Origin of the sequence: Streptomyces sp. NPDC006140 (assembly GCF_040628815.1) — a bacterium.
In the GTDB taxonomy this organism is placed as follows: domain Bacteria; phylum Actinomycetota; class Actinomycetes; order Streptomycetales; family Streptomycetaceae; genus Streptomyces.
On the sequence record NZ_JBEXTS010000002.1, the window covers coordinates 1 to 111,565 of the forward strand.

At 72.1% G+C, this 111,565-nt stretch carries 107 protein-coding genes, 2 rRNA genes, 1 pseudogene and 2 riboswitches (1 of these 112 cut by a window edge); of the genes and pseudogenes, 67 read left to right on the forward strand and 43 right to left on the reverse strand.

Annotated features, from left to right (window positions below; genetic code table 11):
• From ABZ386_RS05170 to ABZ386_RS05225, 12 genes are all read left to right on the forward strand, one after another.
• Positions 1-73, forward strand: a 23S ribosomal RNA gene (locus ABZ386_RS05170); the annotation flags it as partial.
• Between the two features lie 84 nt (positions 74-157).
• Positions 158-274, forward strand: a 5S ribosomal RNA gene (gene rrf / locus ABZ386_RS05175).
• A 109-nt stretch (positions 275-383) separates the two neighbouring features.
• Complete coding sequence (locus ABZ386_RS05180) at positions 384-992, forward strand: CDP-alcohol phosphatidyltransferase family protein (protein WP_114250831.1); 609 nt, start codon at positions 384-386, stop codon at positions 990-992.
• 115 nt (positions 993-1,107) lie between these two features.
• The gene (locus tag ABZ386_RS05185) at positions 1,108-3,603 is read left to right on the forward strand and encodes a mannose-1-phosphate guanyltransferase (RefSeq protein ID WP_358963695.1); all 2,496 of its coding nucleotides are present in this window, start codon (positions 1,108-1,110) and stop codon (positions 3,601-3,603) included.
• A 98-nt stretch (positions 3,604-3,701) separates the two neighbouring features.
• Complete coding sequence (locus ABZ386_RS05190; protein WP_355713751.1) at positions 3,702-4,616, forward strand: DUF881 domain-containing protein; 915 nt, start codon at positions 3,702-3,704, stop codon at positions 4,614-4,616.
• On the forward strand, positions 4,613-4,945 hold the full coding sequence (locus ABZ386_RS05195) for a small basic family protein (protein WP_003988855.1): 333 nt from the start codon (positions 4,613-4,615) through the stop codon (positions 4,943-4,945). The genes ABZ386_RS05190 and ABZ386_RS05195 overlap by 4 nt, the downstream gene beginning before the upstream one ends.
• 5 nt (positions 4,946-4,950) lie before the next feature.
• Entirely contained in the window at positions 4,951-5,874 is a 924-nt protein-coding gene (locus ABZ386_RS05200) for a DUF881 domain-containing protein (RefSeq protein ID WP_356500500.1), read from the forward strand.
• A gap of 61 nt (positions 5,875-5,935) precedes the next feature.
• Positions 5,936-6,889, forward strand: a complete 954-nt coding sequence (locus ABZ386_RS05205; protein WP_114250828.1) for an FHA domain-containing protein — start codon at positions 5,936-5,938, stop codon at positions 6,887-6,889.
• A 55-nt stretch (positions 6,890-6,944) separates the two neighbouring features.
• Positions 6,945-7,682 (forward strand): MerR family transcriptional regulator, encoded by a 738-nt coding sequence (locus tag ABZ386_RS05210; protein WP_356500502.1) that lies wholly within the window; start codon positions 6,945-6,947, stop codon positions 7,680-7,682.
• An 85-nt stretch (positions 7,683-7,767) separates the two neighbouring features.
• Positions 7,768-8,241, forward strand: a complete 474-nt coding sequence (locus tag ABZ386_RS05215) for a bifunctional nuclease family protein (RefSeq protein WP_003988851.1) — start codon at positions 7,768-7,770, stop codon at positions 8,239-8,241.
• Positions 8,242-8,548: 307 nt separating this feature from the next.
• Positions 8,549-9,232, forward strand: a complete 684-nt coding sequence (locus tag ABZ386_RS05220) for a MerR family transcriptional regulator (RefSeq protein WP_358963699.1) — start codon at positions 8,549-8,551, stop codon at positions 9,230-9,232.
• A 133-nt stretch (positions 9,233-9,365) separates the two neighbouring features.
• Positions 9,366-10,814 (forward strand): DNA polymerase IV, encoded by a 1,449-nt coding sequence (locus ABZ386_RS05225; RefSeq protein WP_351345060.1) that lies wholly within the window; start codon positions 9,366-9,368, stop codon positions 10,812-10,814.
• Between the two features lie 119 nt (positions 10,815-10,933).
• Here the strand turns inward: ABZ386_RS05225 and ABZ386_RS05230 are convergent, their stop codons facing one another.
• Positions 10,934-11,311, reverse strand: a complete 378-nt coding sequence (locus ABZ386_RS05230) for a PRC-barrel domain-containing protein (protein ID WP_358963702.1) — start codon at positions 11,309-11,311, stop codon at positions 10,934-10,936.
• 113 nt (positions 11,312-11,424) lie between these two features.
• A riboswitch (glycine riboswitch) is annotated at positions 11,425-11,520 on the forward strand.
• A 175-nt stretch (positions 11,521-11,695) separates the two neighbouring features.
• Between ABZ386_RS05230 and gcvP the strand changes: the two genes are divergently transcribed.
• Positions 11,696-14,581: an aminomethyl-transferring glycine dehydrogenase gene (gene gcvP / locus ABZ386_RS05235; RefSeq protein ID WP_358963704.1), complete on the forward strand. Its 2,886-nt coding sequence runs from the start codon at positions 11,696-11,698 to the stop codon at positions 14,579-14,581.
• 53 nt (positions 14,582-14,634) lie between these two features.
• On the opposite strand, the gene ABZ386_RS05240 is transcribed toward gcvP, so the two are convergent.
• The 5 genes from ABZ386_RS05240 to ABZ386_RS05260 all read right to left on the reverse strand — a co-directional run bounded on the left by ABZ386_RS05240 (position 14,635) and on the right by ABZ386_RS05260 (position 18,392).
• On the reverse strand, positions 14,635-15,054 hold the full coding sequence (locus tag ABZ386_RS05240; RefSeq protein WP_351345051.1) for a TOBE domain-containing protein: 420 nt from the start codon (positions 15,052-15,054) through the stop codon (positions 14,635-14,637).
• A 26-nt stretch (positions 15,055-15,080) separates the two neighbouring features.
• Positions 15,081-16,166, reverse strand: coding sequence for an ABC transporter ATP-binding protein (locus ABZ386_RS05245; protein WP_351345048.1), 1,086 nt, complete (start codon positions 16,164-16,166; stop codon positions 15,081-15,083).
• Positions 16,167-16,205: 39 nt separating this feature from the next.
• Positions 16,206-17,024 (reverse strand): molybdate ABC transporter permease subunit, encoded by an 819-nt coding sequence (modB, locus tag ABZ386_RS05250; protein WP_351345100.1) that lies wholly within the window; start codon positions 17,022-17,024, stop codon positions 16,206-16,208.
• A gap of 8 nt (positions 17,025-17,032) precedes the next feature.
• Positions 17,033-17,839, reverse strand: coding sequence for a molybdate ABC transporter substrate-binding protein (modA, locus tag ABZ386_RS05255; protein WP_355713773.1), 807 nt, complete (start codon positions 17,837-17,839; stop codon positions 17,033-17,035).
• 157 nt (positions 17,840-17,996) lie between these two features.
• Positions 17,997-18,392, reverse strand: coding sequence for a helix-turn-helix transcriptional regulator (locus ABZ386_RS05260; protein WP_351345042.1), 396 nt, complete (start codon positions 18,390-18,392; stop codon positions 17,997-17,999).
• A gap of 113 nt (positions 18,393-18,505) precedes the next feature.
• Here ABZ386_RS05260 and ABZ386_RS05265 point away from each other — a divergent pair, with 113 nt between their 5' ends.
• Positions 18,506-19,102, forward strand: a complete 597-nt coding sequence (locus ABZ386_RS05265) for a DUF1707 domain-containing protein (protein WP_351345039.1) — start codon at positions 18,506-18,508, stop codon at positions 19,100-19,102.
• 1 nt (position 19,103) lies between these two features.
• Here ABZ386_RS05265 and ABZ386_RS05270 read toward each other — a convergent pair whose 3' ends face one another.
• A complete protein-coding gene (locus ABZ386_RS05270; protein WP_356500514.1) occupies positions 19,104-21,083 on the reverse strand; it encodes an amino acid transporter in 1,980 nt (659 codons plus the stop codon).
• Positions 21,084-21,501: 418 nt separating this feature from the next.
• On the opposite strand from ABZ386_RS05270, the gene ABZ386_RS05275 reads away from it, so the two are divergent.
• The 4 genes from ABZ386_RS05275 to ABZ386_RS05290 all read left to right on the forward strand — a co-directional run bounded on the left by ABZ386_RS05275 (position 21,502) and on the right by ABZ386_RS05290 (position 25,761).
• Positions 21,502-22,794 carry an extracellular solute-binding protein gene (locus tag ABZ386_RS05275; RefSeq protein WP_358963707.1) on the forward strand — a complete coding sequence of 431 codons (1,293 nt, stop codon included), beginning with the start codon at positions 21,502-21,504 and terminating at the stop codon, positions 22,792-22,794.
• A 6-nt stretch (positions 22,795-22,800) separates the two neighbouring features.
• On the forward strand, positions 22,801-23,799 hold the full coding sequence (locus tag ABZ386_RS05280) for a sugar ABC transporter permease (RefSeq protein WP_351345030.1): 999 nt from the start codon (positions 22,801-22,803) through the stop codon (positions 23,797-23,799).
• Positions 23,796-24,635, forward strand: coding sequence for a carbohydrate ABC transporter permease (locus ABZ386_RS05285; RefSeq protein ID WP_358963709.1), 840 nt, complete (start codon positions 23,796-23,798; stop codon positions 24,633-24,635). The genes ABZ386_RS05280 and ABZ386_RS05285 overlap by 4 nt, the downstream gene beginning before the upstream one ends.
• A 61-nt stretch (positions 24,636-24,696) precedes the next feature.
• Entirely contained in the window at positions 24,697-25,761 is a 1,065-nt protein-coding gene (locus ABZ386_RS05290) for an endo-1,4-beta-xylanase (protein WP_356500520.1), read from the forward strand.
• A gap of 112 nt (positions 25,762-25,873) precedes the next feature.
• Here ABZ386_RS05290 and ABZ386_RS05295 read toward each other — a convergent pair whose 3' ends face one another.
• The 3 genes from ABZ386_RS05295 to ABZ386_RS05305 all read right to left on the reverse strand — a co-directional run bounded on the left by ABZ386_RS05295 (position 25,874) and on the right by ABZ386_RS05305 (position 28,358).
• The gene (locus tag ABZ386_RS05295) at positions 25,874-26,908 is read right to left on the reverse strand and encodes a LacI family DNA-binding transcriptional regulator (protein ID WP_351345021.1); all 1,035 of its coding nucleotides are present in this window, start codon (positions 26,906-26,908) and stop codon (positions 25,874-25,876) included.
• A gap of 253 nt (positions 26,909-27,161) precedes the next feature.
• Positions 27,162-27,368, reverse strand: a complete 207-nt coding sequence (locus ABZ386_RS05300; protein ID WP_114250812.1) for a DUF5999 family protein — start codon at positions 27,366-27,368, stop codon at positions 27,162-27,164.
• Positions 27,369-27,773: 405 nt separating this feature from the next.
• A complete protein-coding gene (locus tag ABZ386_RS05305; RefSeq protein WP_037768402.1) occupies positions 27,774-28,358 on the reverse strand; it encodes a hypothetical protein in 585 nt (194 codons plus the stop codon).
• Between the two features lie 563 nt (positions 28,359-28,921).
• Here ABZ386_RS05305 and ABZ386_RS05310 point away from each other — a divergent pair.
• Both ABZ386_RS05310 and ABZ386_RS05315 read left to right on the forward strand, forming a co-directional pair.
• Positions 28,922-30,439 carry a glutamate-cysteine ligase family protein gene (locus tag ABZ386_RS05310; protein WP_358963712.1) on the forward strand — a complete coding sequence of 506 codons (1,518 nt, stop codon included), beginning with the start codon at positions 28,922-28,924 and terminating at the stop codon, positions 30,437-30,439.
• A 401-nt stretch (positions 30,440-30,840) separates the two neighbouring features.
• Positions 30,841-31,641 carry a type II CAAX endopeptidase family protein gene (locus ABZ386_RS05315; protein ID WP_351345013.1) on the forward strand — a complete coding sequence of 267 codons (801 nt, stop codon included), beginning with the start codon at positions 30,841-30,843 and terminating at the stop codon, positions 31,639-31,641.
• Positions 31,642-31,690: 49 nt separating this feature from the next.
• Here the strand turns inward: ABZ386_RS05315 and ABZ386_RS05320 are convergent, their stop codons facing one another.
• From ABZ386_RS05320 to ABZ386_RS05330, 3 genes are all read right to left on the reverse strand, one after another.
• Entirely contained in the window at positions 31,691-32,509 is an 819-nt protein-coding gene (locus ABZ386_RS05320; protein WP_351345010.1) for a PhzF family phenazine biosynthesis protein, read from the reverse strand.
• 73 nt (positions 32,510-32,582) lie between these two features.
• Positions 32,583-33,233, reverse strand: coding sequence for an HAD family hydrolase (locus tag ABZ386_RS05325; RefSeq protein ID WP_358964443.1), 651 nt, complete (start codon positions 33,231-33,233; stop codon positions 32,583-32,585).
• Positions 33,119-34,408 (reverse strand): MFS transporter, encoded by a 1,290-nt coding sequence (locus ABZ386_RS05330; protein ID WP_358963714.1) that lies wholly within the window; start codon positions 34,406-34,408, stop codon positions 33,119-33,121. Before ABZ386_RS05330 ends, ABZ386_RS05325 begins: the two co-directional genes overlap by 115 nt.
• A gap of 86 nt (positions 34,409-34,494) precedes the next feature.
• Between ABZ386_RS05330 and ABZ386_RS05335 the strand changes: the two genes are divergently transcribed.
• Both ABZ386_RS05335 and ABZ386_RS05340 read left to right on the forward strand, forming a co-directional pair.
• Entirely contained in the window at positions 34,495-34,953 is a 459-nt protein-coding gene (locus tag ABZ386_RS05335) for a helix-turn-helix domain-containing protein (RefSeq protein ID WP_355713798.1), read from the forward strand.
• A 104-nt stretch (positions 34,954-35,057) separates the two neighbouring features.
• Positions 35,058-35,684, forward strand: coding sequence for a PadR family transcriptional regulator (locus tag ABZ386_RS05340; protein ID WP_358963717.1), 627 nt, complete (start codon positions 35,058-35,060; stop codon positions 35,682-35,684).
• 105 nt (positions 35,685-35,789) lie between these two features.
• On the opposite strand, the gene ABZ386_RS05345 is transcribed toward ABZ386_RS05340, so the two are convergent.
• Positions 35,790-36,218 (reverse strand): SRPBCC family protein, encoded by a 429-nt coding sequence (locus ABZ386_RS05345; protein ID WP_351345000.1) that lies wholly within the window; start codon positions 36,216-36,218, stop codon positions 35,790-35,792.
• A 223-nt stretch (positions 36,219-36,441) separates the two neighbouring features.
• Between ABZ386_RS05345 and ABZ386_RS05350 the strand changes: the two genes are divergently transcribed.
• From ABZ386_RS05350 to ABZ386_RS05360, 3 genes are all read left to right on the forward strand, one after another.
• Positions 36,442-36,999, forward strand: a complete 558-nt coding sequence (locus ABZ386_RS05350; protein WP_358963720.1) for a Clp protease N-terminal domain-containing protein — start codon at positions 36,442-36,444, stop codon at positions 36,997-36,999.
• Between the two features lie 76 nt (positions 37,000-37,075).
• The gene (locus tag ABZ386_RS05355; RefSeq protein ID WP_351344994.1) at positions 37,076-38,080 is read left to right on the forward strand and encodes an EamA family transporter; all 1,005 of its coding nucleotides are present in this window, start codon (positions 37,076-37,078) and stop codon (positions 38,078-38,080) included.
• Between the two features lie 229 nt (positions 38,081-38,309).
• Entirely contained in the window at positions 38,310-39,302 is a 993-nt protein-coding gene (locus ABZ386_RS05360; protein WP_358963722.1) for an EamA family transporter, read from the forward strand.
• A 3-nt stretch (positions 39,303-39,305) separates the two neighbouring features.
• On the opposite strand, the gene ABZ386_RS05365 is transcribed toward ABZ386_RS05360, so the two are convergent.
• Positions 39,306-39,992, reverse strand: coding sequence for a pyridoxamine 5'-phosphate oxidase family protein (locus tag ABZ386_RS05365; protein ID WP_351344988.1), 687 nt, complete (start codon positions 39,990-39,992; stop codon positions 39,306-39,308).
• Positions 39,993-40,027: 35 nt separating this feature from the next.
• On the opposite strand from ABZ386_RS05365, the gene ABZ386_RS05370 reads away from it, so the two are divergent.
• Entirely contained in the window at positions 40,028-41,359 is a 1,332-nt protein-coding gene (locus ABZ386_RS05370; protein ID WP_358963725.1) for an aminotransferase class I/II-fold pyridoxal phosphate-dependent enzyme, read from the forward strand.
• Here ABZ386_RS05370 and ABZ386_RS05375 read toward each other — a convergent pair.
• Positions 41,350-42,303, reverse strand: coding sequence for a DMT family transporter (locus ABZ386_RS05375; RefSeq protein WP_358963727.1), 954 nt, complete (start codon positions 42,301-42,303; stop codon positions 41,350-41,352). The genes ABZ386_RS05370 and ABZ386_RS05375 overlap by 10 nt on opposite strands.
• 75 nt (positions 42,304-42,378) lie before the next feature.
• Between ABZ386_RS05375 and ABZ386_RS05380 the strand changes: the two genes are divergently transcribed.
• The gene (locus ABZ386_RS05380) at positions 42,379-43,281 is read left to right on the forward strand and encodes a LysR family transcriptional regulator (RefSeq protein ID WP_351344978.1); all 903 of its coding nucleotides are present in this window, start codon (positions 42,379-42,381) and stop codon (positions 43,279-43,281) included.
• Positions 43,282-43,780: 499 nt separating this feature from the next.
• On the opposite strand, the gene ABZ386_RS05385 is transcribed toward ABZ386_RS05380, so the two are convergent.
• Positions 43,781-44,251, reverse strand: coding sequence for a pyridoxamine 5'-phosphate oxidase family protein (locus tag ABZ386_RS05385; protein WP_114250798.1), 471 nt, complete (start codon positions 44,249-44,251; stop codon positions 43,781-43,783).
• A gap of 135 nt (positions 44,252-44,386) precedes the next feature.
• On the opposite strand from ABZ386_RS05385, the gene ABZ386_RS05390 reads away from it, so the two are divergent.
• A complete protein-coding gene (locus tag ABZ386_RS05390) occupies positions 44,387-45,037 on the forward strand; it encodes an isochorismatase family cysteine hydrolase (RefSeq protein WP_358963730.1) in 651 nt (216 codons plus the stop codon).
• Here the strand turns inward: ABZ386_RS05390 and ABZ386_RS05395 are convergent.
• Positions 45,024-45,512: a Rieske (2Fe-2S) protein gene (locus ABZ386_RS05395; protein ID WP_351344971.1), complete on the reverse strand. Its 489-nt coding sequence runs from the start codon at positions 45,510-45,512 to the stop codon at positions 45,024-45,026. The genes ABZ386_RS05390 and ABZ386_RS05395 overlap by 14 nt on opposite strands.
• A gap of 274 nt (positions 45,513-45,786) precedes the next feature.
• Between ABZ386_RS05395 and ABZ386_RS05400 the strand changes: the two genes are divergently transcribed.
• Complete coding sequence (locus ABZ386_RS05400) at positions 45,787-46,716, forward strand: EamA family transporter (protein ID WP_356500533.1); 930 nt, start codon at positions 45,787-45,789, stop codon at positions 46,714-46,716.
• A gap of 3 nt (positions 46,717-46,719) precedes the next feature.
• Here the strand turns inward: ABZ386_RS05400 and ABZ386_RS05405 are convergent, their stop codons facing one another.
• The 4 genes from ABZ386_RS05405 to ABZ386_RS05420 form a co-directional block, all read right to left on the reverse strand.
• Positions 46,720-48,456: a radical SAM protein gene (locus ABZ386_RS05405; protein WP_358963733.1), complete on the reverse strand. Its 1,737-nt coding sequence runs from the start codon at positions 48,454-48,456 to the stop codon at positions 46,720-46,722.
• A 118-nt stretch (positions 48,457-48,574) separates the two neighbouring features.
• Complete coding sequence (locus tag ABZ386_RS05410) at positions 48,575-52,186, reverse strand: hypothetical protein (RefSeq protein WP_358963735.1); 3,612 nt, start codon at positions 52,184-52,186, stop codon at positions 48,575-48,577.
• 12 nt (positions 52,187-52,198) lie between these two features.
• A complete protein-coding gene (locus ABZ386_RS05415; RefSeq protein WP_351344959.1) occupies positions 52,199-52,549 on the reverse strand; it encodes a hypothetical protein in 351 nt (116 codons plus the stop codon).
• A 43-nt stretch (positions 52,550-52,592) separates the two neighbouring features.
• Positions 52,593-52,889, reverse strand: coding sequence for a transposase family protein (locus ABZ386_RS05420; protein WP_351344956.1), 297 nt, complete (start codon positions 52,887-52,889; stop codon positions 52,593-52,595).
• Between the two features lie 122 nt (positions 52,890-53,011).
• Here ABZ386_RS05420 and ABZ386_RS05425 point away from each other — a divergent pair, with 122 nt between their 5' ends.
• From ABZ386_RS05425 to ABZ386_RS05455, 7 genes are all read left to right on the forward strand, one after another.
• Positions 53,012-53,767, forward strand: coding sequence for a HipA family kinase (locus tag ABZ386_RS05425; protein ID WP_358963737.1), 756 nt, complete (start codon positions 53,012-53,014; stop codon positions 53,765-53,767).
• The gene (locus tag ABZ386_RS05430) at positions 53,764-54,177 is read left to right on the forward strand and encodes a DUF3037 domain-containing protein (protein WP_351344950.1); all 414 of its coding nucleotides are present in this window, start codon (positions 53,764-53,766) and stop codon (positions 54,175-54,177) included. Before ABZ386_RS05425 ends, ABZ386_RS05430 begins: the two co-directional genes overlap by 4 nt.
• A gap of 219 nt (positions 54,178-54,396) precedes the next feature.
• Positions 54,397-55,158 carry a 3-oxoacyl-ACP reductase FabG gene (gene fabG, locus ABZ386_RS05435; protein ID WP_351344947.1) on the forward strand — a complete coding sequence of 254 codons (762 nt, stop codon included), beginning with the start codon at positions 54,397-54,399 and terminating at the stop codon, positions 55,156-55,158.
• Between the two features lie 12 nt (positions 55,159-55,170).
• Positions 55,171-55,929, forward strand: a complete 759-nt coding sequence (locus tag ABZ386_RS05440) for an SDR family oxidoreductase (RefSeq protein ID WP_114250792.1) — start codon at positions 55,171-55,173, stop codon at positions 55,927-55,929.
• Between the two features lie 197 nt (positions 55,930-56,126).
• Positions 56,127-57,713, forward strand: coding sequence for an ABC transporter substrate-binding protein (locus tag ABZ386_RS05445; protein ID WP_351344941.1), 1,587 nt, complete (start codon positions 56,127-56,129; stop codon positions 57,711-57,713).
• A gap of 106 nt (positions 57,714-57,819) precedes the next feature.
• Complete coding sequence (gene ung, locus ABZ386_RS05450; protein ID WP_351344938.1) at positions 57,820-58,503, forward strand: uracil-DNA glycosylase; 684 nt, start codon at positions 57,820-57,822, stop codon at positions 58,501-58,503.
• Positions 58,504-58,764: 261 nt separating this feature from the next.
• The gene (locus ABZ386_RS05455) at positions 58,765-59,292 is read left to right on the forward strand and encodes a hypothetical protein (protein WP_351344936.1); all 528 of its coding nucleotides are present in this window, start codon (positions 58,765-58,767) and stop codon (positions 59,290-59,292) included.
• Between the two features lie 9 nt (positions 59,293-59,301).
• Here the strand turns inward: ABZ386_RS05455 and ABZ386_RS05460 are convergent, their stop codons facing one another.
• The 3 genes from ABZ386_RS05460 to ABZ386_RS05470 form a co-directional block, all read right to left on the reverse strand.
• A complete protein-coding gene (locus tag ABZ386_RS05460) occupies positions 59,302-59,826 on the reverse strand; it encodes a hypothetical protein (protein WP_358963740.1) in 525 nt (174 codons plus the stop codon).
• A gap of 112 nt (positions 59,827-59,938) precedes the next feature.
• Positions 59,939-60,451: a DinB family protein gene (locus tag ABZ386_RS05465; protein ID WP_355720650.1), complete on the reverse strand. Its 513-nt coding sequence runs from the start codon at positions 60,449-60,451 to the stop codon at positions 59,939-59,941.
• Between the two features lie 43 nt (positions 60,452-60,494).
• Entirely contained in the window at positions 60,495-61,085 is a 591-nt protein-coding gene (locus ABZ386_RS05470; RefSeq protein WP_358963742.1) for a TetR/AcrR family transcriptional regulator, read from the reverse strand.
• Between the two features lie 90 nt (positions 61,086-61,175).
• Between ABZ386_RS05470 and ABZ386_RS05475 the strand changes: the two genes are divergently transcribed.
• Both ABZ386_RS05475 and ABZ386_RS05480 read left to right on the forward strand, forming a co-directional pair.
• Positions 61,176-62,441 (forward strand): FAD-dependent monooxygenase, encoded by a 1,266-nt coding sequence (locus ABZ386_RS05475; protein ID WP_356618155.1) that lies wholly within the window; start codon positions 61,176-61,178, stop codon positions 62,439-62,441.
• Positions 62,413-63,318 carry a Gfo/Idh/MocA family oxidoreductase gene (locus ABZ386_RS05480; RefSeq protein WP_355720641.1) on the forward strand — a complete coding sequence of 302 codons (906 nt, stop codon included), beginning with the start codon at positions 62,413-62,415 and terminating at the stop codon, positions 63,316-63,318. Before ABZ386_RS05475 ends, ABZ386_RS05480 begins: the two co-directional genes overlap by 29 nt.
• Here ABZ386_RS05480 and lnt read toward each other — a convergent pair.
• Positions 63,242-64,819: an apolipoprotein N-acyltransferase gene (lnt, locus tag ABZ386_RS05485; protein WP_358963746.1), complete on the reverse strand. Its 1,578-nt coding sequence runs from the start codon at positions 64,817-64,819 to the stop codon at positions 63,242-63,244. The genes ABZ386_RS05480 and lnt overlap by 77 nt on opposite strands.
• Before the next feature lie 68 nt (positions 64,820-64,887).
• Positions 64,888-65,358, reverse strand: coding sequence for a nuclear transport factor 2 family protein (locus ABZ386_RS05490; protein WP_351344918.1), 471 nt, complete (start codon positions 65,356-65,358; stop codon positions 64,888-64,890).
• A gap of 93 nt (positions 65,359-65,451) precedes the next feature.
• Between ABZ386_RS05490 and ABZ386_RS05495 the strand changes: the two genes are divergently transcribed.
• On the forward strand, positions 65,452-66,054 hold the full coding sequence (locus tag ABZ386_RS05495; RefSeq protein WP_356674418.1) for a DUF4291 domain-containing protein: 603 nt from the start codon (positions 65,452-65,454) through the stop codon (positions 66,052-66,054).
• Positions 66,055-66,076: 22 nt separating this feature from the next.
• Here ABZ386_RS05495 and ABZ386_RS05500 read toward each other — a convergent pair whose 3' ends face one another.
• From ABZ386_RS05500 to ABZ386_RS05510, 3 genes are all read right to left on the reverse strand, one after another.
• Positions 66,077-66,256: a hypothetical protein gene (locus tag ABZ386_RS05500; RefSeq protein ID WP_351344912.1), complete on the reverse strand. Its 180-nt coding sequence runs from the start codon at positions 66,254-66,256 to the stop codon at positions 66,077-66,079.
• Between the two features lie 97 nt (positions 66,257-66,353).
• Entirely contained in the window at positions 66,354-67,229 is an 876-nt protein-coding gene (locus ABZ386_RS05505) for an undecaprenyl-diphosphate phosphatase (protein ID WP_351344909.1), read from the reverse strand.
• Positions 67,230-67,388: 159 nt separating this feature from the next.
• Complete coding sequence (locus ABZ386_RS05510; protein ID WP_356500554.1) at positions 67,389-67,859, reverse strand: helix-turn-helix domain-containing protein; 471 nt, start codon at positions 67,857-67,859, stop codon at positions 67,389-67,391.
• A gap of 93 nt (positions 67,860-67,952) precedes the next feature.
• Between ABZ386_RS05510 and ABZ386_RS05515 the strand changes: the two genes are divergently transcribed.
• On the forward strand, positions 67,953-69,122 hold the full coding sequence (locus ABZ386_RS05515; RefSeq protein WP_351344903.1) for a thiolase family protein: 1,170 nt from the start codon (positions 67,953-67,955) through the stop codon (positions 69,120-69,122).
• A 24-nt stretch (positions 69,123-69,146) separates the two neighbouring features.
• Here the strand turns inward: ABZ386_RS05515 and ABZ386_RS05520 are convergent, their stop codons facing one another.
• Positions 69,147-69,938: a TVP38/TMEM64 family protein gene (locus ABZ386_RS05520; protein WP_355720628.1), complete on the reverse strand. Its 792-nt coding sequence runs from the start codon at positions 69,936-69,938 to the stop codon at positions 69,147-69,149.
• 344 nt (positions 69,939-70,282) lie between these two features.
• On the opposite strand from ABZ386_RS05520, the gene tuf reads away from it, so the two are divergent.
• Both tuf and ABZ386_RS05530 read left to right on the forward strand, forming a co-directional pair.
• Positions 70,283-71,452, forward strand: coding sequence for an elongation factor Tu (gene tuf, locus ABZ386_RS05525; protein ID WP_114250777.1), 1,170 nt, complete (start codon positions 70,283-70,285; stop codon positions 71,450-71,452).
• Between the two features lie 85 nt (positions 71,453-71,537).
• Positions 71,538-72,383, forward strand: coding sequence for a fused MFS/spermidine synthase (locus ABZ386_RS05530; protein ID WP_358963750.1), 846 nt, complete (start codon positions 71,538-71,540; stop codon positions 72,381-72,383).
• A gap of 36 nt (positions 72,384-72,419) precedes the next feature.
• Here ABZ386_RS05530 and ABZ386_RS05535 read toward each other — a convergent pair whose 3' ends face one another.
• Entirely contained in the window at positions 72,420-73,475 is a 1,056-nt protein-coding gene (locus tag ABZ386_RS05535; protein ID WP_351344891.1) for a hypothetical protein, read from the reverse strand.
• A 179-nt stretch (positions 73,476-73,654) separates the two neighbouring features.
• On the opposite strand from ABZ386_RS05535, the gene ABZ386_RS05540 reads away from it, so the two are divergent.
• Positions 73,655-74,092 (forward strand): DUF4442 domain-containing protein, encoded by a 438-nt coding sequence (locus ABZ386_RS05540; RefSeq protein ID WP_114250774.1) that lies wholly within the window; start codon positions 73,655-73,657, stop codon positions 74,090-74,092.
• Positions 74,093-74,192: 100 nt separating this feature from the next.
• Here the strand turns inward: ABZ386_RS05540 and galU are convergent.
• Positions 74,193-75,130 (reverse strand): annotated as a pseudogene (gene galU / locus ABZ386_RS05545) (UTP--glucose-1-phosphate uridylyltransferase GalU).
• A 316-nt stretch (positions 75,131-75,446) separates the two neighbouring features.
• On the opposite strand from galU, the gene ABZ386_RS05550 reads away from it, so the two are divergent.
• The 4 genes from ABZ386_RS05550 to ABZ386_RS05565 all read left to right on the forward strand — a co-directional run bounded on the left by ABZ386_RS05550 (position 75,447) and on the right by ABZ386_RS05565 (position 83,193).
• On the forward strand, positions 75,447-77,267 hold the full coding sequence (locus ABZ386_RS05550; RefSeq protein WP_358963752.1) for a ricin-type beta-trefoil lectin domain protein: 1,821 nt from the start codon (positions 75,447-75,449) through the stop codon (positions 77,265-77,267).
• 244 nt (positions 77,268-77,511) lie between these two features.
• The gene (locus tag ABZ386_RS05555) at positions 77,512-79,992 is read left to right on the forward strand and encodes a glycoside hydrolase family 3 C-terminal domain-containing protein (RefSeq protein ID WP_358963754.1); all 2,481 of its coding nucleotides are present in this window, start codon (positions 77,512-77,514) and stop codon (positions 79,990-79,992) included.
• Between the two features lie 111 nt (positions 79,993-80,103).
• Positions 80,104-82,491 carry a phosphoketolase family protein gene (locus ABZ386_RS05560; protein WP_358963757.1) on the forward strand — a complete coding sequence of 796 codons (2,388 nt, stop codon included), beginning with the start codon at positions 80,104-80,106 and terminating at the stop codon, positions 82,489-82,491.
• 72 nt (positions 82,492-82,563) lie between these two features.
• Complete coding sequence (locus ABZ386_RS05565; protein ID WP_355725576.1) at positions 82,564-83,193, forward strand: DedA family protein; 630 nt, start codon at positions 82,564-82,566, stop codon at positions 83,191-83,193.
• Positions 83,194-83,263: 70 nt separating this feature from the next.
• Here the strand turns inward: ABZ386_RS05565 and ABZ386_RS05570 are convergent, their stop codons facing one another.
• Both ABZ386_RS05570 and ABZ386_RS05575 read right to left on the reverse strand, forming a co-directional pair.
• Positions 83,264-83,755, reverse strand: a complete 492-nt coding sequence (locus ABZ386_RS05570) for a hydrolase (protein WP_351344876.1) — start codon at positions 83,753-83,755, stop codon at positions 83,264-83,266.
• 93 nt (positions 83,756-83,848) lie between these two features.
• Complete coding sequence (locus tag ABZ386_RS05575; protein ID WP_351345091.1) at positions 83,849-84,376, reverse strand: gamma carbonic anhydrase family protein; 528 nt, start codon at positions 84,374-84,376, stop codon at positions 83,849-83,851.
• A 112-nt stretch (positions 84,377-84,488) separates the two neighbouring features.
• Here ABZ386_RS05575 and ABZ386_RS05580 point away from each other — a divergent pair, with 112 nt between their 5' ends.
• The gene (locus tag ABZ386_RS05580) at positions 84,489-85,286 is read left to right on the forward strand and encodes an acyltransferase (RefSeq protein ID WP_351344873.1); all 798 of its coding nucleotides are present in this window, start codon (positions 84,489-84,491) and stop codon (positions 85,284-85,286) included.
• A 10-nt stretch (positions 85,287-85,296) separates the two neighbouring features.
• Here the strand turns inward: ABZ386_RS05580 and ABZ386_RS05585 are convergent, their stop codons facing one another.
• A complete protein-coding gene (locus tag ABZ386_RS05585) occupies positions 85,297-86,154 on the reverse strand; it encodes a DMT family transporter (protein WP_355728055.1) in 858 nt (285 codons plus the stop codon).
• 111 nt (positions 86,155-86,265) lie between these two features.
• Here ABZ386_RS05585 and ABZ386_RS05590 point away from each other — a divergent pair, with 111 nt between their 5' ends.
• A complete protein-coding gene (locus ABZ386_RS05590) occupies positions 86,266-86,838 on the forward strand; it encodes an XRE family transcriptional regulator (RefSeq protein WP_351344867.1) in 573 nt (190 codons plus the stop codon).
• Positions 86,839-86,881: 43 nt separating this feature from the next.
• On the forward strand, positions 86,882-87,439 hold the full coding sequence (locus ABZ386_RS05595; protein ID WP_351344864.1) for a YbaK/EbsC family protein: 558 nt from the start codon (positions 86,882-86,884) through the stop codon (positions 87,437-87,439).
• A 1-nt stretch (position 87,440) separates the two neighbouring features.
• Here the strand turns inward: ABZ386_RS05595 and ABZ386_RS05600 are convergent, their stop codons facing one another.
• Entirely contained in the window at positions 87,441-88,586 is a 1,146-nt protein-coding gene (locus tag ABZ386_RS05600) for a cation diffusion facilitator family transporter (RefSeq protein WP_356669083.1), read from the reverse strand.
• Positions 88,587-88,647: 61 nt separating this feature from the next.
• Between ABZ386_RS05600 and ABZ386_RS05605 the strand changes: the two genes are divergently transcribed.
• Complete coding sequence (locus tag ABZ386_RS05605; RefSeq protein WP_356669081.1) at positions 88,648-89,007, forward strand: metalloregulator ArsR/SmtB family transcription factor; 360 nt, start codon at positions 88,648-88,650, stop codon at positions 89,005-89,007.
• Position 89,008: 1 nt separating this feature from the next.
• Here the strand turns inward: ABZ386_RS05605 and ABZ386_RS05610 are convergent, their stop codons facing one another.
• The 4 genes from ABZ386_RS05610 to ABZ386_RS05625 form a co-directional block, all read right to left on the reverse strand.
• Complete coding sequence (locus ABZ386_RS05610) at positions 89,009-90,232, reverse strand: 4-hydroxybenzoate 3-monooxygenase (protein ID WP_351344855.1); 1,224 nt, start codon at positions 90,230-90,232, stop codon at positions 89,009-89,011.
• 107 nt (positions 90,233-90,339) lie between these two features.
• Positions 90,340-90,765: a hypothetical protein gene (locus ABZ386_RS05615; protein ID WP_351344852.1), complete on the reverse strand. Its 426-nt coding sequence runs from the start codon at positions 90,763-90,765 to the stop codon at positions 90,340-90,342.
• 136 nt (positions 90,766-90,901) lie between these two features.
• On the reverse strand, positions 90,902-92,542 hold the full coding sequence (locus ABZ386_RS05620) for an APC family permease (protein WP_351344849.1): 1,641 nt from the start codon (positions 92,540-92,542) through the stop codon (positions 90,902-90,904).
• A gap of 175 nt (positions 92,543-92,717) precedes the next feature.
• Positions 92,718-93,125: a CoA-binding protein gene (locus ABZ386_RS05625; protein ID WP_355721743.1), complete on the reverse strand. Its 408-nt coding sequence runs from the start codon at positions 93,123-93,125 to the stop codon at positions 92,718-92,720.
• Between the two features lie 80 nt (positions 93,126-93,205).
• Positions 93,206-93,396, forward strand: a riboswitch (cobalamin riboswitch).
• Between the two features lie 70 nt (positions 93,397-93,466).
• Here ABZ386_RS05625 and ABZ386_RS05630 point away from each other — a divergent pair.
• From ABZ386_RS05630 to ABZ386_RS05655, 6 genes are all read left to right on the forward strand, one after another.
• Entirely contained in the window at positions 93,467-94,486 is a 1,020-nt protein-coding gene (locus ABZ386_RS05630; RefSeq protein ID WP_358963761.1) for an ABC transporter substrate-binding protein, read from the forward strand.
• Positions 94,483-95,496 carry an iron chelate uptake ABC transporter family permease subunit gene (locus tag ABZ386_RS05635; RefSeq protein WP_351344840.1) on the forward strand — a complete coding sequence of 338 codons (1,014 nt, stop codon included), beginning with the start codon at positions 94,483-94,485 and terminating at the stop codon, positions 95,494-95,496. The genes ABZ386_RS05630 and ABZ386_RS05635 overlap by 4 nt, the downstream gene beginning before the upstream one ends.
• Entirely contained in the window at positions 95,493-96,296 is an 804-nt protein-coding gene (locus tag ABZ386_RS05640; RefSeq protein ID WP_358963763.1) for an ABC transporter ATP-binding protein, read from the forward strand. Before ABZ386_RS05635 ends, ABZ386_RS05640 begins: the two co-directional genes overlap by 4 nt.
• A gap of 122 nt (positions 96,297-96,418) precedes the next feature.
• Positions 96,419-97,141 (forward strand): hypothetical protein, encoded by a 723-nt coding sequence (locus ABZ386_RS05645; protein WP_356500577.1) that lies wholly within the window; start codon positions 96,419-96,421, stop codon positions 97,139-97,141.
• On the forward strand, positions 97,138-97,680 hold the full coding sequence (locus tag ABZ386_RS05650; RefSeq protein WP_355721730.1) for a histidine phosphatase family protein: 543 nt from the start codon (positions 97,138-97,140) through the stop codon (positions 97,678-97,680). The genes ABZ386_RS05645 and ABZ386_RS05650 overlap by 4 nt, the downstream gene beginning before the upstream one ends.
• Before the next feature lie 27 nt (positions 97,681-97,707).
• Positions 97,708-98,334: a YigZ family protein gene (locus ABZ386_RS05655; RefSeq protein ID WP_351344828.1), complete on the forward strand. Its 627-nt coding sequence runs from the start codon at positions 97,708-97,710 to the stop codon at positions 98,332-98,334.
• 19 nt (positions 98,335-98,353) lie between these two features.
• Here the strand turns inward: ABZ386_RS05655 and aztA are convergent, their stop codons facing one another.
• Positions 98,354-99,097 (reverse strand): zinc ABC transporter ATP-binding protein AztA, encoded by a 744-nt coding sequence (aztA, locus tag ABZ386_RS05660; RefSeq protein WP_351344825.1) that lies wholly within the window; start codon positions 99,095-99,097, stop codon positions 98,354-98,356.
• 14 nt (positions 99,098-99,111) lie between these two features.
• Here aztA and aztB point away from each other — a divergent pair, with 14 nt between their 5' ends.
• The 10 genes from aztB to ABZ386_RS05710 all read left to right on the forward strand — a co-directional run bounded on the left by aztB (position 99,112) and on the right by ABZ386_RS05710 (position 111,187).
• Positions 99,112-99,969 carry a zinc ABC transporter permease AztB gene (gene aztB, locus ABZ386_RS05665; protein ID WP_351344822.1) on the forward strand — a complete coding sequence of 286 codons (858 nt, stop codon included), beginning with the start codon at positions 99,112-99,114 and terminating at the stop codon, positions 99,967-99,969.
• Between the two features lie 21 nt (positions 99,970-99,990).
• Positions 99,991-101,232 carry a hypothetical protein gene (locus ABZ386_RS05670; RefSeq protein ID WP_358963766.1) on the forward strand — a complete coding sequence of 414 codons (1,242 nt, stop codon included), beginning with the start codon at positions 99,991-99,993 and terminating at the stop codon, positions 101,230-101,232.
• Positions 101,229-102,188, forward strand: coding sequence for a zinc ABC transporter substrate-binding protein AztC (aztC, locus tag ABZ386_RS05675; protein WP_358963769.1), 960 nt, complete (start codon positions 101,229-101,231; stop codon positions 102,186-102,188). The genes ABZ386_RS05670 and aztC overlap by 4 nt, the downstream gene beginning before the upstream one ends.
• A 74-nt stretch (positions 102,189-102,262) precedes the next feature.
• Positions 102,263-103,462 carry a zinc metallochaperone AztD gene (gene aztD, locus ABZ386_RS05680; protein WP_358963771.1) on the forward strand — a complete coding sequence of 400 codons (1,200 nt, stop codon included), beginning with the start codon at positions 102,263-102,265 and terminating at the stop codon, positions 103,460-103,462.
• A 161-nt stretch (positions 103,463-103,623) separates the two neighbouring features.
• Complete coding sequence (locus ABZ386_RS05685; protein ID WP_358963774.1) at positions 103,624-104,604, forward strand: ABC transporter substrate-binding protein; 981 nt, start codon at positions 103,624-103,626, stop codon at positions 104,602-104,604.
• A gap of 92 nt (positions 104,605-104,696) precedes the next feature.
• Positions 104,697-105,794: an iron ABC transporter permease gene (locus ABZ386_RS05690; RefSeq protein WP_356500849.1), complete on the forward strand. Its 1,098-nt coding sequence runs from the start codon at positions 104,697-104,699 to the stop codon at positions 105,792-105,794.
• Positions 105,791-106,798: an iron ABC transporter permease gene (locus tag ABZ386_RS05695; protein WP_351344806.1), complete on the forward strand. Its 1,008-nt coding sequence runs from the start codon at positions 105,791-105,793 to the stop codon at positions 106,796-106,798. The genes ABZ386_RS05690 and ABZ386_RS05695 overlap by 4 nt, the downstream gene beginning before the upstream one ends.
• 17 nt (positions 106,799-106,815) lie before the next feature.
• Positions 106,816-107,619: an ABC transporter ATP-binding protein gene (locus ABZ386_RS05700; protein WP_114250745.1), complete on the forward strand. Its 804-nt coding sequence runs from the start codon at positions 106,816-106,818 to the stop codon at positions 107,617-107,619.
• Between the two features lie 71 nt (positions 107,620-107,690).
• Positions 107,691-109,430: an ABC transporter ATP-binding protein gene (locus tag ABZ386_RS05705; protein WP_358963776.1), complete on the forward strand. Its 1,740-nt coding sequence runs from the start codon at positions 107,691-107,693 to the stop codon at positions 109,428-109,430.
• A complete protein-coding gene (locus ABZ386_RS05710) occupies positions 109,427-111,187 on the forward strand; it encodes an ABC transporter ATP-binding protein (protein WP_358963778.1) in 1,761 nt (586 codons plus the stop codon). The genes ABZ386_RS05705 and ABZ386_RS05710 overlap by 4 nt, the downstream gene beginning before the upstream one ends.
• Before the next feature lie 45 nt (positions 111,188-111,232).
• Here ABZ386_RS05710 and ABZ386_RS05715 read toward each other — a convergent pair whose 3' ends face one another.
• Positions 111,233-111,565 carry the end of a class I SAM-dependent methyltransferase gene (locus ABZ386_RS05715; RefSeq protein ID WP_351344797.1) on the reverse strand. It continues 492 nt past the right edge of the window, so only the last 333 of its 825 coding nucleotides appear in the window; its start codon lies beyond the right edge, outside the window; it ends in the stop codon at positions 111,233-111,235.

Below are 111,565 nucleotides of genomic sequence, written 5' to 3' on the forward strand. Positions count from 1 at the left end.
GTTGATAGGCCGGATATGGAAGCACGGTAACGTGTGGAGTTGACCGGTACTAATAGGCCGAGGGCTTGTCCTCAGTTGCTCGCGTCCACTGTGTTGGTTCTGAAACCACGAACAGCCCCACATGCCACATGTGGTGCGGCTGACAGTTTCATAGTGTTTCGGTGGTTATAGCGTAGGGGAAACGCCCGGTTACATTCCGAACCCGGAAGCTAAGCCTTACAGCGCCGATGGTACTGCAGGGGGGACCCTGTGGGAGAGTAGGACGCCGCCGAACTCCTTTTAGAGCTCTGGCTCTTGGGTACACAGCCCGAGAGTCAGAGCTTTTTTGCGTTGAGGTAAGGTCAGGGGGCATCGTTGGTACGTTTCCCACAGGAGGCCCCCGGGTGGAGGTTCAGGAGACTCGCGTCCAGACGGACCGTGTACTCACCATCCCGAACATCCTCAGCATGGCGCGGCTCGTCGGCGTGCCGCTCTTCCTGTGGCTGATTTTGCGGCCCGAGTTCGGTGGACCCAAGAGTGACGGCTGGGCCCTCCTGGTGCTGGCCCTGAGCGGGGTCAGTGACTACCTGGACGGCAAGCTCGCGCGGCGCTGGAACCAGATCAGCAGCCTCGGCCGGCTTCTTGATCCCGCAGCGGACCGGCTCTACATTCTCTCGACATTGGTCGGTCTCACTTGGCGCGAGATTCTGCCCCTGTGGTTGACCGCCGTACTTCTGGCGCGAGAGCTGGTTCTGCTGGTGATGGTGGGCATCCTCCGCCGGCACGGCTATCCGCCGCCCCAGGTGAACTTCCTGGGCAAGGCCGCCACCTTCAACTTGATGTATGCCTTCCCCTTGCTCCTGCTCAGCGACGGAAGTGGTTGGATCTCGTCACTGGCTGCTATTTTCGGATGGGCGTTCGCCGGATGGGGTACAACGCTGTACTGGTGGGCAGGAGTCCTCTACGTGGTACAAGTCCGCCGCCTGGTCCGTGCGGACTCCATGGCCGATTGAACTCGCGGATTGACCCGCCCAGCGCGGTGCGATGGCCCGTGGTCGAAAAGTGCGGGACAATCCTCGCGGGGGAAGTCGGCTAGACCGTCGTCTCTTAGAGGAGGACGCTTCCGACATGAAGGCCGTCGTGATGGCCGGAGGCGAAGGCACGCGCCTTCGCCCCATGACCTCAAGCATGCCCAAGCCGCTCCTGCCTGTGGCCAACCGCCCGATCATGGAGCACGTTCTGAGGCTGCTCAAAAGGCATGGGCTCAACGAAACAGTCGTGACTGTCCAGTTCCTGGCCTCGCTCGTCAAGAACTACTTCGGTGACGGCGAAGAGCTCGGTATGGAGCTCACCTATGCCAATGAGGAGAAGCCACTCGGTACCGCCGGAAGTGTCAAGAACGCCGAAGAGGCGTTGAAGGACGATGCCTTCCTTGTCATCTCCGGCGATGCTCTGACGGACTTCGACCTCTCAGAGCTGATCAATTTCCACAAGGAAAAGGGCGCGCTGGTCACGGTCTGTCTGACGCGTGTGCCCAATCCCCTGGAATTCGGCATCACCATTGTCGACGAGGAAGGCAAGGTGGAGCGCTTCCTCGAGAAGCCCACCTGGGGCCAGGTCTTCTCCGACACGGTGAACACCGGCATCTACGTGATGGAGCCCGAGGTCTTCGACTACGTCGAGCCCGATGTGCCCGTCGACTGGTCCGGCGACGTCTTCCCGCAGTTGATGAAGGAAGGCAAGCCGATCTACGGCTATGTGGCCGAGGGGTACTGGGAGGACGTCGGCACCCACGAGAGCTATGTGAAGGCGCAGGCCGACGTCCTGGAGGGCAAGGTCGACGTCGACATCGACGGCTTCGAGATCTCTCCGGGAGTATGGGTCGCCGAGGGCGCCGAGGTGCACCCCGACGCCGTTCTCCGGGGTCCCGTCTATATCGGTGACTACGCCAAGGTCGAGGCCGGCGCGGAAATCCGTGAGCACACCGTCGTGGGTTCCAACGTGGTCGTCAAGAGCGGCGCTTTCCTGCACAAGGCCGTTGTTCACGACAACGTGTACGTGGGACCGCACAGCAATCTGCGCGGCTGCGTGGTCGGAAAGAACACCGACATCATGCGCGCGGCGCGGATCGAGGACGGGGCGGTCATCGGCGATGAGTGCCTGATCGGTGAAGAATCGATCGTCCAGGGCAATGTGCGGGTCTACCCCTTCAAGACCATCGAGGCCGGCGCCTTCGTCAACACCTCGGTGATCTGGGAATCCAGGGGACAGGCGCACCTCTTCGGTGCCCGTGGTGTGTCCGGAATCCTCAACGTGGAGATCACGCCGGAACTGGCGGTGCGTCTTGCGGGGGCGTACGCGACGACCCTGAAGAAGGGCTCGACCGTCACGACGGCCCGGGACCACTCGCGTGGTGCCCGAGCGCTGAAGCGGGCGGTGATCTCCGCGCTGCAGGCCAGTGCCATCGACGTACGGGACCTGGAGAACGTGCCGCTGCCCGTGGCGCGGCAGCAGACCGCGCGGGGCAGTGCCGGCGGAATCATGATCCGAACGACGCCCGGGGTGCCGGACTCCGTCGACATCATGTTCTTCGATGGCCAGGGCGCCGACCTGTCCCAGGGCAGCCAACGGAAGCTGGACCGGGTCTTCGCGCGCCAGGAGTACCGGCGTGCCTTCCCCGGGGAGATCGGTGACCTGCACTTCCCCGCCAGCGTCTTCGACTCGTACACCGGGTCGCTGCTGCGGAATGTCGACACGACCGGGATCGCGGACTCCGGGCTCAAGGTCGTCGTGGACGCGTCCAACGGAAGTGCCGGTCTCGTGCTGCCGAGCCTGCTCGGGAAGCTCGGGGTCGACTCGCTGACGATCAATCCCGGCCTCGACGAGTCCAGGCCGACCGAGACGGCCGACATGCGGCGGTCGGGCATGGTGCGGCTCGGGGAGATCGTGGCGTCCTCGGGCGCCGCGTTCGGTGTGCGGTTCGACCCCGTCGGTGAGCGACTGTCGCTCGTCGACGAGAAGGGGCGCATCATCGAGGACGACCGCGCGCTGCTCGTCATGCTGGACCTCGTCGCCGCCGAGCGTCGCAGCGGCAGGGTCGCGCTTCCGGTGACCACGACCCGGATCGCCGAGCAGGTGGCGGCGTACCACGGGACCCAGGTCGAGTGGACGACCACCTCTCCCGACGACCTCACGCGCGTCGGCGGTGAGGAAGGGACGATCTTCGGCGGCGACGGCAAGGGCGGTTTCATCGTCCCCGAGTTCAGCAGCGTGTACGACGCCACCGCGGCCTTCGTACGGCTCATCGGGCTCGTGGCGCGGACGCAGCTCACGCTCAGCCAGATCGACGCGCGGATCCCACGGGCGCACGTCCTGAAGCGGGATCTGGCGACGCCGTGGGCCGTCAAGGGCCTGGTGATGCGGCGGGTCGTCGAAGCGGCCGGAGATCGCTTCGTGGACACCACGGACGGCGTGCGTGTGGTGGAGACCGACGGGCGCTGGGTGATGGTGCTGCCGGACCCGGCCGAGGCCGTGACCCATCTGTGGGCCGAGGGGCCGGACGACGCCTCCGCGCAGGCCCTGCTCGACGAGTGGTCGGCGGTCGTGGACAGCGCCGGCCGGTAGAACGGGCTGCACGCGTGCGTGCCGGACAAGTGTCCCCAACGGGGCCTGTCCGGCACGCCGGTGGGGCCGTTCGGAGGTAGTGGCCGCGACGTGCGACGATGTGCGGCATGCCGCAGCAACCCCCCATTCGGAGCACACCCACGCGGCCCCGGCGCCCGGATGCGTCCATGTCGTTGATCACCAACGTCATGGACCACAGCCTCGACGACGGATACGCCGAGGCCGCCGCTCGGAAGAGGGCCGCGGGCGACGCCGGCATGCCGAAGACCCTCAGGGCGAAGCTGGGGCTCGCCGCCGGCCTGGTGCTCGCGGCCCTCGTCGTGACCGTCGGGGCGGCACAGGCGCGGGTCGCCGCTCCGGTCGTCGCCAAGGAGCGGGAAGAACTGGTCGACCGCATCGACCGGGAGACCGAGGCGGCGGACAAGCTGGAGGACTCCGTCGACAAGCTGCGCGAGGACGTCAGCGCGCGGCAGCGCGAGGCGCTGAAGCACAGCGGCGGCAGTGCCCGGTCGGAGTTGGTGGGCATCCTGTCGGGTGCCGTGGCGGTGCACGGTCCCGGCGTGAAGCTCGTGGTGAACGATGCCAAGGAAGCGGCCGCGGGAGGTGACGGTGATGCCCGTGAGAACTCCGGCTTCTCCGACACCGGACGCGTGCGCGACCGGGACATGCAGCGCGTGGTCAACGGGCTGTGGGAGTCGGGCGCCGAGGCGATCTCCATCAACGGGCAGCGGCTGACGGCGCTGTCCGCGATCAGGGCCGCGGGAGACGCGATACTGGTCGACAACAAGCCGCTGGTGCCGCCGTACACGGTGCTCGCGGTGGGGGACGGGCAGCGGCTGAGCACTCGGTTCCAGAACAGCGCGGACGGGTTGTATCTCAACGCGCTGCAGGAGAGCTACGGCATCAGGACAGCCATCTCCGCGGAGGACGACCTCCGGCTGCCTGCCGCACCGAGTGTGATCGTACGTACAGCACAGCCGAGCATTGAGAAGAGCGAGAAGGGCACATCGTGATCGCCGTACTGGGCCTCGTCGTGGGAGTCGTGGCCGGCCTGTTGGTCCGGCCTGAGGTTCCGGCGGTGGTCGAGCCTTATCTGCCGATCGCTGTCGTGGCGGCGCTCGACGCCGTCTTCGGCGGACTGCGGGCCATGCTCGACGGGATCTTCGACGACAAGGTCTTCGTGGTGTCGTTCCTGTCGAATGTCGTCGTGGCCGCGCTGATCGTGTTCCTGGGTGACAAGCTGGGCGTGGGCGCCCAGTTGTCGACCGGTGTGGTGGTCGTCCTCGGTATCCGGATCTTCTCCAACGCCGCGGCGATCCGCCGGCACGTGTTCCGGGCGTGAGGCCGATGAGCGAGCAGGACGGCAAGCGCGCCGAGGAGCACGGCGACACGCGCGATGAGCAGCGCGAGGAGCGCGGCGAATCCGGGAACGGGCTGCGCAAGGAACTGCCCCAGGAGGTGTCCGCGCCCGCGTCGGCCCCCGCCGCCCAGGACGCCCCGGAGCCCGACCCGGGGCCTGAACCGGAGGCGGAGGATCCCGAGCCGCGGCTGACCGGTCGGCAGCGGCTGGTGCAGGGGCTGTGGCCGCCGCGTTTGTCACGGGCCCAACTCATCGTCGCGGTGCTGCTGTTCGGTCTCGGGTTCGGGCTGGCCGTGCAGGTGGCCTCGAACAGTGACAGCGACAGTGCCCTGCGCGGTGCGCGGCAGGAAGATCTCGTCCGGATCCTCGATGAACTGGATGACCGCACACAGCGTCTTGAGGACGAGAAGCAAGGTCTCGAGAAGCAGCGCGACGAGCTGGAGAACAGCTCGGACCAGGCCGAGGAGGCCCGGAAGCAGACGATCGAGAAGGAGAGGCAACTCGGCATCCTCGCGGGCACCGTGGCCGCGCAGGGGCCCGGCATCACCATGACCATCGAGGACACGAAGGGGACGGTCGAGGCGGACATGCTGCTCGACGCGATCCAGGAGCTGCGCGCGGCGGGTGCGGAGGCGATCCAGGTGAACGGCGTGCGGGTCGTCGCCGGCACCTACCTCACGGACTCGGGCAACGGTGTGAGCGTCGACGGGAACAAGATCACCGCGCCCTATCGTTTCAAGGTCATCGGCAAGCCGCAGGACCTCGAGCCGGCGCTCAACATCCCCGGAGGCGTGGTGCAGACTCTCGAGAAGGAACAGGCCACGGCCACGATCGAGCGGTCGACCAAGATCGTCGTGGACGCCTTGCGAGCGGCGAAGCGGCCTGACTACGCTCGGTCGTCCTCGCAGTGAACCGGGGGTGCATGGGCGGCGTCCGGCGAGGGCATGAGGTTGCGGGGGGTCGGCGCACCGAATGGGTGGTGCGTGGTGGAAACTGTCTGGTGCAGACGGACGTTGTCAGGATGTCCGGGTCGGTCAGAGTGTTCAGTCAGGGTTCGTCCTGCCCCACGGGCGGGTCTGTTTCGGTCAAGGGGAATCGCCCGTGAAGTTGTTTGCGAAGTTGTTCGGCAAGAGCGCGCGAGAGGGCAGCGACAACGCCACCGCTCGTCATCGCGCACAGCCTGACGCGGAAGGCCAGCGGCCGCTCTTCCGTGACCAGGTCGGTGGTCCGGGCGGGGACATTTCCGGAGGTCAGGGCGCGCCGTCGGTTGACCCTGCGCAGCCCGGCGGCATAGGTTTCGGCCAACCGTCAGCCTCAGGTGCGGGTGGGGGCTTCTCCGACCCGTATGCGTCCAATGCTCCTGGTGGGCAGCCGCGGCAGGAGGATCCGATGTCGGCCCTGGTGTGTACGAGGTGCGGTAACCGCAACGCGGAGAACAGCCGCTTCTGCTCGAACTGCGGCGCGCCGCTGCGGGCCGGGGCGGCGGCGGAGCGTCCGTCCGAGACGACGTCCACGATCTCCATCTCCGGCCTTGAGGCCTACGACAGCGAGACCACCGGCCAGACGCCGATGCCGACGCTGTCCCCCGAGGCGCAGGCGGCCGTCGACGCGCTGCCGCTGGGCTCCGCGCTCCTGGTCGTGCGTCGCGGGCCGAACTCGGGCAGCCGCTTCCTGCTGGACGGCGATCTGACCACGGCCGGGCGTCACCCGCAGAGCGACATCTTCCTGGACGACGTGACGGTCTCCCGGCGGCACGTGGAGTTCCGCCGCGGCCAGGACGGCTCGTTCACGGTGGCCGACGTGGGCAGCCTGAACGGTACGTACGTGAACCGCGAGCGGATCGACCAGGTTGCCCTGAACAACGGTGACGAGGTGCAGATCGGCAAGTACCGGCTGGTCTTCTACGCCAGCCAGCGGGGCTACTGACCCGGGTTCGTTCCGGGGCGACCCCCAGCGAAGGTCCATCCGTCAGGGAAGGTCCATGCTTCGAACACCGAGCGGCGGTGCCGGGCACGGCGCCGCCGCCACGGACAGTGGGCTGATGAGCATCGGCACGGTGCTGAACGTGCTGCGCGACGAGTTTCCCGAAGTCACCATCTCCAAGATCCGTTTCCTGGAGTCGGAGGGGCTCATCGAGCCGCAGCGGACCCCCTCGGGGTACCGCAAGTTCAGCGCCCACGACGTCGAGCGCCTCGGTCACGTCCTGAGGATGCAGCGGGACCACTATCTGCCCCTGAAGGTGATCCGGGAGCACCTGGAGGCCATGGAACGCGGTGAGGCCGTACCCCTGCCGGCGCTGGGCCGTCAGCGGGACGGCGACGCCGTGCCCGAACCGGCCGAGGGGCCCACGGCCGCCAGGATCGGGCGTGCCGAGCTGCTCGCCGCCGCCGGGGTCGAGGAGGAGGAGCTCGGGGAGTGGGAGTCGTACGGGCTCGTCACTCCACTGGAGGACGGGGCGTACGACGCCGAGGCGGTCACGGTGGCCTCGCTCGTCGCCGAGCTCGGGCGGTTCGGGATCGAGCCGCGGCACCTGCGGGTGATGAAGGCCGCCGCCGACCGTGAGGCCGGGCTCGTGGACCAGGTCGTGGCCCCGCTGAGGCGGCACCGGAACCCGCAGACCAGGGCTCATGCCGAAGCCCGTGCGAAGGAACTCGCGGGGCTCACCGTGAAGCTGCACGCGGCGCTCGTGCAGACCGCGCTCGGGGTGCGGCTGCCGTGAGGCGGCCGGCCGCGCGGGGGCCGGATCAGGCGCCCGATCCCGGCCCGACTACCCAAACGTCCCGAGCACGGCCTAGGGTTGCTGTGTGAACGAGCTCGATGTCGTAGGTGTCCGGGTCGAAATGCCCTCCAACCAACCGATCGTGCTGCTGCGTGAAGTGGGAGGCGACCGATACCTCCCCATTTGGATCGGACCGGGGGAGGCGACGGCGATCGCCTTCGCCCAGCAGGGCATGGCTCCCGCGCGGCCGCTGACCCACGACCTCTTCAAGGACGTGCTGGAGGCTGTCGGTCAGGAGCTCACGGAGGTGCGCATCACGGACCTGCGTGAGGGCGTCTTCTACGCGGAGCTGGTCTTCGCCAGTGGCGTCGAGGTGAGTGCCCGCCCGTCCGACGCCATAGCGCTCGCCCTGCGCACCGGGACGCCGATCTACGGCAGCGACACAGTGCTCGACGACGCCGGAATCGCGATCCCGGACGAGCAGGAGGACGAGGTGGAGAAGTTCCGCGAGTTCCTCGACCAGATCTCCCCGGAGGACTTCGGCAGCAGCAGCCAGTGACCCCGGTCCGGTAAGCGCCGGGCGGGAGCAGCAGCGGTCAGTGAGGTGTGTGGGCGGCCCGGCGGACGATGTGGTCCGCGGCGGGGCCGCCCGCCGCGTTGTCCGGGTGAAATGCCCGCATGTGCCGGTGGCGAGTGAGAGCGTCACACGGCCCATGCCGAACGCATTCGGCTAGCCTTTCCCCGCGGTGGGGCACGGGAAACCACTCCTAGGGTGATTATCACTCGGCGTGGCGAGTGTGGCGATCGTTGACGCACCCCTGGTGACTGCCTACCGTCGAGAAGGCAGGTCAAGGACGGAGGTCGGCGTGAGAAGCAGCGGCGACGGTACGGCTGGGGGCGGCCCCGAGCGCAGTCTCAGGGCGAGCGGTCCGTACCCTCCCCCCGGCTCTCGGCTCCGCTCGAGCGGGGGATACTCCCAGCCCGGCGGCGCGGCCGATCACGCTCCGCAGCGACCGACGGCCGTGCCGAGCAGCGGAGGGACGACGTCCATGGCGTCCGAGCAGATCGGCTATCGAGGTCCCACGGCATGCGCCGCCGCCGGTATCACGTACCGGCAGCTGGATTACTGGGCCCGTACGGGTCTCGTCGAGCCGAGTGTGCGCCCCGCTTACGGGTCCGGGACTCAGCGGTTGTACAGCTTCCGGGACGTCGTCGTCCTGAAGATCGTCAAGCGGTTCCTCGACACCGGGGTGTCGCTGCAGAACATCCGCACAGCCGTCCGGCACCTGAGAGAACGCGGTTTCCGCGACCTGGAGCGGATGACGCTGATGAGCGACGGCGCGACGGTGTACGAGTGCACCTCGCCGGACGAAGTCCACGCCCTGCTCCAAGGGGGCCAGGGCGTCTTCGGGATCGCCGTGGGCGTGGTGTGGCGGGACGTCGAGAGCGCCCTGTCCCAGCTGCACGGGGAGCGGATCGACACCGGCGAGACGCTGGTCGGGCCCAACCCGGCGGACGAGCTGGCGCGACGGCGGAACCGGGCTGTCTGAGCCCTGGGCAGTGTGCGGCCGCAGTAGGCGGGACGTTTCCGCGCCGCACGGCAAGCGGTTCCGGCCGGCGCGGTCCGAGGGGTCCGAGTGGTCGCCGGGGGCGTTGTCAGTGGCGTAGGGCAGCATCGGAGATGTGAGAACCGCGCCTACGATCCTGCATCTCGACATGGATGCCTTCTTCGCCTCGGTGGAGCAGGCGTCCAAGCCGAGTCTGCGCGGGAAGGCCGTGGTCGTGGGCGGCCTCGGGCCCCGGGGTGTGGTGGCCACGGCGTCGTACGAGGCGCGGGTCTTCGGGGTGCATTCGGCGATGCCCATGGGGCAGGCCAGGCGGCTCGCGCCCAATGCGGCGTATCTCGTGCCGCGCTTCGGGTTCTACAAGGCGATCAGCGAGCGGGTCATGGAGCTGCTGCGGGCGCTGTCGCCGCTCGTGGAGCCGTTGAGCCTCGACGAGGCGTTCGTGGACCTGGAGGCCGGGGGAGCGGCCTGGGACGAGCAGTCGGCGCGCCTGGTCGGGGCGCAGCTGCGCGCCGACATCCGGGCCGTCACGGGGCTGACGGGGTCGGTGGGGCTCGCCGCCTCCAAGATGCTCGCGAAGATCGCCTCGGAGCAGGCCAAGCCCGACGGACTGGTGGTGATCGAGCCGGGGACCGAGCGGGCCATGCTCGGGCCGATGTCGGTGCGGACGCTTCCGGGGGTGGGGCCGGCGACGGGCGACCACCTTCGGCGGGCCGGGATCACCACGGTCGAGGAGATCGTCGAGGCGGGCGAGGACGAGCTGGTCCGGTTGCTCGGGAAGGCGCACGGGCACGGCCTCTACGCGATGGCGCTGGCGCGGGACGACCGGCCCGTGGTGGCGGAGCGGGAGACGAAGTCGGTGTCGGTCGAGGACACCTACGACGTGGACATCCATGACCGGGTGCGGGTCGGGCTGGAGGTGCAGCGGCTTGCCGACCGGTGCGTGCGGCGGCTGCGCGGGGCCGGGCTGTCCGGGCGGACGATCGTGCTGAAGGTGCGGCGGTACGACTTCTCGACGCTCACCCGTTCCGAGACGCTGCGGGGGCCGACGGACGATCCCGCGGTGATTCGTGAGGCGGCGGCCCGGCTGCTGGACTCGGTCGACACGACGGGCGGGGTGCGGTTGCTCGGGGTCGGGGTCAGCGGGCTCGCCGACTACACGCAGGAAGACCTCTTCGCGCAGGCGGCGGGGGAGCGGGCCGTCGCGGAGGGGCCGGTCGAGGAGCACGCCGCGGCGCAGGCCGAGGAGCAGCCGGCGCTCGCCGACCGGCGGTGGCCTGCCGGGCATGACGTGCGGCACGCCGAGTTCGGGCACGGGTGGGTGCAGGGCAGCGGTCTGGGGCGGGTGACCGTGCGGTTCGAGACGCCCGGCTCGACGCCCGGGCGGGTGCGGACCTTCCGGGTGGACGACCCTGATCTGGAGCCGGCGGAGCCGTTGCCGCTGGTCTTACGAAGACCTGAGGGGGCTGGTGGTGCCGGTTCCGCTGGAGCTGTGGGTGGCGGCGGGAGTGGTGTTCGTGGGGCGCGGGCCTCCGGGAGTGCGCAGTCCGCGGCCTCGCAGGGGTAGCGGTGGTCGTGTGGTGTCCGGTTTCCGGAGGGTGGCGAGACCAGCCGCCGTCGGGGGCCCGGCTGCGCGGCGGCGCGCTCGGCGAGAGGGAGGTAAGGGCGGTGGCGGCAGGGCCGGCGTCAGGGCGTCGGCTCGTCCGTGCCGGCCAGTTTGCCGAAGCTGTGGTCCGGGAGTGGGGGAGGAGCGGCGATGTCGAGACCGTAGTGGTGGTAGAGCTGGAGTTCCTGCTCCGGGGAGAGGTGGCGGCCGACGCCGAAGTCGGGGGCGTCCTTGATCAGGGCGCGGTCGAAGGGGACGTGGAGGGCGCCGTCGATCAGTTCGCTGGGCTCCAGAGGGACGAACGCGTCCCTGCTGAACAGGCCGGTCCGTATGGCCGCCCACTCGGGCTCGCCGGTGGCGTCGTCGAGGTAGACCTCGTCGATCGTGCCGATCCTGGTTCCGTTGCGGTCGAATGCCTTGCGGCCGATCAGGTTGCGCGGATCGATATCGGTTCGCACGGGCCCTCCACGTGGTCGCAAGTCATCCGTAAGCACAACAAAACGGCACAATCGGAGAGGTGGCCACTCGAAGGTTCGTGCGTTGACCGCGCTGGTACGCTGGCAGCGGCTGTTGACCCTGTGCGGGAGAGTCCTCCGGACACCACCGGAGGCGCCGAAGGAGCAAATCCTCCCCGGAATCTCTCAGGCCCACGTACCGCACGGACGAGGTCACTCTGGAAAGCAGAGCGGGTGTCGACGGCTTCCGCTCTCACCGACGGTGAAAGCCGGAGGCCTTCGGGCGATCCGGTGAAGCTCTCAGGTTGAGATGACAGAGGGGGAGGCCGTCCGGGTACCCGCGCCGTGGTGCCCCTCGAAGGTCGTGTGACCAGGAGGCCTCCGCAAATGACCGCCCACCGCATTCCGCTCTCCGAGCTCGAAGAGGCAGTCCCCTTCGAGCAGCGCCACATCGGCCCCGACCACGAGGCCTGCGCCAAGATGCTCGCGCAGGTCGGCTATGGCTCGCTGGACGAGCTGACGGCCGCTGCCGTCCCGGCCGTGATCAAGAGCACCGAGGCCCTCGATCTGCCGAGCGCGCGCAGTGAGGCCGAGGTGATCGCCGAGCTGCGCTCCCTCGCCGACCGCAACCAGGTCCTAGGCTCCATGATCGGGCTCGGCTACTACGGCACGTTCACGCCGCCGGTCATCCTGCGCAACGTCATGGAGAACCCGGCCTGGTACACGGCCTACACGCCGTACCAGCCGGAGATCTCGCAGGGGCGGCTGGAGGCGCTGCTCAACTTCCAGACCATGGTCGCCGACCTCACCGGACTGCCGACCTCCGGTGCCTCCCTGCTGGACGAGGGCACCGCGGCCGCCGAGGCCATGGCGCTGTCGCGGCGGATGGGCAAGAACAAGAAGGGCCTGTTCCTGGTCGACGCGGACGCGCTGCCGCAGACCATCGCCGTGATCCAGACCCGGGCCGAGCCGACCGGCGTCGAGGTCGTCGTCGCGGACCTCAGCGAGGGCATCCCGGCCGAGGTCGCCGAGCGCGAGATCAACGGCGTGCTGATCCAGTACCCGGGCGCCTCCGGTGCCGTACGGGACATCAAGCCGGTCATCGACCAGGCGCACGAACTCGGGGCGCTCGTCACCGTCGCCGCCGACCTGCTCGCGTTGACGCTGCTGAAGTCGCCCGGGGAGCTGGGCGCGGACATCGCGGTCGGGACCACCCAGCGCTTCGGTGTGCCGATGGGCTTCGGCGGGCCGCACGCCGGCTACATGGCCGTCCAGGAGAAGATGGCGCGCAGCCTGCCCGGGCGGCTGGTCGGCGTGTCCGTGGACGCCGACGGGAACAAGGCCTACCGGCTGGCGCTGCAGACCCGCGAGCAGCACATCCGCCGGGAGAAGGCGACCAGCAACATCTGCACGGCGCAGGTGCTGCTCGCCGTCATGGCCGGCATGTACGCCGTCTACCACGGGCCGGAGGGTCTGAAGGGCATCGCCCGGCGCACCCACCGGTACGCCACGGTCCTCGCCGCCGGGCTCGCGAACGGCGGCGTCGAGGTCGTGCACGGCTCCTACTTCGACACCCTCACCGTGCGCGTCGCGGGCCGGGCCGCGGAGGTCGTGGCCGCCGCGCGGGACAACGGGGTCAACCTGCGTCTCGTCGACGCCGACCACGTCTCGATCGCCTGCGACGAGACCACCACGCGGGCCCAGCTGCGGGCCGTGTGGGCCGCCTTCGGTGTCGAGGGCGTCATCGAGGCCCTGGACGCCGCCGCGGAGGACGGGCTTCCGGCCGGTCTGCTGCGTACCGACGACTACCTGACGCACCCGGTCTTCCACCAGTACCGCTCCGAGACCGCCATGCTGCGCTACCTGCGCCGGCTGGCCGACCGGGACTACGCGCTCGACCGCGGCATGATCCCGCTGGGCTCCTGCACCATGAAGCTCAACGCGACCACCGAGATGGAGCCGGTCACCTGGCCCGAGTTCGGGCAGCTGCACCCCTTCGCGCCCGCCGAGCAGGCCCAGGGCTACCTCACGCTCATCCACGAGCTGGAGGACCGGCTCGCCGAGGTCACCGGGTACGACAAGGTCTCCCTCCAGCCGAACGCCGGGTCGCAGGGCGAGCTGGCCGGACTGCTCGCCGTACGCGGGTACCACCGGGCCAACGGCGACGAGCAGCGCACCGTGTGCCTGATCCCGTCGTCCGCGCACGGCACCAACGCCGCGAGCGCGGTCATGGCGGGCATGAAGGTCGTCGTCGTGAAGACGGCCGAGGACGGCGAGATCGACGTCGAGGACCTGCGGGCGAAGATCGAACAGTACCGTGACGAGCTGGCGGTGCTGATGATCACCTACCCGTCCACGCACGGCGTGTTCGAGGAGCACGTCTCCGAGATCTGCGCGCAGGTGCACGAGGCGGGCGGTCAGGTCTACGTCGACGGGGCCAACCTCAACGCGCTCGTGGGGCTCGCCAAGCCGGGGCACTTCGGCGGGGACGTCTCGCACCTGAACCTGCACAAGACCTTCTGCATCCCGCACGGCGGCGGCGGTCCCGGCGTCGGTCCGGTCGCGGTGCGCGAGCACCTCGCGCCCTACCTGCCGAACCACCCGCTGCAGCCCGAGGCCGGGCCGGAGACGGGCGTCGGGCCCATCTCCGCGGCGCCCTGGGGCTCCGCCGGGATCCTGCCGATCTCCTGGGCCTACGTCCGGCTCATGGGCGGCGAGGGGCTGAAGCGGGCCACGCAGGTGGCGGTGCTCAGCGCCAACTACATCGCCAAGCGCCTGGAGCCGCACTACCCGGTGCTGTACACCGGCCCGGGCGGGCTCGTCGCGCACGAGTGCATCATCGACCTGCGGCCGCTGACCAAGGCGACCGGCGTGAGCGTCGACGACGTGGCCAAGCGGCTGATCGACTACGGCTTCCACGCGCCGACGATGTCGTTCCCGGTGGCCGGGACGCTGATGATCGAGCCGACCGAGTCGGAGGACCTGACCGAGCTGGACCGGTTCTGCGAGGCGATGATCGCCATCCGCGCCGAGATCGAGAAGGTCGGCTCAGGTGAGTGGCCCGCGGACGACAACCCGCTGCGGAGCGCCCCGCACACCGCCGGCGCGCTCGCCGGGGAGTGGGAGCACGCCTACAGCCGTGAGGAGGCCGTCTTCCCGGCCGGGGTCGCGGCGGCCGACAAGTACTGGCCGCCGGTGCGCCGCATCGACCAGGCGTTCGGCGACCGGAACCTGGTCTGCTCCTGCCCGCCGCTGGACGCGTACGAGGACTGATCCGGCGAGCGCCGGTTCGCGGGAGGGGCTCCGCCGCGCGGGGGCCCCTCCCGTCATGGGGCGGTGAGTGCTACCTCGGTCGACTTGATCAGGGCGACGACGGGGGTGCCGGGCGACAGGGCGAGGTCGTCCGCCGCGTCCTTGGTGATCGCGGCGGTCAGCGCGCCGTCCTCGACGGTGACGCGGACGGAGGCCATCGCGTCGCCGGTCGTGACGTCCTGGACCGTGCCCGGGAGCCGGTTGCGGATGGACAGGCCCTCGACGGGGGCGGTGGCCAGCGCGATCTCCGTCGACTTCACCAGGGCGCGCACGGCGGTGCCCGGCGCGAGGCGGAGTTCCTCGGCGGCCTCCCGGGTGATCGCCGCGGTGAGGTCCTGGCCGCCGGCGAGGCGGACCCTGACCGTCGCCATGACCTCGCCGGGCGTGACGGCCGTGACGACGCCGGGGAGCTGGTTGCGGATGCTCAGGCTCATGGGGGCACGGTAGCCCGGCGCGTCGCCTATGCCGGGTATGCGTGCGTCTGCGTCGCCTTGACCGCCGCCCACACCGGTGCCCCGGGGTGCAGATCGAGTTCGGCCGCGGCGACCGTGGTGAGGTCGGCGGTCAGGGGCAGCTCACCGGTGAGGTCGGCGCGGATCTGGTCGCCGTGCGTCTCCAGACCGGCGACCTCGCAGTGCCAGAGGTTGCGGGCGCTGGAGCCGGTCGGGCGGTCCCGGTGCAGCGTCACCGCGCCGGGCGGGAACGCCACGAAGACCGGGCCGGACAGCTCCTCCGTGGTCGTGATGTCCGGGCCCGCGTCCAGCCGGACCGTGTGGCCCTCGGCCCGCCCCTTGTAGAGGTTGAGGCCGACGAGCCGGGCGATGTAGTCCGTGCGGGGATGGCGGGCGATGTCCGAGGGCGTGCCCTCCTGGACGACCCGGCCGTCCTCGACGACGACCAGGCGGTCGGCCAGCACCATGGCGTCCAGCGGGTCGTGCGTGACGAGCACGGCCACGGCCTCGAACTCGGCGAGGTGGCGCCGGAGCTGGGCGCGCACCTCCAGACGGGTACGGGCGTCGAGCGCGGCCAGCGGCTCGTCCAGGAGCAGCAGCCGGGGCCGGGTGGCCAGGGCACGGGCCAGGGCCACGCGCTGGGCCTGACCGCCGGACAGGCGGCGGGGCTTGGCCCCGGCGTGGTCGGCGAGGCCCATGCGGTCGAGCCACTCGGCGGCCTGGGCACGGGCCTCGGCCTTGCCGGCGCCCCGGCAGCGCGGCCCGAAGGCGACGTTGTCCAGGGCCGTCAGATGCGGGAAGAGCAGGTAGTCCTGGAAGACGACACCGACCGGGCGGGACTCGGGTGCCGTACCGTCCAGCCGGGTGCCGTCCAGACGCAGATGGCCGGACGTGAGCGGGATCAGGCCCGACAGCGCGCGCAGGGCCGTGGTCTTGCCGGCGCCGTTGGGGCCGAGCAGGGCGACGACCTCGCCGGGCGCCGCGGTGAGCGTGATGTCGAGGCGGAACGCGCCCCGGTCGACGACGAGACGGGCGTCGAGGCCTTCGGGGAGGAGGCCGGGGGGCGGTGCGCCGAGGTGGGTCGTCTCGGTCATGGGGATCACGTCCAGGGGGTCAGGGGCCGGGTCACGGCGTCACGACGCCGTCATCCAGCGGTCCCGCAGGGCCGCCAGTACGGCGATGGACACGGCCAGCAGCACCAGGCTGAGGGCGATCGCCGCGGCCGGGTCGTTCTGGAGGGCGAGGTACACCGCGAGGGGCATGGTCTGCGTACGGCCCGGGAAGTTGCCCGCGAAGGTGATCGTCGCGCCGAACTCCCCGAGCGCCCGGGCCCAGGCCAGCACCGCACCGGCCGCGATGCCCGGCGCGATCAGCGGCAGGGTGACCCGGCGGAACGCGGTGAAGCGGGAGGCGCCCAGGGTGGTGGCGGCCTCCTCGTAGCGCGGGTCGGCGGCCCGCAGGGTGCCCTCGACGCTGATGACGAGGAACGGCATCGCCACGAAGGTCTCGGCGAGGACCACCCCCGTGGTGGTGAAGGGCAGCGTGATCCCGAACCAGGAGTCGAGCCACTGCCCGATCACGCCGTTGCGCCCGAAGGCGAGCAGCAGGGCCACACCGCCCACGACCGGCGGCAGCACCAGCGGCAGCGTCACCAGGGCGCGGACGAAACCGCGGCCCGGGAAGCGTGTGCGGGCCAGCAGCCAGGCCAGGGGCACACCGACGACCAGGCTCAGCGCCGTGGCCGCCGTGGCGCAGACGAGGGACAGCCGGAGCGCCTCCCACACCTCGGCGCTGGTCAGCTGTTCGGGGAGGCTGCGCCAGGGCGCCCGGACGAGCAGGGCGAGCAGGGGCAGCAGCAGGAACGCCAGGCCGATGAGCGCGGGCACCAGCAGGGGGATCGGCACCGCCCGGGACCGGCGGCGGTGGCGGTCGCGGCGGGGACGGCTCTCCACTGTGTCGGTCACGGCTTGAGGAACCCGGCCCGGGACAGCACCCTCTGGCCCTCGGCGGAGCGGACCAGGGCGATGAAGGCCTTCGCCGTCTCGGGGTTGGGGGCGTTCTTGAGCTGGGCGATCGGATAGTCGTTGACGGCCTCGGCCGACTCGGGGAACTCCACGCCCGTCACCTTGTCGCCCGCCGCGCGCACATCGGTCCGGTAGACGACGGCCGCGTCGGCCTCCTTCAGCTCGACCTTGGTCAGGGCGCTCTTCACGTCCTGTTCGTAGGAGACGGGGGTGAGCTTCAGGCCTCCGGCGTCCAGGGCCTGCCGGGCGGCGGCGCCGCAGGGAACGGTCCTGTCGCACAGGACGACCTTCAGGCCGGGCTTGGTGAGGTCCTTGAGGGAGGAGATCTTGTCGGGGTTGCCCGGCAGGGTGGCGATCTCCAGCCGGTTGCGGACGAAGGTGGCCGGCGTGCCCGACGCGTCCCCCTTGTCCGTCACGATCGCCATGGTCTTGGTGCTGGCGGCGGCGAAGACGTCGGCGGGGGCGCCGCCGGTGATGCTGGCGGCGAGGGTGTCGCTGCCGCCGAAGTTGAACGTGACCTTGGTGCCCGGGTGCTGCTGCTCGAAGGTCTTGCCCAGGGCCTCGAAGCTCTCCTCCAGCGAGGCGGCGGCGAAGACGGTGACCGTGCCGGAGAGCTTCGACGAGGAGGAGCCCTTGTCCGAACCCGTGGCGGAGGAGGAACAGGCGCTCAGCGTCAGCAGCGCGGCGGCGGACACACCGGCGACCTGAAGCATCCGGCGGGCCCGGTGCGCGGAACGGGTCATCTCGGGGCCACTCCCTCTGTGTGCGGGAGGAAGAGCCCGCAGGGCCCTTCCCATACGCCGATCATACTGACGCATTTGCGAGGCTGAAGTCTCCTGTCGCATCGCATGAGCGAGGCCAGCAGAGGTGATGAGTGTGTATGTGCGGACCTACGACAGGTCAGGTGCGGTCGATGTGGACGTTCGTCGACTTCACCCGGGCCGTCGCCTCCATGCCGACCTCCAGGCCCAGTTCCTCCACGGCCTCGCGGGTGAGCAGGGAGACGAGCCGGTGCGGGCCGGCCTGGATCTCGACCTGGGCGGCGACGTCGCCGAGTTTGATCGCGGTGACGATGCCGGGGAAGGCGTTGCGCGCCGAGGTGTACGGGGTGTCCTCCTCGGCGGTGCCGGACCGGGCGAGTTCCACGGAGAACGCGGCCAGGTCCCGTCCGTCGACCAGCCGCCGGCCGGTCTCGTCGCGGTGGGTGGTGAGGCGGCCCGCGTCCGCCCAACGCCGGGCGGTGTCGGGGCTCACGCCGAGCAGCCGTGCTGCCTGGCCGATCGTGTAGGACTGCATGCCGGTCACGATAGGGGCGGGGGAGGGGAACGGCGGTTGCGGGGTTGCGTGTTGGGTATAACGCGATATAACGTAAGAGGTCGAAGCGGATGGGTGCGATCGGGGTGGGGTCGATGGTGGCTGAGGTGGCGAGGATCGGTGGATCGCCCGAGGTGAGGGCCTCGCACGCGGACCGGGACCGGATCGTGGACGTGCTGCGTGTCGCCGCGGGGGACGGCCGGCTGACCATGGGGGAACTCGACGAGCGGGTGGAGGCCGCGCTGTCCGCCCGTACGGTGGGCGAGCTGGCGGTGCTGACGGCGGATCTGCCCGAGGCCGTGACCCAGGGCGCCGTCGAGGCCGACGACGTCGTGCGGATCGAGCAGGAGGGCTCCTCGACCCGCCGGGGCGACGCCTGGGTGGTGCCGCGTCGGCTGGAGGTCCGTTCGGCGTGGGGCGAGGTGACGCTCGACTTCACCGACGCGGTGATCACGCAGGACACGCTGCACATCGACCTCGACATGCGAGGGGGCGCCCTGAAGGTGCTGACGCGGCCGGGGGTCGTGGTGGACACCGACGCGCTGGTGGCGAACTACTCCAAGATCAAGGCGCGCCCGGCTGCCGAGGCTCCCGTCGTGCTGCGCGTACGGATCACCGGTGAGATCAACTTCGGGCAGGTCGTGGTGCGTCCGCCCCGCAGGGGCTTCGGCAGACGCAGAGCGGCGGCCTGACTCAGCCCACGTGCACCCTCGGCCGGCGCTTCCGGTCCGGTTCCGCCTCGCGCAGGACCTCGCGGGTCACCGGGGCGACCTCGCCCTGGCCGAACAGGAAGAAGCGCAGGAAGTTGGCGAAGGGCCCGCCCTCGGTCCACTCGAAGTAGATGTGCGGGGTGCGCCCGGTCGTGTCGCGGACATGGAGGAGCAGGGCGGCCAGGGCGTTGGGGATGGAGGAGGACTCCAGGGTGAGGACGCGGTAGCGGCCGTGGAGGACCTCGCCGCGTACGGTCAGGCCCGCCTCGAACTCGGACGGGTCGGTGACCGTCACCTCGACGAAGACGAAGTCCTCGTGCCCGGGCACGTCGTTGTCGTGCCGGATCTGCTCGATCTTGTCGCGGTACTCCGCGATGTCGCGCCGGTCGGGCTCGTTGGCGATGAACCGCAACCGGCGGCTGGCCATGTCGCGGACGAAGCGTTCCGCCATGTCGTCCAGGGTGACGCTGGTGACGCGGAGCTCGAACGCCCGGGCCAGTCGTGACAGCAGGGAGACCAGGATGATGCCGGCGATGAAGCAGGCGCCGATCTTCACACCGTCCGGACGCTCGATGACGTTGGCGACGGTCGTGTAGAGGAACACCGCGGAGATGACCGCGAAGGCGATGGTCCAGTTCCGCTGCCGGGCCTTGCGGGCGGCGATGGTCACGGCGATCGCGGCGGAGCTGATGAGGACCAGCACACCGGTGGCGTAGGCGCCGCCCTGGGCGTTGACGTCGGCGTCGAAGATCCAGGTGACCAGGAAGGCGATCAGCGTGAAGACGATGACCATGGGGCGCACGGCACGGGCCCAGTGCGGGGCCATGCCGTAGCGGGGCAGGTACCGCGGCATCAGGTTGAGCAGGCCGGCCATCGCGGAGGCGCCGGCGAACCACAGGATGGCGATGGTCGAGACGTCGTAGACGGTGCCGAAGGTGTTGCCCAGGTAGTCGTGCGCCAGGTAGGCCAGCGCGCGGCCGTTGGCCTGGCCGCCCGCCTCGAACTCCTTCTCGGGGATGAGGAGGGTGGTGATGAAGCTGGTCGTGATCAGGAAGACGCTCATGATCAGCGCGGCCGTGGTGAGCAGCTTCTTGGTGTCGCGGATACGGCCGGTCGGCTGGGCCTCGGTGTCGTCCGGGTCGCCCTTGACGTGCGGCATCACGGCGACGCCGGTCTCGAACCCGGACAGGCCGAGGGCCAGCTTCGGAAAGACGAGCAGGGCGACGCCGATCATGACGAAGACGTTGCCGTGCTGGGTGGTGAGGGCGCTCGACCAGTCGGTGATCACGTGGCCGGCGGTGATGACGTGGTAGAGGCCGACCACCACGACGACCGCGTTCAGTGCGAGGTAGGCGCCCACCAGGGCGACCGCGACGCCGATCGCCTCCAGGAAGCCCTTGAGGAAGACCGCCCCGAGCAGCGCCACGAGGATGAGGGTGATCAGCATCTGCTGGTCGTGCAGTACGCCGGTCAGATGCGGGTTCTCCACGAGGTGGGTGGAGGCGTCGGCGGCCGACAGCGTGATGGTGATGAGGAAGTCGGTGGCCGCGAAGCCCAGCAGGGTCAGCACGAACAGCTTGCCCTGCCAGAAGGACAGGAGCCGCTCCAGCATCGCGATCGAGCCCTCGCCGTGGGGACTCTCCTCGGCCACACGCCGGTAGACCGGCAGGGCGCCGGCCAGGGTGACGACGACCAGCACGATGGTCGCGATGGGGGAGAGCAGGCCGGCGGCGAGGGCGGCGATGCCCGGCTGGTAGCCGAGCGTGGAGAAGTAGTCGACGCCGGTCAGGCACATCACCCGCCACCAGGGCTGGCCCTGGTGCGGGGGCTCCGGTTCGGCGTGGGGCCCGGTATGGCCGCCGCCCTTGCCCATGTCGGACAGGCCCTGCAGCATCCAGGCGCGCAGGCGACCGGGTGGGGCGGGCTCCGTGACGCCCGGTCCGGGGTGCTCAGTGGTGGCCATCGACGTGCTCCCGATGTGCGGCTCAGTGCGGTTTCCGGCCATCACTGGACGGCCAGATCAGCGTAAGCGGAGCGTGATGCCATGGCCGGTGGATGTGGGGGCTGTGCGCGTCAAGCTTCCGTTAAGACTGGCGTGCGGGGTGGCCGTGCGACGGAAAACGCCAGTTGGGGGCGCGTACGGCGGCTCCGTCCCGTGAGGATGCGGTGCCGATCGTTCGGCTCGCGGGCGGGCACCCAGCGTGACCGTCGGATCCGTAAGGTTCGTCTCGCTGCTCGAATGTTTCGGCACCCTTCGGAGGTCCTCGTGTCGAGGAAAGATTCACCGTGTACAAGGGGTTGCCACTGTTTACCCCCTGTCTCTAGGGTGCGGCAGCAACGCATCTTTCTGAATCTCATTCGAAACTTTCGAGGAGCGCATGATGGGCGACCCGGCACTGTCCCGCCGCGGCTTCCTGGCGGCCTCCGCCGCCGCCGGTCTGGGGATGACGGCACTGACGGCATGCGGCGGGGACTCGGGCGGAGGGTCGTCCGGGACGACCACGATCGAGTGGTGGAACATCTCCACCACCGAGCCGACCAAGGGGGTCTGGGCCGCCCTGGCCCGGAAGTTCGAGGCGCAGAACCCCAAGGTCAAGGTGAAGATCGTCCAGCTGGAGAACGACGCCTACAAGGCGAAGATGACGGCCCTCACCTCCTCCGGGAAGCTGCCCGACATCTTCCACACCTGGGGCGGCGGCGTCCTGAAGCAGCAGGTCGACGCCGGGCTCGTCGAAGACCTCACGGACCGGACCAAGCCGTGGGGCGACGCCCTGCTGCCGGTCGCCCGCGAGCCGTACCTCCTCGACGACCGGGTCTACGGCATCCCGTTCGACATCGGCATGATCGGCTTCTGGTACAACAAGGCGCTGTTCAAGAAGGCCGGCATCAGCGCGCCGCCGACCACCTGGAGCGGCTTCCTCGACGCCGTGCGCAAGCTGCAGTCCGCCCAGGTCACGCCGCTGGCCCTGGCCGGCAAGGAGAGGTGGCCCGGCATGTACTACTGGGCGTACCTGGCGATGCGCACCGGCGGCGCCGGGGCGTTGCAGAAGGCCTACGGGGAGAAGGACTTCACCGGCGCACCCTTCGTCGAGGCGGGGGAGCACCTGGCGGAACTCGTCGCCCTGAAGCCGTTCCAGAAGGGCTTCCTCGGCGCCGCCTACTCCAGCCCCACCGGCCAGGCCGCCACCGTCGGCAACGGCAGGGCGGCGATGGAACTCATGGGGCAGTGGGCGCCCGTGGTACAGGCCGACGCGGGCAAGGGCCTCGGCAAAGACCTCGGGTTCTTCCCGTTCCCCGCGGTCGAGGGCGGCAAGGGCGCCATCACCGAGGTGTTCGGCGGCGGCGGCGGACACGCCCTGCGCCGGGGTGCCCCGCAGGAGGCCGTCGACTTCCTGAAGTTCTTCGCGTCCGAGGCCACCGACCTGGAACTGGTCAAGAAGACCGGCACCCTGCCCGTGGTCCCCGCGGCCGAGAGCGCCATCGCCGACCCCAATATCAAGGCCGTACAGGAACAGCTGAAGAAGGCCACGGGCTTCCAGCTCTACCTCGACCAGGCGTACGCGCCCGCCGTCGGCCAGGAGATCAACGACAGCGTCGCCGCGCTCATCGCCGGGTCCAAGTCGCCCGGGCAGGTCGCCCAGTCGATCACCAAGGTCACGAAGGAAGAGCAGTAGCCGGCGATGACCTCCACGTACCTGCCGGACAAACAGGCCGGCCGCGACGCCGGCCCCCCGGCCCCGGCCGCCCGCCGGGACAGGGGCCGCGCCCGGCGGCGCCGACTGAACTGGCTGACCGCGACGGGCTTCCAGCTGCCGGCCCTGGTGCTGTTCATGGGGCTCGTACTGCTGCCGATGCTGTTCGCGCTGTACGCCGCCTTCTTCCGCTGGGGTGGCTTCGGCATGCCCTCCGACTACGTCGGCGGCGAGAACTTCACCCGGCTCTTCCAGGACGACGTCTTCCTCGGCGACCTGTGGCGCTGCCTGGTCCTGGTGGTGCTGTCGCTGGTCGTCCAGCTGCCGTTCGCGCTCGCCATGGCCGTCCTGCTCAACCAGCGGCTGCGCGGCCGGGCGGTGTACCGGATGCTGTTCTTCGCGCCGTACGTCCTGTCCGAGGCGATCACCGGGATCCTGTTCGGCATGATCTTCGCCCCGGACGACGGCTTCGCCGACCAGGTCCTCGGCAAGGTCGGACTCGACGGGCTGGGCGGGGAGTGGTTCGCCGATCCGTCCACCGTCATGGCGACCCTGTTCCTGGTCATGACCTGGAAGTACTTCGGCTTCCACATGATGCTGTACCTGGCCGGGCTCCAGGCCGTCCCCCGGGAGCTGACCGAGGCGGCGCTCATCGACGGGGCCGGCCCCTGGCAGCGCTTCCGCAACGTGACGCTGCCGCTGCTGGCGCCCACCCTGCGCATCAGCGTGTTCCTGTCGGTCATCGGGGCGATCCAGCTCTTCGACCTGGTGTGGGTCACCACCGCCGGCGGCCCCGACCACCACTCCGAGACGATGGCCGTGACCATGTTCCAGTACGGCTTCAAGCGCTACCAGGTCGGCTACGCCAGCGCGATCAGCGTGGTCATGTTCGCCATCAGCCTCGTCTTCGCCCTCGCCTACCAGCGGTTCGTGCTCCGGCGCGACCTGGAAGGGGCCACCACGACCATGCGGGGTGACGGAAAGTGACAGCCAGTCAGAAGACGCGCAGGGGCAGCACCCTTCCGCTGCACCTCGTCCTGGTCCTCGTCGGCGCGGTCATGGCCGTGCCCCTGCTCTACGCCGCGCTGTCCGGCTTCAAGTCCACCGACGAGCTGTCCCGCAACCCGGTCGGCCTGCCCGAGTCGTGGGTGACCTCCAACTACACCGGGATCCTCGGCTCGGGCGACTTCTGGCGGCTGATCGGCAACAGCACGCTCATCGCGGTCGGCACGACCGTCCTGGTCGTCGCCGTCTCCGCGCTGTCGGCCTTCTCCTTCGCGCGGTTCGCCTTCCGCGGCAGGGAAGCGCTGTTCACGCTGTTCACGATGGGGCTGATGTTCCCGTTCGCCGTGGCGGCCCTGCCGCTGTTCCTGCTGCTGCGGTCCCTGGGCCTGCTGGACAACCCGCTCGGCGTGATCCTCCCGCAGGCGGCCTTCGGGCTGCCGATGACCATCATCATCCTGCGGGGCTTCTTCCGGCAGATCCCCGGCGAGCTGGAGGAGGCGGCCACCCTCGACGGGTGCAGTCCCTTCGGCTTCTTCTGGCGGGTGCTGCTGCCCATGGCGCGGCCCGCGCTCGGCACGGTCTCGGTGCTGGCCGTCGTCACCAGCTGGAACAACTTCTTCCTGCCGCTGCTGGTGTTCACCGACGCGCAGTGGTGGACGCTGCCGATCGGCGTCCAGCAGTTCCAGGGGCAGTACTCGGCGGAGTACGCCAAGGTCTTCGCCTATCTGGTGCTGGCCATGGTCCCCGCCCTCGCCTTCTACTCGGTCGCCGAGCGCCAGCTCGTCGGCGGCCTCACCGCGGGCGCCACGAAGGGCTGACCCGCCCGCGGACGTACGGCTCACCCACCCGTTGACCGTGAGGAGTCGCACCATGCGCACCATGCGCACCACCGCTACCCGGCTCAGACTCGCCGGGGCGCTCGCCGCCGCGCTGATGCTCGGAGGCATCGCCACCGGCCCGTCGGCACAGGCGGAAGAACGGCACGGCAAGGAACGGACCCTCGCCGACCTCGCCCAGCGGCACGGCCGCTACTTCGGCAGCGCGACCGACAACCCCGAACTCGTCGACGAGCCGTACAAGGCCCTGCTCGGCCGCGAGTTCGACCAGATCACCCCCGGCAACGGCATGAAGTGGTACGCGACCGAGCCCCAGCAGGGCGTGTTCGACTTCTCCCAGGGCGACGAGATCGTGGACCTCGCCCGTGCCAACCGGCAGAAGGTGCGCGGCCACACGCTCGTCTGGCACAGCCAGCTGCCCGGCTGGCTCACGGAGCGGGAGTGGACGGCCCCCGAGCTGCGGGCCGTGCTGAAGAAGCACATCCAGACGGAGGTACGGCACTACCGGGGCAAGGTCTTCGCCTGGGACGTCGTCAACGAGGCGTTCAACGAGGACGGTACGTACCGCGAGACGATCTTCTACAAGACGCTCGGGCCCGGGTACATCGCCGACGCGCTGCGCTGGGCCCACCAGGCCGATCCGCGCGTCAAGCTGTACCTCAACGACTACAACATCGAGGCGATCGGCCCGAAGAGCGACGCGTACTACCAGCTGGCCAAGGAGCTGAAGGCCGACCGCGTCCCGCTGCACGGCATCGGTCTCCAGGCCCATCTGGCGCTCCAGTACGGCTATCCCACCACGCTGGAGGACAACCTCCGCCGCTTCTCCCGGCTCGGCCTCGACACCGCGCTCACCGAGGTCGACATCCGGATGCAGCTGCCCGCGACCGAGGAGAAGCTGGCCCAGCAGGCCGAGTGGTACGGCGACCTGACCGAGGCGTGCCTGGCGGTCCGGCGGTGCGTCGGCATCACCCTGTGGGACTACACCGACAAGTACTCCTGGATCCCCGGGTTCTTCCCGGGTGAGGGCGCGGCCCTGCCGTGGGACGAGGAACTGCGGCGGAAGCCGGCGTACTTCGCGCTGCGTGAGGCGCTCGGGGGGAGGTAGCGGGGCTGGTGGCGCCCTGCCGTCGGGGGGCGGCGGGGCGCCGTCGCAGGGCTGCCGACCGTGCGGGTGCAGGGCGGTGCCGGTCTTGGCTTGGCTGTGGTGTGCGGGCCGTTCAGGTGCGTGGCGCCGGGGGTGCCGTGCTGGCCCGGATCACCAGGTCGGTGCCCAACTCCACCCGTGGCGAGTCCGGCTGCTCGTCGCGGGTGAGGCGCAGGACCGTGCGGACGGCCAGTTTGCCCATGTCGGCCAGGGGCTGGCGGACCGTCGTCAGCGGCGGAGCCGACCAGCGGACTTCCGGGAGGTCGTCGAAACCCACCACGCTCATGTCCTGCGGCACCCGCAGACCGCGCCGGCGCAGTGCCTCGATCGCGCCGAGGGCCATCTGGTCGCTGGCCGCGAACACGGCGGTCGGCGGCTCGGGCAGGTCGAGCAGGGTGTTGCAGGCGGCGAAGCCGGACTCGGGGCGGAAGTCGCCGGGGACGACGAGGGAGGCGTCCATCACGATGCCGGCGCCCTCCAGCGCGGCGCGGTAGCCGTCCAGCCTCGCCCGGGAGCAGAGGAGACGCGGCGGGCCCGCGATCAGGCCGATCCGGCGGTGGCCCAGCGACAGCAGGTGCGCGGTGGCCGCCATGCCGCCGGACCAGTTGGCGGCGCCGATCGTGGGCGCGTCCAGGGCGGGGGAGCCCGCCGGGTCTACGACCACCAGCGGCACACCGAGGATCCTCAGCTCCTCGTGCAGCATCGGCTCCAACGCCGACGTGACCAGGATGACGCCGTCCGAGGCACGGGCCCGGAGATTGCGCATCCACTCGCGGGCGTCGCCCGACCGCCCGTGGATCGCCGACACCACCGTGCCGACGCCGGCCGCGTGCGCGACCTCCTCCACCCCGCGGATGATCTCCACGGCCCAGGGGCTGTCCAGGTTGTTGAAGACCAGGTCGAGCAGGGCGGCGCGGGTGCCGGGGGACGCGGGGCGCCTGCGGTAGCCGTGCCGGCGCAGCAGGTCCTCGACGCGGGCCCGGGTCTGCGGCGACACGTCCGACCGGCCGTTGACGACGCGGGACACGGTCGGGACGGACACGCCGGCCTGCCGGGCGATCTCCGTGATCGTGACCCTGCCCTCCGCGTCGGCCTCACGTGCTGCCACTTGACCCACCTCCGTCGACGGGTGACCGCGAAACTTCCAGGAGTCTTCCGGAAAACGGGCATCCGTGGGAAGGCGTACGAGCCGGGAACGCGGCGTCGCGGGGAATGACAGGGAATGACGGGAGTGACGGCGAATGACGAGGGATAACGGGGAGTGACGGCCCCCGGAGACGCGTCGGGGCCGGTGCGCAGGAGGTCCTGCGGCCGGCCCCTCATGTCCGTCTGCGGGCGGAGCGGCACCCCGCACGCGGCCCTCAGGCTGCCGTCATCACCTGGCTGCCGGCCAGCGGGCGGTGCGGGGCGATGATCCGGCCGTCGGGCAGGAGCTCACCGGTGTCCTCGAAGAGCACCACGCCGTTGCACAGCAGGCTCCACCCCTGCTCCGGGTGGTGCGCCACGAGGCGGGCGGATTCCCGGTCGGCGGAGTCGGCGGAAGGGCACGGTGTCTGGTGCTGGCACATGGGTGGGATCTTTCGGTTTGTCGTGACGGATGAGGTGACTGAGTCTGCTGTCGTGTTCGTTCCGCGGCTGGAAGTCTCGTTCATGGCCGCCCCCCGTGAAAAGTCGTCGGAACCCAGTGTTGCCCCACGGGCGTCAATCCGCAGGGATTTCGCAGCACCGCTACTCACTGGTTCAGGACGCGTCACCCGCCCGGACGGTTCATCCCAACTGGACTGTCACTTCGGGTGGTTCTCGGTGGCCGGATGGGGCTAGTCAGATCGGGGAGGCCGCCTTTCCGGGCTCGTACGAGCTATTAGGTGCTCTCATGAGCGAGCGAGAAGAAAAGCGACCCCGCCGCCGGGGAATTTCCGGCGGCGGGGTGCAGGGAAACGACAGCGTGCGAGGTGAACTTCGCGGCGCTCGGGTCAGGCGGGTGAGCCGAGCAGGCGCGTGGGAGTCGCCCGGTGGGTCAGCACCGGGAGGAGTTCGGCGACGCGGTGCGGGCGGTGGGCCGCGATGCCGGGAGGCGCGGGGGCCAGCGGCACGAGCAGGTCGGTGGCGGCGGGGTGGCCGACGGCACCGTCCGCGGTGCAGTCCTCGTGCAGCCAGAGCGTCAGCATGTACAGGCCGGGTACCGACAGCAGGCGGGGCTGGTAGGGCTGCGCCATCGTCTCGGCCTGGCGCAGGGCGCGCTCGGTCGAGGTGATGTACGGGCCCTCGAAGAAGTGGGAGAAGGCCCAGCCGTCGGCCGTCAGCATGGTCTCCGCCGCGGCCAGGGCGCGGTCGCCGCAGCGGATCAGGAAGCGCCACCCGGCCAGCCGCGTGACCGGCACGCCCTCGGCCGTGACCGCGTCGAGGACGTGGACGGGCAGGGGCAGCTCGGGCGTGGCGGGCCCCTGGGCGCCGAGCAGGGCGGGAGTTCGGGCTTCGCGGACCGCGGTGGGAGAGGAGAGGGCAGTCAGGACGGAACGGAGTGCGGGCGCGGGAGCCGGGGGGACATGCAGCGGCATGGTGGGTCGCCTCTCATTCAAAGGCACGGTGGCGCGAGGGCGGGGGCGGACGGCGCTGTCTGCTCACGGGAGGTCAGAGAGGCAGGGGCCGGGGTCTTGAACGAGAGGGGGGTGGGGTCCGCCGTGCATCGCCTCGACGGCATGACCCATCGACCGTGGGCGCCAACCTTCTGCCTTGTTCGCGGAGTTTATACGACACGGGTTCAGACTGTGTTTCGTCTAGCCGTTTCCGGTGAGTAGAACAAGGGTACATTCGGTCGGCGGTACGCGAGAATTATCCCGATTCCATGTGGGGGTGTACGGCGATGACCTCGGCGAATGTCCGCGACCCGGTCGGCCCATTCTCGTCGGCGTTTTTCACGAGTCCGCACACGAGTACGCACCACCCGAAACCGGTGCCCCGCTTCATGCCGAGTGAATGTGCCACCGGTCACACGTGACCAGCGTAGCGGCCGGCGGCCCCGACCGGGACGTTATCGATCGCTTTCGCTGGGCATCCTCCACCTGACCGGGACCCCGGCAGCCGGGTCTTCGGCCCGCACCATCCGAGGAGGGACGCATCGATGGGGGAGAAGGTCGTGGCAGGCCGGTTCGACCTGTCCGATCGCCAGCGCTACCGCGACAAGCTCCGCCGGTGCCTGACGGGCTTGGAGCGACTCCTGGCGGAGAAGCGGTTCGATCGCCCGAAGAACCTCATGGGGCTGGAGATCGAATTGAATCTCGCGGGCCCCGACGGCCTGCCGAAAATGTTGAATGGGCAAGTCCTGGAACGCATCGCGAGCCGCGACTTCCAAACAGAACTCGCCATGTTCAACCTGGAAGTCAACATTCCCCCACATCGCCTCGGCGGCCGCGTATTCGATCGGCTCGCGGAGGAACTCCGCACGTCACTGGCATATGCCGACCGAAAAGCCGGTGAAGTCGACGCGGGAATCGTGATGATCGGTATTCTGCCGACGCTCGACCGGGACGACCTGGTGTCGTCGAACCTCTCCGACGTCGACCGGTACACCCTCCTCAACGACCAGATCGTTGCGGCCCGCGGCGAGGAGTTCACGCTCGACATCGCCGGCGTGGAGCACCTCTCCTGCACGTCGAAGTCCATCGCCCCGGAGGCCGCCTGCACCTCCGTGCAGCTGCACCTCCAGGTCACCCCGGCCCGGTTCGCCGACGTGTGGAACGCGGCCCAGGCGGTCGCCGCCGCGCAGATCGCCGTCGGCGCCAACTCGCCCTTCCTGTTCGGCCGCGAGCTGTGGCGCGAGTCGCGGCCCCCGCTCTTCCAGCAGTCCACCGACACCCGCCCGCCCGAACTCCAGGCCCAGGGCGTCCGGCCGCGCACCTGGTTCGGGGAGCGCTGGGTGACCTCGGCGTACGACCTCTTCGAGGAGAACCTGCGCTACTACCCGGCGCTGCTGCCGATCTGCGACGACGAGGACCCGCTCGAGGTGCTCGACCGGGGCGGCACCCCGACGCTCGCCGAGCTCGTCCTGCACAACGGCACGATCTACCGCTGGAACCGCCCCGTCTACGGCATCGCCGACGGCGTCCCGCACCTGCGCGTGGAGAACCGCGTCCTGCCCGCCGGGCCCACCGTCACCGACGTCATCGCCAACGCGGCGTTCTACTACGGCGTCGTCCGCGCCCTCGCCGAGGAGGCCAAGCCGGTCTGGACCCGGCTGCCGTTCGAGGCGGCGGCCGCCAACTTCGACGCCGCGTGCAAGGACGGCATCGACGCCCGCTTCACCTGGCCCCGGCGCGGCCGGTACGGCGGCACCGTCGAGGTCGACGCGGTGAGCCTGATCCGCGACGAGCTGCTGCCACTCGCCGAGGCCGGACTGGACGCCTGGGGCGTCGAACCCGCCGACCGCGACCTGTACCTGGGCGTGATCGAGGAACGCTGCCGGCGCCGGGTGAACGGGGCGAGCTGGCAGGCCGCGACCTTCCACAAGGCCCTGGACACGGGCCTCACCAGGGAGGACGCGCTGGCCGCCACGACCCGGCGCTACCGCGAGCTGATGCACAAGGGGGACCCGGTGCACAGCTGGCCGGTGGGACTGCCGGAGCCGGCTTCGCTGGGCTGAGGCGCGGTGGGAGTGCGGGGCCGGTGTCGCCGAGCTGAGGCGTGGTGGGGCTGCCGGATCGTGTCGCTGTGCACTGACGTGCGGTCGGAGTGCCGGGCCGGTGTCGTGGGCTGAGGCGCGGTGGGAGTGCCGGGCCGGTGTCGCTGGGCTGACGTGGCCGTGGGGCTGCCGGCTGGTGTCGCTGGGCTGAGGCGCGGTGGGAGTGCCGGGCCGGTGTCGCTGGGCTGACGTGGCCGTGGGGCTGCCGACTGGTGTCGCTGGGCTGAGGCGCGGTGGGAGTGCCGGGCCGGTGTCGCTGGACGTGGGACTGCCGGGCCGGTTTCGCTGTGCCTGACGCGCCTGTGGGGTGGCCCGCTGCTGCCGCCATACTGATCCGACACGTCGGTGAAGTGGAGGCAGGTGTGCAGGCGGAGGCGAGCCCGGTGGGCGATTCCATTCCCCAGCAGGGGCTCTCACGGCGGATGCTCCGCGACGAGACGCTGCTCGTCCTCGCGCTGTCGCTGGGGGCGAGCGGGGTGTCCGCGCTGATCAGCTTCATCGGGTCGGTCACCAAGCCGGGCGGGCTCAAGGACCAGGCAGCCACGATGAACGCCTCCGCCGCGCCCGGCCGCCCCTGGCTCGACCTCGCCTGGCAGCTCTTCGGGATCACCACGGCGCTCGTGCCCGTCCTGCTCGTCGCGCACTTCCTGCTGCGCGAGGGCGCGAGCCTGCGCACCCTCGGGTTCGACCGCACCCGCCCCTGGCCCGACCTCGGCCGGGGAGCGGCGATCGCGGCGGTCATCGGCAGCACGGGCATCGCCTTCTACCTGGCGGCCCGCGGCCTCGGCTTCAACCTCACCGTGGTGCCCGAGGCGCTGCCGGCCGTGTGGTGGAAGTACCCGGTGCTGATCCTCTCGGCGATCCAGAACGCCGTACTGGAGGAAGTGATCGTCGTCGGCTACCTGCTGCGCCGCCTGGGCCGGCTGGGCTGGACGCCGACGGCCGCGCTGGTGGGCAGCTCCGTGCTGCGTGGCTCGTACCACCTCTACCAGGGCATCGGCGGCTTCATCGGCAACATGGTCATGGGCGTCGTCTTCGTCTACCTCTACCGCCGCTGGGGCCGGGTCGGCCCGCTCGTCGTGGCCCACTCGCTGCTCGACATCGGGGCGTTCGTGGGCTACGCGCTGCTGGCGGGCAAGGTGGGGTGGCTGCCGACGGCGTGACGACACGCGGGAGGGGCGTACGGCGGTGTCGTACGCCCCTCCGCCCGTCTCAGGCGAGCAGCTCGCCCTCGATGACGGTGACCGCCCTGCCGGTCAGCAGGGTGCGGTCACCGCGCAGCTCCGTGCGGACGCGGCTGGAGCGGGGCGAGGCCTGGAGGCCGGTGAGGCCGGGGCGGCCCAGGCGCTCGGACCAGAACGGGGCGAGAGCGGTGTGGGCGCTGCCGGTCACCGGGTCCTCGTCGATGCCGAGGTTCGGGAAGAAGCAGCGCGAGACGAAGTCGTAGCCCCGGGCCGGGTCCTCCGCGCGAGCGGTGGCGATGACGCCGCGCTCGGAGTGGGCGGCGAGGGCCTTCAGGTCGGGGCCGAGGGAGCGCACCGTCTTCTCGTCGGCGACCTCGACCAGCAGGTCGCCGACGTTCGGGCCGGTGTCGAGGACCGTCAGCGGCTCGGCGCCCAGGGCCTCGGCGAGACCGGCGGGCGGGTCGATGCGGGTGAGCGGGGCCGTCGGGAAGTCCAGCGTGACGGAGCCGTCCGCGGCGGGCGTCGCGACCAGGACGCCGCTGCGGGTGGCGAACCGCACCGGGCCCTCATGGACGCCGGTGGTGTGCAGGACGTGGGCGGTGGCCAGGGTGGCGTGGCCGCACATCGCGACCTCGGCGGCCGGGGTGAACCAGCGCAGGGCCCAGTCGGCCTCGCCGCCCTCGGGGAGCGGGTGGGCGAAGGCCGTCTCGGCGTGGTTGACCTCCAGGGCGACGTTCTGCAGCCAGGTGTCGTCCGGGAAGGCGTCCGCGCCGTTCAGGAGCAGGACACCGGCCGGGTTGCCGGAGAAGGGGCGATCGGTGAAGGCGTCGACGATTCGGATCCGCATGCCCCGACGCTAGGGGCTCCGCCAAGCCGCGGACCAAGGCCAATTCACGAGTGCTGGCCCGGTTCCGCCCGGATCAGCCTTGTCTCGACGTCCCGAGGGCGAGGCCGATCGCGGAGGCGACGTCGTCGGCGACATGGGTGGGGCGGTAGGAGTCCTCGGTCCAGGCATGTCCGTCCGCCACCCACACGCTCCGGAGCCCGAGCGCGCCGGCGCCCGCGATGTCGGCGTGGGGGGAATCGCCGATGACCCACGCGCCCGGAAGGGGGAGACCGGCGGCGTCGGCCGCCGCCCGGAAGATCTCCGGAGCCGGCTTCTTGTGGCCGACGGCTTCGGAGACGACCCAGCCGTGGACGAGTCGGTCGAGCCCGGTGGCGCGGATCTTCGTCTCCTGCTGGGTGACGCGGCCGTTGGTGACGATGACGCACGTCCAGCCGTCCGCCCGGGCCGCGCCCAGTGCTTCGCGGGTGGAGGGCGCCAGGACGACGTGCTCGGCGGCGCCGCGGTCGAGAAAGGCACGGATGGCCGCGGCGGGCACCCTGTCGCCGTACCGGCCGGTCAGGGCCTCGGCGACTTCGTGCCGCGGGGTGTAGCCGCTCGCGTCGATGGCCATCACCGGTGCCAGGTCGGAGGCGGGCAGGCCGTACTCGGCGAGGAAGGCGGCGACGGCGGTGCGGAAGGCCGCGTCGCGGTCGACGAGGGTGTTGTCGAGGTCGAGCAGCAGCAACGGCATGACCGGCAGTACACCACACGGGGTGGTCGTCTGTCGGTCGCCCAGACGGCCAGTGCGCAGGCCGCGAATCCGGCCCCGAGGAGACTGGAGCCCGCCCAGCCGTAGGCGGTGAAGGTGGCGGTGGTCGCGGCTGCGCCGAGGGCGGAGCCGAGTGAGTAGAAGACCATGTAGCCGCCGATGACGCTGCTGACGCGATCCGGATGCGCGGCGGTGAGCAGATGCTGGTTGCTCACATGGACGGCCTGGACCGCGAAGTCGAGAACCACGATTCCGGCGATGAGGAGCCACAGTGACCACGGCAACCGCGCGATCGCCGCCCACGAGAGGATGAGCAGGGTGAGGGCGAGACCGGTGACCGGGGCCGCCCGTCCCGCGTCCGCCCACCGTCCCGCGCGGGCCGCGCCGAGCGCGCCGGCGAGTCCGGCGATGCCGAACAGTCCGATCTGGCTCTCGCTCAGCTGCCACGGCGTGCCCGCCAGGGGCAGGGAGAGTCCACTCCACAGGGTTCCGAACGATGCGAACAAGAAGAACGCGATGAGTCCGCGCGTCAGGAAGACGCGCTGCCCGAACAGTCCGCCGAGTGAGACGACGAGCTGCCCGTACCGCGCGGTCGGGTCGGGGCGCTCCTCCGACGGCAGTGTGACGAGGACGAGGGCTGCGAGCCCGAGTGACAGCACCGCGAGTACGGCATAGACGCTCCGCCAGCCCCACACCTCGGCGAGGGTGCCGGTGACGACCCGCGCGCCCAGGATGCCGACCACGACGCCCGAGGTGACGACACCGATGTTCCGTCCGCGTTCGGCAGGCGGCGAGACCGAGGCGGCGTAGGCCACCGTCGTCTGGACCACGACCGCGAACGCTCCCGCCGCCGCGAGCCCCGCGAAAGCCCCCCATGCGGCTGATGCCGAGCCTGTAAGGGCCATGCCCGCCGCTGTGATCGTCAGGTGTACGGCGATGAGTCGGCGCCTGTCGACCACATCACCGAGCGGCACCAGCAGCAGTAGCCCTGCCAGATAGCCGAACTGGCCGGTCGCGACGATCCACCCCGTGCGTTCCGCCGGTACACCGAGATCGCGTCCCATCGGCTCGAGCACCGGCTGCGCGGCATAGATGCTCGCCACAGCGACACCACACACCACCGCGAGCAGTAATCGCCGCCATGCGTTCATCGCACTCCATCCAATCAGTAGCAGATTGCAACCAATTTTGACCGTACGGCATGATGGTTTCAAATCGCAACTCATTGGGAGGCGTCATGTCGCGCACGGCCATGCGCACACCGGACCTCGACTGGACCGACCCCGACTGTCCCGTCGCCCGCACGCTCGACCTCGTCGGCGACAGGTGGAGCCTTCTCGTCGTCCGCGACGCGATGGACGGGGCGCGATCGTTCACCGAGTTCCAGCGACGGACGGGCATCGCCCGCAATATCCTCACCGACCGCCTCCGCAAGCTCACCGCCCACGGGCTCCTCGCGCAGCGCACCGCGCCATCGGGCCGCCGCCGGGAATACGTGCTCACCGACGCCGGCCGCGCCCTCTTCCCCGTCATCCTCACCCTGCGGCAGTGGGGAGAACGGCACGCCTTCGCCCCCGGCGAAGCCCACTCCGTCCTTGTCGACCAGCACGGCATCCCTGTGCCGGAAGTCGCGCCGACCGGCTCCGACGGCACCCTCCTCGACGCCGACACGACCCAGGTGCGGAAGGTCCGGTAGGGAGCGGGCCCTCGGTCGGACGGGTCGGGTCTTGCCATGCGAACTCTTCCGATATATCGTTGACGCATCGCGACAGATCAACGATGGAATGGAGAGTGGTTGCGATGCGTACCCACGGTTTTGAGCACGGGCATGGCCACGGCGGACCGCGTCACGGTCGGGGCGGTTTCGAGGGGCTGCGTGCGGCCTTCGGTCCTTTCGGTCCGGGTGGCCCCGGCTGGGGCGGGCCCGGTGGTCCGGGCTTCGGCCCCGGCCCCTGGGGTGGTCGAGGGCGCGGCGGACCGAGGGGGAGGGCGCGGCGCGGTGACGTACGGGCCTCGATCCTGGCCCTGCTGAAGGACCGGCCGATGCACGGCTACGAGATGATCCAGGAGATCGCCGAGCGCAGCGGCGGGGCGTGGAAGCCCAGCCCCGGCTCGGTGTACCCCACCCTCCAGTTGCTGGAGGACGAGGGGCTGATCGCGAGTGAGTCCGAGGGCGGAAAGAAGCTGTTCTCGCTCACCGAGGCGGGCCGTGCCGCGGCCGAAGACGGGCCCGAGGCGCCCTGGGAGGAGGCCTCCCGCGGGGTCGACTGGGAGGCCCTCGGCGAGATCCGCCAGGCCGGCTTCGGTCTGATGGAGGCCTTCGGCCAGGTCTGGAAGGCCGGCAGCAAGGAGCAGCGGGAGAAGGCGCTCGGCGTCATCAACGAGGCGCGCAAGAAGCTGTATCTGATCCTTGCCGACGAGGACTGAACCTCGCGGCGGAGGCGCCCCCGGAGTGGTCCGGGGGCGCTTCGGCGTTCCCGGGCATCGGGTCCCAGGTCTCAGGCCTCCGGCATGAGCGTCGCGCTGCGGGTCTCAGCTCACCAGCCCGTCCAGCCTGCGCAGCGACTCGTTGAGGGCCGCCGTGGCCGAGTCCTTGAGCTTGCCCGCCATCAGGGACACCGTCGCGCCCGTGAACGCGCCGTCGATCCGGACCCTCGTCGCGTCCCCGTCGGGCGTGAGCGTGTAGCGCGTCGCCACGGTCACGGCCATCGGGCCCTTGCCGCGGATGGCGAGGACCCGGGCCGGTTCCAGCTCCTCGACGGTCCACTCCACCTCCGCCGGGAAGTTCATCAGCCGCATGTTCTCCTGGAAGGTCGCGCCCACTTCGAGGGGTTCGGGGCCGCCCGACGGGAAACCGGTGTGAGTCGTGTTCCACTCGCCGTACGCGGACCAGTCCGTGAGCCGGGCCCACACCTTCTCCGCCGGCGCCCCGATGTGTGACTCCGCGCTGACTTCGGCCATGCGACCACCTCTCCGAGTCGGGCTGGATGTCGCGGAACGTAGCCGGGGCAGCCGCAATGTTCAATACTGACGAACTGTCAGAACTGGTGCGTCCTCCGTATGAAACAGCCTGATGTCCTCCGCAAGGAGGAGATTCCGGTCGGCGGTGTCCACTTCCCGTGGGACCCGAAAATGCTTCGCTCCGGGGATGACCCGGCCCGGCGAGGCTGATGGGGTAGGAGATGTGCAACCCCGTATCCCCCGGCAGTCGGCCCATGAGCACGGCGTCCACCGCGCAGAGCACGATGCCAGGTTCAGTGACGAACTGGCCTCGATGGTCGCCGGTGCCCGCCGCCGGGCGGTCCGGGACGGGGACCGGCAGATCGACACGGCCCATCTGCTCCACTCACTGCTGGAGTCCGACCCCGAGGCACGCGCCGCCTTCGGGGACGGACCGCGGATCGCCCGGCTGCTCGGCTACCTGGTCCAGCGCAGCATCGGCTACGGCCTGCGCTGGCAGAGCGGCGTCGAGGACTCCGGCGCCGTCCCCGTGGTCACGGAGACCACGGGTTTCTCGCCGCTGGCCGCGGCGTCGATGGAGTACGCCTGCGCACGCGCCGTGCGGCACGGCGGACCGGCCCGCGGCACCGATCTGCTCGCGGCGATCGTCGTGGATCCGCAGGCGCGCGCGGTCGAGGTGCTCGAACGCGCCGGGATCGACGCGCACGAGGTGCTCGCCCGGCTCGAGAGCCGGTCCGGCCGGCCTCAGGAGTGCGTCGGCGGCGGCGAAACCGCTCCCTGACGGGGCCCGTGCGTCCCGTCCAGGCAGTGAGACAGGTGTCATGGGGGGTGACGCTCCTGTCAGGGCCTGTCATCATGTGCCGGTGCGTACGTCTGACAGCAGTCCGAGCAGGCGCGGCAAGGGCGTGGGGCTCGGCCTCGCGATCTTGTCCGCGGTCGCCTTCGGCGGCTCCGGGGTGGCCGCCAAACCACTGATCGAGGCGGGCCTGGACCCGCTGCACGTGGTGTGGCTGCGGGTGGCCGGGGCGGCCGTGGTGATGCTGCCGCTCGCCGTCCGCCACCGCGCGCTGCTGCGCCGCCGCCCCGGACTGCTCGCCGGGTTCGGCCTGCTGGCCGTCGCCGGTGTCCAGGCCTGCTACTTCGCCGCGCTCTCCCGTATCCCCGTCGGTGTGGCCCTGCTCATCGAGTACCTGGCACCCGCCCTCGTGCTCGGCTGGGTGCGGTTCGTGCAGCGGCGGCCCGTGACCCGCGCGGCGGCCGTCGGCGTCGTCCTCGCCGTCGGCGGACTCGCGTGTGTCGTCGAGGTGTGGTCGGGCCTCGGCTTCGACGCCCTGGGGCTGTTGCTCGCGCTCGGCGCGGCCTGCTGCCAGGTCGGCTACTTCGTCCTCTCCGACCAGGGCAGCGACGCCGGCGAGGAGGCGCCCGACCCGCTCGGCGTCATCGCCTACGGCCTGCTCGTCGGCGCGGCCGTGCTGACCGTCGTCGCCCGGCCCTGGACCATGGACTGGTCGGTGCTCAGGGGCACCGCGCACCTGGACGGCACGCCCGTCGCCGCCGTCGTCCTGCTGGGGTGGATCGTCCTCGTCGCCACGGTCGTCGCGTACGTCACCGGCGTGCTCGCCGTGCGCCGGCTCTCCCCGCAGGTCGCCGGGGTGGTGGCCTGCCTCGAAGCGGTCATCGCCACCGTCCTGGCCTGGGTGCTGCTCGGCGAGCACCTGTCGGCGCCGCAGATCGCCGGGGGCGTGATCGTGCTGCTGGGTGCGTTCATCGCGCAGTCCTCGACGCCCGCGAAGGGCTCCGACCGGCCGGTGGCCGGCGGCGGCCCGGAAAGGGAATTGTCGGCCCCCGGGACGACCGCTTAGGGTGTCGATCATGCCTTCGAACGCGCTCGTTCTTCCGCCTCCGGCCGCCTGAGGCGGGCCCTCCGGAAACCGCGCCCGGCGCTTTCGCCGCCGGGCCGAACGGTGCTGCCCGCAGACGAAGTCCGTGGACCCCGCTGATCCCGACTGATCCGGGGCCCTTCCCGAACTTCCGCGCACCCGCGAACGCCCCTCGGGCGCGATTCGCCGTGCGCGTCTGCGGAGAGAACACGTGTCGAACACTGCCTCCGGCCTGCCCATCGGGCGAGGCCTCCTCTATCTGATCGTCGCCGGTGCCGCCTGGGGCACCGCGGGCGCGGCGGCCTCCCTGGTCTACCGGGCCAGTGACATGGGGCCGATCGCCCTCTCCTTCTGGCGCTGCGCCGCCGGCCTGGTCCTGCTGCTCGCCGTGCGCCTGCTCCGGCCACGCACCGGCAGCCCCGTCCGTGAGCCGCTGCGCCGCAGGGCGCTGCGGGCCGGCGTCACCGGGATCGGCCTTGCCGTCTTCCAGACGGCCTACTTCGCGGCCGTCTCCGCCACCGGACTCGCGGTGGCCACCGTCGTCACGCTGGGTGCCGGGCCCGTGCTCATCGCGCTCGGCGCGCGACTGACGCTGGGCGAACGCCTGGGCCGGGGCGGCGTGGCCGCGGTCGTGGGCGCCCTCGCCGGCCTCGCGGTCCTCGTCCTCGGCGGCGGGGGATCGACGGTACGGCCCGTGGGCGTGCTGCTGGCGCTGCTGTCCGCGGCCGGGTACAGCGTGATGACGCTGCTCACCCGGCGCTGGGGGCGCGACGGTACGACCGACGCCTCCCGCACGACCGTCGAGGCGTTCGCCGTCACGAGCCTGTGCCTGCTGCCGCTCGCGCTGGCGGAGGGACTGGTGCCGCACACCGTCGAGCCCATGCGGCTGCTGGTCCTGCTGGCGTACGTCGCCGCCGTGCCCACGGCCCTCGCCTACGGCCTCTACTTCGCGGGCGCGGCCGTCGTACGGTCCGCCACCGTCTCGGTGATCATGCTGCTCGAACCGGTGAGTGCGGCGGTGCTGGCCGTTGTGCTGCTCGGCGAGCGGCTGACGGTGGCGACGGTCGCCGGAACCTTGTTGTTGCTGGGATCGGTGGCGGGACTCGCCGTAGGGGAGGCGCGGACGCCCGGGGGGCGGGTGGTGCTCGTCCGGCGACGGCCGCGGGCCGTCACCGGCTGGTCGCGCAGTTCCCCGCGCCCCTAGGGGCTACCTGCCCCGGAGGTAGTCGGGAAGTGCCGTGTCCTCGGCCAGGGCCGGGTCGGGGATCGGGGTGCCGTAGGTCTTCCGGACCGGGACGACTCCTGCCCAGTGGGGGAGGGCGAGGTCCTCGGGCTCGTCGTTCACGCCGCCGGTGCGGAGCTTGGCGGAGACCTCGTCCAGGTCCAGGCGGATCACGGCCGTGGCGGCCAGCTCCTTCTTGTTGGCCGGCCGGGAGTCGGCGGCGCGGCCCGGTACGACGTGGTCGACCAGCGCGTCCAGGGCCCGCCGCTTCTCCTCGGGGTCCGTGACGTCACGGGCGACGCCGTGCACCACCACCGAGCGGTAGTTGATCGAGTGGTGGAAGGCCGAGCGGGCCAGGACCAGACCGTCGACGTGCGTGACGGTCAGGCAGACCGGCAGGCCCGGGTCGTCCTGGCCGGCCGCCCGCAGCGGGCGCGAGCCCGTCGAGCCGTGCACGTAGAGCCGCTCGCCGACCCGGGCGTACAGCGTGGGCAGCACCACCGGCGCGCCGTCGCGGACGAAGCCGAGGTGGCAGACGTAGGCCTCGTCGAGTATCGCGTGCACCAGCTCCCTGTCGTACGAGGCCCGGCCCGGCGAGCGCGTGGGGACGGTGCGGTCGGTCGGTGTGTAGGCGGTGGCGGGCTGCGACGGCGTCCGCGTGCTCCCCTGCATGGCGATCTCCATTGCACTAGTGCATAATCTGTTTTGTGCTAGGAGAGTATCCGATCAGTGGGCGCCGTGCGGCGGAAATTTCCGCGAGCGTCGAGCGGGCGGTGGGTGCCGGTGAGCTGCGGCCGGGTCAACTACTGCCGCCCATGCGGGAGTTGGCGGAGCGGCTGGGAGTGAACCCGAACACGGTCGCGGCCGCGTACCGGACCCTGCGCGAGCGCGGGGTCATCGAGACCGCGGGCCGGCGCGGCAGCCGGGTACGGCCGGCGCCGGCCACGACCGGGCGGGACCACATTCGGGTGGACGTCCCCGAGGGCGTGCGCGACGTGGCGACCGGCAACCCGGACCCGGCACTGCTGCCGCCGCTCGCGGGCGCGTTCGCGGCGGCCGCCGCCGAGGGCGACCGGGCCCCCGTGATGTACGGGGACACCCCCGTGGAGCCGGAACTGGCCCGGATCGCCCGCGCCGGCCTCGACGCCGACGGGGTGCCGGACGGGCCGCTCGCCGTGGTCTCCGGGGCGCTCGACGGCGTCGAACGGGTGCTGGCGGCCCATCTCAAGCCCGGCGACACCGTCGCCGTGGAGGACCCCGGCTGGGGCTCCACCCTGGACCTCGTGGCCGCGCTCGGACTGCGGACCGCCCCCGTCGGCGTCGACGACGAGGGCCCGTACGCCGAGGACGTGCGCCGGGCGCTGGGAGCCGGGGCGCGCGCCCTGATCGTGACCGACCGGGCGCAGAACCCCACCGGCGCCGCGGTGAGCGCCGCACGCGCGCGTGCCCTGCGGTCCGTGCTCCGGGAGCACCCGGAGACCCTGCTGATCGAGGACGACCACGGCCACGGCATCGTCGACGTGCCGCTCCACCCGCTGGCCGGGGCGACCCGGCACTGGGCCCTGGTCCGGTCGGCCGCCAAGGCCTACGGGCCCGATCTGCGCCTCGCCCTGCTCACGGGGGACGCGGTCACCGTCGACCGGGTCCGCGGCCGGCAGCGCCTCGGGCCCGGCTGGGTGAGCCTGCTGACGCAGCGGGCCCTGGTGCGGCTGTGGGCCGACGGCGCGGTGGACACGGCCGAGGTGGCGGCGGCGTACGGGCGGCGCCGGGACGCGCTGATCGGCGCCCTCGGCCGGCGCGGTGTCGCGGCGTACGGGCGCAGCGGCATGAACGTCTGGGTGCCCGTGCCGGACGAGACCGGTGCCGTCGCCCGGCTGCTGCACGCCGGGTGGGCCGTCGCCCCCGGCGCCCGCTTCCGCGTGAGCGCGCCGCCCGGCATCCGCGTCACCGTCTCGACGCTCACCGAGGGCGAGACCGAGGCGCTGGCCGAGGCGATCGCCTCGGCCCTCGGCCCCGCCCCGGCGCGGAGTTACGGCTGAGGCGTCCGCCGGGGCTTCGGCCGCACCTGCGTGAGCGCCGCCCCCGTCAGCACGATCGCCGCGCCGACCGGTGTCGACCAGGTGAGCGACTCGCCGAGGAGTGCGACGCCCGCCGCCGTGGCGATGACCGGAATGAAGTACGTGACCATCTGTGCGGTCGTCGGGCCGACTTCGGCGACCAGGCCGTACTGGAGGAGCACGGCGAGGCCCGTGCCCAGGGCGCCCAGGGCGGCGATCGCCAGCAGCGGCACGACGGACACGCGGGTGGGCAGCGTCGTGAACAGCGGGGTGACCACGGCCAGTTGGACCGTGGCGAGCAGCAGTTGCGCGCCGGTCATCGACAGGTGCGAACGGCCGGTGCCGGCCAGGGTGTGGCGGACGTAGATCCAGCCGATCGGGTAGCTGAGGGAGGCGAGCAGGGCCAGTGCCGTGCCCGTGGCGTCCAGGCCGTGGAAGCCCTGCCAGGCGCCCAGCACCGTGAGCACCCCGAGGAAGCCCAGTCCCAGCCCGGCGACCCGCACCCGGGTCGGGCGGTCCTCCGACAGGGCGACCAGGGACAGCGCCATGCCCCACAGCGGCGAGGTCGCGTTGCAGATGCCCGCCAGCGTGGACGGGATGGTCAGCTCGGCGTAGGCGAACAGCGAGAACGGCAGGGCGTTGAGCAGGAACGCGGCGACCGTCAGATGGGCCCAGGTGCGCGCCCCGCGCGGCAGTCGCTCACGGCGCACCGCCATCGCGGCGGCCAGCACCGCGGTGCCGAACACCAGGCGGCCGAGGGTGACTTGGAAGGGTGCGTAGCCCTCGGTGCCCACCTTGATGAGCAGGAAGCTGAAGCCCCAGATCAGGGAAAGGGCGGCGAACCGGAGCCGCCAGTCGAGGCGGGGCCGGGGGCGGTCGGGCGAGGCGGGGGTGATCCGGCTGGAGGTGGTGGTGGCGGTGCTCATGGACGCCACGATGCTGGACAGGAACCTCGTAGCACAATCGAGATTTCGCACTCGGTATCGCGTAGCATCGCTTACATGTTGAATCTGGAGCGCCTGCGCACCCTCGACGCCCTCGCCCGGCACGGCTCGGTCAGCGGCGCCGCCGAGGGGCTGCACATCACGACCTCCGCCGTCTCGCAGCAGCTGTCCAAGCTGGAACGGGAGGTCGGCCAGCAGCTCCTCGCCAAGAACGGCCGGGGTGTGCGGCTCACCGACGCCGGGCGGCTGCTCGCCGAGCACGCCGCGCGCATCCTGTCCCAGGTCGAACTGGCCCAGTCGGACCTGGAGGCGCAGCGCGGGCAGGTCGTCGGCGAGCTGAGACTGTCGGCGTTCCCGACGGCCGCGCGCGGGCTCTTCCCGCACGCGCTGGCCGCCCTGCGCGCGGCACACCCCGCGCTCCGGCTGCGCTCCTGCGAGCTGGAACCGGAGCACGGCATCGCCGGGGTCGTACGCGGTGACCTCGACCTCGCCGTGGTGCTCGACTGGTACAACAAGCCGATGGCGCTGCCCGACGGCCTGGTCAAGGCGTCGATCCTCGACGACCCGGCCGAGGTCGCCATGCCGGTGGACCACCGGCTCGCCGGGCGCGACGAAGTGGACCTCACGGAGTTCGCCGAGGACGAGTGGATCACCTGGGGCGAGGGCGAGTTCTGCCACGAGTGGCTCATGTTCACCCTCCGCTCCAAGGGCGTCGAGCCGATCGTCGGCCACCGCGCCGCGGAGAACCACACGCAGCTCGCGCTGGTCGCCGCGGGCCTCGGCGTGTGCGTCGCCCCGCTGCTCGGCCGCCATCCCGTGCCGGCCGGCGTCGTGACCGTCCCCCTCAGGCAGCGGGTGCGGCGCCACGTCTACGTCGTCTGGCGCGCGGACGCCGACCGCCGCCCGTCGATCCGCGCCGCGGTGAAGGCCCTCCGGGCGGCGGGGGAGAGCGTCGGCTGAGCCCGCCCGCGCGAGCCGGCGCCCCGACCACTGACGGCCGACCGCCCGAGGCCCCGGCGCGGGAGGCTGTCTGCGTCCTGGCGGTTGGAGGCCGCCGGCGCCCCTTGGCGGTCTGCTGCCCGCGCCCAGGCGGTCGGAAGAGGGTCGCACCCTCTGGCGGTTCGCCGCCCACTCCCAGGCCGGTCGGAGGCCGTCCCGCGGCGCCTGGCGGCGGCTGGTGCCCTGACGGGCCGACTGGCACTCTGACGGGCCGACTGGCCCTCTGGCGGGCGGCTGGCCCTCTGGCGGGCGGCTGGCCCTCTGGCGGGCGGCTGGCCCTCTGGCGGCCTGCTGGCCCCTGGCGGGCGGCTGGGCCTGCCTGCCGGCCTGCGCCCGATCCTCGGCGGTCGGCCGCCCGATCCTCGGCGGTCGGCCGATCGATCCTCGGCGGTCGGCCGGCCGAGCCTCGGCGGTCGGCCACCGCCCCTCGGTGGGGCCACCGCCGAGCTCTCCGAAGGCCCTACCGCGCCCCCAGCTTGCGGAAGTCCCAGGAGACGATCTTCTCCGGGGTCAGTCGTATCCAGGCGTGCCGGCCGTCGTGCGGCATCTCCTCCAGGCCGAAGTTCTTCCGGGCGAACAGCGTCTCCGGCACGTCGAGTTCGGCGCGCAGCTCGCCCGTGCGCGGGATCTCGCCCACGAACTCGACGGTGCCCGACAGCTCGGCTCCGCGCAGCTCGTCGTACTCCTCGCCCGTGTCGACCACGATCGCCACCCGCGGGTCGCGCCGCAAATCGGTCCACCGCTTGCTGCGCACGACCGAGTACAGCCACATCGAGGTGCCGTCCCAGGCGAACCACAGCGTGCTCACGTGCGGCGCGCCGCCCGCCGAGACCGTGGCGACCCGGCAGGTGCGCTGCGTGGTCAGGAAATCGTCCAGCTCGCCCGGCGTCATCATGATCTTCCGGCCCCGGCGCTGCTGCGTGACGGTCATGCTCCCCCTCTTTCTTCTCCCACGTCGTGTCAGAGGAGATCCTCTGACATCACGTCAGAAAAGAATGGTTTCTCTTCCGTCCGTGCGCAACGGTGGCTACGCTCGCCGCCCGGCCGCCGGCGACAGGGGGAAGCCGTGCCCTCGTACGAAGAGCTCAGCGCACTCCTCGATCCGGACACCACCGTGCTGCTCACCGTCGAGTGCCAGGAGGGCGTCGTCGGGAAGGACGGCGCACTGCCCGAACTCGCCGAAGAGGCGCGCTCCAGCGGCATGCTCGCCCACGTGGCCCGCCTGGTGGCCGCCGCCCACGCGTGCGGTGTCCAGGTCGTCCACGCCGTCGCCGAGCGCCGGCCCGACGGCCGCGGTTCCAGCCGCAACGCCCGTCTCTTCCGCGCCGCCGCACGTCTGCCCGTCCAGCAGCTGACCGGCACGCCGGCGGTGGGCGTGGCCGCCCCGATCGAGGTCGCCCAGGAGGACCTCGTCGTACGGCGCCTGCACGGGCTGTCGCCCCTCCAGGGCACCGACGTCGACCCGCTGCTGCGCAACCTGGGCTGCCGCACGCTGATCGTCACCGGCGTCTCGGCCAACGTGGCGATACCCAACGCCGTGTTCGACGCGGTGAACCGCGGCTACACCGTCGTCGTCCCGGCCGACGCCATCGCGGGGGTGCCGTCCGGCTACACCCCCGCGATGATCCGCCACACCCTCGCGTTGGTCGCCACGGTCGCGACCACGGACGAGGTGCTGGCGTGTCTGGGGCGTCGGGGCGGGGTCAGGCGAGCGTGATGGAGTCGCCGTTCACGGTCACCTGCTTCGCCTCCAGCGGCTTGACCGCGGGGCCCTTCTTCACGCTGCCGTCGAGCACGGAGAACTGACTGCCGTGGCAGGTGCAGGAGATGATGTCGTCCTTGAGGTCCACCATGGGGCAGTTCTGGTGGGTGCAGATCGTCGAGAAGGCCTTGAAGTCGCCCGCGGCCGGCTGGGAGACGACGACCTTCTCGTCCTTGAAGATCTTGCCGCTGCCCTCCGGGATGTCGGCGGTCTTCGCGAGCGCCGCGCCACCGGCGCCCGCCCCGGCGGACGAGCCGCCCTCGGAGCTCGTCGCGCCGCCGCCCCCGGCGCCCTGTTCGGTGGACGAGTCGGACGCCTTGTCGCCCGAGCCGCACGCCGTCAGCGCCACGGTGAGCCCCGCCGCGCCGACCGCCGCCACGACGGCACGGCGGTTCGGTCCCGACACCGGCTGAACTGATTCGCTGGTCATGCTGACGTTCCTTCCGGGGATTCGTGATCTGCGCAGAGGTACGGTCCTTCGGGACCGGCTGTTCAGACAACGTCGAAATCCTGACCCGTTCGCCGAGCGCCGTGGGTAAAAGGGAGCTGTCGGTTCGCTGTCGGGTTCCGGGCCGTCTTACGCGGCCGATCCTCCTCACGCGCCCCGGCGCCGCGGCTCTTCTCCACGCGCGCGCCGCCCGCGGACGCAATTCCCCTGTCCGGAAAGGGAGGGCGGGTGTGACGCGCATCCTTACGCTGCCCCGGTGACCGACCAGGGAGTGACGGGAGGGCTGGTGGAGGATCCGGCGCGCCGGCTCAGGGCCACCGGCCTGGGCGCCGCGGCCGTGCTGCTGTGGGCGTCGCTGGCGCTGTTCACCACGTCGACCGGACGGATACCGCCCTTCCAGCTGACCGCGATGGCGTTCGTGGTGGGGGGCCTCCTCGGACTGCCCCGGGTGCTGCGCGGCCGCGGCACCGCCCTGCGCGGACTGCCCGCCGGGGCCTGGGCGCTGGGCATCGGCGGCCTGTTCGGCTACCACTTCTTCTACTTCCTCGCCCTGCGCAACGCCCCCGCCGTCGACGCCGGACTCATCGCCTACCTGTGGCCGCTGCTGATCGTGGTGTTCTCCGCGCTGCTGCCCGGCGAGCGGCTGCGCTGGTGGCACACGGCGGGGGCGCTGCTCGGGCTCGCCGGGACCTTCCTGCTCGTCACCGGCGGGCAGGGAGTGCATTTCAGAAGCCAGTTTCTGCTGGGGTACGGCGCCGCGGGCGTCTGCGCGCTCGTGTGGTCGGCCTACTCCGTGGCCAACCGCCGTTATCCGCAGGTGCCGACGGACCTGGTCGCCCTGTTCTGCCTCGCCACGGCCCTGCTCGCAGCCGTGTGCCATGTGCTGTTCGAGACGACCGTGCGGCCCGAGGGCTGGCAGTGGGCCGCGGTGCTCGCGCTCGGGCTCGGGCCGGTCGGCGGCGCCTTCTACGTGTGGGACCACGGCACCAAGCACGGGGACATCCGGCTGCTGGGCACCTTGTCGTACTTCGCCCCGCTGCTGTCCACGGGGCTGCTGGTGGCGACGGGACGGGCCGACGCGAGCTGGCCCGTCGCCGTCGCCTGTGTGCTGATCACCGGAGGGGCCATGCTGGCCTCGGCGGAGATGCTGCGCACGGCCCGCCGCCGCGGCCGGGAAACCGGCTGAGGCTCAGGCGTCCACCGGCCAGGTGCCCCGGCGGACCATTTCGGTCACCTTGTCGGGGCCGTTGGCCCGCACCAGCAGCTCCAGCCGCATCCGCTCGATGTCCTCGGCGCTCCACTTGTCCGTGGCCATGGTCGCCTTCTCGTGGGACCAGCCGTTGTCGTAGTGGCGTACGACGTAGTCCTTCTGGAAGTCCCACATCTTCGTGCCCGGCAGGGGCGTGACGATGAACGGGTTGGCGTAGGCCATGCCGTGGCCCATGAGCGTGACCGCGTAGTCGATGGTCTTCTCGATCTGCTCCAGCGACTCGATGTACGGCTCGCCGCCCCGCTGTTCGGGCGGGTTGACGAAGCCGGGCATGAAACCGCCGGTGACCTGGATGCCGTACTCGGTGAACATCTCCACGATCTCGCCGGTGGCCTGCTGGAAGGCGTTGAGGCGGGGCTTGCCGGACTCGACGAGGCTGTCCTCGTTGGCGCTCTGCACGGCCAGGTAGACGCTGTAGCAGCCGCCGTCGGCCATCGCCTTGATCAGGGCCCGGCAGGTCAGTCCGGAGCGCATCGCCGCCAGGATGTTGCGGAAGTTGGGGTTGCGCCGTTCGGCGTCGTCCACCCACGGCAGGTCGTGCTTGCGCAGCAGCTCGCAGACGCTCATCGCGTACAGCGGGTCGTGCAGGAGATGGTCGTCCTCGATGAGGACCTCGGTGACGCCCTGCTTGCGGATCTCGGCGAGGTGCAGGTCGAACCAGTCGGTGCCCAGCGCCCGCCAGGGGCCGTTCACCATGGGGATGTAGCAGAAGTCGCAGCCGACGTTGCAGCCGATGGTGGAGAAGATCTGCGCCCAGGAGCCGTGGTCGCGCACCCGCTTGCCCGAGGAGTGGTACGGCTGCTCGTACTGGCGCATGTCGAGCATGCCGAAGTCGGGCAGCGGCATCATGCCGAGCCGCTCGTCCAGGCCCTGCCGCTTGGGCAGGATCCGCATGTACGGCGACCGGGCGGTGGTGCGCACCACGGCGCCGTCGGTCCGCCGGTAGGCGATCCCGGGGACGGCGTCGATGTCGCCGTCCGGCTCGGTGAGCGCCTGGAGCAGGGCGGTGAAGGTCTGGTCGGCCTCGTTGATGACGACGTGGTCGAACGGCGAGTCCGGTACGGCGTACTGCCAGTCGCCGCTTGGATGGGAGCCGCCGGTGACGGTCACGATCGCCGGGTCGATGTCCTTGACCAGGTCGGCGAGGGCGCGAGCGTTGCCCCACTGCACGGTGTAGATGCACTGCACGCCGACGATGTCCGGGTCGAAGTCCTCGATCAGGGCACGCAGTTGCGTGTCGTCGAGGCCGTAGCGGACGAGGCTGCTGCCGCCGCCGAGGTCGACGACCCGGCGCTCCTGCTCCCAGCCGGCGAAGGGCGAGTCGACGATGCCGACGTCGAACCCGGCGAGGCGGGCGCCCGCGGCGATGCGTAAGAGGCCGATCGGGGTTCCGGCGCGTTTCATCACCTCGAAGGTGTCCAGGCCGAGGGTGCGGAAGCTGCTGCGCTCGGGTGAGGGTTCGACGACGCGGGTGTAGGAGGGGACGAGGAGGAGAACGCGGGGCATCTCCCCGCGGGCGCGGCGCCGGGTGTCGGAGGCGGAGCGGCGCAGCGAGGGCCTGCCCAGGTGGCGCAGGGGCGGGCGTTCGGGGGCGCTGGAGAACTTCACGGACGGGTTCTCGATGAGCACGGACGACGACGAAACGTTTCGCGACACGGGCGCTCCCAGAGTCCGAATGCGAACGAGTGTGCGTCGTATCAGATACAGCTTCCCCGCGGGGTGGTCGAGCGCGAACTCGTTCTTCCTTCTGCGCGATGAGCTGGGCCAGGCCCCGCTACTGCTCGCCGGTGTCCTCGGAGGAGGGGGTGACGCGGGGGCCGGCGGTGCGGCGGGGCCAGCGCAGCGCCAGGCGCCGCCGGCGGCGGCCCGCGGCCCCGGGGGGAGGCGCATCGTGGGCGCTCGAGGGTGGGGTACGCAGCCCGGCGACGCCCAGATCCTCGGCGAGCAGGAGCAGGATCGCCGGTTCGAGCCGGTGCAGCGTGCCCACGGCCGTCCACAGGTCGAGGGTGAAGGCCCGTGCCGTCAGGAGCCGGGCCGCTGCCGGGTGGGCCGCATTGGCAAGGTGGGCCAGGGCGCGGGCCTGGATCGCCGAGTCGGTGATCCGGTCCGCGATCGACTCCGCCCGCTCAGGTTGTCCGGTCTCGGCCGCTGCCCGGGCGAGACGGGCGAGCAGTTCACGGTTTCCGTGCGAGCTGGCCTTCTCAAGTGCATCCTCGATCTCGGCAGCCAGCTCCGCGGCTCGTTCGTGCGCTCCGGTCCAGGCGATCGCCTCGGTGACCGCCGCCAGGGTGTGAGTACGCTCGGAGGTTCCGTCGATGATGCGAGCCAGCGCTGCCGCATCGCCGAGAACCATGCTTACGCTTGCTTCATCTTCGGCCCAAGCGGCTGCCTTGATGAGCGAGTCCACGGTACGTGGCCGATCGTGGGGGCCGTCGATGCCGCGGGCCACTGCCTCGGCCTCGTCAAGGAGCGCAGCGGCTCGGCCCGCATCGCCTTTGCGGGCGGCGGCCCTGGCCACTGCCGCCAGCGCCCGGGCTCGTGGCGTGAAGTCCCCGATCATGCGGGCGACGCGCTCGGAATGCTCGACTGCACCGGCGCGGGCGATGGCCTCGGTCAGGACGAGCACGACCCACTCGTCCACATTCTCGCCCGCTTCGGCGATGCGGCTCATGAGCCTGTCCATGAGGGCTGTCGCGCCTTTGTGGTCGCCCGACGCTTCTCCTGCGCCGACAGCCGCACCGATCGCCACCATCCACGGGCGCGCCGTCTCGATCGCGGAGATGATCTCCACTGCCCGATCCGTGGCACCCGCTTCGAAGGCAGCTTCAGCGATGATGGCGAGCGCAGTGTCGCGCTGGCCGATCTCGTTGTCGATGGTGCGGGCGACGGCCTCGGCACGATCAAAGTGCCGCGCGTCCGCCGCGGCCCGGGCGATCGCTGTCCGCGCGATCACTTCACGGGCGGCGTCATGCACCGTCCCGGCGATGGCCACAGCCCAATCGAGGTCGCCCGATCGAGCCGTCACACCGGCCAGGGCCGCGAGCTCCACCTGCTGGTGCACCGGGGACCGCACTGCCCGAGCCACCTCCTGGGCCTGCGATGCCAGACCGAGCCCGCGTCGGTGGTCGCCCGACCGCACGACCGCCTCGGCCACCGCGGTCAGCGCCCGCGCTTTGGACTCGGGGTCGGGGTTGGCCCGGGCCAGCGCCTCGGCGCGGTCATGATCGCCGGCTCGGGCAGCGGCGCCGGTGAGGATGGCGAGATCGCGGCCTACCTGGAAGGTCGGGTGGTCGTCCGAATTGTCGAGGAGTTCTTCGGCGGTTTCGGCCACGAGTTCGGCCGCACGCTCCGGATCTCCGGCGGCGGCCAGCGCCTCGATCACCGCCGCCATCGGAGGCCGTAGCGAGACTCCGGCAACCGCCCGGGCTGCGGTCTCCGCTTCGGCCGCCCACCGGGATGCCGAAGCCAGGTCTCCGTCGCGGGCCGCCGCCCGCGACACAGCGGCAAGAGCCTCCGCCCGCCGCCCAGGGTCACCGATGGCGCGAGCCACAGCCAGGGCATCGTTCTGTTCGCCGGCAGCGGCCAGCGCCTCGGCCAGATCGTCATCGACCAGTTCGCGCCCGGCCATGGCCTGCGGATGGTCAGCGAGCGCCCTGATCTCTCCGACCAGCTCGGTGGCGCGCTGCCGGTCGCCTGCCGCGGCTGCGTCCGTGGCCAGCGCCGCCCAGCAGGCGGCTCGGGTCAGGTAGTTGTCGATCTGACGGGCCGCCCGGTCGGCGGCACCCGACAGCTCGGCGGCCCGACCCCGGTCACCGTCCCTGGCGGCGGCTACGGCAACCGCCGAAAGCGCGGCAGCCCGCTCGTCCGGTTCGGCGATGCTCTGCGCGATGGATTCGGCAGACGCCGAACCGCCGGTTTCCGCCAGCGCCCGGGCCACCCTGGCGAGCGCCATCTCGGAAGTCACCGGTCCCATGGACTCGGCCAGCGCCCGGGCCCGATCGAGGCGACCGAGCAGTGCCCAGACAGCGGGCAGTCGCACGGGCAGCGAGGCGTTGCGCTCAGACAGGTTCGCCCGGCACAGAACGACTCTGGTCAGGTCCGCCAGGTCTGGTGTCTCGGCACCGAGGATCGCGTCCCGGGTCGCGGTGAGTTCGGCGAGGGCGGTGGCTTCGCCACCCGTGGTGTCGAGCAACCAGGCGTGGCGGCCCGGATCGAGCGCGAGGTCGAGCATCCTGGGAATGTCGCCGGCCTCCCGCAGCGTGCGGAAGTAGCCGAGTAGCAGGTAGCCGGGGGTGCGCCTGTCCCAGCCGCGTTCCCGGTGCCCGTCTGCCCAGGCGTGCAGGCGCCGGCGGTAGTCGGCCAGCCGTTCTCCGGCGAGAAAAGTCCTGGCCGCCTGCTGGAGGTCTTCATGAGCCAGCAGGTAGACGTCCTCGGGTGGTTCGAGCCCGTGCCGGAGCGATGACGGGCGCTGCGCGAAGGTCCGGCCGGACACCGCGCCGAGGGTGTCCGTGATCTCCCACGGATCACGGACACCGGTCAACTCCACCAGGTCTTGAACGGACAGGCCGCCGCCGGCCGCCGTGAGCAGGCCCAGCAGGTCCTGCTCGGTGGGTGTGCCGGTCAGTAGGCGTTTCAGTTCCTGCTCAGCGGCGTGCCGGATGACTTCGGCGCGCTCGGAGGGCTCCAGGAGCCGTACGGTCGCGGGATCGCGCAGCGGGTGGTGGTCGGGCACGTCCGCGGGCAGCGGCGGCGCGAGGCGTCCGGCCACGACGACGCGCATCCCTCCGGGCGGGCGGGCCGGGAGCAGTGCGGCGATGCTGTATACGTCGGGGCCGGTCGTCACCCCCCGGTCCTCGTCGAGGCCGTCCACGACCAGGACGAGCCGCGACCCCTGTTCCTGACAGGCGGTGGCGGCCTCGTCGAGCAGCGCGAGCAGGTGCGCGGCGCGGGTCGCCCCTGTCAGGTACGAGGGCACGGGCTTGCCCAACAACGCCGCGAGCTGCTCCATGACGACATCGATGAACGCCTCGCGGTCGCTCTGCCCGGCGAATCGCGCGGTGACGAAGAACGAGACGACGTGCACACCTTCCGGCGGGTGGAGCACGAACCAGGACAGCAGGGCAGACTTGCCTGCCCACGCCTTCGCCCGCCACCAACGGTAGGCGCTCTCACCGGAGTGGGTGCAGAACTCGCTGAGCTCGGCGAGCTCCTCCTCCCGACCGGCGAGCATCGCCGGTGCGATCAACCTCACATGGTAGAGGTAGGCCGAGCGGGCCGCCGCTGAGGCACCGGTGTGCAGGTTGATCTGCAGGTTCCCGTCCCCGACCTGCAGCCCCGACACCCCGCGGGCGTCGACCGGCGGGGTCCGGCCGCCGTAGCTGTCCACTCGCTACGGCCCTCAGCTGTAGTTATTGGTCTGGATGTTGTGGTCGCCGGTCTGCACGCCCTTGGCACCGCGCGCATCGACCTGGTACTTGCTCCCTGAGGGGAGCAGCGTCAAGAGGTCCTCGGCCGCCGCCAGCAGCTCCTGGTCCCGATCGGCACCGGACGCGGTCAGCTCCTCGCGCAGCCGGGCCTCCCAGACCCCCGGCTCCACCTGCTCGGCATCCAGCAGCTCCTCGCCACGGCCGGGCAGCCGACGGAGCACCGACTCTCGCAGCGCACCGTACGCGTCCCGCACCGCAGTGCTCACCGTTTCGGTGAGCCCTGCCGACGCACCAGCGGCCAGCGCCGCCACCACCAGTTCCACCCCGGACACTAGTCCCCCCAACTCGCAGCCGACGCCCAGCATTTCACGCTATCGGCATCCGTAGACCGAACTTGACGGAATTCAGATCGACGGGATGGCCTGGCCATCGACGGGGCAGGGGCCGTGGTGGCCCGTCCGCCGAGGCGCGAGGCGCACCGACCGCCGGCAGAGAGGTCGCTCCGGCCGGCACCGCGCACGCGGTCAGCGAGAGCACGACGGCAAGGCGGTGGCGTACCCCGCGTGGATCACGCGGGTCCGGGACCTCGGCCGGACTGCGGGCACTCGCGGAGGTGGTCAAGGCCTTGGCGCCGCGGCTCGGGCGCTCCTCGCCGGTGATCACCCTCGGTTACTATGCTCACTTCATGCCGGAGGCCGGGGGCTGTTGGCGGGCGATCCTCGCCGCTGCGCTCCTCCGAAGTTGGTCGTGGATCGCAAGGCTGAAGAAACGGGTGGCCTGGGAAAATGTTGAAAGAGGTCACCGCGACCCGCTACATCGCGCCCCTGCGCGAGGGCGGTTCGCTGCCGGGGCTGGTCGAGGCCGACGACTTCGGCATGTACGTCCTGAAGTTCACCGGCGCGGGACAGGGCCGCAAGACGCTCGTCGCCGAGGTGGTCTGCGGGGAACTGGCCCGCCGGCTGGGCCTGCGCGTGCCGCGGCTGGTCACGGTCCGGCTCGACGCGGAGCTGGGACTCGGCGAGCCCGACGAGCAGGTCCAGGGCCTGCTCAGGTCCAGCGGCGGCATCAACCTCGGCATGGACTTCCTCTCCGGCGCGCTCGGCTTCGACCCGCTGGCCTTCCGGGTGAGCCCGGAGGAGGCCGGGCGGATCGTCTGGTTCGACGCGCTGGTCAACAACGTCGACCGGTCCTGGCGCAACCCCAACCTCCTGATGTGGCGGGGCGAGCTGTGGCTCGTCGACCACGGCGCGACCATGATCTGGCACCACAACTGGCCCGGCGCCGAGGCCTCGGCCGCCCGCCCCTACGACGCCTCCGACCACGCACTGGCGCCTTTCGCGCCCGACATCGCCTGCGCGGCGGCCGAGTTGGCACCCCGGATCACCGAGCGGCTCCTCGACGAGGTCACGGCCCGGATCCCCGACGCCTGGCTGACGGACGAGCCCGGCTTCGACACACCGGACGATTTGAGGCGGGCCTACGCGGGGCCGCTGCTCGCCCGGGCCGCCGTCATCCACGACCGCATCCAGGGGATCAAGTGAGCGACCGGCACATCATCAAGGGCGGGCCCCGGGACCGCCAGATCTACGAGTACGCCGTCCTGCGCGTGGTCCCGCGCGTCGAGCGCGGCGAGTGCATCAACGCCGGGGTGCTCCTCTACTGCCGCGCCGAGGCCTACGTCGGCGCGCGCACCCACCTGGACGAGGCGCGCCTGCTGGCCCTCGACCCCCGGGCGGACGTGGCCGGTGTCCGGGCCGCCCTCGACGCCGTGGAGAGGCTCTGCGCGGGCGGCACCGCGGCCGGCCAGGCCGCGGCCGACGACCCCGGCCGCCGCTTCCGCTGGCTGGTCGCCCCCCGCTCCACGATCGTCCAGCCAGGCCCCGTCCACACGGGCCTGACCACGGATCCGGCGGCGGAGACGGAGCGGTTGCTGGACCTGCTGGTGCGGTAGCCGATCACGGGCAGCGTTCCGGCCATGAGTGGCGCGCGCTCCGACGGGAAGGCGGCCTGCGGTCCTGGGCCGTTCGGGTGTTCCGGAGCGCCTCGCCGGGCAGGTCGGGCCGGGTAATGGATCACATGCCGCGCCCGGCCGTTGACACCGCGTGCCAGGGCTTCTAGCGTCACACCCACTGAAGGTACTAAGCGGTCGCTCACCTGAGGAGAAGCAGCCATGTCCACCACTGAGCAGCGGGTCGCCGTCGTCACCGGTGCCGCGCGCGGCATCGGCGCCGCCACCGCCGTACGACTGGCCGCCGAGGGCCGCGCGGTCGCCGTGCTCGACCTCGACGAAGCCGCCTGCAAGGACACCGTCGAGAAGATCACCGCCGCCGGTGGCAAGGCCGTCGCGGTCGGCTGCGACGTCTCCGACGAGGCGCAGGTCGAGGCGGCCGTCGCGCGGATCGTCGAGGAGCTCGGCGCGCCGACGATCCTGGTCAACAACGCGGGCGTGCTGCGCGACAACCTGCTGTTCAAGATGAGCGTCGCCGACTGGGACACCGTCATGAACGTGCACCTGCGCGGCGCCTTCCTGATGTCCAAGGCCTGCCAGAAGCACATGGTGGACGCGGGATTCGGCCGGATCGTCAACCTCTCGTCGTCCTCGGCGCTGGGCAACCGCGGCCAGGTCAACTACTCGGCCGCCAAGGCGGGCCTGCAGGGCTTCACCAAGACCCTCGCCAAGGAGCTCGGCAAGTTCGGCGTCACCGCCAACGCCGTCGCCCCCGGCTTCATCGCGACCGAGATGACCAAGGCCACCGCCGAGCGCGTCGGCATGGGCTTCGAGGACTTCAAGGCCGCCGCCGCCACGCAGATCCCGGTGGCGCGCGTCGGCGAGCCGGAGGACATCGCCAACGCCATCGCCTTCTTCACGGGCGAGGCGGCCGGATTCGTCTCCGGCCAGGTGCTGTACGTGGCCGGCGGACCGCTCGACTAAGGGACGAAGAACATGACTTCCGTGGAACTCTCCGGCAAGGTCGCCCTCGTCACGGGCGCCAGCCGCGGCATCGGCTACGGCGTCGCCGAGGCGCTGATCGCGCGCGGCGACCGGGTCGTCATCACCGGCCGCAACGAGGACGCCCTCAAGGAGGCCGTCGAGCAGCTCGGCGCCGACCGCGCCGTCTACGTGGCGGGCAAGGCGCACGACGAGGCCCACCAGGCCGTCGCCGTCGAGCGCGCGATGGAGGCCTTCGGCCGCATCGACTTCCTGGTCAACAACGCCGGCACGAACCCGGTGTTCGGGCCGATCGCCGACCTCGACCTGAACGTCGCCCGCAAGGTCTTCGAGACCAACGTCGTCTCGGCGCTCGGCTTCGCCCAGAAGACCTGGCACGCCTGGCAGAAGGACAACGGCGGCGCGATCGTCAACATCGCCTCCGTCGCAGGCCTCTCGCCCTCGCCGTTCATCGGCGCGTACGGCGTCAGCAAGGCGGCGATGATCAACCTGACGGTGCAGCTCGCCCACGAGTTCGCGCCCAAGGTGCGGGTCAACGCGATCGCCCCGGCCGTCGTGAAGACCAAGTTCGCCCAGGCCCTGTACGAGGGCCGGGAGGAGGAGGCCGCCGCGGCCTATCCGCTCGGCCGGCTCGGCGTGCCCTCCGACATCGGCGGCGCGGCCGCGTTCCTCACCTCCGAGCAGTCCGACTGGGTCACCGGCCAGACGCTCGTCGTGGACGGCGGCATCTTCCTCAACGCCGGCACCGGCTGACACCGGCGTACGCCCACGTGACACGGGCGCTCCTCGACGCGAGGGGCGCCCGTGTCGGCGTAAAGGCAGCGCAAAGGGAGATGACAACGTAGTCAAAGGTTTATCGATCAAGGAGTCATGTCCGGGGGCGGGTCAGCGGCCACAGCACTGCGGTATGGTCTGCCGACCCTTGGTATGGCAGATCGAGGAGCGTGCGCGTGTTCAACCGGAACCGATGCCTGCGGCGGGTGGCGGCCATCGCGTCCATATCGTCCCTGGTAGGCGGGTGCGGAGTGCTGTCGTCCGACACCCCGGAGGACGATGGGCCGATCGTCATCGGCACCACCAGTGCCCCCAGCACGCTCGACCCTGCCGCCTCCTGGGACAGCTCCTGGGAGCTGTTCCGCAACATCTACCAGACGCTCCTGAGCTATCCGACCGGCGCGACCGAGCCCCAGCCGGACGCCGCAGAGAGTTGCGGCTTCAGCGACTCCTCGAACCAGGTCTACCGCTGCGAACTGCGCGAGGGCCTGAAGTTCTCCAACGGCGACGCGCTCGACGCCCGGGCCGTCAAGTACTCGTTCGACCGGATCCGCAAGATCAACGTCAACGGCGGCCCCGCCGGTCTGCTGGGCAGCCTCGAACGCGTCCAGGCGCCGAACGACCGCGAGGTGATCTTCCACCTCAACAAGCCCGACGCCACGTTCCCGTTCGTGCTCGCCACGCCCGCCATGTCGATCGTCTCCCCGCAGGCCTACCCGGAGGACTCCCTGCGCGAGGGCGAGGACGTCGTCGGCTCCGGGCCGTACACGCTCGACTCCTACGACGAGGGCAAGGAGGCCGTCCTCGTCCGCAACGACTCCTACAAGGGCTTCGCGGAGCGCCGGAACGACGCGGTGACCGTCCGCTACTTCCAGGACTCGGCCGCCATGGTCAAGGCCCTGCGCGACCAGCGGATCGACGTCACCTACCGCGGTCTGGCCGCCGGCGACGTCGTCGACCTCCAGAGCAAGACCTCCAAGGAGGAGGAGATCCAGCTCGTCGAGGGCACCGGCACCGACATCAACTACCTGGTGTTCAACCCGAAGGACTCCTGGGCCAACAAGAAGGCCGTGCGCCAGGCCATCGCGCAGGTCGTCGACCGGGCGGCGATCGCCCACAAGGTCTACAAGGACACCGTCGACCCGCTGTACTCCATGGTCCCCAAGGGCCTCACCGGCCACACCACGGGCTTCTTCGACGACTACGGCGACCCGGACGTGGGCAAGGCCCGCAAGATCCTCACCCAGGCGGGCATCAACCAGAAGGTCCCGCTCACCTTCTGGTACACGAGCGACCGCTACGGCTCCGAGACCGCCGCCGAGTTCAAGGAGCTGGAGCGCCAGCTGGAGGACTCCGGCCTGTTCACGATCAGCCTCAAGAGCCGCCCCTGGAAGACCTACGTCGAGGGTTACCAGAAGGGTGAGTACCCGGTGTTCGGGCGTGGCTGGTTCCCCGACTTCCCGGACGCCGAGAACTTCATCGCGCCGTTCGTCGGCGAGCAGAACGCCCTCGGTACGCCCTACCCGGCCCCCGAGATCACCGGCGAGCTGCTGCCCCGGTCGCGCCGGGAGAGCGACCGCGCGAGCGTGGAGAAGGAGTTCGAGGAGGCCCAGCGGATCCTGGTGGACGACGCGCGGCTGCTGCCGCTGTGGCAGGGCCGGCAGTATGTGGCGGCCAGCCGGGACGTCTCGGGCGCCGAGCGGGCCCTGGACCCGTCGACGATCATGATGATGTGGGAGCTGCACCGCAAGACCGCCTGGTAGGCGGCGGCGGACATCCGGCTTTCCCTCCGGCTTCCCGGAGCGCGTTGTCAGTGGTCGCCGGTAGGTTCTGAGGCCTGAAGTGACCGCACATCGTGAGGACGTTGACGTGACCGACATCGCCATGCTGCCCGAGTCCTGGCGCGGGGTTCTGGGTGACGAGCTGCAGCAGCCCTGGTTCAAGGAGCTGACGGAGTTCGTCGAGGAGGAGCGGGCGAAGGGTCCCGTCTACCCGCCGCGCGAGGAGGTCTTCGCGGCGCTGGACGCCACGCCGTACGACCGGGTGAAGGTCCTGATCCTCGGCCAGGACCCGTACCACGGCGAGGGCCAGGGCCACGGGCTGTGCTTCTCGGTCCGGCCCGGGGTGCGCATCCCGCCGTCCCTGCGCAACATCTACAAGGAGATGCACGAGGAGCTGGGCACGCCGATCCCGGACAACGGCTACCTGATGCCCTGGGCGCGGCAGGGCGTGCTGCTGCTCAACGCGGTGCTCACGGTCCGGGCCGGGGAGGCCAACTCCCACAAGGGCCGGGGCTGGGAGAAGTTCACCGACGCCGTGATCCGGGCCGTGGCCGAGCGGCCCGACCCGGCGGTGTTCGTGCTGTGGGGGAACTACGCGCAGAAGAAGCTCCCGCTGATCGACGAGTCGCGGCACGTGGTGGTCAAGGGCGCGCACCCCTCGCCCCTGTCGGCGAAGAAGTTCTTCGGTTCCCGTCCGTTCACGCAGATCAACGCGGCGGTGGCGGCGCAGGGGCACGAGCCGATCGACTGGACGATCCCGAACCTGGGCTGACGGACGATCCCGAACCCGGGCTGACGGCGACGGCCGGTGGCCGGCGGCCGGGGCGACACGGCGGCAGGCCCGCCGACCGGCGTCGGACACCGGCCGTACGACCCGATCACCGACCGTATGGCCCCGAACACCAGCCGTACGGTCCGAACGTCGGCCGTACGGCCCCGAACAGCCCGGTGGCGCGCGGAGCGGCCTGAGCCGGATCGCCCCCGCCTGCGGTTAGCGTCGGGGAGGACAGCGGGCGAGGGCGCGGAGGGCGTGGTGGTCGAGCGACAGGGGCAGGCGGCGCCGGACGCCGTGCTGACGCGGATCGGGCAGGTCGTGATGCTGCACCACGCGGGGGACCGGGAGGAGGCCCGGCACCGGTTCCTGGACCTGTGGGCGGAGATCGGGGAGCACGGCGACCCGCTGCACCGCTGCACCCTCGCCCACTACCTGGCCGACACCCAGGACGACCCCGCGGACGAACTGGCCTGGGACCTGCGCGCGTTGACGGCGGCGGAGGAGATCACCCAGGACGGGCCCGCGGGCGGGGCAGGGGCGGTCGCGGTGCGCGCCTTCTACCCCTCCCTGCACATGAGTCTGGCGGCCGACTACGCCGGGCTCGGCGACCGGGACGCCGCCCGGACCCATCTGCGGCGGGCCAGGGGAGCGGCCGCCGCCCTCACCGACGACGGCTACGCGGCGGGTGTGTGGGCGGCGATCCGGCGGCTGGAGTCCCGGCTGGGAGAAGGCGGCGGGGAGCCCGGCGGAGGGACGTGGGGGAGGCCGCCGAGGCAGCGGCCGTGACGGAGCCGGTCACCGCCCGTAGGTGTCCTGGCAGATGGTCGCCTCCGGGCTGTCGGCCCGCCACCCGCCGTAGCGCCTGCCCAGCGCGCACACGTCCGTGCCGCCCGGGACGTTCTGGTGGACGTCCTGCCGCACCGACTCCGGGACGTCGGGGAGTCCCGGGCGTGGCCGCTGCGGGCCGCGCGGGGCGGGTTCCGGGCGGTCCGGGCGTTCCGGCCGGGCGGGACGCGGACGGTCGGCGCGGGGGCCGGCCGCCGGCCGGCCCCGCTCGGGCGAGGCCGCCGCGGGGGTGCTCACACGGGATTCGGACGGGGTCGGCTCCGGGCGGCGGGACTCCTCGATGAGTTGCAGGGCCTCCTGGGCCGGGGCCTGCACGATCTGCGTCGCCGCCTGCCCCGCCGTCTGCGGCGCCGACGGCCTGGACGGTCCCGTCGGCGGCCCGGGGACGGGAGGATGCTGGACGGTCACGCAGCCGGTCAGGGCCGAGACAGCCACGGTCACCAGGAGCGTCGCGGTGGTCGTCGTTCGATGCACCCGCGCCACTCTGGTCCGTCCGGCCGGGGGCGGTCCGGCGGACAGGCGGAGGATGCCCCGCACGGGTGATCTCCCGCCCCGTACGGAGGGCGTCGGCGGGCCGCGGGTGACGTCAGTCGCCGGTCGAGCCGTCGACGCGCTCGCGGATCAGGTCGGCGTGGCCGTTGTGCCGGGCGTACTCCTCGATCATGTGGGTGTAGATCCACCGCAGGTTGAACTTCTCTCCGGTGCGCCGGTGCCCGCCCTGGGAGAGGTCGTCCAGGCCGAACCGGGCCGCGTTGCGCCGGGCCGTCTCGATCTCGGACTGCCAGGTGGCGTACGCCTCCTGGTAGGTGTCCGCCTCGGTCAGGTGGAACTCGCCGTCGCGGTCCTCGTCGCTCCAGTAGAGGGGCGCCGCGTCCTCGTCCATCAGCACCCGGCGGAACCAGCTCCGCTCCACGTCCGCCATGTGCCGCACCAGCCCCAGCAGGGACAGGTCGGAGGGCTCCACGGCGGCGGACCTGAGCTGCTCGTCGCTCAGGCCCTCGCACTTCCACGCGAGGGTCTGCCGGTGGAACTCCAGCCAGCCCTCCAGCATGGTGCGTTCGTCGGCGGTCGTGTCAGGCATACGGCGTTCGGTCGTCATGGCTGCCATCCTTCCCCCGTGACCCCTGCCGGACCACCGGATTTCAGGGGCCGAGCATGCCGTCCAGCAGTTCCCGCAGCCCGGCCCGCACCTCCTCCAGGCTCGGCGCCTCGGCGCTGAACGACCCGGCCACGCAGCTGAACATCAGCCCGTCCGCCCAGGCGATCAGGGACAGGGTGTGCCGGGCCGGGTCCGTCGAGCCCAACCCGGTGACCAGGGCGGCCAGTTGCTCGCGGAAGCGGGCGCCCGTCGCGTCGAAGTACGCCCGCAGCTCGGGGCGGCGCGTCGCCTCCAGCGCCAGTTCGTAGCGGGCGAGGGTCAGTTCGCGGTGGCGCGTCAGGGCGCGGTGGGCGGCCAGGGCCAAGGCGTCCGCCAGGGGGCCGGCGCCGGCGTGCGGGTCCGGCATCTCGTGCAGCGCCAGCACCCGCGCCTCGCGGTCGGCCAGGCGGCGCACCGCCAGCTCCAGCAGGGCCTGCCGGGTCCGCGCGAGGTTCGAGGTGGAGCCCTGGGGGAGTCCGGCCGCCTCGTCCACTGCCCGGTGCGTCAGTCCGCGCATCCCGCGCTCGGCGAGCAGGGCGAGGGCGGTGTCGGCGACGAGGTCGGAGCGGGAGGGACCGGTGGTGCGTACGGACATGCCGTTCACGCTACCCGCCCCACTACGACTGTAGTAACCTCGAACGGGTCACTACAGCTGTAGTGACAGTGGCCGGACCGAGGAGGAGCCATGGCACAGTCGGGCGACGTCGTCGTGATCGGCGGCGGAATCGGAGGCCTGACCGCGGCGGCCGCCCTGCACCTGCGCGGCCGGCAGGTCACCGTGCTGGAGCGCGCCCCCTCGCTGGAGCCGGTCGGCGCCGCCATCTCCCTCGCCCCCAACGCCCTGCGCGCGCTGGACGTCATCGGCCTCGGCGACGAGATCCGCGACCTCGCCGCCTGGACCGGGGACGGCGGCCTGCGCACACCGTCCGGGCGGTGGCTCGCGCGCTCCTCCGCCGACGCCGCCGCCGAGCGCTTCGGCGGCCCGCTCGTGCTGCTGCACCGCGCCACCCTCATCGAGCGCCTGGCCGCCCTGCTCCCGCCCGGCGCCGTCCGCACGGACACCGCCGCCACCCTCGCCGACTGCGGAGACCGCGACCGGCCGGCCCGCGTCACCACCGCCGACGGCGAACTGGAGGCCGACCTGGTGGTGGGCGCCGACGGTGTCCGGTCCGCCGTACGCCCCGCGCTCTTCCCCGCCCACCCGGGCCCCGTCTACTCCGGCTTCACGACCTGGCGGGTCGTGATCCCGGTCCCCGGCGCCGACTTCGCCTCGCACGAGACCTGGGGCCGGGGCCGTATCTGGGGCACGCACCCGCTCAAGGACGGCCGTGTCTACGCCTACGCCGCCGCCGTGGCCCCGGCCGGCGGACGGGCGGCGGACGACGAGCGGGCGGAACTGCTGCGCCGCTACGGCGACTGGCACGACCCCATCCCCGCCGTCCTCGCCGCCGCCCGCCCCGAGGACGTCCTGCGCCACGACGTCCACCACATCGCCGAGCCCCTGCCCGCCTACCACCGCGGCCGGGTCGCCCTGGTCGGCGACGCCGCGCACGCCATGCCCCCGACCCTCGGCCAGGGCGGCAACCAGGCCATCGAGGACGCGATCGTCCTCGCCTCCTGCCAAGCCCCCGGCAGCGCCGGAGCAGCCGGGACCCCCCTCCGCGACGACCTCCCCGCCTACACCGCCGCCCGGCTGCCCCGTACGACGGCCATCGCGCGCCAGGCCGTCAGGGTCTCCCGCCTCAACCTCATGACCAGCCGCGTCGGCACCGCCGTCCGCGACACGGCCATGGCCGCGCTGTCGAAGGCCGGGCCCGCGCTGTTCCTGCGGAGCTTCGACGGCATCGCCGACTGGCGGCCGCCGCGGCCGCCGTATGCTTCCGAGCAGACCCCGGCAGGCAACCACCCAAGGAGCGCACGACGTGAAGGTCGGCTGCATCGGACTCGGTGACATCGCGCAGAAGGCCTACCTTCCGGTCCTCGCTTTCCAGCCCGGCGTCGAGCTGCACCTGCAGACCCGCACCCCCGCCACGCTCGACCGGGTCGCCGACGGGCTGCACCTCCCGCCGGAGCGGCGGCACACCACCCTCGACTCCCTCCTCGCGGCGGACCTCGACGCCGCCTTCGTGCACGCGCCCACCCTCGTCCACCCGGAGATCGTGACGCGGCTGCTGGAGGCGGGCGTTCCGACGTACGTCGACAAGCCGCTCGCCTACGAACTCGACGACTCGGCGCGGCTGGTGGCGCTCGCCGAGGAGCGGGGCGTGAGCCTGGCCGTCGGCTTCAACCGGCGCTTCGCCCCCGGCTACACGCAGTGCGCCGACCATCCGCGCGAGCTGATCCTGATGCAGAAGAACCGCATCGGCCTGCCGGAGGAACCGCGCGCGATGATCCTCGACGACTTCATCCACGTCGTCGACACCCTGAGGTTCCTGGCGCCCGGCGCGATCGACGACGTCACCGTGCGCGCCCGCGTCCGGGACGGCCTGCTGCACCACGTGGTGCTCCAGCTCGCCGGGGACGGCTTCACCGCGCTCGGCGTGATGAACCGGCTCAGCGGTTCGGCCGAGGAGATCCTGGAGGTGTCCGGGCAGGACACCAAGCGGCAGGTGGTCAACCTCGCCGAGGTCGTCGACCACAAGGGTCAGCCGACCGTGCGGCGGCGCGGGGACTGGGTGCCGGTGGCCCGGCAGCGCGGCATCGAGCAGGCGGTGCTGGCGTTCCTGGACGCCGTGCGGGTGGGCAAGGTGCTCAGCGCCCGGGACGCGCTGGAGACCCATGAGCTGTGCGAGCGGGTCGTACGCGCGGTTCAGGAGCCGACCGCCTGAGCCGCAGGGTCCGTACGCCCTCGCCGGCGGCCCAGGCGGCGAGGATCAGCAGGGCCGCGTGCACGGTCCAGTCGCCGAGGCGGACGTAGGGCGTGGTGCCGTGGGCGAGGGGGATCTCGTAGACCTGCGCGGCGGACGCGTCCGTCCCGAGCCACGGGCCGACGCGCTGTCCGCTCGGGCCGTAGACCGCGGAGACGCCCGTCAGGGTCGAGTGCACCATCGGGCGGCCGGTCTCGGCGGCGCGCAGCGCGGCGAGCGTGGCGTGCTGCTCGGGGGCCCAGCTGCCCTGGAACGTGGACGTCGACGACTGGCCGATCAGCACGTCCACGCCCTCCTTGGTGAGGTGGCGGGTCATGTCCGGGAAGGCGGTCTCGAAACACACCATGGGGCCCGCCCGCAGACCGCCGTCGCCGACGTTCATCACGACCGGCTGGGAGCCGCGCCTGCGGTCCTCGCCGGCGGCCTTGCCGACGGAGGTGGCCCAGCCGAGCAGGGAACGGGCCGGGACGTACTCGCCGAAGGGCACGAGCCGCATCTTGTCGTAGCGCTGACCGGTCAGGCCGTCCGGCCCGACCAGGACGGAGCTCTTGTAGATCCCGGGCTTGTCGGAGCGCCGGGCGTCCACGTTGACCAGGATGTCGGCGTTCGTCGCGCGGGACAGGTCCGCGAGCCGCCGGGCGAGGTCGGGGCGGTCCCCGAGGTCGAAGCCGACGCTGCTCTCGCCCCACACGATCAGGTCGACGTCCTGCCCGGCGAGCCGCCGGGTGAGCTGCTCCTCGCGGGCGAACCGGCGGTCCCCGCTGTCCGGGCCCCCGATGACGCCCGGCTGGACGACGGCGATCCTGACCTGGCCGTCGACGGCGGGGCGGGGCGCGAAGGCCCAGGCGGCGCAGGTGGCGACGGCCGTGGCGACGAGCCCCGTCACGGCGGTCACCCGGGCCCGGCGGACCGCGACGAGGACGGCGACCGCGACGTTGAGGGCCACCAGCAGGAAACTGATCAGCCACACCCCGCCGACGGAGGCGAGCCGCAGCGCCGGTTCGACCTGCCACTGACTGCTGCCGAGCATGCCCCACGGCCCGCCCAGGCCCTGCCAGGAGCGGACCAGCTCGATCGCCAGCCAGCCCGACGGCAGCACCACGAGTGCGGCCGCGATCCGGCTGAGCGAGGGCACCCCGGCCAGCAGGCGGCGCACCAGCCAGCCCCAGGGGCCCCACAGCGCGCCGAGCAGCGCGGCGATGACGAACGTGAACACGTGCAGGAACGGCATTAGCCAGTGGTGCATGGCCAGCATGAAGCCGAAGCCGCCGCACCAGCCCTCGTACAGCGCCCGTTTCCCGGTGGGGGCGGTCCGCAGCAGCAGGAGCCACGGCACCAGGGCGACGTAGGCCCACCACCACAGGGACGGGGCGGGAAAGGCAAGGACGGGCAGGGCGCCCGCGACCGCCGCGGCGGCCGAGCGCCGCCAGGGGGAGGCGAGCCAATGGCCGAGCGTCTTCATAGGCGCCTCCTACCCGCGGATGCCTCCAGTGTGCGTCCTGCGGACGATCTAGGACAGAGGACGCCGGGTCAGTTGACCACAGGTGCCGCCCGCCGCTCGGGAAGGCGTCGCCACTTCTCCCGGACGACCACCTCGCTCAGCCGCCAGCCGGCGTCGGTGCGCAGCAGGGCGAAGGCGTACCGGCCGCCGCACACGAAGTCCGGCGCGGGCCCTTCGGTGGCCATGGGGTTGACGTAGTCGGCCTGGACCTGGGCCGTGTCGCCGGTGTCGTGTTCCCAGACCCCGAACCGGACCCGCCGGTTGACGATCAGGTGCTGGCGCGTCGGGAACCGCCGCATGTTCTCGGCGAGCCACGCGGCGACCGCCCCGGCCTCGCCCTCGATACCGCCGGCCGACCGGTAGTCCGCCCGCCCCTGGGGGGCGAACAACCCCCGGTACGCTTCCCAGTCCCCGTCGTCGACCGCCACCGCGTAGTCGGTGACCAGTGAGTCGACGGCCAGCCGGTCCCTCACGGTGGCGAGCTCCACGCGCTGCGTCATCGGCTCAGTGTTGGGCATGGGAGGGGCCGAGTGAAGAGCCGTGCGGTGATATTCGGTGGCCGCCGAGGGGCATCCGGGCCGAGCCTGTCCCTCATGAACGACCAGAACGAACCGAGATTCCGGGTCCGCGCCCGCCACACCGAGTCCACGCTCACCGTGTACCAGGCCTACCGCCCGGAGATCGGCGGCCCCGCGGCCCGCGACGGCCGCTTCCCGTCGACCTGGAAGCGGGAGCGCATGACGTGGATCAAGCCGTCGTTCCTGTGGATGATGTACCGCTGCGGCTGGGGCACGAAGGAGGGCCAGGAGACGGTTCTGGCGATCGAGATCAGCCGCGAGGGCTTCCACTGGGCGCTGCGCCACGCCTGTCTGTCCCACTACGTGCCCGCCCTGCACGGTGACCGGGCCGACTGGAAGCGGCAGTTGAGGCAGGCGCCGGCCCGGGTGCAGTGGGATCCGGAGCGGGATCTGCGGCTGAATCCGCTGCCGCACCGGTCGCTCCAGCTGGGGCTCGCGGGGGAGGCGGCGGTCCGGTACGCGGACGAGTGGATCGTGGGGATCGAGGACGTCACGCCGCTCGCGGCGGAGGTCCGGGGGCGGGTGCGGTCGGGTGAACTCGGCGCGGCTGCCGCGCTGTTGCCCGAGGAGCGGCCCTACGACCTCGACGACGAGGTGCTGGCGCCTCTGCGCGCCTGAGGGCCGGGACGGGGGTCGCCGGTCAGGCCGCCTCGACGACGCCGCCGCGGATCGCGGCGGCCCACTCGACGACCAGCAGCTCGTACTCCGCGCGCTCCTCGGCGGACAGGGTGCCGCCCGTGCGCAGCCAGAGCGCACGGATCTCGTCGTTCACCTCGGCAGCGGACCGCACGGAACCAGGGTTCACGTAATCGGGGGACATGCCGACAAGCCTAGGGGCAGCCACTGACAGGCCGCTACCGGACGGCTACCCGATCGGTATGCGGTTGGTCACGAGACCCCGGTCACAGGGGGCCGGGTCAGCCCGCCGACTCGGCCGCGTGGGGGCTCAGGGCACCCATGCTGACCAGGGCGATGATGACGATGCCGAGCGCGATGCGGTAGTAGACGAACGGCATGAAGCTCTTGGTCGAGATGAACTTCATGAACCAGGCGATCACCGCGTAGCCGACCGCGAAGGCGATGACCGTGGCGAAGATCGTCGGGCCCCAGGAGACGTGGCCGCCCTCCGTCGCGTCCTTGAGCTCGAACAGGCCGGAGGCGAGCACCGCGGGGATGGCGAGCAGGAAGGAGTAGCGGGCCGCGGCCTCGCGCTTGTAGCCCATGAACAGGCCGCCGCTGATGGTGGCGCCGGAGCGGGAGACGCCCGGGATGAGCGCCATGGCCTGGCAGACGCCGTAGATGAGGCCGTCGCGGACGCCCAGGTCCTCCAGGGCCTTGCGCTGCTTGGGGGCGCGGTGGCGGCCGCCGCTCTCGTCGCGTGCCGCGAGCCGGTCGGCGACGCCGAGGACGATGCCCATGCCGATCAGCATCGTCGCGGTGATCCGCAGGTCGCGGAAGGGCCCCTCGATCTGGTCCTTCAGCGTCACGCCGAGCACACCGATCGGGATCGAGCCGACGATCACGAGCCAGCCCATCCGCGCGTCGGGGTCGCTGCGCAGCGCCTTGTTCGTGAGCGACCGCGTCCAGGCCGAGAGGATCCGTCCGATGTCCTTGCGGAAGTAGATCAGCACGGCGGCCTCCGTGCCGATCTGCGTGATCGCCGTGAAGGCCGCACCCGGGTCCTCCCAGCCCGAGAAGGCCGCCGTCAGGCGCAGGTGCGCGCTGGAGGAGACGGGCAGGAACTCGGTCAGCCCCTGGACGAGTCCGAGGATGAGTGATTCGAACCAAGACATGAGGTAGCGGAGTCCAAGTGCCGATCGTGGGACGGACGACGGGCACACCGGGCCGCCGTTGCGACGAACGGGGGATCATGTGTGCCGAGGGGGAAGCGTAGCGCCCCTCGGCGGCCGCCCCGACACAGGGGTTTGGAAGCGGCCACGGAGCGGCGGTGATCAGGCCGCCGTCGGTCCGGTGACGGCCCAGCCGGGCGCCTGCGGGCGGGCCGTGAGGTCCTCGTGGCGCACCTCGTCGCCGCAGGCCCGGCAGGTGACGGCCGGGGCGAGCGGCCGGCCGCAGGAGTGCTCCACGACCATCGGGCGGTCGCCGTCCGCGCGGAGGTGGCGGTCCCCCCACGCCATGAGGGTCAGCAGCACCGGCTCCAGCTCCAGGCCCGCCTGCGTCGGCCGGTACTCGAAGCGCTGCGGGCGCTCGCTGTAGGGCCGCTTGGTCAGGATCCCGGCGTCCACGAGCCGGCGCAGCCGCGTGGCGAGGATGTCGCGCGGGGCGCCGATGTTGCGCACCAGCTGGTCGAACCGGCCGTTGCCGAGGCACACCTCCCGCAGCACGAGCAGGGAGTACTTCTCCCCGACGAGCGCCAGGGTGTCGGCGATGGAGCAGGGGCGGGGATCTTTGCTGGCGGCCATGAAGCCCAGTCTAGGAGAGGGTTGGATTTTCCAACCCTGCGGGATACCGTGAGTTTGGATTTCCTACTCACTGGTAGCCGTGGAGGCCCGCTCATGCGTGACGCAGTGATCGTCGAAGCCGTACGCACCCCGATCGGCAAGGGCAAGCCCAACGGCGCCCTCGCGCACGTCCACCCCGTGGAACTGCTCGCCCACACCCTGCGCGCGCTCGTCGAGCGCTCCGGCGTCGACCCGGCGCTGATCGACGACGTCATCGGCGGCACCGTCGACCAGGTCGGCGAGCAGGCCATGAACACCACCCGCTACGCCGTCCTGTCCGCGGGCTTCCCGGAGTCGGTGCCCGCGACCACCGTGGACCGCCAGTGCGGCTCCTCCCAGCAGGCCGTGCACTTCGCGGCCCAGGGCGTCCTCTCGGGCGCCTACGACCTCGTCGTGGCCTGCGGGGTGGAGTCGATGAGCCGGGTGCCGATGTGGTCGAACGTGCCGGAAGGCAAGGACCCCTTCGGGCCCGGGGTCGGCGAGCGCTACCCGGAGGGGCTCGTCCCGCAGGGCGTCAGCGCCGAGCTGATCGCCGCCAAGTGGTCGATCGGCCGCGAGCAGCTGGACGCCTTCGCGGTCTCCTCCCACCAGAAGGCCGCCGCGGCCTGGGAGAACGGGCTCTTCGACGCCGAGGTCGCGCCCCTGGAGGGCGTCACGCGCGACGAGTGCGTACGGCCCGGCAGCTCCACCGACGTCCTCGCCGGGCTCAAGCCCGCCTACTACGACCCCGGCTTCGCCGAGCGCTTCCCGCAGATCGAGTGGAACATCACGGCCGGCAACGCCAGCCCCATCAACGACGGCGCCTCGGCGGTGCTCATCACCTCCAGCGAGACGGCGGCCCGGCTCGGGCTGCGCCCCCTCGCCCGGCTGCACAGCTTCGCCGTCACCGGCTCCGACCCGCTGCTGATGCTCACGGGCGTCGTCCCGGCGACCGAGAAGGTGCTGCGCCGGGCGTCACTGACCCTCGACGACATCGACCTGTTCGAGGTCAACGAGGCGTTCTCCAGCGTCGTCCTGGCCTGGCAGCAGGAGACCGGAGCCGACCTCGGCCGGGTCAACGTCCACGGCGGCGCCATCGCGCTCGGCCATCCGCTGGGCGCGAGCGGCACCCGGCTGACGACGACCCTCGTGCACGCCATGCGGGAACGGGGTGCCCGGTACGCGCTCCAGACCATGTGCGAGGCGGGCGGGCTCGCCAACGCCCTGGTGCTGGAACGGGTGTGAGCGGTGGGCGGGTGTAACGGTTCGTCAGAGGCGGCGCAGCTGGTGCCGCTTGCGCCAGGCCACCACCACACCCGCCAGCGCCGGCAGGGCGATGCAGGCCAGCGCGATCAGGAAGGCCGGTGACGTCGGCGTCGAGGCACGGGCGCCGGCGACCACGTAGGCGGCGGTGTTCGGGATCGAACCGAGGCCGGTGGCCAGCAGGAAGGGCAGCAAACCCATGCGGGAGACGGCGGCACAGTAGTTCGCGGCCCAGAACGGCACCCCGGGGAACAGCCGCACCGCCAGCATCGAGCGGAAGCCGTGCCGGCTGAGCTGGCCGTCCGCCGCCTTCAGCCAGCGCCCGCGCAGCAGCGGCCGCAGGGCCTCCTGCCCCAGCGCCCGGCCCAGGCAGAAGGCGATCCCGGCGCCGAGCACCGTGCCCGCCAGGGCCACGCCGAGGCCGACCTGCGAACCGAACAGGGCGCCCCCCGCGAGGTTCAGCAGCGGCCTCGGTACGAACGCCACGGTGCACACCCCGTACGCCACCGCGAACACCAGCGCCGCGGCGGCTCCGCTCAGCTGGGGCGGCCAGCCCTGCGTCAGCAGCCGCTGGGGCTCGAACAGCAGCATCGTGCAGGCGGCCCCGGCGAGCAGGGCGACGAGCAGCGACAGCCGCGACCACGGCGAGAGCAGAACTCTCGTGCAGCGGGCGGCGAAACCGGTGGGTGCGGCGGGCGAGGCGGTCGTCGCCGGGGAAGCGGCGACGGCGAGCTCCGCGGTGGCGGCCCGGGGAGAGGCCGTGGCGGTGCCCCCAGAGCGGGTGGTGGCATCGAGCATCCGGTGACACTAACCGACAAATGGGTGTGATCGCCGTATGGTTCGTCTCACCAGCGTCACGGGAACCCGGCCGCACCCCCTGTACGCAGGGCGGACGAAAACCATTCGACGTGGGGTAAAGCGTCGGCAATGATCGGCCTCATGTTCCGGCACGCCTTCGCCCTCGCAGCATCCGTGGTCACGGATGCCCCGAAGGCTGCCGTCGTCGTTCTCACGGCCGTCGCGGACGGCGCCCGAAGCTGACCCTCTCCGGTTCGTCCGGCGGACCCCGCAAGGGGAGGGTCGGGCAGTTCCTCGGGGTCCCACTTCCTTCTTCCGTCGACCAGACGCTTCGAGGTACCGCCATGTCCAAGACGGCCTACGTCCGTACGAAACCGCATCTCAACATCGGCACCATGGGTCATGTCGACCACGGCAAGACCACCCTGACCGCCGCCATCACCAAGGTCCTCGCCGACCGCGGCACCGGCGCGTTCGTGCCGTTCGACCGGATCGACCGGGCGCCCGAGGAAGCGGCGCGCGGCATCACCATCAACATCGCGCACGTCGAGTACGAGACCGACACCCGGCACTACGCGCACGTAGACATGCCGGGCCACGCCGACTACGTCAAGAACATGGTCACCGGCGCCGCGCAGCTGGACGGTGCGATCCTCGTCGTCTCGGCGCTGGACGGGATCATGCCGCAGACCGCCGAACACGTCCTGCTCGCCCGGCAGGTGGGCGTCGACCACATCGTGGTCGCCCTCAACAAGGCCGACGCGGGCGACGAGGAGCTGACCGACCTGGTCGAGCTGGAGGTACGCGACCTGCTCACCGCGCACGGCTACGGCGGTGACTCCGTGCCCGTCGTACGCGTCTCGGGGCTGAAGGCGCTCGAGGGGGACCCGCGGTGGACGGCGTCGATCGAGGCGCTGCTCGACGCGGTGGACACCTACGTGCCGATGCCGGAGCGGTATGTGGACGCGCCGTTCCTGCTGCCGGTGGAGAACGTGCTGACCATCACCGGCCGGGGGACCGTGGTCACCGGTGCGGTGGAGCGGGGCGTGGTGCGGGTCGGGGACAAGGTCGAGGTGCTCGGGGCCTCGGTCGAGACGGTGGTCACGGGACTGGAGACCTTCGGCAAGCCGATGGAGGAGGCGCAGGCCGGGGACAACGTGGCGTTGCTGCTGCGGGGGGTTCCCCGGGACGCCGTCCGGCGGGGGCATGTCGTGGCCGCGCCGGGGAGCGTGGTGCCGAGCCGTCGCTTCACCGCGCAGGTGTATGTGCTGTCGGCGCGGGAGGGCGGTCGTACGACGGCTGTCTCCAGTGGGTACCGGCCGCAGTTCTACATCCGTACGGCGGATGTGGTGGGGGTCGTCGACCTCGGTGAGGCGGCGGTGGCCCGGCCTGGTGACACGGTGGTCATGGCCGTGGAGCTGGGGCGGGACGTGCCGTTGGAGGCGGGGCTCGGGTTCGCCATCCGTGAGGGTGGGCGGACTGTGGGGGCCGGGACCGTGACCGTGGTGGGCTGAGGTGGTGGGGGGCTGCCGGCCGTCCTGGGCTGGTCGCGCAGTTCCCCGCGCCGCTCGACGGCGTCGTCCCACGCACAATGGAGGGGTGAAGGAAGCCATTCCCGTCGCCCGGACCGTCGATCACGGGTTCGCCAAGCTCATGCCCGACATCGACCGGGACCGGGCCTGGCTGCTGACCGTCGACGGGGCGCCGCAGTCGTACGTCGATCTGGACGACCCGACGCACCTGGAGTTCGAGTACGCGCGGCGGCTCGGGCACGTGCTGGACGTCGCGGCCGAGCCGGGGCGGGCGCTGGACGTGGTGCACCTCGGCGGCGGGGCGCTCACGCTGCCCCGGTACGTGGCCGCGACGCGGCCGGGGTCCCGGCAGGACGTCGTGGAGGCCGACCGGGGGCTGCTGGAGCTGGTGGCCGAGCAGCTGCCGCTGCCCGAGGGGGCCCGGGTCGCGCTGCACGCGGCGGACGCGCGGGCCTGGGTGGAAGGCGCGGCCGCCGGGTCCGCCGACGTCGTCGTCGCCGACGTCTTCGGCGGGTCCCGGGTGCCCGCCCACCTCACGTCCGTCGCCTACGTGGAACAGGCCGCGCGGGTGCTGCGGGGGAGCGGGGTGTACCTCGCCAACCTTCCCGACGCCGCGCCGTTCGCTTTTCTGCGGTCGCAACTCGCCACCCTCGCGACCGTGTTCGAGGAACTCGTGCTGATCGCCGAGCCGGGGGTGCTGCGGGGGCGGCGGTTCGGCAACGCCGTGCTCGTCGCCGGGCACCGGCCCGTCGACGTCGCCGCCCTGACCCGCCTCATGGCCGCCGACGCCTTCCCGGCCCGGGTCGAACACGGCGCCGCGCTGCGGGAGTTCATCGGCGGGGCGCGGCCGGTGCGGGACGAGGAGGCGGTGCCGTCACCCGAGCCCCCCGACGGGGCGTTCGGCATCGGCTGAGGGGCGCTCGGCGGCGCCCTTCGCCACCCTTCCGGTTCAGCCGCCGGTCGGCTCCCCGTGCAGCCGGACCGTGCTGAGGATCTTCAGGATCGTCTCCTTGGGCACTTCCTCCTTGACGCCCTTGGCGCCGAAGAAGCTCCACGCGACGAAGTCACCGGCCGAGTTCTTGAAGCCGAAGGTGACCGCCTTGCCGTCGCTCGCGCACTTGCCCTTGTCGGGCGTGTTCTCCGACCAGGCCCAGGCGACACTGCCCTTCACACCCGAGGCGGTGGTGTACGGCTTGGCCTTCTCCTCGGTCTTGACGCTCTTCTTGTCCGGCTGCGTGTAACCGCCGTACACCCACCAGGCCACCTGGTTGAGCGCGACCTCATCGGTGTTCTTGGCGCCGTCGGCGCCCTTGGTGCCCGCGCCGGCCAGTGACTCGCTCTCGGTCCTGCCGTCCTTGTTGTCGTCGCTCGTGCACCACTTGGACTTGTAGAACGCCGGTGCCGACATGATGATGAGCGGCTTGCCGTCGTCGGACTTCTCGTCCTCGAAGAAGACGGACGACTTCGGGGACGCCACCTCCCAGTCCGCCGGGACGTCGAAGGCCGTGCCCCACTTGGGGTTGACGACGACCTTCCAGCCCTTGACCGTGGGCTGCTCCTCCTCGCCGCCGCGGGGGTTGTCGCCCGTGGCGGGTGGGCTGGGCTCCGGGGCCGAGGGGCTCGCCGACGCCTTGGCGTCCTTGCCGCCGCCGTTCGCGGTGTCGTCCTTGTCCCCGCCGAGCACCAGGAAGCCCGTGACGCCGGCCGCCACGACCACCGCCGTGGCGGCGATGATCGCGACCAGCTTCGTCCGGTTGCCGCCGCCACCGCCCTGCGGGGGCTGCGGCGCGCCGGCCGGCGCGGGGGCGCCCCACTGCGGCTGCGGGGGTTGCGGGGGCTGCGGCGGTTGCTGCCCATAGGGGTTGGGCTGCTGGTATCCCGGCTGCTGATGCTGCTGGTACCCCGGCTGCTGATACGGATTCGGCTGCTGGTACCCCGGCTGCTGGTACGGGTTGTTCGCTTGCGGGTTCTGCTCGCCCCCGGGCGGCTGCTGTCCTGGCCACATGGGCAGCAACCCTAGCCGCGCTCCGGACACGATTCGGTCACCGCCCGTGGACGGAGAGGTAGCGGTGCGGGGACGGCCCGGAGCGGGCCGGTGCGCGGCGGGCCGGTGCGGCGGTCGTCACACGGGCCTGGTCAGCCGTCTCTACTCGTGAGTAACATGCGGCCATGAGCGCAGACCAGATGTCCATCGGCGAGATGCTCGCCGCCACGGTGCCGATGGCCCGGACCCTGAACCTCGAGTTCCTCGAGACCACGCCGGAGCGGGCCGTGGTGTCGCTGCCGGACCAGAGCGAGTACCACAACCACGTGGGCGGCCCGCACGCCGGTGCGATGTTCACGCTCGGCGAGTCCGCGAGCGGGGCGATCGTGCTGGCCGCGTTCGGGGACCAGCTCTCGCGTGCCGTGCCGCTCGCCGTCAGCGCCGAGATCGCCTATAAGAAGCTGGCGATGGGCGCCGTCACCGCCACCGCCACCCTCGGCCGCCCGGCCGCCGAGGTCGTCGCCGAACTGGACGCCGGTGAGCGGCCGGAGTTCCCGGTGGCCGTCGCCATCCAGCGCGCCGATGGTGCCGTGACGGGGGAGATGACGGTGGTGTGGACGCTGCGGCCCAACGGCTGATCGGCTGTCGCGGATGAGTGAGATGGCCGTGGTGTGGACGCGGCAGTCCAAGGGCTGATCCGCTGTCGCGGGTGCGGAGCCCCGGCCGGGTGCCGGGGCTTCACGCGTCTCGGGCCGCGATGTCCCGCCGCGCCGGGCACGCGTCGTCCAGCCCGGCGACGAACCCCTTGAGCCACGCCGTGAACTCCGGCCCCAGGTCGGGCCGTTCGCAGGCCAGCCGGACGACCGTGGCAGGTAGTCGGCCTTGTCGCCGGTGTCGTAGCGCTGCCCCTTGAAGACGACTCCGTGCACTGTGCCGCCGGCGGCCAGTTCCTGGAGGGCGTCGGTCAGCTGGATCTCGCCGCCGCGGCCCGGCGGGCTGCGCTCCAGGACGCCGAAGACGTCCGGGTCGAGCGCGTAGCGCCCGAACACGGCGTAGCGGCTCGGCGCGCTGTGCGGGGCCGGCTTCTCGACCAGGCCGGTGACGCGGACGACGTCCTCCTCGCCGGTCGGCTCGACGGCGGCGCAGCCGTAGAGGTGGAGCTGCTCCGGCGGGACCTCCATCAGGGCGACCACGCTGCCGAGCCGGCGGTCGCGGACGTCGAGCATGCGGCCGAGCAGGGTCTCGCGCGGGTCGATCAGGTCGTCGCCGAGGAGCACCGCCAAGGGCTCGTCGCCGACGTGCCGGCGGGCGCACAGCACGGCGTGGCCGAGGCCGAGCGGGTCGCCCTGCCGGATGTGGTGGATGCTCGCCAGCCGCGCCGGGTCGCGCACCGCGTCCAGCCGCGCGCTGTGACCCTTGGTCGCGAGGGCCTGCTCCAGCTCGAAGGCGTGGTCGAAGTGGTCCTCGATGGCCCGCTTGTGCCGGCCCGTGACCATCAGGAAGTCGTCGAGTCCCGCCGCTGCCGCCTCCTCGACGACGTACTGGATGGCCGGCTTGTCGACGACCGGCAGCATCTCCTTGGGGGTCGCCTTCGTGGCGGGCAGGAAGCGGGTGCCGAGACCGGCGGCCGGGACGACCGCCTTGCGGACGCGGCGGGCGGGGGCGGAAGAGCGCACCGAGAGGCATCTGGGAGAGCCCTGGGGGGTCGGAGATTTCGTGGACCAATCGCCTGTGTACGCACACAACTCGAAGCCCTGACCGGCGGCGTTTTCGAAAGCCGGTGCGGATACCGGCGGTAACATATCTGAATTCGCCGCGTTTTGAACTTGGGTCATCCGAACTCCTTGTTACCTGTCAGTCGTATGTGCGAAAGTGAGCCGCCTCACAGCCGAGTCCGCAGCTGACGCGGCACAGGTATGCACCAATCACCCACCTGCTTTCCGACGGACGCGCAATTCGCCTGCCGTCCTGCGGCTGGAAGGAAATGGTTCCGTGCAATCCCCCTACCCCCCACGCCCGCCGTACCCGCCGCGCCCCGGAGCGAGGCCCGCGGAGTCCGACCGCAATCTCCTCGCCCGGGTGGGCGAGCCCGGTGAAGGCCCGCGCGCCGTCGCGCTGTTGCTGGCGCGGCACTGGCGGGCGGTCTACGAGTACGCCGTCATCTGTCTGGCCTCCTCGGCGGATTCCGCGTCGATGGCGGCCGCCGCCGCGTTCCGCCGGGAACTCGCCCTGCCGGGCGGCGGCGCACTGCGCCCGCGCCTGCTCGCGGCCGTGCGGGACACGGTCGGGGAGTGGGCGGCCGACGACGGCATTTCCGGAGTACTGCCGGAACTCCGCAAAACCGTCGGCGCCCGCGGTCTGCGCGCCGCCCGGTCCGTGACACCCGAAAGGCGGCGCCTCGCCGAGCGCGCATTCCGGGCCCTTCCGGGAGCTTCCCAATGCCTGCTCTGGCACACCGAGGTGGAGGCCGAGCCCATATCCGTACCGGCCGGTCTGCTGGGCGTGGACGCCGGTACCGCCTCGGCCGCGCTGGAGCAGGCGCGCGAGCAATTCCGGGCGGGATGCGTGCGGGCGCACCGGGAACTCGCGCCGACGCGGGAATGCCGCTACTACAACCGGCTGCTGGATGTTCCGATGCGCCGCGGCGGGGCCTTGCTGCCGGATGTGCAACGCCATCTCATGGCCTGCCGCTACTGCCGGCACGCCGCCGAGCAACTCAGCCATTTCGAGGGCGGTTTGGAGGACCTGCTCGTCGAGACCGTGCTCGGCTGGGGCGCCCGCCGCTACCTCGCGTCACGGCCGGGCCGCGACGGGGGCCAGGGCGCCCTGACGGCCGGTGGCCGCCATCGCCTCCGGGCCCGTGCGCTGCCGGCCGGCGGACGCCCCGGGACGCCGAGACGGCACACGAAGGCGCTGGCCGCCGCGATCGGGGTGACCTCCCTCGTGCTGCTCGCGACGCTGCTCGCCGCCCGGGGCTGGTCGGAGGAGGGCGGTACGGCCGGCCCTCAGGCCACCTGGGGAGCGGTCAGCGGCCACTCCGTCGACCCGGACGCCGGGGGTTCCTCGTCCGCGGAGCCGTCCTCGGCCGGCGCGCCCTCGGCCGCCTCCGCGGGCAGCCCCGCCGAAGTGGCCCGCGGGCGGCTGCGCAACCTCGACGCCGGGCTGTGCCTCGACGTCCGGGGCGGCCGGGGCCGGGCCGACACCCGCGTCGTGCTGGCCGCCTGCTCCACCGGGTCCCCGCAGTGGTCGTACCAGGACGACGGCCTGCTGCGCAGCGCCGCCGACCCCACCCGCTGCCTCGACTCCGACCCGGCGGCGGGCTCGGTCGTCCTGGCCGGTTGCCTGGTGCACGCCGGAGTCGTGCGCTACGACCTGACCGTGCGCGGCGAACTCCTGCCCCGCGCCGGCAAGGGGCTGGCCGTCGCCCCCGGCAAGGGCCGGAGCGTGATCGTCACCGGGCGCGACGGCTCCGCCGCCCAACGCTGGGCGCTGGAACCGGCGATCGCCCCCGAGAACAGCGGACCGTCCCGGAAGAACCGCACCCAGGACGCCCCTCCTAAGACCCGGCCGGAGCAGAGCCCCCCGTACGCCGACGCCCCGCCCGGGCAGCGTCCCGAGCCACCGCGGACCACACCCGAGGGACCGCCGCCCGAGCGGTACGAGACGCGTGTCGCACAGGTGGGGTGCTGCGGTGAGGCGGAGCCGGAGCCGGTCCCCGACGCCGCGGGCGGGCCCGGCACCGACGTACTCGGCGCCGCACCCGCCACCGTGACCGACGCCGTGACGTCGCTCCACTCGGCTGTGCTGCGGTAGGGCGGGGCGCAGGGCGGGAGGGGCGCGCCGGGCCCGCGCCTCTGCCGTGCTGCGGTCGTCGCGCGGGCCCGCCCACCGTCGGCCGCCCGCGCGACCTCTTCGGGCCGCAGGGCGGGAGCGGCGCGCGCCGGGCCTTCGCCTCACCCGTCCGGGTGAGGCGCCGCCTCTTCCCGGGGCGAGGTTCACCCGCCCCGCCGGTGGTGTCCGGCGGGGTGCCGCGTCGGCCTGGCCCATAGTGCGTGCCATGACCGACACCGTCCCCCGCTTCCCCCGGCGCTCCGCCCTGCGCCTGCTCGGTGGTGCGATCGCCGTCGCCGCGGCGGCCACCGGTGGCCCCACCGCGCCGCCCCGTGCCCACGCGCGGGACGGCGACGCCCCGGCCGCGGGCGCCCGCGTCGACGCGCTGCTCGCCCGGCTCACCCTCGACGAGAAGATCTCCCTGCTGCACGGCGCCACCGACCCGCGCCCGCTCGGCCAGGCCGGCTACCTGCCCGGAGTGGAGCGCCTCGGCATCCCGCCGCTGCGCCTCGCCGACGGTCCGGCCGGTGTCCGTGTCACCCGGCACGCCACGGCCCTGCCCGCCCCCGTGATGCTGGCCTCCGCCTTCGACCCCGCACTGGCCCGGCGCTACGGCCAGGTCATCGGACGGGAGGGCCGCGCCCTCGGCCAGGACGTGCTGCTGTCCCCGATGGTCAACCTCATCCGCACCCCGTACGCCGGCCGCAACTTCGAGACCTTCAGCGAGGATCCGCTGCTCTCGGCCCATCTGGTCGCCGCCGAGATCGAGGGCATCCAGGGCGAGGGACTCATCGCGACCGTCAAGCACTTCGCGCTGAACAACCAGGAGCACGACCGCATGTCGGTCGACGTACGCGTCGACGAGCGGACCCTGCACGAGACGGAGCTGCGCGGCTTCGAGGCGGCCGTCGCGGCCGGCGCCGGCGCGGTGATGGGCGCGTACAACAAGGTCAACGGCACCTTCGCCTGCGAGAACACGGCCCTGCTCACCGGCGTCCTGCGCGAACGGTGGGGCTTCACCGGCTGGGTCATGAGCGACTGGTCCGCCGTCCACAGCACGCGCGAGGCCCTCCTGGCGGGCCTCGACATGGAGATGCCCGACGGCACCCACTTCGGCACGCCACTCGCCTCGGCCGTGCGCGACGGCGGCGTGCCCGCGTCGTACGTCGACCGGGCCGTCCGCCGCGTCCTGGGCGTCATGGACCGCTTCGGGCTGCTCGACGGCACCACCCCGTCCCGCCCGGACCCCGACGCGCGGGCGGGCGCGGCCGTCGCACGCGAGGTCGCCGAGGCCGGTGCCGTCCTCCTGCGCAACGAGCACGGGACGCTGCCCCTGGCCGGCGGCACGAGCGTGGCGGTGATCGGGCCGACCGGTGCCCGGCCCCTGGTCAGCGGCGGAGGCAGCGCCCACGTCGTGCCCGAACACGCCGACAGCCCCCTGGACGCCCTGCGGCCGCGCGCCGCACGGGTGACGTACGCGCTCGGCGAGGACGTCTTCGGCCGACCGGTCCCCGCGAGCGCGCTCGACCCCGGCTTCGACACCGAGGCACAGCATGTCGAGGCCGGCCGGACCTGGACGTACGACGGCACCCTCACCGTCACGGACCCCGAGGAGTGGACCTTCGTCCTGCACTACTCCGGCACGCCCCCGCTCCGCCCGAAGGTCCGGCTCGACGGCGAGGAACTGTTCCCTCTGACGCCCGGCTGGAACGAGTACTTCACCGGCGGCCTGCTCACCCACGCCGACGACGGCCTGTCCGTGCGCCGCAAGGCCCTGAAGCTCGCCAGGGGCGCGCACCGGCTGACGATCACCGCCCCGGGCGGGGACACCGGCCAGCTGTTCCGGCTGCGCCGCATCACCGCCGCGACCCGGGCCGACGACGTCGCCGAGGCCGTACGGGCCGCCCGAGCCGCCCGGGACGTCGTCCTCTTCGCCTACGAGGACGCCATCGAGGGCCAGGACCGCACCACCATCGCCCTGCCCGGCAACCAGGAGCGGCTGATCGAGGCCGTGACGGCGGCCAACCCGCGCACCACCGTCGTCCTCAACACCTCGTCCGCCACCTCGATGCCGTGGCTGGAGCGCACCGGGGCCGTGCTCCAGATGTACTACCCGGGCCAGGAGGGCGCCGCCGCCACCGCCGCCCTCCTGTACGGCGACCGCGACCCCGGCGGCCGCCTCACCCAGAGCTTCCCGGCCGACGACGACCACCACCCGGTGGCCGGCGACCCGCGCCGCTACCCGGGCGTCGACGGCACCGAGGCCTACGCGGAGGGCATCCACGTCGGCCACCGCTGGTACGACGCCGAGGACGTGCGGCCGCTGTTCCCCTTCGGCCACGGACTGTCCTACACGTCCTTCGCCTACGCGGACCCGGACGCGCGCTGGAGGGCCGACGGCCTCGACGTCGCCTTCACGGTCCGCAACACCGGGCGGCGCGACGGCGTGGACGTGCCGCAGGTGTACGCGGGGCCCTCCCCGGACCTCCCGCTCGACCAGCCCGTACGCGTGCTGGCCGGGTACCGGCGGCTCGCGCTGCGGGCGGGGGAGGAGCGGCGCGTCACCGTGCACGTCGAGCCGCGCGCGCTGTCCTCCTGGGACGCGGAGGCCCACGACTGGGTGCTCGGCACCGGAGTGCGCGCCCTGTGGATCGGGGCGTCCTCACGGGACCTGCGGCTGCGGACGAGCGTACGGGTGGGCGGCTGACCCGCGCGACCGCCGAACAGCGGCGCGGCGCACGGCCGGGAGGCGCCGGGCATCGAACCGGAACAGACTGGTACTCCTCCTGAGGCCGTCGCAGAACCCAGGGAGTCAGCCATGCCCGAGGCCCCGCGCCAGCACAGCCCGACCGCACCGACCGACGAGGAACTGCGCACGCTGGACGCGCACTGGCGGGCCGCCAACTTCCTGGCGGCCGGTCAGATCTACCTGCTGGCGAACCCGCTGCTGACCGAGCCGCTGCGGCCCGAGCACATCAAACCGCGGCTGCTGGGGCACTGGGGCACCTCGCCCGGCCTGAACCTCGTGTACACGCACCTCAACCGGCTGATCGGGAACCGGGGACTGGACGCCCTGTGCATCTGGGGCCCGGGCCACGGCGGGCCGTCGGTGCTCGCCAACTCCTGGCTGGAGGGCAGCTACAGCGAGAAGTACCCCGACGTGTCGCGGGACGCGCAGGGCATGGAACTGCTGTTCCGCCAGTTCTCGTTCCCCGGCGGGGTGCCGAGCCATGTCGCCCCGGAGGTCCCGGGCTCGACCCACGAGGGCGGCGAACTCGGCTACTCCCTCGCCCACGCCTACGGAGCGGCCCTGGACAACCCCGGCCTGCTGGTGGCCTGCGTGATCGGGGACGGCGAGGCGGAGACCGGCCCGCTCGCCGGGTCCTGGCACGCCAACAAGTTCCTCGACCCCGTCCACGACGGCGCCGTCCTGCCGATCCTGCACCTGAACGGCTACAAGATCGCCAACCCGACCGTGCTGTCCCGCCTGCCCGAGGAGGAACTCGACGCGCTGCTGCGCGGCTACGGCCACGAGCCGGTCCACGTCTCCGGCGACGACCCGGCCGCCGTCCACCGCGCCATGGCCGAGGCGATGGACACCGCCCTCGACCGCATCGCCGAGGCCCAGCGCGCCGCCCGCGAGCAGGGCGTGACCGAACGCCCGCGCTGGCCGGTGATCGTGCTGCGCACCCCGAAGGGCTGGACCGGCCCCGCCGAGGTGGACGGGCAGCCGGTGGAGAACACCTGGCGCTCCCACCAGGTGCCGCTCGCCGGAGTGCACGACAACCCGGACCACCTGCGGCAGCTGGAGGCATGGCTGCGCTCCTACCGGCCCGAGGAACTCTTCGACGCCGACGGCCGCCCGGTCGCCGACGTGCTCGAGCCGATCCCCGAGGGCACGCGCAGGCTGGGCGCCACCCCGCACGCCAACGGCGGACTGCTCGTGCGCGACCTGCCGGTCCCGTCCCTGGACGACTTCGCCGTGCCCGTCGACAAGCCCGGCACCACCCTGCACGAACCCACCCGCGTCCTGGGCGACCTGCTGGCCCGGGTCATGCGGGACACCGCCGGCCGCCGCGACTTCCGCCTGGTCGGACCCGACGAGACCGCCTCCAACCGGCTCCAGGCCGTCTTCGACGCCAGCGGCAAGACCTGGCAGGCCGAGACCCTGCCGGTGGACGAGCACCTGGACCGGCACGGCCGCGTGATGGAGGTGCTGTCCGAGCACCTCTGCCAAGGCTGGCTGGAGGGCTACCTCCTGACCGGCCGGCACGGGCTGTTCTCCTGCTACGAGGCGTTCGTGCACATCGTCGACTCCATGGTCAACCAGCACATCAAGTGGCTGCGCACCTCCCGCAGGCTGCCCTGGCGCGCCCCCATCGCCTCCCTCAACTACCTGCTGACCTCCCATGTGTGGCGGCAGGACCACAACGGCTTCTCCCACCAGGACCCCGGCTTCGTCGACCACGTCCTCAACAAGAGCCCCGAGGTCGTACGGGTCTACCTGCCGCCGGACGCCAACACCCTGCTGTCCGTCGCCGACCACGCCCTGCGCAGCCGCGACTACGTCAACGTGATCGTGGCCGGCAAGCAGCCCTGCTTCGACTGGCTGTCCATCGACGAGGCCCGGGTGCACTGCGCCCGCGGCGCCGGCATCTGGGAGTGGGCCGGCACCGAGGACGGCTCCCGCGAACCCGACGTGGTGCTGGCCTGTGCCGGTGACGTGCCCACCCAGGAGACCCTGGCCGCCGCGCACCTGCTGCGCCGGCACCTGCCCGACCTGTCGGTCCGCGTGGTGAACGTCGTCGACCTGGCCCGGCTGCTGCCCCGCGAGGAGCACCCGCACGGCATGAACGACTTCGAGTACGACGGCCTCTTCACCGCCGACAAGCCGGTGATCTTCGCCTACCACGGCTACCCGTGGCTGATCCACCGCCTCGCCTACCGCCGCACCGGCCACCAGCACCTGCACGTACGCGGCTACAAGGAGGCCGGCACCACCACCACGCCGTTCGACATGGTCGTCCGCAACGACCTGGACCGCTACCGCCTGGTCATGGACGTCATCGATCGCGTCCCCGGCCTGGCGGTGCGCGCCACGGCCGTACGCCAGCGGATGGCCGACGCCCGCACCCGCCACCACGCCTGGATCCGCGAGCACGGCACCGATCTGCCCGAGGTCGCCGAATGGAGCTGGAACGCCTGAGCCGCGAGGGACGTCCTATGAGCCGGTAGGCTTCCCGGGGCACGCAGGGAAGCACAGGGAAAGGATCCGGCGTTGCACGTCCAGGAATGGCTCGAAACCGTACCCGCGGTCGCCGTCTACGCACTGGTGGGAGTGGTCATCGGCCTGGAGAGCCTGGGCATCCCGCTGCCGGGCGAGATCATCCTCGTCTCCTCCGCGCTGCTCGCCTCCCAGCACGGCGACATCGACCCCGTCGTCCTCGGCGCCAGCGCCACGGCCGGCGCGATCATCGGCGACTCCATCGGCTACGCCATCGGCCGCAAGGGCGGGCGGCCCCTGCTGGCCTGGCTGGGCCAGAAGTTCCCCAAGCACTTCAGCGAGGGCCACATCGCCACCGCCGAGCGCTCCTTCGAGAAGTGGGGCATGTGGGCGGTCTTCTTCGGCCGCTTCGTCGCCCTGCTCCGCATCTTCGCGGGCCCCCTCGCCGGTGTGCTCCGCATGCCGTACTGGAAGTTCCTCATCGCCAACGTCCTCGGCGGCATCCTCTGGGCCGGCGGCACGACAGCGGTCATCTACTACGTCGGCATCGTCGCCGAGTCCTGGCTGAAGCGCTTCTCGTGGCTGGGCCTGGTGGCGGCGGTCCTCATCGGCCTGACGTCCATGCTGGTGCTCAAGCGCAAGGCGAAGAAGGCGAACCAGAACGTGGAAGCCGTCCACCCGTAGGGCTGTCACGCAGTCGCTCCGGCCGGTGGCCCGGACGCGCAGCGTCCCGTCCGCGTGCGCGCCGGCCAGATCATCTCAACCCAGGCCCGTCGGCAGATCCACCCCGGAACCTGTCGGGTTCAGCCGACGGTGTCCCGCTTTTCGTGTCGACCACACGCTTGATGCCGATCAAGACCCGGTAGCGCTGCCGTGTTGCGAACTCCGTCATCTCCCAGACCGCCGGTCGTCCTACCTCCGCACACAGATGCAGCACTCGTCCCTCGTTCACCCAGACTCCGACGTGGGCGCCGTAAGCATCGTCCGTGGCGTTGAACAACAGCAGGTCGAGCGGCTGTGCTGCCGATACATGCGCTGTGGCCTGCGTATCGGCCCACAGCTCACTCGAACGCAGAGCAGGCGGAGCCAGGCCGAAGTGCCGAAGCACCTCGTAGGCGAACAGCTGGCAGTTCGCACCCTCCGCCAGGCCGGGACGGTCGGTCACCTCCGACGACCCCGGAAACCGGGAGCCCACGTACGGAACCGTCCAGAAAGCGGCCGGTAGTCGGTGCAGCACTGGATCCATGAACCCATCATCCGTGCATGCGCGCATCCGACAGGGACAGGGGGCTCCACCCATGCACGCCGCCAGGCCGGTAGGGCAGTCACGGGACAGCCCTCAGGCATGCACCTCCCGATGCGCCTTCGCCAACTCGGCGTACATCGTGCCGTTGAGGGTGACCCCCTGCCGCTCCTCCTCCGACAGCTCCCGCCGGACCTTCGCGGGCACCCCCGCCACCAGCGACCCGGGCGGCACGACCATCCCCTGCGGCACCAACGCCTGCGCGGCGACCAGCGACCCGGCCCCGATCACGGCGCCGTTCAGCACGGTCGCCCCCATGCCGATCAGGCAGTCGTCCTCGACCGTCGCCCCGTGCACCACCGCGTTGTGGCCGATGGACACCCGCTCACCCACCGTCACCGGGAAACCCGGATCGGCATGGAGGGTGCAGTTGTCCTGCACGTTGCTGCTGGCCCCGACCGTGATCGACTCGACGTCACCGCGCAGCACCGCGCCGTACCAGACACTCGCGCCGGCCCGCAGCGTCACGCCCCCGATCACCGACGCCGTGGGCGCCACGAACGCCGTCTCGTCGATCTCCGGCTCACGGCCGCCGATCCCCGTGATCATCGCCCGCTGACCCATGCCCGCCTCCAGAAACGTCGTCGACAACGCGCAAACCGTACGCCACTCGATGGGGCGAAGATCACAGGCCTCCGACGCCACGGGGTGAGCTACCGCTGAGTACGGTGAGCGGGTGCCGAAGCGCAAGAACACGTTCTCATCCTGGCGACGGGGCCTCGCGCAGCGCGCCGTCCACGCCGGCTGGGCCTGGCTGCAACGGACGGGGTCCGTCACGGCCGAGCACCCCGGGCGCTACCGGTTCGGCGCGATGGGAACAGGTACCAGACTCGCCTTCCCGCTCGGCACGGTCTTCGGTGAACCCTGGATCCACCTCGGCTCCCACTGCATCATCGGCGAGCAGGTCACGCTCACCGCGGGCCTGATGCCCGACCTCGACCTCGGCCCGGACCCGATCCTGCGCCTCGGTGACGGCGTCGTCCTCGGCCGCGGCAGCCACGTCATCGCCGACACCACGGTCACCATCGGCAGCGACTGCTACTTCGGCCCGTACGTCTACGTCACGTCCACGAACCACTCCTACGACGATCCCCACGAGCCGATCGGCAAGCAGTGGCCGCGGATGGAGCCGGTGGAGATCGGGCCGGGCTGCTGGGTCGGCACCGGCGCGGTGATCCTGCCGGGTGCCCGCATCGGGCGGAACGTGGTGGTGGCCGCGGGCGCGGTCGTCCGGGGCGCGGTCCCGGACCACGCCGTGGTGGCGGGCGCGCCGGCGCGCGTCGTCCGCCGCTGGACCCCAGCCGACGGCTGGCAGCCGCCGCTGCGCACCCCGCCGCCGGTCCCGATCCCGGAGGGCGTCACCCCCGAGCAGTTGCGCGCGCTGTCCGAACTCGACGAGGAGACGGCGGCGCGCCTCGCCGAGCTGGACGGGGAGGCGGCGGCCCGGCTCGCCGACCTCGAACCGGGGTCCTGAACCCCCGCGTTCACCCCGACGCCAGCAGGACCGTCCCGACCAAGGCCAGTCCCGCGCCCGCCGCCTGCACCGCCCGCAGCCGTTCGCGGAGGACACCGCGCGCGGCCACGGCCGTCACCACCGGGTAGAGCGAGGCGAGCACGGCGGCGACGGTGACCGGGCCGTGCTGCGCGGCGATGGAGTACGTGCCGTTCGCGGCGACGTCCGCCAGGCCGACGAAGGCGAGCGCCGGCAGGGAGCGCCAGGGGAAGCCGTCAGCGGGGAGGGCGGGAGCCCCGCGCCGCGCCGACACGTACAGCGCCAGTCCGCCGGCCGCCACGTTCGTCACCCGCTGCACGAACAGCGCGAGGAACAGCCCCGTCAGCGTCGTCGACGCCTCGGCGATCAGGGCCATCACCGCACCGAAGCCGAACGCCGCGAGGAGCGTCAGGACGACGGCCTGGCGCTGGACGGGCGCGCCGCGGAACTGCGGGCCGCCCGCGAGGCAGACACCGGCGACGGCGACCAGGATGCCGACGAACTGCAGCAGGCCGGGGCGCTCGCCCAGCACCAGACCCACCCCGACGGGCACCGCCACGCCGATCGAGCCGAGGGGCGAGACCACGCCCATCGGCCCCAGCGCGAGTGCCTTGTAGAACGCCAGCATCGCCACGGGCCCGACGAGGCCGGCGGCCACGGCGAACCACAGCTGCGGTCCCGCCTCGCTCCAGCCGCCGGTCGCCACCACGACCGCGCCGAGCACGACCACCGCGATCGACTGCGAGACCACGACCACCGTCAGCGCGGGCGTGCGCCGGGTGAGCAGTCCGCCGCCGAAGTCGGCGAGGCCCCACAGCAGGCTGGTGGCCAGGGCGAAGAGCGGTGTCATGGGCAGGAGGCCTCGCAGTACAGTGCAGTGAACGATCAGGTCAACCCCACCATAGTGCACCCTGATGTACTGCACGTACAGAATATTGGACTCGGAGATCTTGGACGGAATGTGTCGGACCTCGACCTGCTGACCCAGTCCCTGGCGCGCAGCGTCAAGCACTGGCGCGCGGTGCGCGGCTTCACCCTGGACGTGCTCGCCGCCCGGGCGGGCGTCAGCCGCGGCATGCTCATCCAGATCGAGCAGGCCCGCACCAACCCCAGCCTCGGCACCGTCGTCAAGATCGGCGACGCCCTCGGCATCAGCATCACCACCCTGCTCGACTACGAACAGGGCCCGAACGTCCGCGTCATCCCCGCCGACCAGGCCGTACGGCTGTGGCACACCGACGCCGGCAGCTACAACCGGCTCCTCGCGGGCACCGAGGCGCCCGGCCCGCTGGAGATGTGGGACTGGCGGCTGATGCCCGGCGAGAGCAGCCCGTCCGACCCGCACCCGGCCGGCACGATCGAGCTGCTCCACGTCACGGCGGGGGAACTGACCCTCACCGTCGACGGGGTGGAGCACCGCGTCCCGGCGGGCGCGAGCGTCCACTTCGAGGCCAACGTCCCGCACACGTACGGCAACACCGGCGAGGTGCCGATGGAGATGGTCATGGCCGTCTCGGTGCCGCCCGTGCCCTGAGACGCCCGGCCCGGGGGCGGTCCCGAGTTGTTAGCGTGCGGCCATGCGTGCACCCCTCGGACACTTCGACAACGCCCGTCCCGCCCCCGACTGCCTCGGCGAACTCACCGGCCCGGTCGCCGCCGCCGTGCGCGACTGGGCGGGCAGCGTCCCCGCCGACCAGATCGTCTACGTCGACACCGACCCGGAGTGGGCCGACACCTCGACCTTCGTGGAGCACTACGGCCCGGAGCTGCTGGAGCAGTCCGCGAACTGCGTGGTGGTCGCGGGCAGGCGCGGCGGCGAGACCACGCTCGCCGCGTGCGTCGTACTGTCCGCCACCCGGGTCGACGTCAACGGCGTCGTCCGCCGCCACCTCGGCGTCCGCAAGGCCTCGTTCGCCCCGATGGACACGGCGACCGGCGAGACGGGCATGGAGTACGGCGGGATCACCCCGCTCGGACTGCCCGGCGACTGGCCCGTGCTGGTGGACGCGGCCGTCACCGACCTGCCGTACGTCCTCGTCGGCAGCGGCCGGCGACGCGGCAAGCTCCTGGTCCCGGGCAAGGCCTTCGCGGAACTGCCGGGCGCGGTGGTGCTGGAGGGGCTGGGGATCGCCTGACCTACGCCGCCGCGTGGTGGGCCAGGGGCAGATGCGGGTCGGCCTCGCCGGGATGCGGTTCCGGGTCGGCGTGGACCAGGGCCGCGGTCAGGCGCGGCACGGCGTGCAGCAGCGCGTGCTCGGCGTCGACGGCGATGCGGTGGGCCTCGCGCACCGTCGCCTCGCCGTCCACCACGACGGCCACCTCGGCGCGCAGCCGGTGCCCGATCCAGCGCAGCCGCAGCTCACCCACCCCGCGCACCCCCGGCACCTCGGTCAGGGTCCGCTCGGCCCGGTCCACCAGGGCCGGGTCGACCGCGTCCAGCACCCGCCGGAACACCTCCCGTGCCGCGTCCCGCAGCACCAGCGCGATCGCCGCCGTGATGGCCAGCCCCACGATGGGGTCCGCCAGTTGCCAGCCCAGGGCGGACCCGCCGGCGCCCAGCAGCACGGCCAGTGAGGTGAAACCGTCGGTGCGGGCGTGCAGCCCGTCGGCGACCAGTGCCGCCGAGCCGATGGAGCGGCCGACGCGGATGCGGTAGCGGGCCACCCACTCGTTGCCCGCGAAACCGACGAGGGCGGCCACGGCGACCGCCGAGACGTGCGCGACCGGCCGCGGGTCGAGGAGGCGGTCGATCGCCGCCCACCCCGCGAAGGCCGCCGACGCGGCGATGGTCAGCACGATCACCAGGCCCGCGAGATCCTCGGCCCGCCCGTAGCCGTAGGTGAAGCGGCGGGTGGCCGCGCGCCGGCCCAGCACGAAGGCGATCCCGAGCGGTACGGCGGTCAGCGCGTCCGCCGCGTTGTGCACCGTGTCCCCGAGCAGTGCCACGGAACCCGAGACCGCCACCACCACCGCCTGCGCCAGCGCCGTCACACCGAGCACGGCGAGCGAGACCCAGAGCGCCCGCATCCCGCGGGCCGAGGACTCCAGAGCGGAGTCCACCTTGTCGGCCGTCTCGTGCGAGTGCGGGGTGAGGAGATGGCCCAGTCGATGGCGCGGGCCGTGCCGACGGCCGGGGGAGTGCTCGTGCCGATGGCCGTGGGAGTCCTCGTGCCGATGTCCATGGGAGTGCTCGTGCCCGTGGCCGCCGGAGTGCTCGTGCCGGTGGCCGTCGGCGTGCTCGTGCCGATGCTCATGGGAGTGCTCGTGCCGGTGGTCGCTCACGTGGATCCCCTTCCGGTGTGCGGAGTGGACGTGCGCACGCCCACGGCGCCATTATGTGCGTATGAGCGCACGCATGCACCTGTCACCTGCGCACGATGCGCATCCGCGCAACCCCGGCGAGGAGCAGTTCGCGCTCGCCGCCGAACTCCTCGCCCTGCTCGGCGACCGCACCCGGCTCGCCCTGCTGCACGCCCTGACCGGGGGAGAGGCCGATGTCACCACCCTCACCCAGGCCTGCGGCGCGGCCCGGCCCGCCGTCAGCCAGCACCTGGCGCGGCTGCGCCTCGCGGGCCTGGTGAACACGCGCAAGGAGGGCCGCCGGGTGATCTACGCACTGCGCGACGGCCATCTGCGCCGGCTCGTCGACGAGGCGCTGAACGTGGCCGACCACCGGCTGAGCGACCGCCCGCCGCACGACTGAGTCAGTAGCGCGCGGCCGTCCCGAGGTACTGCTCGGCGAAGGCGGCCGCCGCGGCGCGCGAGGTGAACAGCCGGCGCAGCCGGGCCAGCGTGGTGCCCGCGCGGAACGGATCGCCCGCCGCCGTGCCGTGGTACACCTCGGACAGCCACTGCGAGAACTCCTGGTAGTCCCACACGCGCCGCAGACACGCCTCCGCATAGCCGGCCAGGCCGCTGTCGTCGCCCGTGGTCAGGTGGGCCACCAGGGCGTCGCCGAGCAGGAAGGCGTCGTGCAGGGCGAGGTTCATGCCCTTGGCGGCGATGGGCGCGACCAGATGGGCGGCGTCGCCCGCGAGGAAGAGCCGGCCGGACACCATGGGCTCGACGACGTAGTCGTGCATGTCCAGCACGCGCTTCTCGATCAGCCGCCCCTCCGTCAGCGGCGGCACACCGGATGCCCCGAGGCGCTCCTGGAGCTCCGCCCAGACGCGCTCGTGCGGCCAGTTCCCCGGGTCGTCGCCCGGCGGGCACTGGAGGTAGTAGCGGGTCACCTCCGGGCTGCGGGGCATCTGGCCGGCGAACCCGCGCGCGTGGCAGCCGAACAGCACGCAGTCCGCGGACGGCGGCGCCTCGGCGAGCAGCGCGAGCCAGCCGATGCCGTAGTCGTGCCGCGCGATCCGGACGCGCTCCGGCGGCAGCGCGGCCCTGCTCACGCCGCGCGCCCCGTCGCAGCCGGCGACGAAGTCGCAGGGCACGACCTGCCGTTCGCCCGTGTCCGGGCAGAGGTACGACACCGAGGGCCGGTCCGTGCCGAGGTCGTGGAGCCGTACGTCCCGGACGCCGAAGCGGATCCGGCCGCCGCGCACGTCGGCGTACTCGCGCACCAGGTCCGTCACCAGCAGCGGCTGCGGGTAGACGAAGTGATGACTGCCCGTCAGCTCGCCGTAGGGGAACCGGTACCGCTCCCCGTCGAAGCGGAACTCGCACGCGGTGTGCAGCTCCGCGCGGTCCAGCAGGTTCCGGGCCAGGCCCCGTTTCTCCAGGCCCCGCACGGCCCATTCCTCGATGACGCCGGCCCTCGGGCGCTGCTCGATGAACTCCCTGGTCTCGGTCTCCAGGACCAGGCAGTCGACGGAGGCGCCCCGCAGGATGTTGCCGAGGGTGAGGCCGGCAGGGCCCGCGCCGACGATGACGACCGGAAAGCGTTGCGCGGACGCGGAGTCGAGACGGGGCGAGGTGGAGGTCACCCTCCACATTATGGTGGTGCCAGGGCAGCGGTGAACCGACCGCCGGGGAACGGCGGTCGGTTCACCTGAGCAGAATTCCGCCGCGGGGCGCGGAGGTCCGAGTCGGGTCAGGAATGGATCTTGATGGGGGTCGTGCACAGGCTCTTGGCGGCTACGTCGCCGACGACCTCGCTCAAGCACACCCGCATGGTGGTCCCGTTGGCGTACTTCTTGTCGAGCGTCGAGGGGAAGTAGACGCCGTAGTCGTCCTCCGTCTTCGATGATTTCCTGCTGGAGGCCAGCTTGCCGTTGATGTACAACGTCAGCTTCGGGTGGCCCGAGATGCCGAGAAAACGTCCGTAGATCGATTTGACCTTCAGACCGGTGCCCTGCACGTTGAGGCACACCATGTTCGACTCCTCGGTCGTCACCTGATGAGTCGCGCACTCCTGGGCCGATGCGAACGCGGTGCCGGCGCCGGTGGCCACGAATACCGTGGACGTCAGCGGTATCAGCAGCGCGAGCACGGTCGCCCGCAAACCCCTGGTCTTCATGTGGGTTGCTTCTCCCCGGTTTTGAGTTGTTCCGCCTGACGTTCAGGCGTTTCTTGACGATCACGCTATGCCGTTCACGGAGGAATCGGCTCAGCGCTTTCCGACACTTGGTCAGTTCATTTGGTGACCTTGAGGCTCAGTGCGTTGGTACGTCCACGACCACCACCTCGTCGATGCTGCGCTGGATCTCCTCGGGGCGCGAGGCGACGGCGCGGGCCCAGTGGTAGATGACCAGGGAGAAGACGGTGATGACCAGGATGTCCCACCACAGCGGGATGTTGCCCCGCCCGCCGAAACCGCCCTGCCATGAGATCACGCCCATGCCGAGCAGGTAGACCGGAAGCCACTGGGCGGCCCTGAAGTCCATCCGGGGTGCGTCGGGCAGGTCCTTGCTCTTGGCGTAGAAGGCATAACCGCCGAGCAGCACGTAGCCGAGGACGATCGCCACGCCGAGCCGCCAGAGGACGTCCCAAGTGGCCCAGTAGATGACGAGGTTGGCCACCACGAAGGACAGCGGGGCGATCAGCTTGCCGCCGGGGAGGCGGTAGGGGCGTTCGTGGTTCGGCAGCCTGTCGGTGAAGACGCCGTACGCCAGGGGGGCGCCCGCGTACATCAGAACGCTGGCCGAGGTGATGAAGCCGACCAGCTTCTGCCAGCTCGGGAAGGGGAGGAAGCAGAGAACACCCGTCACGAAGGAGAGGATCAGGCCGAACCACGGCACGCCGCGTGCGTCGACCTTCTCGAACAGCTTCGGCGCGTAGCCGTTCTTGGAGAGGCCGAAGGAGACGCGGGAGGTGGCGGTGGTGTAGATCAGGCCGGTGCCGCCGGGGGAGACCACGGCGTCGAGGTACAGCACGACGCTCAGCCAGCCCAGGCCCACCAGGGTCGCCAGGCCCGCCCAGGGGCCGTCGATGCCCGGGAACTTGAGGTCGGCCCAGCCGTGCGCGAACGTGCTGTGGGGCAGCGCGGCGATGAACACGACCTGGAGCAGGACGTAGATGATCGCACCGATCGCGACCGAGCCGAGGGTCGCGCGCGGCAGGTCGCGCTTGGGGTTGCGGCTTTCCCCCGCGAGCTGGATCGCCTGCTCGAAGCCCAGCAGGGCGAAGATGATGCCGCTGGTGCTGATGGCGCTCAGCACACCCTTGGCGCCGAGCGGGGCGAAGCCCTCCGAGGTGAAGTTGCCCGGGTGGAAGTTGCCCACCGCGACCACGAAGATCGCGGCCAGCGGGACGGCGATCTTCCACCAGGTGGCCGCGCTGTTGGTGTGCGCCAACACCTTCACGCCGAGGAAGTTGACCGCGACGAAAACGGCCATCAGGAAGACAGCGACGATGAGACCGCTGGTCGTCAGGGTGCTGTCCTTCTGGTGCAGGAAGCCCTTCGCGAAGTCCCAGTGGCCGGCGTAGCCGATCATGGCCTCGACCTCGATCGGGGCCACGGTCGCCGCCTGCAGCCAGGCGAACCAGCCGAACGACATGCCGGCCAGGCCGCCGAACGCGTAGTGCGGATAACGGGCCGTGCCGCCCGCCACCGGGAACATACCGCCGAGCTCGGCGTGCACCAGCGCGAGGAGGACGATGGCGACGGCGCCGATCACCCACGAGATGATCGCGGCCGGACCGGCCATCATGACGGCGTTCTTGGCGCCGTAGAGCCAGCCGGAGCCGATGATGGAACCGACGGAGGCCCACATCAGCCCGATGAGCCCGACGTCCCGGCGCAGTCCGCCCGGACTCCCCTTCACCCCCGGTACCGCATGGTCGACGCTTACCATATTCTTAGGGGCCTCTCATGAAATGAACAGAGCGTTCAGCGTGCAAGAGGCCGTCAGGCTAGGAATCAATTGCCGACCGGCAGAAGACTGTTGCCGTGCATTTGACCGCGCACGGGGATTTCCTGGAGAAAGCTTCAGGAAATCTGTACGGGGAAATCAGGGAGCCGTTAAAGTCTCAGCCCAGTCGGGGGATCTCGATGGCCGGGCAGCGGTCCATCACCATCTCCAGACCCGCCGCGCGGGTCCGGTCGTACGCCGCCTCGTCGATGACGCCGAGCTGGAACCACACCGCCTGCGCGCCCTTCGCGACCGCCTCGTCCGCGACGGCCCCGGCGAGGTCGCTGTTCACGAAGACGTCCACGACGTCCACGTCGAAGGGGATGTCCGCCAGGCTCGCGTACCCCTGCTCCCCGTGCACCGACTCGGCCTTCGGGTGCACGGGCACGACGCGCTTGCCGAAGCGCTGGAGCACTTCGGCGACGCCGTACGCCGCGCGCTGCCGGTTCGACGACAGGCCCACCACGGCCCAGGTGTCGCCGAGCTCGGTGAGGATCCTGCGGACCGTTGCCTCGTCGCCGTACACCGGCGGCCTCCTCGGGAGTCGCGGAAGAGCTGCTGCCCGCACAACGACGCAGGGTGCGCGGTGATTCCCCGAGGGCCCCGTGATAGCTTGCCGAGGCCAGTCGAACCCATGTACGTGGGTCAGGGAATCCGGTGCGAATCCGGAACTGACGCGCAGCGGTGAGGGGGACGGGCGGGGCCTCGGCCACTGGACGGCGTGTGTGACGTCCGGGAAGGCGCCCCGCACCGGACGAACCCGAGTCCGAAGACCTGCTGGCGGCCCCCGCGGCCGTTTCGCGGCGGGGGAGCACCGTACGACCGGGCTCCGCGATCGAGCCCTCGACGACTGAGGACTGGTTCCCCGTGCCCCTCGCCCGACCCGCCCGTGCCGCCGTCCTGCTCGCGGCCGGCTCCCTGCTCCTGACCGGCTGCGGCGACGCGAAGCCCGCCCCCGCGAAGGCCGCCGCCGTCACCCTCGACAACTGCGGCCGCCAGGTACGCGTCGAGGCCCCGCCGCGCCACGCCGTCTCCCTCAACCAGGGCACCACCGAGATCCTGCTCTCCCTCGGCCTCGCCGACCGCCTCGCGGGCACGGCCACCTGGACCGACCCCGTGATGAAAGGACTGGAGAAGGCGAACGCCCGGGTGCCGCGCATCGCCGACGACAACCCCTCCTTCGAACGGGTCCTGGACACGGACCCCGACTTCGTCGCCGCGTCCTTCGTCTCCACCCTCGGCAAGGGCGGCGTCGCCACCCGCGAGCAGTTCGAGAAGCTCGGCGTGCCCACGTACGTCTCCCCGTCCGACTGCGCCGGCAAGGACAACTCGGGCGACGGCGACGGCGCGCGCGACAAGGTGCTCGGCATCGACACCGTCTACGGCGAAATACGGGACCTCGCCACCGTCTTCGGGGTACCGGAACGCGGCGACAAGCTGGTCGCCTCGCTCCAGCGGCGCATGCGCGAGGCCACCTCGGGCATCGACGCCTCCCACGTCACCCTCCTGTACTGGTTCGCCAACTCCGAGTCCCCCTACATGGCGGGCTGCTGCGGAGCGCCCGGCATCATCACCCGGGCCCTCGGCGCGAAGAACGTCTTCGACGACACGCACGAGGAGTGGCCGCAGGTCAACTGGGAGACGGTCGCCGACCGCGACCCGGACGTCCTCGTCATCGGCGACCTGACCCGCAGGTCGCAGACCGCCGAGTCGGCCGCGAAGAAGATCGCCTTCCTGGAGTCCAACCCGGCCACGAAGAACATGGACGCGGTCCGGCACAAGCGGTACGTACTGCTCAGCGGGCAGGCCATGAACCCGACCATCCGCACGGTCGAGGGCGTGGAGCAGGTCGCCGCCGGACTGCGCGAGTTCGGGCTCGCGAAGTGACCGTGCGCGGCCTGGTGCTCGGTACCGGAGGGGCCCTGTTGCTGGTCGTCTCCGTGGCCCTGGCGATCACCGTCGGTCCGGCCGACATCCGGGTCGCGGACGTCTGGTCCGTCGTCGCGGCCCACCTGGGGCTCGGCACCTCCGACCTGACGCCGATCCGGGACGGGATCGTCTGGCAGCTGCGGCTGCCGCGCACCCTCCTCGCGGCCGTGTGCGGAGCCGGACTCGCCGTGTGCGGGGCCGTGATGCAGTCGCTGCTGCGCAACCCGCTCGCCGATCCCTTCGTGCTCGGGGTGTCCTCGGGCGCCTCCACCGGCGCGGTCGTGGTCGTCGTGCTCGGCGTGGGCGGCGGGGCCGTATCGGTCTCCGCCGGGGCGTTCCTCGGCGCCCTGCTGTCGTTCGCGCTGGTGCTGCTGCTCAGCCACACCCTCGGCGGCACCACCGACCGGGTCGTCCTGGCGGGCGTCGCGGCCATGCAGCTCTTCTCCGCGCTCACCTCCTTCGTCGTGATGACGGCCGCCGACGCCGAGACGACCCGGGGTGTGCTGTTCTGGCTGCTCGGCTCGCTCGGCGGCGCGGGCTGGACCGACGTCCGGCTCTGCCTGGCCGTCCTCGCCGTGGCGCTCGTGGTGTGCCTGTCCCACGCCCGTACGCTCGACGCCTTCGCCTTCGGGCAGGACGCGGCGGCCGCGCTCGGGGTGTCCGTGGCCCGTACCCGCCTGGTGCTGCTGTGCGCCACGGCCCTGCTCACGGCCGCGCTGGTCAGCTCGGCCGGGGCGATCGGCTTCGTCGGGCTGGTCCTGCCGCACGCCGCCCGGGCGCTGGCAGGCCCCGGCCACGTCCGGCTGCTGCCGGTCACGGCCCTGGCCGGCGCGGTGTTCCTGGTGTGGGTCGACACCCTCGCCCGGACCGTCCTCGATCCGCAGGAGGTGCCGGTGGGAGTGGTGACGTCGCTGATCGGGGTGCCGGCGTTCGTGGCGGTGCTGTACCGGACGCGGAGGGCGCGATGAGCGAAGTGCCCCAAGTGGCTCCCGCGGAAAGCGGGCTCCGCGCCGACCGGGTGGGCCGCCGGGCCGACGGGCGCCTCATCCTCGACGGAGTCGTCCTCGCACCCGAGACCGGCTCCACCGTCGGCCTCCTCGGACCCAACGGCTCCGGCAAGTCGACCCTGCTGCGGCTGCTGGCCGGGCTGATCGCACCGACGGCCGGAGTCGTCACCCTCGACGGCACGCCGCTGGGCGACCTGCCCCGCCGTACGGTCGCCCGCCGCCTCGCGGTCGTCGAGCAGCAGTCGGACACGCAGGTCGAGTTGAGCGTCGAGGACGTCGTACGGCTCGGCCGGGTGCCGCACCGCCGTGCCTGGACACCCGCCTCGGCCGGCGACGAGAAGGCGGTGCGGGCCGCCCTGGAGCGCACCGGCCTCGCCGACCGGGCCGGCCAGCCCTGGCAGACCCTCTCGGGCGGCGAGCGCCAGCGGGTGCAGATCGCCCGCGCGCTCGCCCAGGAACCCCGCGAACTCCTCCTGGACGAGCCGACCAACCACCTCGACATCCACCACCAGCTCGACCTGCTCGCCCTGATCGCGCACCTGCCCCTCACCACTGTCGTCGCCCTGCACGACCTCAACCTCGCGGCGATGTACTGCGACCGGGTCGTCGTCCTGAGCGCGGGACGGGTCGTGGCGAGCGGTACTCCGGGTGACGTCCTCACGGAGGGGCTCATCGCCGAGGTGTACGGGGTGCGCGCGGCCGTCAGCCGCGAAGGGCGCGAGGGGCGGCCCCATGTGCGGTTCCTGGGGACCCTGCGGTGAGGCGGGGCGCACGTCCCACGGCACCGGTGGCCTGCACGCCATTGGTGGGGCGATTCCGCCACAGTGACCGAAAAAAGCCGTGCACGCCTGCGCGTCTCCGCCCACCCGCCTACGCTCGCACCGTGCTGCGCATCATCGACGCCCGTACCGGCGAGCCGGTCCACGCCGCCCCCGCCCGCCGGGGCCTGACCCGTGTCGAGGTGCACGCGCCCGGCTCCGACACCACGGACCTGCGGGTGCTGCTCGTCGCGGACCTGCTGGTCCGGGCCCTGGAGCTCGGCGGCACCCCCGTGTGGGCGACGCTGACCGGCGGACACCGGCAGGCGGAGCTGAGAGCGGGCGCCGCGGTCCTCGGCGTCCGACCCTTCGAGGACAGCCCCGACGTCGGCGCGGGCCTGGGCGAGGCCCAGGTCATCCATGTGGCGGGGGAGGCGGGGGCGGCTTCCGACGGGGTGCGGATCGCGGTCGCGCCGGTGCGGCGGGCGGCCCCGCCGGAACCGGGCGGCGACCCGGCCGTTCTGCGGCTCGCCCTGCTCGCCCGGCACCACAGCGCTCCCGTCCGGCTGGAGGCGTCCGGTCTCGACGACGCCGGTGCCACCCTCGCCCGCTGGCGGAGCGCTGTCGCCCACTGGGCGCGGCGGCCCTCGCGACCGGTGCCCGACGACGTGCGCGGACGGCTCCGCGCGGCCTGGGAGGACGACCTGGACGTGCCCGCGGTGCTGGACGTGCTGCGCCACGTCGAGAGCGACCCGGACCTGCCGGACGGCGCCCGTTTCGAGACGTACGCCTACGCCGACCGGCTCCTCGGCCTGGACCTCACCCGCGACCTGGGGAACCCGTCATGATCGAGCGTGCCGGAGCCGGCCCCCTGCGCCGACTGGTCGTGCTGCGGCACGCCAAGTCCGCCTGGCCCGTGGACGTCACCGACCACGAACGCCCGCTCGCCCCGCGCGGCCGCCGGGACGCCCCCGCCGCGGGCCGGGCCCTGGCCGAGACCGACTGCCTGCCGGACCTCGCCCTGTGCTCCACCGCCGTACGCGCCCGCCGGACCTGGGAGCTGGCCGCCGCCGAGTGGGGTACGCCCCCGCCGGTCCGGTTCGACCGGCGCCTGTACGCCGCCGGCGCCCCCGGCCTCCTGGCCGTCGTGCACGAGGTGCCCGCAGAAGTGGAGACGCTGCTGCTGATCGGGCACAACCCCGGCCTGGAGGAACTGGTCCTCGCGCTCGCCGGTGACGGCCTCGACGACACCCTGGACCGGGTCGCCACCAAGTTCCCCACCTCGGCGATCGCCGTCCTGTCCTGGCGCGGCACCACCTGGCGGGCCCTCGCCCCCGGCAGTGCGCTGCTCACGTCCGTGACCGTGCCCCGGGGCGCGAAGAAGTAGCCCCGGGCCCGCGCATAGGCTGGCCGGATGCAGGACGAATACCGCACGGTCGCCCGCGCGGGCGTGCACGAGACCGAGGTCAACCGCTCCCGCTTCCTGTGCGCCCTCGCACCGGCGGCCACCGAGCAGGAGGCCCAGGCGTTCATCGCCACGGTCCGCAAGGAGCACGCCGACGCCACCCACAACTGCTGGGCCTACGTCATCGGCGCCGACGCCTCCGTGCAGAAGGCGAGCGACGACGGCGAACCCGGCGGCACCGCCGGCGTCCCCATGCTCCAGATGCTGCTGCGCCGCGACATGCGGTACGTCGTCGCCGTCGTCACCCGCTACTACGGCGGGGTCAAGCTCGGCGCGGGCGGGCTGATCCGGGCGTACGGCGGCTCGGTCGGCGAGGCCCTGGACGCCCTCGGCACCCGCACCCGCCGCAGGTTCCGCCTCGCCACGATCACCGTCGACCACCAGCGGGCCGGCAAGCTGGAGAACGATCTGCGCACCACCGGACGCGAGGTACGGGACGTGCGCTACGGGGAGGCGGTCACGATCGAGATCGCGCTGCCGGACGCCGACGTGGACGCCGTCCGCGCCTGGCTCGCGGACGCGACCGCCGGCACCGCCCGCTTCGACCTGGGCGGGGAGGCGTACGGCGACGCCTGAGTGTCAAGGGGCGGTCGCCTCACGCCGGTTGCCAGAGCTGGGTGAGCGTCGAGGCGGTGAGCAGCTGCTCGGGGCTTCCCCGGCCTGCCAGGCGGCCGTCGCGGAGCAGGAGGCAGGTGTGCGCCGCGCGCGCGGCTTCCAGGTCGTGGGTGGCCTGGACGACGGTGACTCCGTCGGTGACCAGTTCCGTCAGGAGGGTCGCGATCCGCTCTCGCGCCTCGGGGTCGAGTCCGGTGGTCGGCTCGTCCAGCAGCAGCAGGTCCGATTCCTGGGCGAGCCCTTGGGCGATCAGGGCGCGCTGTCGCTGTCCGCCGGACAGCTCGCCGAGCTGACGGGTGGCGAGGCCGGCGATGCCCAGTCGCTCCATGGCCGTGTCGACGGTGACGCGGTCCTGTCGGGTCAGCCGCCGCCACGGACCGCGGTCGCCCCAGCGCCCCATCTCCACCGTCTGCCTGACCGTCAACGGCAGCGCGTCTCCGACGGCGCCGCGTTGCGGGACGAACGCGGGTGGCCGGTCGCCCTCGTGGTGGAGCTCGCCTGACGTGGGGTGGATCACACCGGCCAGCACTCCGAGCAGGGTGGACTTCCCGCTGCCGTTCGGGCCGACCAGTGCCGTGGTGGCCAACGCCGGTATCTCGGCGTCGAGTTGATGCAGGACGGGGCGGCCCGGATATCCGGCGCAGAGTCCGGTGAAGCGGATGCGGGGCGTTCTGTTCCGGGCGGGAGCGGGGGAACTTGGGGATGGGTTGAACATGATTTTCATTATAGTGTGTTTACATGGACTGGTTGACGGGCCCCTTCGAGGTGACCTTTGTGCAAAGGGCCCTGTGGGGCGGGATGTTGGTGTCGGCGATCTGCGCCCTGGCCGGCACGTGGGTGGTGCTCAGGGGGATGGCCTTCCTCGGTGACGCCATGTCCCACGGGCTGCTGCCCGGAGTGGCGCTCGCCGCGCTGTTCGGCGGCAACCTGCTGGTGGGGGCGCTGCTGAGCGCGGCCGTGATGACGGCCGGCGTCACCGCCCTCGGCCGCACGCCGAGGCTCTCCCAGGACACCGGTATCGGCCTGCTGTTCGTCGGGATGCTGTCGCTCGGCGTGATCATCGTGTCGCGCTCGCAGTCCTTCGCGGTCGACCTGACCGGCTTCCTCTTCGGAGACGTCCTCGCCGTCCGTGAACAGGACCTGGTGCTGCTGGGCGTGGCGCTCCTGCTGGCGCTGGCCGTGTCGGTCCTCGGGCACCGGGCCTTCCTCGCCCTGGCCTTCGACCCGCGCAAGGCCCGGACGCTCGGGTTGCGCCCCCGCCTGGCCCACGCGGTGCTGCTCGGCCTGCTGGCGCTGGCCATCGTCGCCTCCTTCCACATCGTGGGGACGCTGCTGGTCCTGGGCCTGCTCATCGCCCCGCCGGCCGCCGCGCTGCCGTGGGCGCGCAGTGTGCGGGGCGTCATGGCCCTCGCGGCGCTGCTCGGCATCACCGCCACCTTCTGCGGCCTGCTGCTGTCCTGGCATCTGAGCACCGCGGCCGGCGCGACGGTATCCGCCCTCGCGGTGGCCCTGTTCTTCCTCTCCCATCTGGCTTCCGGTCTCCGCGGCCACCGTCGTGCGCGCCTCGCCGGCGCTCACGCCGCGGCGACCGACTGAAAGAAACCCGAGGCGATCCCCTTGTTCGTCCGCAGAAACCGCACTCCCTGGGCGCCGGCCGCGTTCGTGACCGTCGCACTGCTCGCCACCGGCTGCGCCGGGCAGGACGCCGCCCCGTCCGCCCCGGGGGCGACTCCCACGTCCGCCGCTCCGCACGGATACGTCGAAGGGGCGCAGGAGAGGGCCGAGCAGCAGTCCCGGCTGGTCCTCAACGACCCGCGGAGCGGAGACTCCCGCGTCCTGGACCTCATCACCGGAAAGCTGCACGAGGTGTCCCGGACGACGGGCACCACGCACCTCACCACGGACGGCCGGTTCGGCTACTTCCAGACCACGCGCGGCACGCACGTCCTCGACAGCGGCGCCTGGATGGTGGACCACGGCGACCACGTGCACTACTACCGCGCGCGGATCCGTGACGTGGGCCGGCTGCCCGGAGGCCCGGGTGCGCGCGTGCGCAGCGACGCCGCCGTGACCGCGGTGACCGACGCGGACGGCCGGACCAGGGCCTATCGCCGGGCCGAACTGGAGAAGGGCGAGGTCGGCTCCCCCCGCACGCTTCCCGGAACCCACGCGGAAGCCGTCGTGCCGTACGCGGAGCACCTGCTCGGCCTCACGGACGACGGGAAGGGCTCCGCGAAGCTCGTGGTGTACGACCGCGAGGGCAGGCGCGTCGCGTCGCCGGACGCGCGGTGTGAGGCCCCGCGGGGAGACGCCGTCACCCGGCGCGGAGCCGTCCTCGGCTGCGCCGACGGCGCCCTCCTCGTCCGTGAGGACGACGGCACGTTCACCGCCGAGAAGATCCCGTACGGCGACGACGTACCCGCGGGGCAACGCGCCACGGCCTTCCGCCACCGGCCCGGCAGCGACACGCTCACGGCACCTGCCGGTGAGCGGGCCGTATGGGTCCTGGACGTCACCGAGCGCACGTGGACGCGGGTGAACACCGGCCCCGTGGTCTCCGCCAACACCGCGGGCGAGGGCTCCGTCCTGATCGTCCTGGAGACCGACGGATCGCTCCACGGCTACGACATCACCACCGGCAAGCGGGTCTCCGAGACGAAGCCGCTCGTGAGGGGCGACCTGGACGCCGGCACCGACGGGAAGACGGGACCGGTCATCGAGGTCGATCGCAGCCGCGCCTACCTCAACGACCCCGAGGGGAAACGCGTGTACGAGATCGACTACAACGACAACCTGCGCGTCGCGCGCACCTTCGACCTGGACATCGTGCCGGCCCTGATGGTGGAGACCGGACGATGACGAGACAGCCCCGACGGCCGCGGCGCCTGCGCGGCCTCCTCCTCGCCCTGCTCGCCCTCGTCCCGGCCGGTGCGGCGACCGCCTGCACGGACAGCGACGACCGGCCCCGGGTCGTGGTGACGACCAACATCCTCGGCGACATCACCCGCGAGGTCGTCGGCGACCAGGCCGACGTCACCGTGCTGATGAAACCCAACGCCGACCCGCACTCCTTCGGTCTGTCGGCCGTACAGGCCGCCGAACTGGAGCGCGCGGACCTCGTGGTCTTCAACGGGCTGGGCCTGGAGGAGAACGTACTGCGGCACGTGGAGGCCGCCCGCGAGTCCGGCGTGCCCACCTTCGAGGCCGGCAAGGCGGCGGACCCGCTCACCTTCCAGGCGCACGACGACGGAGGCCCCGAGGAGGAGGCCGGACAGCCCGACCCGCACTTCTGGACCGACCCCGACCGCGTACGCAAGGCCGCCGGCCAGATCGCCGATCAGGTCGTCGCGCACGTGGACGGCGTGGACGAGAAGACGATCCGCGCCAACGCCGACCGCTACGACGGTCAACTCGCCGACCTCACCGCCTGGATGGAGAAGTCCTTCGACCGCATCCCCGAAGAGCGGCGGGCGTTGGTGACCAACCACCACGTCTTCGGCTACCTCGCCGAACGCTTCGGCTTCCGGGTGATCGGCGCGGTGATCCCGAGCGGTACGACGCTGGCCTCGCCCAGCTCCTCCGACCTGCGCTCGCTCACCCGGGCCATGCGCGAGGCGGGAGTGCGCACCGTCTTCGCCGACTCCTCCCAGCCCAAGCGGCTGGCCGAGGTCCTGCGCACGGAACTGGGCGGCCAGGTGCGCGTCGTGGAGCTCTACTCGGAATCGCTGACCGAGCAGGGCAAGGGCGCCGGCACCTACCTGCAGATGATGCGCGCCAACACCACCGCCATGACCGACGGCCTGACCGGCGCCTGAGACCGTCCCTCACCCCCTGAACACCAGCACCGCACCCCACGCCGCGCCCGCGCGGCCCAGAAAGGATCACACCGGTGAACAAGTCGATACGCAACAGAGCCTTCACGGGCACGGCCCTCGCCCTGGCGGCCTCCGCGGTCCTGACCGCCTGCGGAGGGGACGACACCTCCTCGTCCGGCGCACAGGCCAAGAACACGCCGGGCACCAAGGCCGTGGCGGTCAAGGACCCGCTGGTCGCCACGTTCGACGGCGGCCTGTACGTCCTCGACGGCGAGAGCCTGAAGACGGCCGCCACGATCGAGCTGCCCGGCTTCAACCGGCTCAACCCCGCCGGCGACGACTCCCACGTCATCGTCTCCACCGACGCCGGCTTCCGCGTCCTGAACGCCGCCGAGCAGACCTTCACCGGCGTCGAGTACAAGGGCGCCAAGCCCGGGCACGTCGTCCAGCACGCCGGCAAGACGGTGCTCTTCACCGACGGTACCGGCGAAGTGAACGTGTTCGACCCCGACGACCTCGCGGGCGGCAAGAAGCCGGAGGGGCGCACCTACACCTCCGCCGACCCGCACCACGGCGTCGCCATCGAACTGAGCAACGGCGAACTCCTCAGCACCCTGGGCACCGAGGAGAAGCGCACCGGCGCCCTCGTCCTGGACAAGGACAACAAGGAGATCAAGCGCAACGAGAACTGCCCCGGCGTGCACGGGGAGGCCGCGGCCAAGGGCGAGGCCGTCGCCGTCGGCTGCGAGGACGGCGTCCTCATCTACAAGGACGGCGAGTTCACCAAGGTGGACGCCCCGGACGACTACGGCCGCATCGGCAACCAGCGGGGCAGCGACGCCTCGCCGATCCTCCTGGGCGACTACAAGACCGACCCGGAGGCCGAGCTGGAGCGGCCGACCCGCATCTCGCTCATCGACACCGAGACCGGGAAGCTGCGCCTGGTCGACCTGGGCACCAGCTACTCCTTCCGCTCGCTCGGCCGCGGACCCCACGGTGAGGCACTCGTCCTCGGCACGAACGGCACCCTCCACGTCATCGACCCGGAAACGGGCAAGGTGGAGAAGAAGATCCCCGTCGTGGACAAGTGGCAGGAGCCGCTGGACTGGCAGCAGGCCCGGCCCACCCTCTTCGTCCGCGACCACACCGCGTACGTCTCCGAGCCGGGCAAGCGCAAGCTGCACGCCGTCGACATCGAGGCGGGCGAGAAGATCACGTCGGTGACGCTGCCGAAGAGCACGAACGAACTGTCCGGCGTGGTCGCGGGGCACTGATCCGCACCAGCCCGAGTCGGACGACCTTGCCGTGTGCCGCGCAGCGGGTGCCCCACCGCTGCGCGAACCGGACCATCGGCCCCGTAAAAAACGGGCCAAGTGAAAATGATTATCAGGTATGTTTGGGGTCCGGGGACCGTCAAGGAAGAAGCGAGGGAACGATGCTGCGCGCACCGTCGAGATTCGTCCGAAGCTGCGTCGCCGCAGCGGTAGTGGGCTCGGTCCTGGCCGGATGCGGCGCGTCCGCCGAACCCGCGAGCGAGCAGCGCGCTGCCGGGGCCGGGCCCAGGACCGACGTCACCGTCGAACCCATCGAGGCCACGCGGGAGCTGACGGACACGAACGGCGTCAGGATCTCGCTGCGGAAGGAACCGGAGCGCATCGTCTGCCTCTTCGCGCTCTGCGACGACATCCTGACCGAACTGGGCATCGTCCCCACGGCCACGAACAACGCGCTCCTGGCCCACCCCGGCTTCCTGGGCGAGGAGAAGGCGAAGGAGGTCGACGTCATCCCCGGCGGTTTCATCGCCCCCGAGGTGGAGGCGATCCTCTCCCACAAGCCCGATCTCGTGATCGGCCTCGAGGACACCCACGGAAAGCTCGCCCCGGCGCTGAAGGGCGCGACGACCTTCTGGCCCATGCAGCCGGAGACCTGGCAGGACAGCGTGGGTTACCTGCGCGACGCCGCTGCGCTCACCGGCCGTACCGCCGAAGGCGAGAAGGCCGAGAAGACCTTCCGCACCAAGCTCGCCGAGGCAGAGCGGGCCAGGAGCGACAAGACCGCGATCGTCATCTACGGCAGCGACGAGAACTTCGGCGTCGCCACCCCGGAGACGGACGTGGCCGCCAGCCTGTTCCCCAAGCTGGCCGACTACCCCTGGAAGTCGCGGGGCGTGGAGGGAAGTTACAGCCTCGAGGAGATCCTCGCGGCCGACGTCGACGTGATCTTCTCCGAGACGATCAGTTTCGGCGAGGCGGACGGCAAGCTGTCGGAGAAGCTGGCCCGGAACCCGCTGTGGGGGAAGATCCCGGCCGTGCAGAACGGGGACGTCCACGAGGTGAACTCCGAGGTGTGGGCCAAGGGCCGCGGCACCCGCTCGCTGGGGATCGTCCTCGACGAGGCCACGGCCGCGCTGCGGTGACCGCGCCCCCTGCGACCGAGGCCGCAGCGGGCGACGTGACCACGCGGGGGCGCAGGGCTGTGCCGTGGCAACTGCCCTTGCTGGTCTCCCTGGTGGCCGTCGCGTCCGGCTGCGCGCTGAGCCTGGGCACGCCCTATGTGCCGCTGTACCGGCTGCCCGGCGCACTGCGGGATGCCGACTCCACCCTCGCCGGGATCGTCGTCACCGAACTTCGCCTGCCCCGGCTGGTGCTGGCGCTGGCCGCCGGGGCCTGCCTGGGTGCCGCGGGGCTCGTGCTGCAGGAGGCGCTGCGCAATCCCCTGGCCATCCCCGAGATGCTGGGGGTGTCGTCGGGAGCCGCGTTCGGGGTCGCCGCACCGCTGGTGCTGGCGGTGTCCATCCCCGCCGCCGTCCAGCCGCTGCTGGCGATCGGCGGGGCCGTGCTCGGCGGCGGACTCACGCTGCTCGCGGCCGGGCTGGGGCGCAGCCCGTCCGCCGTGCTGCTCACCGGTGCCGCGGTCGCGGCCGCGTTGCAGGCCGCGCTGCTCGTGCTCATGGTGATGGCCGACCAGCTCGACCTTCAGCTGATCTACCGCTACTTGCTCGGCTCCCTCTCCGCCCGCACCTGGGACGACGTCACCGGGCTGTGGCCCTGGCTGCTCGTCGCGGTACCCGCGCTCGTGCTGTGCGCGCCGGTGCTCTCGGTGCTGCGGCTGGGGGACGAGGACGCCGAGGCGCTGGGCGTCCGGGCGCAGCGGGCACGGGTGGCGGCGCTGGCCATCGCCATCGTGCTGATCGCGCCCGTGACGGCCGTGTGCGGGCCGGTGGCCTGGGTCGGGTTCCTCGCCCCGCACCTGGCCCGACGGCTCAACCCGGCGGCGAGCGCGGTGGGTTGGCTGCCGTGGTCGGCGGCGTGGGGTGCGGTCGTGGTGGTCGTCGCCGACGTCCCGGCCCGGCTGGCCCTGGCGCCCGTCGAGACACCGGTCGGCGCCTGGACGGCCCTGCTCGGTGTGCCGGCCGGTGTCGCCCTGCTCCGGTCGGGCCGCCGGAGACCGACTGCTCCGCGACGGGCGGCCGGCTCCGCTGCCGTGTCCCTCGCACCGCCGGGCCCGCGCGGTACGGAACCCTCCCCGGAGACCGCCGGGCATGGCCACCGGCAGGAGCCGGGCGGCGAACCCGGCTGGGCGGCCGAAGCGGGGGAGGCCCGATGAACCGGCGCTTCTGGGCGCTCGTCGCACTCGTCGTCGTGTGCGCCTGCGCCGAACTGCTGGCGGGGCGGGGCGTGTCCCCGGCCGGGGTCGCGGACGTGCTCGGCGGAGGCGGCGACGCGACGGAACGGCACATCGTGTTCCAACTCCGGCTGCCCCGGCTGCTGGTGGCCCTCGGTGCGGGAGCGTGCCTGGGAGTCGCGGGCCTGGTCCTGCAGTCGGCTCTGCGCAACCCCCTGGCCGGACCCGAGGTCACGGGTGTGACGCCGGGCGCGGTGCTCGGAGCCGTCACCGCGACCGGCCTCGGCCTCGCCGGCTGGGAATCTCCCCTCGCGGTGGTCGTCGCCGCGTGCGCGGGGGGCTGCACCGGGGCCGCCCTGCTGTGGCTGCTCGCGGGACGCGGCCGGGGCGACCCGGAACAGACCGCTTTGCACGGGGTCCTCGTATCGGCGGTGCTCGGCGGGCTGACCGCCATGGTGCTGCTGGTCGCGCCGGGCGAGCTGGGCAGCGTCGTGCAGTGGCTCGTCGGCACGACGGAGGGCAGGGTGTGGCAGCACTGGCACCTGCTGTGGCCCTGGGCGCTGGCCTGGGGGGCCGCGGCATGGCTGCTCGCCGGGCCCCTGACGCTGTTGCGCTGCGGGGACGAACTCGCCGCCGCCGCGGGGCTGGCCACCGGACGGGCCCGGTCCCTCGCCCTGCTGTGCGCGGTGGCGCTGACGGCGGGAGCGGTGGCCGCCGTGGGGGCGCTGGGGTTCGTCGGACTGCTCGTGCCGCATGTCGCCGTGGCCGTGTTCGGCGCGGACCTGCGGGTGTCGCTGCCCGGTTCCGCCCTGGTCGGGGCGGCCGTGGTGTGCGGGTCGGACGCGGCGGCGCAACTGCTGTCACGGCTGCTGGCGGCCGCCCTGGACTTCGGGCGGCTCACCCTGCCGGTCGGGGCACTCACGACCTGCCTCGGAGCAGCGCTGCTGATGGTCGTCGTGCGCCGCGCGCCGAGCCGTACGTTCTGATGTCGACGGAGGGGAACATGACCGAGCCCGTGGGGATCCGCGTCGAGGGGGTTCGCTTCGGATACCCCGGCCGGCCCGTGCTGCGCGGCGTCGACATGACCGTCGAGCCGGGCCAGTTGACCGCCCTCATCGGCCTCAACGGCTGCGGCAAGTCGACCCTGCTGCGGCTGGCGGCCGGGCTGCTCCGGCCCGACGAGGGAAGCGTCCTGCTCGGCGGGGACGACCTCGCCGGGCTCTCCCGGCGCGCCACCGCCCGGCGTGTCGCGCTGCTGCACCAGTCGGCCCCGGCCGTCCCCGGCATGACCGTACGGCAGCTCGTACGGCAGGGGCGGTACGCGGCCCGGGGCCCGCTCGGCATGCTGCGCGAGGGCGACGACCCCGTGGTGCGGCGGGCCCTGCGCGATGTCGGCGTGGAGGACTGGGCCGAGCGTGACGTCGACGCGCTGTCCGGGGGCGAACGGCAGCGGGTCCGGCTCGCGATGGCACTCGCCCAGGACACCCGCGTCCTGCTGCTCGACGAGCCGACCACCTACCTGGACCTGCATCACCAGCTCGATGTGCTCCAGACCGTGGTGCGGCTGCGTGAGGAGCGCGGTCTCACCGTCGTGATGGTGCTGCACGACCTGGCGCACGCCGCCCGGTTCGCCGAGCGGATCGTGGCGCTGCGGGACGGCCGCGTGGTGGCCGACGGGGCGCCGAAGGAGGTGGTCACGCCCGGACTGCTGGCGGACGTCCTCAAGGTGGCGGGCCGGGTGGGCCAGGACCCCGAGGGCGGCTGGCCGGTGTGTTACCCGGACCACCCTCTCACCGAGGGCGTCTGACACCCGCCCCCCGGCCGCCCGCTCCCACGCGCTCGTCGAGAGCCCCTGCGACCACCCCGAGGAGAGGACCCGTGATCATCCACCCCGAGCTGCGCCGCGCCGCCGGCCACGCCCGGCGGCCTCTGCTGGCCGCCGCCGCCCTGCAGGGGGCCGTCACCCTCACCCACCTCGCGCAGGCCGCGCTGCTCGCCGTCGCCCTCGCCGGCCTGGCCCGGGGCGACACGGACCGGCTCCCCCTGCTCCTCGGAGCCGTGCTCGGAGTCGTCGCCGCCCGGGCCCTGCTCGGCACCTGGCAGCGACGTACCGCCACCCGTGCCGGCGCACAGGCCAGGGTGCGCCTCAGGGACGAACTCCTCGTCCACCTCGGACGGCTCGGACCCGCACACCTGACCACCGCGCGCGCCGGGGCCGTCCGCACCACACTCGTCGACGGGGTGGAGGGCGTCGACGCCTACGTCTCCCGCTACCTGCCCCAGCTCCTCATCACCCTCACCGTGCCGCCCCTGCTGCTCGCCGCCCTCGCCGTCGTCGAACCGCGCGCACTCCTCGGCCTCGTCCCCGCCCTGCTGCTCGCCCTCGCCGGGCCGCGCGTCTGGGACCGGCTCCTCGCCAAGCGCGGCAAGGAGCACTGGGACACCTACGAAGCTCTCGGCGCCGACTACCTGGAGGCCCTGCAGGGCATGCCCGCCCTCCGGGCGGCTGGCGCCGTCGGGCGCGCCCGGGAACGGCTCCAGCAGCGTTCCGCGGCCCTGCACCGGGCGACCGTCGCCAAGCTCCGCGTGTCGCTCGTCGACACCGGCCTGACCGATCTGGCCATCCAGGGCGGCGTCGTGGCCGCCGCGCTGCTCGGCTGCTGGTCGGCCGTCACCGGATCCACCACGGCGACGGGCACCTATCTGGTGCTGCTCCTGGCCTCCGAGTGCTTCCGGCCCGTGCGCGACCTGTCCCGCGAGTGGCACGCCGGGTACCTGGGCGTGTCGGCCGCGGACGGGCTCTCGGCGCTGCGCACGGCCGAACCGGCGGTCCCCGACACGGGAACAGCACCGGCGCGCCGGCCCGCCCCGCCCGAACTGCGCTTCGACAACGTGGAGTTCACCTACGAGGGCGCGCAGGCGCCCGCCGTGCGCCAGGTCACCTTCACCGCCGAGGCAGGGCGCACCACGGCCGTCGTCGGCCCGTCGGGCGCCGGCAAGTCCACGCTGCTCGCCCTGCTCCTGCGGCACCGCGACCCGCAGCAGGGCCGGATCCTCATCGGCGGCCGTGCCGTGACCGAGTACGCCCTCGACTCGCTGCGCCGGAGCATCGCCGTCGTCTCCCAGGAGACGTACCTCTTCCACGCCACCATCGCCGACAACCTGCGCCTCGCCCGGCCGGCCGCCACGGACGACGAGCTCGTACGGGCGGCGCGCACCGCCGGCATCCACGACGAGATCGCCGCCCTCCCCGACGGCTACGCCACCGTCCTCGGCGAACGCGGCGCCACCCTGTCCGGCGGCCAGCGCCAGCGGCTCGCCCTCGCGCGCGCCCTGCTGGCCGACGCTCCGGTCCTCGTGCTCGACGAGGCCACCAGCGCCGTCGACGAACGCCGGGAGGCCGGCATCGTCCGCGAACTGCTCGACGCCGCGGGCGGCCGCACCGTCCTGCTGGTCGCCCACCGGCTCGCCGCCGTGCGGCACGCCGACCGCATCGTGGTGCTGGACGGCGGGCGCGTGGACGCCATCGGCGATCACGCCACCCTCGTCGAGGCCGGGGGCGTCTACGCCGACCTCGTCAAGGCGGGCCGCACTCACGAAGAAGGGCTCGCCGCATGAGCAGCACCACCGACAGCACCACGGCCGAGCTGTCCGCCGTGCCCGCACGCGGCTCACTGCGCGCCCTGCTGCCCGCCCTCGCCGGGCACCGCGCCATGATGACCCGCACCTGTGCCGCCGCCCTCGTCGAACAGGGCTCGCTGGTCACCCTGTTGACGCTGGCCGCGCACACCGTGGGCACCGCCGTCATCGAGGGCCGGGCCCCCTCGGCCGGTACGGTCACCGCTCTCGTCGTCCTGGTCCTCGTCCGCGCCCTGATGACCTGGCGCGAGATGGACCTCTCGCACGACCTGGCCTACCGGGTGCTGGCCGAACTGCGCGTGCGGATCTTCGACGGGCTCGCCCGCAGCGCACCCGCCCGGGTGGCCGGCAAGCGCAGCGGAGACCTCGCCGCCACCGCGATGGCCGACGTCGAGGCCCTGGAGTTCTTCTACGCCCACACCACAGCCCAACTCCTCGCGTCCGGCGTGGTGTTCACCGGTGGAGTCACGGCACTGGCCACGGTGGAGCCGTGGCTGCTGATGGCGATGCTGCCGGTCGCCGCGCTGCTCGCCGCGGCGCCCTTCGCCGATGCGCGCGGACGTGCGGTGCGGGGAGCCCGCACCCGGGCGTCCTCGGCGAAACTCTCGGCGGACACCGTGGAAACCGTCGACGGGCTGCGCGAGCTGCTCGCCTTCGGCGGGCTCGCCGAGCGGCGCGCCCGTCTCGCCGAACAGGGCCGGACGGTGGGCGAGGCCCAGCGGGCCGAGGCGACCTGGGAAGCCATGGCCGCCGCCGTCCGGGACGCCCTCATCGTCCTCGCGGTCCTCGGCGTGGTGGCCACCGCGGCCCAGTCCGTGACCTCCGGGCGGCTGCACGGCGCGTGGGCCCCGGCGGCGATGGCACTGGCCCTGTCGGTGCTCGGCCCGGTCGCCGAGTCGGCCCGGGCCCTGAGCCAGGCCGTGGGTCTGCGCGCCGCGGCCGCCCGCGTCGACGCGGCCCTGAAAGCCCCCGCGCTCGCCCCGCCGCCCGCCTCACCCCGCCCGCTTCCCGCGGGCCCACTGGGCGTCCGGCTGCACCGGGTGAGCTTCGGCTACGGCGGCCGGCCCGTGCTGGACGGCGTCGATCTGACGGTTCCGGCGGGGCGGACTCTCGCCCTGGTCGGTGCCTCGGGGGCCGGCAAGTCGACCTGCGCACACCTGCTGGCCCGCTTCTGGGACCCCTCCGCGGGAGCCGTCCAGCTGGTGCCCGACGGCGAGGACCCCGTCGACCTGCGCGACCTGACCGACGCCCAGCTCCGCGGCGCCGTCGCCGTGGTCGGTCAGGACACCCACCTCTTCCACGGAACCCTCGCCGACAATCTGCTCCTCAGCGCACCCGGTGCGGAGGAGCAACTGCTGGCCGCGACAGCCCGGTTGTGCGGCGTCGACCGGATCGCCCCCCTGGACACCCTCGTCGGCGAGCGCGGCGCCACCCTCTCCGGCGGTCAGCGCGCCCGCGTCGCCCTGGCCCGCGCCCTGCTGGCCGAGCCCAGGGTCCTCGTGCTCGACGAGACCACCGCCCACCTGGACAACGCCTCGGACGCTCAACTCGCCACCGCGCTCGGCGAGGGGCACCGCACCACGATCGTCATCGCCCACCGCCCCGCCACCATCCGCCGCGCCGACCGCGTCGCCGTCCTCGAAGCCGGCCGTATCGCCGAGGAGGGAACCTGGGACGAACTCACCGCCCGCCCCGACAGCGCACTCAACCGCGTCCTGGCCGTCACGTCGCCTTGACGCCGCCGGCCCACGGCACGCGGCCCCGTGACCGACGCCCGCCGGTCACGGCAGCTGGACGAGGGTGAGCCGGTAGGCCTTGACGTGCGGCAGGTTCCGCCCGGCAAGGTCGGTGATCATCTGCCGGCAGGTGCCCGGCAACGCCTCGAACATCCGGGACGGCAGCGCGTCGAGCGTGTGCGAGGCGAGGACCCGCGCCCCCGGCCGCCACGTGCTGATATCGGCCGGATCCGCACAGGCCCACCGGAACCGCGCTTCGACCTTGCTGAGCACGTCGTGCTGGTCCTGGTTGTCGACGACCCAGGGGCCGTTGCTGTCCAGGGCGAGCAGCGAGCCGGGGAAACGCTCGGAGATCAGGTCGACGACACCCCGGACCTC

What these genes read in the sequence shown, in the direction of transcription:
- ABZ386_RS05570 (WP_351344876.1), bottom strand. Translation starts at nt 83,755, where the DNA reads ATGGATCCAGTGCTGCACCGACTACCGGCCGCTTTCTGGACGGTTCCG.
- ABZ386_RS05560 (WP_358963757.1), top strand. Translation starts at nt 80,104, where the DNA reads ATGCCCGAGGCCCCGCGCCAGCACAGCCCGACCGCACCGACCGACGAG.
- ABZ386_RS05500 (WP_351344912.1), bottom strand. Translation starts at nt 66,256, where the DNA reads ATGTCCCCCGATTACGTGAACCCTGGTTCCGTGCGGTCCGCTGCCGAG.
- ABZ386_RS05210 (WP_356500502.1), top strand. Translation starts at nt 6,945, where the DNA reads ATGCTTCGAACACCGAGCGGCGGTGCCGGGCACGGCGCCGCCGCCACG.
- ABZ386_RS05640 (WP_358963763.1), top strand. Translation starts at nt 95,493, where the DNA reads ATGAGCGAAGTGCCCCAAGTGGCTCCCGCGGAAAGCGGGCTCCGCGCC.
- ABZ386_RS05470 (WP_358963742.1), bottom strand. Translation starts at nt 61,085, where the DNA reads ATGTCCGTACGCACCACCGGTCCCTCCCGCTCCGACCTCGTCGCCGAC.
- ABZ386_RS05685 (WP_358963774.1), top strand. Translation starts at nt 103,624, where the DNA reads ATGCTGCGCGCACCGTCGAGATTCGTCCGAAGCTGCGTCGCCGCAGCG.
- ABZ386_RS05270 (WP_356500514.1), bottom strand. Translation starts at nt 21,083, where the DNA reads ATGGCCACCACTGAGCACCCCGGACCGGGCGTCACGGAGCCCGCCCCA.
- ABZ386_RS05190 (WP_355713751.1), top strand. Translation starts at nt 3,702, where the DNA reads ATGTGCGGCATGCCGCAGCAACCCCCCATTCGGAGCACACCCACGCGG.
- ABZ386_RS05330 (WP_358963714.1), bottom strand. Translation starts at nt 34,408, where the DNA reads ATGAACGCATGGCGGCGATTACTGCTCGCGGTGGTGTGTGGTGTCGCT.
- ABZ386_RS05540 (WP_114250774.1), top strand. Translation starts at nt 73,655, where the DNA reads ATGTCCATCGGCGAGATGCTCGCCGCCACGGTGCCGATGGCCCGGACC.
- aztB (WP_351344822.1), top strand. Translation starts at nt 99,112, where the DNA reads ATGGACTGGTTGACGGGCCCCTTCGAGGTGACCTTTGTGCAAAGGGCC.
- ABZ386_RS05585 (WP_355728055.1), bottom strand. Translation starts at nt 86,154, where the DNA reads ATGACACCGCTCTTCGCCCTGGCCACCAGCCTGCTGTGGGGCCTCGCC.
- ABZ386_RS05555 (WP_358963754.1), top strand. Translation starts at nt 77,512, where the DNA reads ATGACCGACACCGTCCCCCGCTTCCCCCGGCGCTCCGCCCTGCGCCTG.
- ABZ386_RS05260 (WP_351345042.1), bottom strand. Translation starts at nt 18,392, where the DNA reads ATGCAGTCCTACACGATCGGCCAGGCAGCACGGCTGCTCGGCGTGAGC.
- ABZ386_RS05595 (WP_351344864.1), top strand. Translation starts at nt 86,882, where the DNA reads ATGCGTGCACCCCTCGGACACTTCGACAACGCCCGTCCCGCCCCCGAC.
- lnt (WP_358963746.1), bottom strand. Translation starts at nt 64,819, where the DNA reads ATGAAGACGCTCGGCCATTGGCTCGCCTCCCCCTGGCGGCGCTCGGCC.
- ABZ386_RS05710 (WP_358963778.1), top strand. Translation starts at nt 109,427, where the DNA reads ATGAGCAGCACCACCGACAGCACCACGGCCGAGCTGTCCGCCGTGCCC.
- ABZ386_RS05515 (WP_351344903.1), top strand. Translation starts at nt 67,953, where the DNA reads ATGCGTGACGCAGTGATCGTCGAAGCCGTACGCACCCCGATCGGCAAG.
- ABZ386_RS05695 (WP_351344806.1), top strand. Translation starts at nt 105,791, where the DNA reads ATGAACCGGCGCTTCTGGGCGCTCGTCGCACTCGTCGTCGTGTGCGCC.
- ABZ386_RS05245 (WP_351345048.1), bottom strand. Translation starts at nt 16,166, where the DNA reads ATGACCGAGACGACCCACCTCGGCGCACCGCCCCCCGGCCTCCTCCCC.
- ABZ386_RS05475 (WP_356618155.1), top strand. Translation starts at nt 61,176, where the DNA reads ATGGCACAGTCGGGCGACGTCGTCGTGATCGGCGGCGGAATCGGAGGC.
- ABZ386_RS05655 (WP_351344828.1), top strand. Translation starts at nt 97,708, where the DNA reads ATGCAGGACGAATACCGCACGGTCGCCCGCGCGGGCGTGCACGAGACC.
- ABZ386_RS05205 (WP_114250828.1), top strand. Translation starts at nt 5,936, where the DNA reads ATGGGTGGTGCGTGGTGGAAACTGTCTGGTGCAGACGGACGTTGTCAG.
- ABZ386_RS05345 (WP_351345000.1), bottom strand. Translation starts at nt 36,218, where the DNA reads ATGGCCGAAGTCAGCGCGGAGTCACACATCGGGGCGCCGGCGGAGAAG.
- ABZ386_RS05700 (WP_114250745.1), top strand. Translation starts at nt 106,816, where the DNA reads ATGACCGAGCCCGTGGGGATCCGCGTCGAGGGGGTTCGCTTCGGATAC.
- ABZ386_RS05520 (WP_355720628.1), bottom strand. Translation starts at nt 69,938, where the DNA reads ATGCTCGATGCCACCACCCGCTCTGGGGGCACCGCCACGGCCTCTCCC.
- ABZ386_RS05265 (WP_351345039.1), top strand. Translation starts at nt 18,506, where the DNA reads ATGGTGGCTGAGGTGGCGAGGATCGGTGGATCGCCCGAGGTGAGGGCC.
- ABZ386_RS05365 (WP_351344988.1), bottom strand. Translation starts at nt 39,992, where the DNA reads ATGCAGGGGAGCACGCGGACGCCGTCGCAGCCCGCCACCGCCTACACA.
- ABZ386_RS05275 (WP_358963707.1), top strand. Translation starts at nt 21,502, where the DNA reads ATGGGCGACCCGGCACTGTCCCGCCGCGGCTTCCTGGCGGCCTCCGCC.
- ABZ386_RS05395 (WP_351344971.1), bottom strand. Translation starts at nt 45,512, where the DNA reads ATGACCAGCGAATCAGTTCAGCCGGTGTCGGGACCGAACCGCCGTGCC.
- ABZ386_RS05440 (WP_114250792.1), top strand. Translation starts at nt 55,171, where the DNA reads ATGACTTCCGTGGAACTCTCCGGCAAGGTCGCCCTCGTCACGGGCGCC.
- ABZ386_RS05310 (WP_358963712.1), top strand. Translation starts at nt 28,922, where the DNA reads ATGGGGGAGAAGGTCGTGGCAGGCCGGTTCGACCTGTCCGATCGCCAG.
- ABZ386_RS05305 (WP_037768402.1), bottom strand. Translation starts at nt 28,358, where the DNA reads ATGCCGCTGCATGTCCCCCCGGCTCCCGCGCCCGCACTCCGTTCCGTC.
- ABZ386_RS05425 (WP_358963737.1), top strand. Translation starts at nt 53,012, where the DNA reads ATGTTGAAAGAGGTCACCGCGACCCGCTACATCGCGCCCCTGCGCGAG.
- ABZ386_RS05505 (WP_351344909.1), bottom strand. Translation starts at nt 67,229, where the DNA reads ATGTCTTGGTTCGAATCACTCATCCTCGGACTCGTCCAGGGGCTGACC.
- ABZ386_RS05650 (WP_355721730.1), top strand. Translation starts at nt 97,138, where the DNA reads ATGATCGAGCGTGCCGGAGCCGGCCCCCTGCGCCGACTGGTCGTGCTG.
- ABZ386_RS05320 (WP_351345010.1), bottom strand. Translation starts at nt 32,509, where the DNA reads ATGCGGATCCGAATCGTCGACGCCTTCACCGATCGCCCCTTCTCCGGC.
- ABZ386_RS05335 (WP_355713798.1), top strand. Translation starts at nt 34,495, where the DNA reads ATGTCGCGCACGGCCATGCGCACACCGGACCTCGACTGGACCGACCCC.
- ABZ386_RS05240 (WP_351345051.1), bottom strand. Translation starts at nt 15,054, where the DNA reads ATGAGCCTGAGCATCCGCAACCAGCTCCCCGGCGTCGTCACGGCCGTC.
- ABZ386_RS05200 (WP_356500500.1), top strand. Translation starts at nt 4,951, where the DNA reads ATGAGCGAGCAGGACGGCAAGCGCGCCGAGGAGCACGGCGACACGCGC.
- ABZ386_RS05465 (WP_355720650.1), bottom strand. Translation starts at nt 60,451, where the DNA reads ATGACGACCGAACGCCGTATGCCTGACACGACCGCCGACGAACGCACC.
- ABZ386_RS05280 (WP_351345030.1), top strand. Translation starts at nt 22,801, where the DNA reads ATGACCTCCACGTACCTGCCGGACAAACAGGCCGGCCGCGACGCCGGC.
- ABZ386_RS05575 (WP_351345091.1), bottom strand. Translation starts at nt 84,376, where the DNA reads ATGGGTCAGCGGGCGATGATCACGGGGATCGGCGGCCGTGAGCCGGAG.
- ABZ386_RS05385 (WP_114250798.1), bottom strand. Translation starts at nt 44,251, where the DNA reads ATGACCGTCACGCAGCAGCGCCGGGGCCGGAAGATCATGATGACGCCG.
- gcvP (WP_358963704.1), top strand. Translation starts at nt 11,696, where the DNA reads ATGACCGCCCACCGCATTCCGCTCTCCGAGCTCGAAGAGGCAGTCCCC.
- ABZ386_RS05605 (WP_356669081.1), top strand. Translation starts at nt 88,648, where the DNA reads ATGAGCGCACGCATGCACCTGTCACCTGCGCACGATGCGCATCCGCGC.
- ABZ386_RS05535 (WP_351344891.1), bottom strand. Translation starts at nt 73,475, where the DNA reads ATGTGGCCAGGACAGCAGCCGCCCGGGGGCGAGCAGAACCCGCAAGCG.
- aztA (WP_351344825.1), bottom strand. Translation starts at nt 99,097, where the DNA reads ATGAAAATCATGTTCAACCCATCCCCAAGTTCCCCCGCTCCCGCCCGG.
- modA (WP_355713773.1), bottom strand. Translation starts at nt 17,839, where the DNA reads ATGACCCGTTCCGCGCACCGGGCCCGCCGGATGCTTCAGGTCGCCGGT.
- ABZ386_RS05510 (WP_356500554.1), bottom strand. Translation starts at nt 67,859, where the DNA reads ATGGCCGCCAGCAAAGATCCCCGCCCCTGCTCCATCGCCGACACCCTG.
- ABZ386_RS05620 (WP_351344849.1), bottom strand. Translation starts at nt 92,542, where the DNA reads ATGGTAAGCGTCGACCATGCGGTACCGGGGGTGAAGGGGAGTCCGGGC.
- ABZ386_RS05615 (WP_351344852.1), bottom strand. Translation starts at nt 90,765, where the DNA reads ATGAAGACCAGGGGTTTGCGGGCGACCGTGCTCGCGCTGCTGATACCG.
- ABZ386_RS05380 (WP_351344978.1), top strand. Translation starts at nt 42,379, where the DNA reads ATGTTGAATCTGGAGCGCCTGCGCACCCTCGACGCCCTCGCCCGGCAC.
- ABZ386_RS05290 (WP_356500520.1), top strand. Translation starts at nt 24,697, where the DNA reads ATGCGCACCACCGCTACCCGGCTCAGACTCGCCGGGGCGCTCGCCGCC.
- aztC (WP_358963769.1), top strand. Translation starts at nt 101,229, where the DNA reads ATGACGAGACAGCCCCGACGGCCGCGGCGCCTGCGCGGCCTCCTCCTC.
- ABZ386_RS05490 (WP_351344918.1), bottom strand. Translation starts at nt 65,358, where the DNA reads ATGACGCAGCGCGTGGAGCTCGCCACCGTGAGGGACCGGCTGGCCGTC.
- fabG (WP_351344947.1), top strand. Translation starts at nt 54,397, where the DNA reads ATGTCCACCACTGAGCAGCGGGTCGCCGTCGTCACCGGTGCCGCGCGC.
- ABZ386_RS05185 (WP_358963695.1), top strand. Translation starts at nt 1,108, where the DNA reads ATGAAGGCCGTCGTGATGGCCGGAGGCGAAGGCACGCGCCTTCGCCCC.
- tuf (WP_114250777.1), top strand. Translation starts at nt 70,283, where the DNA reads ATGTCCAAGACGGCCTACGTCCGTACGAAACCGCATCTCAACATCGGC.
- ABZ386_RS05300 (WP_114250812.1), bottom strand. Translation starts at nt 27,368, where the DNA reads ATGTGCCAGCACCAGACACCGTGCCCTTCCGCCGACTCCGCCGACCGG.
- ABZ386_RS05375 (WP_358963727.1), bottom strand. Translation starts at nt 42,303, where the DNA reads ATGAGCACCGCCACCACCACCTCCAGCCGGATCACCCCCGCCTCGCCC.
- ABZ386_RS05495 (WP_356674418.1), top strand. Translation starts at nt 65,452, where the DNA reads ATGAACGACCAGAACGAACCGAGATTCCGGGTCCGCGCCCGCCACACC.
- ABZ386_RS05340 (WP_358963717.1), top strand. Translation starts at nt 35,058, where the DNA reads ATGCGTACCCACGGTTTTGAGCACGGGCATGGCCACGGCGGACCGCGT.